Here is a 115,343-nt window from a genome sequence, read left to right as displayed (position 1 = left end):
TTGCCGACGCCGATCGTCTCGGTCAGTGCGGTACCCGAGGACTCGTGGCACATGTTCGAACAGTCCGGCATGTTGTTGGTACCGAACGCGCGGGCGAACAGCTGGTAGCAGAAGGCCGCCTCGTTGCTGGTCCGCCCGGAGGTGTAGAAGATCGCCTCGTCCGGGCTGGCCAGCCCGCGCAGCTGGTCGGCGATCAGCGCGTAGGCCGCGTCCCAGTCGATCGGCTGGTACTCATCGGAGCCGGGCCGCCGGACCATCGGATGGGTGAGCCGGCCCTGCTGGCCGAGCCAGTGGTCGGAACGGGTGGCGAGCTGCGAGATCGGATGCGCGGCGAAGAACTCCGGACCCACCCGGCGCAGCGTCGCCTCCTCGGCGACCGCCTTCGCGCCGTTCTCGCAGAACTCGGCGGTGTGCTTGTGCCCCGGCTCCGGCCAGGCGCAGCCGGGGCAGTCGAAGCCGCCGTCCTGGTTGACCGCGAGCAGCGTGCGGGTGCTGCGGGCCAGGCCCATCTGGCGTACCGCCGCGGACAGCCCGTGCGCGATGCCACCCACGCCGGCGGCGGACCGTTTCGGCGCCGAGACGACCATCCGCTCGTCACCGGAATCGGACCGCGGCGCCCTGCTCGCCATCGCAACCGCCTCCCTGCCCGAAGCTCGTCCCCGACCGTGCGGCGGCCGGTACCCCCGACCCTAGTCCGGCGCGCGCCGGGAGTCGGTCGCGAGCCGGCGGGTGTCCCCGCGGTTCACCGCAGGACGCGGCCACGGAGGATGAGGCGGGAGGGCTCGCGCACCACGGACAGGTCGGTACGCGGGTCCCGCTCGTACACCACGACGTCGGCCAGGCCGCCCTCGACCAGCCCGGGCAGGCCGAGCCAGTCCCGGGCCCGCCAGGACGCGGCGGCCAGCACGTCCAGCGGCGCCATCCCGGCCTGGTCGCGCAGCAGCAGCATCTCCTCGGCGGCCAGGCCGTGGTCGATGCCGCCGCCGGCGTCGGTACCGACGTAGACCGGCACGCCGGCGTCCACCGCGGCGCCGACCAGTTGCGGGAAGTCCTGTTTGAGCCGCCGCATGTGCTCCGCGTACCGCGGGAACTTGGGTTCGGCCTGCGCCGCGATGGCGTCGAACGTGGCGATGTTGATCATCGTGGGGATCAGCGCGGTGCCCCGCCGGGCCATCTCGTCGAGCAGATCGGCCGACAATCCGGTGCCGTGCTCGACCGAGTCGACGCCGCAGCGCACCAGGAACCGCACCGCCTGCTCGCTGAAGGTGTGCACGGCGACCCGGGCCCCGGCCGCGTGCGCCGCGTCGACCGCCGCGGCCACGCTCGCCTCGTCGAAGGTGGGCCCGAGATCGCCGGCACCGCGGTCGATCCAGTCGCCCACGAGCTTGATCCAGCCGCCACCGAGCCGGGCCTGTTCGGCGGCCGCCGCGGGCAGCTCGGCCGCGGACACCTCCTGCGCGACGCCCCGCAGGTACCGCTTCGGCGGCGCGAGGTGCCGGCCGGCCCGCACCAGCCGGGGCAGGTCCGGCTCGTCCTCCAGCTGCGGGTAGTGCAGCGGCGAGCCCGCGTCGCGGACGGCGAGCACCCCGGCGTCCCGGTCGATCCGGGCCAGCGCGCGGGCCGTGTCCAGGTCGGTCACCGGCACCGCGCCGCGGGCGATACCCAGATGGCAGTGCGCGTCCACCAGGCCCGGCATCAGGTAACCGCCGGCCACCACGGTCTGCGCGTCCCGGACCGGCTCGAACGTGACCCGGTCACCGACCAGCCAGACATCGCGGACCTGGTCGTCGGGCAGCAGCACACCCCGCAGATGAAGCGCCATGGACGCACCGTATCGGCTCGGCCGGACGTCACCCGACCGGACCCGCTGCGCGACCTCCGGCCCTCAGCGCGAGCAGCGGCACGCACCCGGACGCCGCGCGGGCCGGTCGACGTCTCGTCGGACGGGGACCGACCTCATTTCTTGCCGAACTTGGACAGGTCGATCTTGGGCATCTGGAAGCCGGGCGGCAGGCCGTTGTCCTTGCCGTCGCTCGAACCGCCGGCGCCGGGCAGGCCGCCGAGCCCGGGCGGCAGCGCCGGCATGCCGCCCTGCCGCGGCTGCCGCTGCTTGCTGCCCTTCTTGCCCTTGCGCTTGTTCTTCGGCGACTTCGTCGCCTTGCGCCGGCCGGGCAGCCCCATCATGCCGCCCATCTGCTTCATCATCTTCTGCGCCTCGGTGAACCGCTCCAGCAGCTGGTTCACGTCGGTGACGGTGGTGCCGGAGCCGTTCGCGATGCGTACCCGCCGGGAACCGTTGATGATCTTCGGGGTGCCGCGCTCGGCCGGCGTCATCGAGCGGATGATCGCGGTGACCCGGTCGAGGTGCTTGTCGTCGATGTCGTTGATCTGGTCCTTGAGCTGACCGGCGCCGGGCATCATGGACAGCAGGTTGCCGATCGGCCCCATCCGGCGGATCGCGATCAGCTGCTCCAGGAAGTCGTCCAGGGTGAACTGCTCGCCACCGACCAGCTTCGCGGTCATCCGCTCCTGCTGGTCGGCCTCGAAGACCTTCTCCGCCTGCTCGATGAGGGTGAGCACGTCGCCCATGCCGAGGATGCGGGAGGCCATCCGCTCCGGGTAGAAGACGTCGAAGTCTTCCAGCTTCTCGCCGGTGGAGGCGAACATGATCGGCTGGCCGGTGACCTGCCGGACCGAGAGTGCCGCACCGCCGCGGGCGTCACCGTCCAACTTGGACAGTACGACGCCGGAGATGCCGACGCCGTCCCGGAACGCCTCCGCGGTGGCCACCGCGTCCTGACCGATCATCGCGTCGATGACGAACAGGACCTCGTCCGGGCTGGTCACGTCGCGGATGGAGGCGGCCTGCGCCATCATCTCGGCGTCCACGCCGAGCCGACCGGCGGTGTCGATGACGACCACGTCCCGCTGCACCCGCCTGGCGTGGTCGATCGAGTCCTTCGCCACCTGCACCGGGTCGCCGACGCCGTTGCCGGGCTGCGGCGCGTACACCTCGACGCCGGCGCGCTCGCCGACGATCTGCAGCTGGTTGACCGCGTTCGGCCGCTGCAGGTCGGCCGCCACCAGCAGCGGGGTGTGCCCCTGCCCGGCCAGCCAGCGGCCGAGCTTGCCGGCGAGGGTGGTCTTGCCGGCGCCCTGCAGACCGGCGAGCATGATCACCGTCGGCGGCTGCTTGGCGAAGTTGAGCCGCCGCTCCTCGCCGCCGAGGACACCGACCAGCTCCTCGTGCACGATCTTGATGACCTGCTGGGCCGGGTTGAGTGCCTGCGAGACCTCGGCGCCGCGGGCGCGCTCCTTGATCCGGGCGATGAACTCCTTGACGACCGGCAGCGCGACGTCCGCCTCCAGCAGCGCCAGCCGGATCTCGCGCGCGGTGGCGTCGATGTCGGCCTCGGACAGCCGGCCCTTGCCGCGCAGCTGGGTGAAGATGCCGGAGAGTCGCTCGGTCAACGAATCGAACACGACGAAAGATCCCTTTTGGTACGAAGTGGGACCGACCGGATAGATCTCGCCATCCCGTCGGTGCCTCTTGGACGGCCGGTGGGCGTGATGCTGGGCCTACCGAGCCTATCCCGCCGCTGCAGCCAGCACAGCCTCGGCCACCGCGGCGCGGCGCGCGGCCGAGGTGAACTCGCCCACCAGGTAGAAGGTGTCGACGGCGGAGGCGCCCAGGGTGCTGATCCGGGCCGAACGAACCCAGGCGTCCGCGCCGGCGAGCGCACGCGCCACCCGGTACAGCAGCCCGATCCGGTCCGCCGCGCGCAGCTCGAGCACCACCGCGCCGGTCGCTGCACCGTCGTGCCAGACGACCCGGGGCGGCGCGGCACCGGAGCCGGCCCGCGGGTACCCGCGCTCCCGCGCCGCGAGCCGCTCGGCCACCGGGAACTCCCCCCGTACCGCCCGGCGCAGATCGGCCGCGAGCCGGGCCGGATCGGGGCCGGTACCGAAGTCCGGACCGATCGCGCACTCGACGGCCACCGCCGACGAACCGGGCAACGGCGACACGTCGGCGCTGCGTACCGTCAGGCGGTGCGCCGCGAGGCAGCCGGAGACCGCGGCGAGCAGCCCCGGTTCACCGGGCGCCACCACCCGGACCATCTCGTCGGTGGAGGCGACGGCCGGCAGCGGCCCGGCGGCCAGCGCCAGCACCTCGGGCGCCGGCGGGCTCGGGCTCGGCGACTCGCCGGTACGCAGCGTCGCGCGCACCCGGCCGACCAGCGTGCCGATCAGCTCCAGCCGCCACCTCGACGCCGCGAGCGGGCCGGCGGCGGTGGCGTCGGCCACCGACAGGGCGGCCAGCAGGTCGAGCAGGTCGGTGGTGTCGACCGCCTCCGCGACGGCACCGGCGGTGACCGGGTCGGCCAGGTCGCGCCGGGTGGCCGTGTCCGGCAGCAGCAGATGCCGGCGGACCAGCCGGCCCAGCACGGCCACGTCGCCGGGCTCCAGACCCATCCGCGCGCCGACCCGTTCGGCGATCGCGGCGCCGGCAGCCGAATGATCCACGCCACGCCCCTTGCCGATGTCGTGCAGCAGGGCACCGAGCAGCAGCAGGTCCGGCCGGGACACCGCCCGGGACGCCTCGGCGGCACACACCACCGTCTGGACCAGATGCCGATCGACGGTGTGCCGGTGCACCGGGCCGGGCTGCGGCAAGTTCCGCACCGCCGACCACTCCGGCAGCCAGCGCTCGATCAGCCCGTACCGGTCGGCCGCCTCCCACGCCTCGACCAGGCCGGGGCCCGAGCCGAGCAGCCGCAGGAACGCCTCCCGTACCGCCGGTGGCCACGGGACCGGCGGTGCCGCGCAGGAGGCGGCCAGCCACTCCAGCGTCGGCCCGGCGACCGGCAACCCGGACCGGGCGGCCGCCGCGACCACCCGGATCGGCAGCGCCGGATCGGCCCGCTCCGGGGCGAGCGCCGCGCGGGCCAGCACCACCTCGCCGTCCTGCTCGACCACCCCGTCGTCCAGCGGGCGGCGGCTGACCCGGCCGCGACGGACGCCGAAGGACGTCCGGGTACCGCGCAGCCGGCGCACCGAGCGCCAGGCATCCTGCGTCGCGTACGAGATGGTGCGGGCGTCGTCCGCGATCTGCGCGCGCAGCGCCAGGCCCGGGTCCAGCCGCCGCCAGTCGGTGACGTCGGTCGGCCGTCCCACCGGTACCACCCGATCGGCGGGCGGCAGCCCGGCGCCGGCGTCCGCCAGCAGTTCGGCGACCGGGCCGGTCAGCTCGGCCACCAGCCGGTCCAGCCGCCGGCCGGCGCGGGCGTGCAGCGCCTCCCGGACGTTGAGCAGCCGCCGGTACGCCTCCCCGACGGCGCCGCGGGGCCCCGGCACCAGCTGCGCCAGCGCGATGCCGCGCAGCACCACCCCGTCCCGCAGCCCGCCGCGCGCCTCCTTCAGGTCGCCCTCCGGCTCGAACGCCAGCTCGCCGAACCGGTCCCAGCGGGCCGCGGTGATCTCGTGCAGCTCGGCCAGGTGCGCGGCGGCCTGCCGGCGCCAGTCCACCCGGACGGCCGCCCGGACCCGCTCGGCCATTCCCCGGTCACCGGCCACGTACCGGGCGTCGATCAGGCCCAGCGCCGCCTTCACGTCGGCACGCCCGACGGCAAGCATCTCCGGCACCGTGCGCACCGCATGGTCCAGATCGATGCCGGCGTCCCAGATCGGGTACCAGACGGCGTCGGCGACCCGGGCCACGCCCTGCTCGCCGCCGTGGACGAGGATCAGGTCCAGGTCACCGCGGGCCAGGCACTCGCGCCGGCCCAGCCCCCGACGGCGAGCAGGGCGACCCCGGGCACCGCCGGCAGCAGCCGGGCCAGCCAGGCGTCCAGGGCGTCCGCGCGGTCCGACCGGGCGGCCGGCCCGATCCCCCCGACCAGCGGTGGCGCGATTCCACCGGCACCGCGGGGCGCCGGCCGCTCGCCGGCCGCCGCCCCGCGTTCCTGGCCCGGTGAGAGCGCCGGGCCACCCCGGGTTCAGAGCGCATCGACACCGCGTTCGCCGGTGCGGACCCGGACCACCTCGCGCACCTCGGTGACCCACACCTTGCCGTCGCCGATCCGGCCGGTACGCGCTGCGGTGACGATCGCGTCCACCACCTTGTCCACGTCGAAGTCGTCGACGAGCACCTCGACGCGCGCCTTCGGCACGAACTCCACCGAGTACTCGGCTCCCCGGTACACCTCGACGTGGCCCTTCTGCCGGCCGTACCCGGACACCTCGGTCACGGTCATCCCGGACACCCCGAGCGCCTGCACCGCGTCCTTCACCGCGTCCAGTTGGAACGGCTTGATCACCGCCGAAATCAGCTGCACGATCTACTCCTTCCCGGTGCCGGCCGCGACGGCCGACGGCGACGGCTTGGACACGCCCGCACCGGACGCCCGGCCGGACAGCAGGCCACCCCAGTCGTAGCCGCCCTCCGCGTGCTCGGCCCCGTCGATGCCGGCGGCCTCGTCCTCCGGCGCCAGCCGGAACCCGATCGTCTTGTCGATCACCTTGCCGATCACCCAACTCAGCCCGAACGAGTACACCCCGACGGCGAGCACCGCGATCACCTGCTTGCCCAGCAGCGTCAACCCGCCGCCGAACAGCAGCCCGGACGGGCCGCCGGTCACCGTGGCGGTGGCGAGCAGACCGATCAGCAGCGAGCCGAGCGCGCCACCGACCAGGTGCACGCCCACCACGTCCAGCGAGTCGTCGAAGCCCAGCTTGTACTTCAGGCCCACCGCCATCGCGCAGACCGCGCCGCAGACGACGCCGAGTACCACCGACATCAGCGGGTTCAGCGCGGCACAGGCCGGGGTGATGCCGACCAGGCCGGCGACGGCACCGGACGCCGCGCCCAGGGTGGTCGCCTTGCCGTCCCGGATGCGCTCCACCACCAGCCAGCCGAGCATCGCGGCACCCGTGGCCACCTGCGTGTTCATGAACGCGGTACCGGCGGTGCCGTTGGCGGCCAGCGCGGAACCGGCGTTGAAGCCGAACCAGCCGAACCACAGCAGCCCGGCGCCGAGCAGCACCAGCGGCAGGTTGTGCGGCTTGAACCGCTCCTTCGGCCAGCCGTGCCGCTTGCCCAGCACCAAGGCCAGTGCGAGCCCGGCCGCACCGGCGTTGACGTGCACCGCGGTACCGCCGGCGAAGTCCAGCGCGCCCAGCCGGTCACCGATCCAGCCGCCCTTGCCGCCGGCGAAGTCGAACACCCAGTGCGCGACCGGGAAGTAGACCACGGTGACCCAGACCCCGGCGAAGATCATCCAGGCGCCGAACCGGGCGCGGTCCGCGATGGCGCCGGTGATCAGGGCCGGCGTGATGATCGCGAACATCAGCTGGAAGGCGCCGAACACCAGCAGCGGAATCTGGTGGTGGTCGGGACCGGTCAGGGCGTCGAGGGTGCCCTTGAGCCCCACGTAGTCGAAGTTGCCGATCAGCCCGGCGAACGAGTCCGGCCCGAACGTCAACGAGAAGCCGTACAGCACCCAGAGCACGCTGACCAGGCCGATGGTCGCGAAGCTCATCATGATCATGTTCAACACGCTGCGTGCCCGCACCATGCCGCCGTAGAAGAACGCCAACCCCGGCGTCATGAGCAGCACCAATGCGCCGCTCGCGAGCACCCAGGCGGTGTCGCCCGAGTTCATACCCGTGCCCTCCCGCAGTCGAAGACGACCGGTGCAGGGGCGGCGCTGCCCGCCACCGGTCACGCACAGCGTCACGGGCGGGTGTTTCGGCGCCAACGGCGAGCCGGTTACACCGCGGTACCGGCCTGTTTCGCGCCGGTTACCGCGGGTTTCGGGTCGGCGTCGGGCTCAGCGCATCGCATACTCCAGCAGCTGACGCTCGTGGTCGATCAGCCGCAGGTCACGCATCGGGCGGCGCAGGTGACCCTTGTGCACGATCCGGACGAACGCCGGCTCACCGGCCGCCGCCATCCGCCGGATGCCCTCGACGTGGTCGACGATCCGCTTGCGGATCACCCGGACCAGCCGGTGCCGGTCCCGCTCGGTCAGCCCGTACGCGTCGGCGAACATCCGCAGCCGGCGCGGCCGGTTCGGCCGCTTCCAGCCCAGCTGGTACGAGTCGCGGTCGGAGAACAGCGGCACCCACGTCCACGCCGCGTACGCCACGTCGTAGATCCGCGAGCCGGGGCTGGACAGGTCGAAGTCGATCAGTGCGAGGGTGCCGTCCGGGCGCCAGACCACGTTGTGCGGCGCGGCGTCGTGGTGGCAGATCACCTCGGTGTCCGGCGGCGGCGGCCCGAACGAGCGCCAGACGGCGTTCGCCGGCGGCCGGAAACCGCGCTGCGCGTCGTGGAACATGCGCAGCATCTGGGCGACCGTCACCAGCGCCTCGTCGGTGGCCCAGTGCTCGGCGATCGGGTACTCCCCGCACTCGCCGTCCAGGTACGACAGGACCTCCCGGCCCTGCTCGTCGATGCCCAGCGCCCGCGGCGCGCCGGTGAACCCTACCGCCTCCAGGTGGCGCAGCAGGGCGTGCACGGCCGGCGTCCAGGGACCGGCATTGCGACGGACGGTGTCACCGACACGCACCACCGTGCTGGTGTTTCCACCGTGCAGCTGGACCTCACGTTGCGTCACCAACCACCTCGGGTCGACGTCAACTCGTCCCGGCCGGCTCGCCGAGCAACGCATCGACGAACTGCCGCGGATCGAACGGCGCCATGTCGTCCGGGCCCTCGCCCAGACCGACCAGCTTGACCGGTATGCCCAGCTTACGCTGGACGGAGATCACGATGCCCCCCTTGGCGGTGCCGTCCAGTTTGGTCAGCACCACCCCGGAGACGTTCACGACCTGGGTGAAGACCTCGGCCTGGGCGAGCCCGTTCTGGCCGGTGGTGGCGTCCAGCACCAGCAGCGCCTCGTCGACCGGCCCGTGCCGTTCGACCACTCGCTTCACCTTGCCCAGCTCGTCCATCAGGCCGACCTTGTTCTGCAGCCGACCGGCGGTGTCGATCAACACCGTGTCGACCTTGGTCTCGATACCCCGCTGGACCGAGTCGTACGCCACCGAGGCCGGGTCGCGGCCCTCGGGCGCCCGGACCGTCTCGGCGCCGACCCGCTCGCCCCAGGTGGCGAGCTGGTCGACCGCGGCGGCCCGGAACGTGTCGGCCGCCCCGAGCAGCACGCTGCGCCCGTCGGCGACCAGCACCCGGGCGATCTTGCCGCAGGTGGTGGTCTTGCCGGAGCCGTTCACGCCGACCACCAGCATCACCGCCGGCCGGTCGTCGTGCGGCGTGGTGTGCAGCGACCGGTCCAGGTCCGGATCGAGCGCGGTGACCAGCTCCTCGGCGAGCAGGGAGCGCAGTTCACCGGCGGACCGGGTGCCCAGCACCTTGGTCCGCTCCCGCAGCCGCTCCACGATCTGCGTCGTCGCCTCCACCCCGACATCCGCGGTGAGCAGGGAGTCCTCGATCTCCTCCCAGGTGTCGGCGTCCAGTTTGTCCGACGAGAGCAAGGCGAGCAGACCGCGACCGAGCAGGTTCTGCGACTTCGCCAGCCGGCCGCGTAGCCGGACCAGCCGGCCGGCGGTCGGCTCCGGCGTCTCGATCGCCGGCGGCGCCACCGCCTCCTCGGCACTGGGCTCCTCGACCGCCGGCGCCTCGGTCGTCGCCTCGCCGGCCGGTTCGGCCGCGGGTGGCGCCTGCGGCTGGGCCGCGCCGCGTTCGGCGCTCGGCGCGGTGGCGGTCGCGGTACCGCCGGCGGATCGCCCGGTCTCCTCCGGCTCGGCGTTCTCCCGCCTCGTACGCCTGTTGCGCGGCAGGACCAGGCCGAAAACGCCGATCAGCGCGAGGATCACCACGACGCCGACGGCGATGAGCACGTACTCCATTCCCAAATCCTGTCAGACGCCCGCCGGGGCTCGTCGGGATGGCCCGAAACCGGCGACGACCGACACCCTCCGCGAGGGTCCGGGGCACCGGGTAAATGCCCCGTCGCGCGGCGAACCGGCAGGTAGCATCTCCGCCCGGCGACGAGGGGGGCCGATGTTGCGGATACTGGCCGAGCAGCAGCGGGCGGCGGCCGACCTGCTGCCGCGGGAGGTGCACGACTACTACGCCACCGGTTCCGGGGACGAGGTCACGCTGGGTGAGGCCACCGCGGCGTGGCGCCGCTACCGGTTCCGGCCGCGGATCGGGCGCGACATGACCACGATCGACACGGCGATCCGGCTGTTCGGCGACGAGCTGGCACTGCCGGTGCTCGCGGCGCCCACCGCGTTCCACCGGCTCGCGCACCCGGACGGTGAGGTCGCCACGATCCGCGGCGTGCACCGGGCCGGTTCGCTGCTGGTGCTCTCGTCCCGCTGCTCGCGCCGCATCGAGGACGTCGCCGCCGCCGCGACCGGCCCGTGGTGGTTCCAGGTGTACCTGTACGCCGAGGCGTCGATCGGCCGGCAGGTCGTCCGCCGGGCGGTCGACGCCGGCGCGGGCGCGCTGGTGCTGACGATGGACACCCCGTACACGGCGGCCAAGAGGCGGCTGTCCGGGGTCCCGGTCACCGACGACGACTACCTGGTCAACTTCGTCGAGCACCTACCGGCCGGGGTCGACCCGTTCGAGGCCACCACCCAGGACCCGGCCTGCACGCTGGATGCGCTGCACGAGCTGACCGGCCACGGGATACCGGTGCTCGCCAAGGGCGTCCTGCGCGGCGACGACGCGCTGGCCTGCCTGGACGCCGGCGCCGCCGGCATCGTGGTGTCCAACCACGGCGGCCGGCAGCTGGACCGCGCGGTACCCACCAGCGACGCGCTCACCGAGGTCGTCGCCGCGGTGTCCGGCCGGGTCCCGGTCCTGGTGGACGGCGGGATCCGGTCCGGGCTGGACGTGCTGACCGCGCTCGGCCTCGGTGCCGACGCGGTCCTGGTCGGCCGGCCGATCCTGTGGGCGCTCGCGGCGGACGGCGCAGCCGGCGTGACCGCCGCGCTCGACGCGGTGCGAGACGACCTGGCGGCCGGGCTGGCGCTGGCCGGCGCCACCTCCCCGGCCGACCTGCCGGCGGGCCTGGTCACCCCCGTACCGCGCTGACCTCGAACCGCGACCGGAGCCGGGACGGCCCGGCACCGGTGGCGGCTCGAGCGGCCGACCGGTTCGAGCGGCCGATCAGTTCGAGTGCTGCGAGCGCCAGCGTGGCGCGCGCTCCCCGCGAGCCGGGTGAGCCGGCCGGCCGTGGTCGCCGGACCGGTCCCGACCGTCACCGCCGCGGTCGAACCGGCCCCCGCCCCGCCGATCGTCGCGGCCCGCGGCGGGCCCGCGGGCGCCATCGTGCCGGGCGAAGCCGTCCGGCCGTCCGGCCGCCCGGTCGTCGTGGCCGCTGCGCCGCTCCCGGTGCCCGCGGTCGACAGCGCGTTCGTCGCCCCGCCGGACATCATGCCGGCGGTCCTCGCGCACCCGGTCGCCGCGCGCACGGTCATCGCCGGCGCGCGCACGGTCGTCGGCACGGTACCGGGAGCCCGCAGCGCGCGGGCCGCGCTGGCCGGGGATGCGGTCGTCCCGGCGGGGCCGGCCGCGGCGCTGCGCGGGCGCCTCCCGGACCGGCACGCCACTCGGCTCGCGGGCGCCGGTGACCTCGGCCAGCAGCGGGTCGATCGGCTGCGCCGCCTCGTCCAGCCGGCGCAACCGGAGTCGCCGCGCGTGCACCCCGGCCTGCTTGACGATCGACTCGGCGAACTTGCGCTGCCGCGGCGTCACCAGCGTCACCACGGTGCCGGTCTCGCCGGCCCGGGCGGTACGGCCGGCGCGGTGCAGGTAGTCCTTGGCGTCGCCGGCCGGGTCGACGTGCAGTACCAGGCTGACGTCGTCGACGTGGATGCCGCGCGCCGCGACGTCGGTGGCCACCAGCGCGGTCACCCGGCCCTCCCGGAACTCGGCGAGGGTACGGGTGCGTACCGCCTGGGTCTTGCCGCCGTGCAGGGCGCGCGCGGCGACCCCGACCGAGCGCAGCTGCTCCTCGAGCCGGTCGGCGAAGCTGCGGGTACGCACGAACAGCAGGGTGCGGCCGGCGCGGTTGGCGATCTGCGCGGTCACCGTCTGCTTGTCCGGCGGGAACACCAGCACCAGGTGATGGTCCATCGTCGACACCGACGCGGTACCCGGGTCGGTCGAGTGGGTCACCGGATCGGTCAGATACTTCGCGACCAGCGAGTCGACGTCGCCGTCCAGGGTGGCGGAGAACAGCATCCGCTGGCCGCCGGGGCGGACCTGGTCCAGCAGCTCGGTGACCGCCGGCAGGAACCCCATGTCGCACATCTGGTCGGCCTCGTCCAGGACGGTGACCTCCACCTCGGACAGGTCGCAGGCCCGCTGGGCGATCAGGTCGGCCAGCCGGCCCGGCGTGGCGACGACCAGTTCGGCGCCGCGGCGCAGCTGGCTGATCTGCTTGACGAACGGGGCGCCGCCGACGACCGCGGCGATCCGGACGTCGAGGGCGCGGCCGAGGGGCTCCAGCGCATCGCGTACCTGCAGGGCGAGTTCGCGGGTGGGCACCAGGACCAGCCCGCGCGGCTTCGTCGGCGCGGCCGGCCGCCCGGCCGCGAGCCGGACCAGGGTCGGCAGCCCGAACGCGAGCGTCTTGCCGGAGCCGGTACGGCCGCGGCCGAGCAGGTCGCGGCCGGCGAGCGAGTCCGGCAGGGTGGCCGCCTGGATCGCGAACGGCGCGGTCATCCCGCGCCGGTGCAGCACCGAGACCAGCCGGTCCGGCAGCCCGAAATCGGCGAAGGAGGCCGGTGACTGCGCACTCGCCGGCTCGGGCGACGACGGGGCGCCGGCAGCGGTGTCGACCGCCGCGCCGGGGTCGGGCGCGGCGCTGACCCCCGGCGCGGCGTCCGCCGACGCGGTGTCCGCCGACGCGGCGTCCGCCGACGCGGTGTCCGCCGGCGCGGCGGCTGCGAGGGTGATGTTGCGGTCCGGCGAGGTGAGCTCGGGCGAGCTGGAACTCTGCTTCGGGATGGACGTGGTGGGCACGACAGGGTTGGTCAACAGGAACCTTCCGGAGACAGGGCGCGTCTCAACACAGGCTCCGCAGCCCAACGGGCCTTCGGCCCAGCACACCACGGGACAGCATCACCAGGTGGCGGACGATCGTCGAGAGGGCCACCGGGATGAACAAGACGTGCCCGGCGCGCGGTGCGCCGATGACAGGTACCTGCCGAGTCTAGCCGGCCGCCGCCCGATTGATCACCGCCCGTGCTCGCCTGTGACCCGCGCCTCCGGCACACCGCGTCACCGCCGGTGAAACCGCTTGCCGTCCCGCACCGGTGGCGCCCGATGCTGCGGTGACCCGCCCGACCGGGGTACCTGCCAGCAGAGCCGCGATCCGGGCCGTGCCCGGCGGCCGGCCGGTGGTACCGGCCGGGCCCAGAACTGTCGCCGATCCCGGCGGCTCGGGGTCCGTCGACCTGCCCGCCGCCCGGGTGGACCGATGCCCGCACCGACCGCGGCCGGGCGGCCCCGCGCGTGGTCAGCGCAGCAGGCGGCCCTCCATGCCACCGGCGACGGTCACCGTTTCGCCGGTGACGTGGCCGGACAGCCGGTCGGAGGCGAGTACCACCGCGGCGGCGGCGACATCGGCCGGGCGACCCAGCTTGTCCAGCGCCATCGTCGCGGTGCGGGCCCGGACGAAGGCCGGATCACCGAGCCGGTCGGCGTTGCGTTCGGTCGCGGTCCAACCCGGCGCGACGACGTTGATCCGGCCGGCCGGCGCGATCCGGACGATCTCGTTCTTGAGGCTGCGTGCCAGGCCGGTCAGTGCCGCCTTGGCCGCCGCGTAGTCCGCGTGGTCAGCCTCGCCGAACTGGCCGGCGGTCGACCCGACCAGCACGATCGTCCCGACGCCGGTGGTTGCCACGTGCCGCAGGAAGGCGCGGCAGAGCAGGAACGTCGCGTCCAGGTTGGCCGCGATCGTGGCCCGCCAGCGGGCCGGATCCAGTTCCCACACCGGGGCTGCCGGCGCCGGGTACTTCCCGGCGTTCGCCACCAGGATCTCCAGCCCGCCCAGGCCCTCGACGGCCGCCGCGACCAGCCCGTCCACCTCGGCCTCGACGGTGAGGTCGGCGGCGAGTGCGACCCCGCCGTACCGGGTCGCGAGCTCCCGCGCCCGCGGCGGATCGGAGCGGTGGTGCACGCCGACCCGGGCGCCCTCGCCGGCGAACGCGGCGACGATCTCGCCGCCGATGCCGCCGGTCGCGCCCGTCACCAGTACCCGCTTGCCTGCCAGTCCCGTGTCCATGGGGCCACCGTACGGGCTGGCGCCGGGCGCACGATCTGCCCGCGGCGTTGACAGCGGGACGGCGAGGACATGTAATGAGCGCCAATCGCTTTTCGGACACGGCCGAAAAAGGTGTCGGCATGGTCAGAACATTCGCGGCCGGACTCGCGGCGATCCTGGCCACGGTGCTGGTGCCGGCCGCGGCGCCGGCCGACCCCGCCCACCCCACCACGGCGACCGCGGGAACCGCCGCCCCGTCGCCCGCCGCGGCCGGCAGCACCGCACCGCGGGTCGACGACCTCGGCGCCGGCGTCGTGTCGGCGCCGGTCACCGGCGCGGCCATCGACGGCGGCACGCTGTACCTGGTGACCCGCGGCCTGCAGCCCGCCGTCGTCGCCCGCTACGACCTGGCCACCCGCCGGGTCGTCGGACACGCCGAGCTGCCCACCGGTACCGGCGGGTGGGCCGCCGCGGTCGACCACGGCGCGGTGTACGCCGGCACGTACGGCGTCGCCGACATCCACCGGTACGACCCGACCACCGACACCGCCACCCGGCTCACCGGCCTCGGCACCGACACGTACGTGTTCGACCTGGCGGCGGCGCCGGACGGCACCCTGTACGCGGGCACCTACCCGTCCGGGAAGCTCTACGCCGTCGACCCCGACACCGGCGCGACCAGCGACCTCGGCCAGGCGAGCCCCGGGCAGCACTACGTGCGGTCGGTGGCGGTCGCCGACGACGGCACGGTCTACGCGGGCACCGGTGCGGCCGCCCGGCTCGTCGCGTACGACCCGGCGACCGGCCAGCGCCGCGAGATCCTCCCGGCCGAGCTGCGCGGTGAGGCGTTCGTCTACGACGTCGCGGTCACCGACGACCTGATCGCGGTCGGCACCGAGCCGTCCGGCAAGCTCGCCCTGATCGACCGGCACGACCCCGGCCGGTACACGATCGTCGACACCGGCGACCGCACCGTCGACGCGATCACCATCGACGGTGACTCGGTCTACCTGACCGCCCGCACCTCCGGCTCGGTCTACCGCTACCGGCGCGGTACCGGGACGCTGGAACGGCTCGGCACGCCGGTACCGCAGGACGAGACCCGCGGCGTGTTCGTCTCCGCGGGCCAGCTCGTCGGCGTCGCCGGCAGCGGCGAGGTGTGGACGCTGAACCCGGACACCGGGGCGACCACGGTGACCGATCTGGTCGCGGCCGGAATGCCGGCCGCCGCGGAACCGGCCCAGTCGGTCGCGGTCCAGGACGGCCGGTACGCCTATGTCGGCGGCAACTTCGGGCTGCAGGTCCACGACCTCGCGGCCGGTACCAGCCGGCGGGTCCGGGCGTTCGGTGAGCCGAAGCGGATCGTGCCCGTCGGCGGCCGGGCGTACCTCGGCGTCTACCCCGGCGGCTTCGTCGACACGTACGACCCGGTGACCCGCACGATGGCCCGCCGTGGCGCGCTCGGCGGCGGGCAGAACCGGCCACGGGCGATGACCTGGCTGCCCGACCGCGGGCAGCTCGCGATCGGCAGCCGCTCCGAGTACGGCACCGTCGGCGGCGCGTTCACCCTCTACGACGTGGCCAGCGACACCGCGCACCGGTACGACCCGGTGCCGGGGCAGGCGATCAGCGCGGTCACCGCACGCGGGCACGTCGGCTACCTGGGTTCGGAGATCGCCGCGGACGGCGTGCCGCCGACCGCGACCGAGGCGCAACTCGCCGCCGTCGACCTGGACACCGGGCGGACCCGGTGGCGCTGGACCGCGGTACCCGGTGCGACCGGCTGGTCCGACCTGTCGGCGCACGGCAACCGCCTGTACGGGCTGACCTCGGCCGGGCGGCTGGTCGTGGCGGATCCGGTCGACCGCCTCGTGCTCGCCAGCTACCAGCTGGCCGACGCCGGCGGCGGCCAGCTGTTCTGGCGGCACGGCACCCTGTACGGCGTCACCCGCAACACGCTGTTCCGGCTCACCGAGGCCGGGCCGGTCACCGTGGTCGGTGGGCTCGGCGGCGGTTGGTTCAACGAGCCGCAGGCCTCGTACGACCCGGTCGCCGACGTCGTCTACACGCTGCGCGGCACCGACCTGGTCCGCATCCGCCTCTGAGCGGCACCGGCAGCCCGGCCCCGTCGCCGCCCAGCCGGCGACGCCATCGGCGGCGATCCCGCGAGATGTCGCACGCCCCGGACGCCGGCGCCGACCGCACGGCGCTCAGGCGGTCGCCGGGGCCAGCGCCGAGGTCAGGTAGGTGAGGTCGGCCGGGCCGGTGTAGCGGATCGCGGCGAGGCCGGCGGCCCGGGCGCCGCGCACGTTGCGGTCGCTGTCGTCGACCAGCAGGCACAGCCGAGCCGGCACGCCGAGCCGGTCGCAGGCCGCCGCGTAGAACTCCGCGGACGGCTTCGCATGCCCGAGCTCGGACGAGTTGAGCACCCCGTCGAACTCGCCGGTCAGCCCCAGCTGAGCCAGGTCCGCGGCCAGCCAGTCGGTGGCGTTCGAGGCGAGCAGCACCGGCACCCCGGCGGACCGCACCGCGCGCACCGCGTCGAGCACCTCCGGCACCACCGCTCCCCGGTACGCCGACCAGGCAGCCACCGCCTGCTCGGCGCGCTGCCGGTCGTCGGTGGCGGCGGCGAGCGCGTCGGTGACCGAGGCGAGCCATTCGGCGTGACTGGCGCGACCGGTCAGCACCGCACGCAGCCGGTCCGGCTCGAACGCGAGGTCGGTGAGCATGCCGGCCGGCAGCCCGTGCGTCGCCGCCACCGCCTGCTCGTTCGCCGGGTCGAACCGGCGCAGCACGCCGTCCATGTCCAGCACCAGCGCCTGGCACCGCTCCCGCATCCGCTCTCCCACTCGCGCGCCCGGTGCCGCCCGAGCGCCGCACCGGCGGCAAGGCTAGCCGCTCCGACCACCGACCGCACCCCGGTCAACCGGCCTCGGCGAGGCGCTGGCTGATCACCTGGGTGACGCCGCCGCGCATGGTCACCCCGTACAGCGCGTCGGCGATCTCCATGGTGCGCTTCTGGTGGGTGATCACGATCAGCTGCGACTCCGCCTGCAACAGCCGCATCACGTCCAGCAGCCGCCCCAGGTTGACGTCGTCCAGCGCCGCCTCCACCTCGTCCATCACGTAGAACGGGCTGGGGCGGGCCCGGAAGATCGCGCACAACAGGGCGATCGCGGTCAGCGAGCGCTCCCCACCGGACAGCAGCGAGAGCCGCTTCACCTTCTTGTTCGGCGGCCGGGCCTCCACCTCGATACCGGTGGTGAGCAGGTCGTCCGGGTCGGTCAGCCGCAGCCGCCCCTCGCCGCCCGGGAACAGCACCGAGAACACCTTCTCGAACTCGCGGGCGGTGTCCTCGTAGGCGCTGCGGAACACCTCCAGGATCCGGTCGTCGACCTCCTTGACCACGGTCAGCAGGTCGCGCCGGGTGCCCTTCAGGTCCTCCAACTGCTCGGAGAGGAACTTGTACCGCTCCTCCAGCGCCGCGAACTCCTCCAACGCGAGCGGGTTCACCTTCCCCAGCAGGGCCAGCTCGCGTTCTCCCCGGGCGGCCCGCTTCTCCTGGGTGGCCCGGTCGAACAGGGCCGGCTGCGGTATCGGCTTCTCCGCCGCCTCCGCCGCGGCCACCTCGGCGGCGGTCGGCGGTACCGGCTGGTCCGGGCCGTACTCGCCGAGCAGCGTCTCGACGTCGATCGCGTACTCCTCGGCGGCCTTGGCCTCCAGCTGCTCGATGCGCATCCGCTGCTCGGCCCGGGCCACCTCGTCCCGGTGCAGCGCATCGGTCAGCCGCTCCAGCTCACCGCCCAGCTCACGCACCCGGGTACGGACCTCGGCCAGCTCGGCCTCGCGCCCGGTACGGGCGGCGGCGATCTGGTCGCGTTCGGTGGCCGCGGCGGTCAGCGACTCGCCGATGCGGTGCAGCGCGGCCTGGGCGGCGAGCGACACCGCCCGCGCGATCGTGGCACCGCGCTCCCGACGAGCCTTCCGGGCCGCGGCGCGTTCCCGGGCGGCGCGTTCCTGCGCGGCCTGCCGGGCCAGTCCGTCGGCACGGCCGGACAGCGCCCGGACCCGCTCCTCGGCGGTACGCACCGCCAGCCGCGCCTCCATCTCGGCCTGCCGGGACGGGCCGACCGCGGCGGCCAGCTCGTCGCGCCGGGTGGCGTCCGGTTCCTCGTCGGCCGGGGTCGCCTCGGCCAGCCGCAGCCGCTCCTCGAGCTCGGCCAACCCGGCCAGGTCGGCATCCCGGGCCTGCTCGGCCTTCTGCCGGGAGGTCTGCAACCGGTCCGCCTCGCCGCGCGCCGACCGGGCCGCGGCGCCGTACTCGGCGAGCTGCCGGGACACCGCGTGGCGCTGCTGCTCGGCCGACCGGCGCTGCTGCTCGGCCGCCTTCGCCGCCTCGCTCCGTTCGGCGACCACCGCGCGGGCCCGCTCCAGCTGCTCGCCCAGCTCCTCGACCCGCTGCTCGGCCTCGGCCCGGCGCTGCGCCGCCTCGTCGACCGCGGCCTGTACCTCGATGAAGCTCGGCGCCGACGACGATCCGCCGGCGGCGTGGTCGGCGCCGAGCACGTCGCCGTCCCGGCTGACCGCGCGCAGCTCCGGCCGGTCCGCGACCAGGCTGCGGGCCGCGGCGAGATCGTCGACCACCGCCGTGTCGCGCAGCAGTGCGGCGACCGCCGGCCGCAGCTCCACCGGCGCCTGCAGCACCTGCATCGCCCAGCGTGCCCCGCCAGGCAGCCCGCCGGTCGGCTCGGCGGCGCCGGAGTCGGTACCGACGAGCATCGTGGCCCGGCCGGCGTCGTCGGCCTTGAGCAGCTCGACCGCGGCGACCGCATGGTCGACCGCGCGGACCGCGACCGCGTCGGCGAACGGGCCGAGCGCCGCGGCGACCGCCGCCTCGTACCCGGACTCGACGGTGAGCAGGGCCGCGACACTGCCCAGCACGCCGGGCAGCCGGTCGGCACCGGCGGCGAGCAACGCGCCGGCACCGTCCTTGCGGCGCAGCCCCAGCGCGAGCGCCTCCTCCCGGGCCTTCCACTGGGCCGCCTCCCGCTCGGCGGCGCGCTCGGCGTCGGTGAGTTGCTTGACGCCCGCCTCGGCGTCCTGCCGGGCCTGCTTGGCGTCGGCGAGCCGCTGCGCCACCTCGGCGTCGTCGGAGTCGATGCCGTCGGCGCTCTCCTGCGCGACGGCGAGTTCCTCGGCGGCCGTCTCGTACCGCGCCTGCGCCTCGTCGAACGCCACCGACAGCCGCGCGATCTCGTCCTCCGCCGCGCGGGACCGGGTCCGCAGCGCGTTGACCTGGCCGGTCAGCTTCGCGAGACCCTCCCGCCGGTCGGCGACCGCCTTGGCCGCGGCGACCAGTTCGCGTTCCGCCCCGGCCAGCTCGGACTCGACCTGCTGCCGGTACTCGACCGTCTCGGCCAGCCGCGCCTTGTCCTCCTCCAGGGCCAGCCGCAGTTCGGTCTCCTGCTCGCGGACCCGCTCCGCCTCGTGCTCCAGCGCATCCGGGTCACGGCCGGTGCGCTCGTCGTCGCCGGCGGCGGACAGGAACCGCACCCGCTCGGCGGCGAGCTGGCTCGTCGAGCGGAACCGTTCCTGCAGCCCGGACAGCTTGTACCAGGTCTCCTGGGCGCGGGCGAGCACCGGCGCGTCGGCGGCCAGCGCCTGCTCCAGCTCGGTGAGCCGGCGCTGCGCGGAGCCGTGTTCGACCTCGATGCGTTCCCGGCTGGCGCGGATCGACTCCTCGTCGGAGACGTCCTTGCGCAACGCCCCGCGCACCGCGGACAGGTCGTCGGCCAGCAGCCGCAACCGGGCGTCGCGCAGGTCGGCCTGGATGCCGGCGGCCCGGCGGGCGATCTCGGCCTGCTTGCCGAGCGGCTTGAGCTGGCGGCGCAGCTCGCCGGTGAGGTCCTGGACCCGGTTCAGGTTGGCCTGCATCGCATCCAGCTTGCGCAGCGCCTTCTCCTTGCGCTTGCGGTGCTTCAGGACGCCGGCCGCCTCCTCGATGAACCCGCGCCGGTCCTCCGGCTTCGCGTGCAGCACCTGGTCGAGCTGGCCCTGGCCGACGATGACGTGCATCTCGCGACCGATGCCGGAGTCGGACAGCAGTTCCTGGATGTCGAGCAGCCGGCACCGGTCGCCGTTGATCTCGTACTCACCGTCGCCGGTGCGAAACAGCCGTCGGGTGATCGACACCTCGGTGTAGTCGATGGGCAGCGCCCCGTCGGAGTTGTCGATGGTCAGGGTGACCTCGGCGCGCCCGAGCGGGGCGCGGCCGGACGTACCGGCGAAGATCACGTCGTCCATCTTGCCGCCGCGCAGCGCCTTGGCGCCCTGCTCGCCGAGCACCCAGGCGATCGCGTCCACGACGTTGGACTTGCCCGAGCCGTTCGGGCCGACCACGCAGGTGACGCCGGGTTCCAGCTTCAGCGTCGTGGCGGTGGCGAACGACTTGAAGCCCTTCAGCGTGAGGCTCTTGAGATGCACTGGGCTGTCGATCCTCCATGGCGGGAACTGACCTGCGCGCGGCGCGACCTGCGCGTTCGGGCCTTCCGCCGGGCGTGCCGGGGAGAAAAGGCCCGAGTCGCAGGCTACCGTGCCGCACCACGCCCGATGAGCATGTGCGCACCTCCGGCGCGCCAGGGCGACACAGCGCGCACCTCCGGCGCGCCAGCGCAACACAGCGCGCACCTCCGGCGCGCCAGCGCAACACAGCGCGCACCTCCGGCGCGCCAGCGCAACACAGCGCGCACCTCCGGCGCGCCAGCGCAACACAGCGCGCACCTCCGGCGCGCCAGCGCAACACAGCGCGCACCTCCGGCGCGCCAAGGCGACACAGCGCGCACCCCCGGCGCGCCAAGGCGACACAACGCGTGCTCGGGCGCAGGGGCGATACAGCGCGTGTCTCCGGCGCAGGGGCGACAGCGCGTGCCGGGGCGCCGGCTCGCGGCCGAGTCCGAGGCGGGAGGGCCGCGACCCGCCGGGGAGCGCGAACCGGCCGGAAAGGGACGGACGCGCCGATACCGGTTCCGGTATCGGCGCGGTCTGCCCGGGTTCGCGCGACGGCGCGCCACCGCGCGAGACCGCACGACGGCGGACACGGCGGACGCGGGGTACCGATCCCGCGGCTACGGGCTCCATCGGGTACTGCGGTGGTGCGTGCGCTGATCGTCGGTGCGCGGTCCGTGCTTGTTCCGGCTCGGCCGGGCGCTGCGCCCGCATGCCGTCCGGGACGGGTCAGCGCCGGATCAGGTCAGCGCGGGTTCGGAGATCCGGAACAGATCGTCGGACTCCTGACTCGCCGCGGTCAGCCGGTCGTTCTCGGCCTGCAACCGCGCGGTCTCGAACTCGAGCGCCCGCACGCGGGCGCGCAGTCGGGTGACCTCGTCGATCAGGCGCCGATCCGGCGCATGACCGACGTGGCCGTAGAGGGCCTTCGCCATGGTGTCTCCTTGCGAATGCGTCGCCGGATGGCCGTAGATGCACACCCGCCACCGGATCGGCGAGACGGGCGGGTGCAGTGGCGACGTCCATATGGTGTGCCAGCACGGCCGACATCGTCAAGGATGTCATGAGTCTGGTGGGCTCAACTTCATCACCCCGTCGCAAATCCGGCCAGGTCGCCGCGTGCCCGCTCCACCCGTACCACCACGGCATCCACCCGCCCCGGGGCCTGTGGACCACCGAGCCAATCGGCCAGATCGTGACATGCAGCACGGTCCCCCTCCGCGACCACTTCGACCCGCCCATCGGGGAGGTTTCTGGCCCAACCGGACAGCCCCAGCGCCTCGGCCCGGGACCGGGTCCGGTAGCGGAACCCGACGCCCTGGACGAGGCCCCGCACCACGGCCACGACCCGAACCGACCCGCCGCGTCCGTCCGGCGTCACCGCGCTCATTCGATCGTCCATCACCGAGCCGAGAGTGGTCCTTATGCATACATAGAGTAGTCCAACGGTCTCGTTCCGGCGATGTTTGCCGGCCCGGTCACTCGCCCGATGCCGGCCTCCCGGCGAGCGACGCCGCGAGGCTCGCGGCCGCCTCGTCGGTGAGCGGCGCGTGCCCCAGGAGCAGCCGGTACCACAGCAGGCCGTAGGCCTGGTCGACCAGCACATCGAGGTTGGTGGCGGCGGGCAGCTCGGCGCGTTCCACCCCGCGCACCAGCAACGCGCGCAGGGCCTCCCGGCGCGCCTCGACGAAGCCCCTCAGTGCCGTCGCGGTATCCGGAGTCCGTTGTGCCGCAACGGCAAGTGCCCGCAGCGCGGTCGAGACCGGTGGCCGGCCGGCGCCCCGGAACGTGGCCGTGAGGAACGCGGTGAGGTCGCCGAGCAGGGTACCGGTGTCGGGAGCCGGCACCTGCACCGCGGCACTGTCGGCGAGCGCCTCCAGCAGGACCGCGTGCTTCCCGGACCACCAGCGGTAGATCGTCTGCTTGCCGACGCCCGCCTCGGCGGCGATGGCGTCGACCGTGGGCACCGCGTCGGACCGGGCGGCGGCCCGCAGCGCCGCGGCCAGGATCGCCCGCCGGGCGGCCTCGTTGCGGCGGCGCCCGGTGTGCGGCCGGCGGGTCGGGCCGGCATCGACGTGACTGGAATCTCCCGGCATGCTCGCACTGTACCCGTTGACGAGACGATTGGTCTCGGTAATGCTTTGTCGAGACGGTACGACTCGACAAATGGAAAGAGGCAACCGTGTCACTCACTGGTCAGCGCGCCCTCGTGATGGGCGGCAGTTCGGGCATCGGCGCCGCCACCGCGGAGCTGTTCGCCCAGCAGGGCGCCGACGTGGTGATCACCGGGCGCGACGAGACGAGGCTCGCCGCCGTCGCCGACCGCATCGGCGGCACCGCACACCGCCTCGACGCCACCGACCCCGACCTGGTCGCCGGTTTCTTCACCGCCCCCGACGAGTACGACCACCTGGTGCTGGCGCTCAGCGGCGCGGCCGGCGCCGGCCCGTTCGCCACCCTCGACCTTTCCGCGCTGCGGGACGGCTTCGAGCGCAAGTTCTGGGCGCACCTCGGCATCGCGCAGGCGGCGCTCCCCCGGCTGCGCGGCTCGATCACGTTCCTGACCGCGGCCTCGGCCCGCGCCGCGCTGCCCGGCACCGCCGGGCTGGCCGCGATCAACGGAGCGCTGGAGGCGATGATCCGCCCGCTCGCGGTGGAGCTCGCGCCGCTGCGGGTCAACGCGGTCTCCCCCGGCATCATCCGTACCCCGTGGTGGGACCAGGTGCCCGAAGCGGTGCGCGACGAGATGTTCGCCGCGCAGGAGAAGACGCTGCCGGTCGGTCGGATCGGCGCCGCCGGCGAGGTCGCCCAGGCGGTCCTGACCCTCGCCACCAACGGATTCGTCACCGGCAGCGTGCTGGAGGTCGCCGGCGGGGTGCACCTCGCCTCCGGCCGATAATCCCCGGATGAACCCCACCACGATCACGCCGGCGCGGCTGTCCGCCCTCAGCGACGGCATCATCGCGATCGCGGCCACCCTGCTGGTACTCGACATTCGTGCACCGGTCGCGGACGCCGCGGTGTGGCCGGCGCTGGGCCACGAGTGGCCGTCGCTGGCCGGCTACGTCGTCAGCTTCCTGATCATCGGGATCGCCTGGATCCACCACCACAACCTGTTCCACCAGGTCCGGGCCGTCGACCGGACGTTGCTGCTGCTCAACCTCGGCATGCTGCTGACGATCGGCTTCCTGCCGGTACCGACCGCCACCGTCGGCGAGCACCTCGTCGGTGGGCACGACGCGACCGGCGCCGCGGTCTTCTACGGCGCCGCGCTGACGCTGACCTCGATGTGGTTCACGCTGCTCTGGCAGCATCTGTACCGGCATCCGGAGCTGATGCACCCCGGCAGCGCCGACACCGCCCGCCGGGCCCGGCGCACCTCACTGGTCGGGCCCGCCGGGTACCTCGCGGCGACACTGCTCGCGCTGGCCACGCCGATCGGCTCGGTGCTGGTCGAGGCCGGCCTGGTGGTCTGGTTCGTCGTCGGCCGGGCCGCGCCGTCCGGCCGCACCGGGGCCCCGGCTACGGGTGCGGATGCCGCGGACGGGGCTGGCAGCGCGGGCAGCGGTACGACGAGCGGTTCATGAACGGCTCGCGGCGGATCGGCGTGCCGCACCGGTGGCACGGCTCGCCGTCCCGGCCGTACACGTCCAGGGACCGGTCGAAGTAGCCCGACTCGCCGTTGACGTTGACATACAGCGCGTCGAAGCTGGTGCCGCCGGCGCGCAGCGCGTCACCGAGCACCCCGCGCACGTCCGCGAGCAGCGCACGGACCGCCGGGCGGGTCATCGTGTCGGTCGCGCGGGCCCAGTGCAGCTTCGCCCGCCACAACGCCTCATCGGCATAGATGTTGCCGACCCCGGAGATCAGCGACTGGTCCAGCAGCGCCCGCTTGACGCCGGTACGGCGGCGGCGCAGCGCGGCGACGAACGCCTCGTCGTCGAACTCCGGGTCGACCGGGTCGCGGGCGATGTGCGCGATCTCGGCCGGCAGCTCGGCGCCACCGAGCCCGGCCCGGACCAGCCGGGCCAGCGACAGCCCGCCGAACGTGCGCTGGTCGACGAAACGCAGTTCGGTGCCGCCGTCGGCGAATTCGAGGCGGACCCGCAGGTGCTTCTCGTCCGGCTCGTCCGGCGGTTGCACCAGCAGCTGGCCGGACATGCCCAGATGGGCGAGGATCGCCTCGCCCGTCTCCGCGGTGTCGCCCGGCTCGACCGGGCCGTCCAACGGCAGCCACAGGTACTTGCCGCGGCGGCGGGCGTCGACGATGGTCCGGCCGGACAGCGCCGCGGTGAAGTGCTCGGCGCCGGGCGCGTGCCGGCGGATCGCCCGCGGGTGGCGCACCTCGACCCGTTCGATCCGCCGGCCGGCCACCCACTTCTGCAGACCGGCACGGACGGTCTCCACCTCGGGCAGCTCAGGCACCGGGCATCCCGGAGAGGTCGCGGTACGAAGGGCGGTCGGCGCCTGTCGGACTCGGCACGACGCGGCCCGCGTCGCCGGCACGAGCGCACTCCGCGCCGGTATGCACTCGCACCTCCGCCGTGGCGATCCCGCCCCGAGCCTCGACAGCCATCCCACGCCCTCCTGTTGCGACCGCTAGATCGTGTACGGCCAGACGGTGATCATGTACGCCCCGAACCAGCAGCCGACCAGGCTGATCGCCACCAGGCACGGCACCAGCACCCGGGTACGGGCGTGCAGCAGCGCCGCGCCGACCGGCAGCAGCGCGGACAGCACCGGTACCAGCAGCCGGGGTCGGGAGTTGAAGTAGCCCGAGGCGCCGGCGACCGTGCCGTAGGCCAGCAGGCCGTACAGCGCCATCGGCCACCAGTTGCCGTCGGTGCGATCCAGCAGCGCCCACAGCACCAGCACCCCGGTGAACACCAGCAGGAACGCGGTCGCCAGCTGGATGAAGCCGTCCGCGTTGCGGAACGTGTCGGCCACGAAGCGCAGGCTCGCCGCACCCCAGTCGACGCCGGTCCCCCAGCCCTGCGACTGCTCGACGAACCAGCCGTCGGTGCGGCCCAGCCGGTGTCCCACCCAGAGCCAGAAGCCGGGCACCGCGGCCAGCCCGGCCAGCGCCGCCACCACCGGGCGGACCCGCGGCGCACCGGCAAGCCGCCGGTCGGCCCACAGCCGGTACCCGGCGTAGCAGGCCAGCGCCACCGCGGCGGCCAGGCCGGTACTGCGGGTCAGGCCGGCAGCGACGGCGAACCCGCCGGCCAGCAGCCACTGTTGCCGGCGCAGGCACAGCAGCATGGCCAGCACCAGGGCGCAGAACAGCGCCTCCGAGTAGGCCATCGAGAACACCACCGACATCGGCTGCGCGCAGAACAGCACCGCGAGCACGTACCCGAACCGGGCGCCGCGCAGCTGCCGGCCCAGCAGGTGGATCAGCACCGTACCGGCGGCGCCGGCCAGCAGCGAGACCACCACGCCGGCGGCCGGGTAGGGCACCCCGAACAGCGCGACGAACCGTACGCACAGCGGGTAGCCCGGGAAGAACGCCAGCGTGTTGCCGATCAGGTGACCCGACCCGTCGTACTGCAGGGCGTGGTCGTAGCCGTCCCGGGCGATCCGCAGGAAGAAGTCGGCGTCCCAGATGGACAGCCGCGAGTACACCGTCTGGCCGGGCCGCGCGAGCAGCGCCAGCAGCACGAACTGCACCAGCCGGTTCGCCGCGAAGATCGCCACCGGCGCGAGCAGCTGCCGGATCACGAACTCCACGCGCGGCGACGGCCCGGTCGCCGACGCCGGCGGCGCCGCCGCGCCGACGTCGAGCTGCTCGGTCACGCCGACCCGGTCGACGCGCCGCCGGTGCCCCCCTCGGCACGGGCCGAGAGTTCCCGCCACGCCTGCTCGGCGGCGCGCTGTTCGGCCTCCTTCTTGCTTCGGCCGTTACCGGAGCCGAACCGCTCGCTGGCCACCACCGCCCACGCGGTGAACGTCTTCGCGTGGTCCGGCCCGTCCTCGGCCACCTCGTACTCGGGGACGCCGAGGCCCTGGTTCGCGGTCAGCTCCTGCAGGCTGGTCTTCCAGTCCAGGCCGGCGCCGCGTCGCGACGCGTCCGCCATCAGCGGGTCGAACAGCTTGTGCACCAGCACCGACGCGACGTCCGTGCCGTGCTCCAGGTAGACCGCGCCGAGCAGCGCCTCGGTGGTGTCGGCGAGGATGCTCGCCTTGTCCCGACCGCCGGTGGTCTCCTCACCCTTGCCGAGCCGCACGTACGCGCCGAGGCCGTGCGGGCCGAGACCGCGCGCCACCTCGGCCAGCGCGCGCATGTTGACCACCGAGGCGCGCAACTTCGCCAGCTGCCCCTCCGGCAGGTCGGGGTGGGTGCGGTACAGCGCGTCGGTCACGACCAGGCCGAGCACCGCGTCGCCGAGGAACTCCAGCCGCTCGTTGGTCGGCAGACCACCGTGCTCGTACGCGTACGAGCGGTGCGTCAGGGCCCGCTCCAACAGCGGCGGCGACAGCTCGACGCCCAGCGCCGCGGTCAGCTCGGTCGGTGTCGCGCTACTCATCGCGGCCTCCGGTCGTCATCTGCGGGACCTGTCGTCGCCTCATCGCCTCGCACACCTCCTGGCGCCCGGGTCAGCTCCCGGAACACTCGATCCATCCGCGCCACCCGATCGACCGTGTGCCCGGCGACCATCCGCGCGGCGAACCCGATCCCGGAGGCGACGTCCGACGCGTCCGCCGCACCGTGGCAGACCACCACCGACGCGGCCACTCCCAACAGCGCCGCGGCCCGCGGCACCCCATCGCCGTCGACCGGCGGGTCCGCGCCGTCCGGGCCGGCGTCGACGCCCGGGCCGCACCGCACCGCGCCGGCCACGGCCCGATCCGGCCGCAGACCGTCCGTACCGTGGTTCAGGCGCAGCGCACCGGCCGCCCCCCGACTCAGCCGCAGGGCGCCTTCGATGCCCTTGAGCAGGACGTTCCCGGTGAAACCGTCGGTGACCACCACGTCGGCCACACCGCCGACGGGCACGTCGTAGCCCTCCACCAGGCCCACGTAGTCGGTGTCCGGCGGCAGCACGCCCGCGGCCAGTTCCCGGTCGGCGGCGCGCCGCAACTCGTCGCCCACGCCCGGCTCGGTGCCGATGGACAGCAGCCCGACCCGCGGCCGGGCGACGCCGAGCGTGGCCGTCGCGTAGCCGGCGCCCAGGACGGCATGGCGGACCAGGTCGGCGGCGGTCAGGTCGGGCGCGGCGCCCACATCGAGCAGGATCAGCGGCCCGCGGGCCGCGGGCACGGTGACCGCGAGGGCCGGGCGGCGCAGCCCCGGGAAGCGTCCGCAGTGCGCCACCGCGGATCGCACCGCCGAACCGGTCGCGCCGGCGGACACCACCGCGTCCGCGCGTTCGGCGGAGACCAGCCGCACCGCGGCATGGACCGGCAGGGTGCCGTCGGTCTCGACCGGGACCGGTTCGGTCCGCTCCCGATGGGCAGCGGGAAGCCGGGCCAGCAGGTCGTCGAGGACGACCTGGGGACCCACCGGCAACAGCCGGAGCATGGGGTCGGCGTTCAGCGCCAGCAGAGCGCCGTCAACCACGACGGCGGGAGCATCGTCCCCGCCGAGGAGGTCGACGGCGATCCGCGCGGCACGCCGCTCGGATCGCGTCATGTCGCGGGCGGGTCAGACCTCCACGACCTGGCGGCCGTTGTAGGTGCCGCACACACCGCACGCCGCGTGCGGCAGCTTCGGCGACCGGCACTGCGGGCACGGCTGGGTGGCCACCGCGCTGGTCTTCCACTGGCTGCGGCGGGACCGCGTGTTGCTCCGCGACATCCGGCGCTTCGGAACGGCCACGTCACTCACTCCTGATGGTCTTCTCGTTGGATCGGGCACCGTGCACCGGGGCACACGGAATCGCTCGGGTCACCGAGCCGCCCAGCTATTGTCACCCATCGGGCGCCGACGACCACTGCCGGGTCGCCCGCAAGCGCTCGAACGGGGCCGCTGCGCCCCCGACCGACCGTGCCCGGGGCGCACCCCGGGCCCCGTTGGGCCGCCGCGGTCACGAATCGGCGAGTTTGTCTTTCAGCCCGGCGAGCGCCGACCACCGCGGATCGGTCGTCTGGTGGCCGTGGTCGGGCGGCAGGTCGGCCAGTGGCTGGCCGCACTGCGCACACAGGCCCGCGCAGTCCGGGCTGCACAGCGGGCTGGTCGGCAGCTCCAGCACGATGGCGTCCCGGATCACCGGCTCCAGGTCGGCCAGCTCGTCCTGCAGCCGGCGGACCTCGTCGGTGTCGGTGGTCTCGTCGGTGGTGCTGCCCGGGTAGGCGAACAACTCCCCGAGGTGCACCGTGATCGTGTCCGAGATCTCCTGCAGGCAGCGACCGCACTCGCCGCGCAGCGGCGCGGTCACCGTGCCGGAGACGAACACGCCCTCCGAGGCGGACTCCATCCGCAGATCCAGGTCGATCTCGGCGCCCTCGGGCACGCCGATCAGCGGCAGCCCGAGGTCGGCCGGCGCCGGCGCGGTGCGCACCACCTCGCGCATCTCCCCCGCGCCGCGGGGCAGCTCGCGGGTGGACAGCACCAGCGGCGACGTGGCGTCCGGCGGACGCGGCGTGCTTTCAGCCATGATGTCTCGGTCGACCTCGATCGTTCGGTGGACACCGGCGGGACCCGCCGGCACCGTGGAAGGCTACCCGCGGGCGCCGCGCAGCGTCGAACCGGTGAACGCCCGGCGCCACGCCCCGGGCCCCCAGCCGGGTGCCGGGGCCCGGTCAGGACAGCGACGACTCGGGCAACTCCTCGTCGTCCGGGGCGAACGAGCCGATCTCCCGCAGCGCGTGCATCTTGTCCCGGCCGCGTTCGATCGTGGCGAGCGACTTGGTCAACAACCGCTCGAAGTTGCCGAGGGTCGTGTCGACGTACTCCTCGCACTCCTCGCGCAGCCGCTGCGACTCCTCGCGGGCCTCGCCGACGATCCGGTTGGCCTCGTGCTCGGCGGAGACGGCGACCTCGTTGGCCGAGACCAGCCGGGCGTGCTCGGCCTCACCCTCGGTGATGATGCGCTCGGCCTCCCGCTGGCCCGCCGCGATGATCTTGTCGCGTTCCTCCAGCAGCGCCTGCGAACGGCGCAGTTCGCCCGGCAGTTCGGCCCGCAGCTCGTCGAGCATCGCGATGATCTCGCCGCGGTCGACCATGCAGTTGCGCGACGACATCGGCACCGATCGGGCGGACTCGACGTAGTTCATGATCTCGTCGATGCGCTCCAGCGGATCCAACCCGGTCACTTCCCTCCTGCCAGGCGCGGATCGCCTGCCTCTCGCTGGTACCGGTCGCGTCACCTGCCGGCGCGGCCGGGCCGCCGGGTCAGGCCGTACCGGGGCGCAGCCGCGCGGCGAGTCGCTGCGCCACCACGTCCGGAACGTGCGGTGACACGTCGCCGCCCCACTTCGCGACGTCCTTGACCAAACTTGACGACAGAAAAGAGTAAAGCGGGTTCGTGGCCATGAAGAGGGTTTCCACGCCGGCCAGCCCCAGGTTCATCTGAGACTGCTGCAGCTCGTAGTCGAAGTCGCTGACCGCGCGCAGGCCCTTGACGATCACCGAGATGCCGTGCGCGCGGCAGTAGTCCACGGTCAGCCCGGCGAACGAGTCGATCGTCACGTTCGGGTACTGCCGGGTGACCTCGGTGAGCATCTCGATGCGCTCGCCGACGTCGAACAGCCCGACCTTCGACTGGTTGACGAAGACCGCCACCACGACCTCGTCGTACAGGTTGGCCACCCGGCCGATGATGTCCAGATGCCCGTTCGTGACGGGATCGAACGACCCGGGGCAGATCGCACGCCTCATGATCGGCGACCGTACCAAAGGGTGGTCTCGCCGTAGCGGCGTCCGCGCCGGCCGGTGATCTCCTCCGGCCAGTCCGGCTCGGCGGTGCGGGTCGAGCGCTCCACCACCAGCACCCCGTCCGGCGCGAGCCAGTCGGCGGTGACGGCAGCCAGCACCGTGGTCAGCGTCTCCTGGGGCAGCGCGTACGGCGGGTCGGCGAAGACCAGGTCGTAGCGCTGCGCCGGGGGCCGTTCCAGCGCCCGGGCGACCGGACCGGCGACGATCCGGGCCGCGCCGCCGACCCCCAGCTGCGCGGCGTTGCGGCGCAGCACCGCCGCCGCCTTCGGATCGGACTCGACGAACAACGCGTACCCGCAGCCGCGGGACAGTGCCTCGAAGCCGACCGCGCCGGACCCGGCGTACAGGTCCAGCACCCGGGCGCCGGGCAGTTCCAGCAGCGTGCCGAGGGTGCTGAACAGCGCCTCGCGGACCCGATCGGAGGTCGGCCGGGTGGACTGCCCGGCCGGGACCGCCAGCCGGCGGCCGCCGAGGGCGCCGGCCACGATCCGGGTCACCGGCGCGCTCCGTGGGCATGCTGCACGGCGGTGACGGTACCCGGCTGGGTACCGTCGGCCGGGACCGCCCTGCCGCGACGATGTCGCCACCCTGCGTGTTCGATCACCGCCCGGCGGGCCGGCTACCCACCGGCCGCCTTCCGGCAGCTGGTTCCGGATGGTTAAGGTCGGGCGGCGAGGAGGTCGCGCGGATCGGGGCTGTGGGCGAGACCGAGTCCCGCCGCGCACCCCCCTCTCGCGCGGTCGCCGCAGCCCGTCGCGGCACCGCACCGCATGGCCAACCCGATCACCCCTGTCGCGGAGTACGCCTTGCCTGGCACTGACCTGGTGCGCCGGATACCGGCGCTGCTCGCCGCCCTGGCGGTCGGGCTGTTCGGCGCGCTCAGCTTCGCCGCGCCGGCCGCCGCAACCACCCATGCCGCGCCCGCCACCGCGACGCTGAGCTGCGAGAACGGCAAGGTCGCGGTGCGCTGGTCGATCCGCAACGGCTGGCCGGACGTGGCCGACGTCAGCGACGTGTCGAGCAAGCCGGCCGGCGTGGCGCTCGGCGGCACCGAGCTGGACGGCAAGGGCGACAAGATCATCGGCAAGCAGCTGGTGCCGACCTCCACCGAGACGGCGACGCTGAACTACACCGTGCGCTGGGCGGACCGCGCGACCGCCGCCCAGACCGCCAGCAAGACGATCCCCGGCGACGTGTGCTCGGAGCCGGCGCCCAAGTGCATCGAGGCGGCCGACGCGAGCTACCAGCACAGCTTCGACGGTACGAAGGGCACCGCCACCGTGGCGCTGCTGGCCGGCCAGAAGCTGTGCAAGGGCTCCAGCCAGGACTTCTCGCTGGCCAGCTACACGGCGACGAGCGCCGGTGGCGGCTACGCCTCCGCGCTGCCGCAGCAGCTGTTCCGACAGCAGACCCGCACGGTGAGCGCCCGGCACCCGTCGGTGACACTGCGGGTGGCGGTACCCGACTGCTACACCCAGGTGGTGCTGATCTGGGGCGATCGGGACGAGGTGCTCACCGACTTCCGGAAGGGCACACCCAGCTACGGAGCGAAGGTGCTCGGTCACGGCGGCGCCCCGGGCAACCGGTCCATCGGGCCGCTGGGCAGCTTCCACGGCGGCCGGACCGCCTGCGTGGTCAGCGTGACCGACTCCGCGTCACCGTCCGCGTCGGCCGCTCCGGCGCCGGTCCACTCCGCGCCGGCCAGCAGCGCCGCCGCCGCCGCCGGCAGCGCGAGCAGCCTGCCGGTCACCGGCGGGTCGCTGGCCGCGGTCATCGTGGCCGTCGTGGTACTGGCCGGCGGTGGGCTGGTGCTGTTCGTCACCGCCCGGCGCCGCCGCGTCTCCCCGACCGACCGCTGATGGTCGGTCGTCGGCAGCTTCGCACGGGCGGGCGCTGAGCTCGTGCGGGTCGAACCGATCACCCCGGCGCTACTGGTCGACCGGCTGGTGGCGCGCATCGACGGCATCGGCCCGGACCGTACCCGGGTGCTGCTGGACGGTGCGCCGCCGGCCCGGCCGGAGCAGCTCGCCACCGCACTGGCCGACCCGCTACGCGCCCGCGGCCGACCGGTGGTCGTGGTGCACGCCGCCGACTTCCTGCGCCCGGCGTCGCTGCGGCTGGAGTACGGGCGGCGCGACCCGGACAGCTACTACGACGGCTGGCTGGACGCGGCCGGGCTGGTCCGGGAGGTACTGGCGCCGCTCGGTCCGGACGGATCCGGGCGCTACCTGCCGACGCTGTGGGACGTCGACGCCGACCGGGCCACCCGGGCCCGCTACCGCGCGGCGCCGGCCGGCGCGGTACTGCTGCTCGAGGGCGACCTGCTGCTCGGGCGCGGGCTGCCGGCCGAGCTCACCGTGCACCTGGACGTCTCCCCGGCCGTACTGGCCCGGCGGCTCGACCCCGACGCCGCCTGGACGCTCGACGCGTACCGCCGGTATGCCGAGGAGGTGGCGCCGCGCGGCACCGCGGACGTCGCGGTGCGCTACGACGACCCCGACCATCCCGCCCTGATCGTCGGCTGACCGGCAGGGCCGCCGGATCACGGCCGTGCCTGGCACCGCCGATGCGGCCCGGCGACGGGGCCGGGCCGGTGCGCCGCCGCCGGTCGGTGCCGTGCGGCGGCCCGGTCAGCCCTTCTCCAGGTATTCGGCGCGGTCCTCGTCGACGAGGGCGGCGACCGCCTCGGCCAGCAGCGGATGCTCGGCCAGGTCGCGGTCGTCCTCGATGACGCGGATCGCCTCGTCCCGCGCCTGCGCGATCAGCTTCGCGTCGCGCAACAGCGACAGCAGCCGCAGGTGCGAGCGGCGACCGGACTGTGCGGCGCCGAGCACGTCGCCCTCCCGCCGCTGCTCCAGGTCGAGCTCGGCGAGCCGGAACCCGTCCACCGTGGAGGCGACCGCGGTGAGCCGCTCGTGCGCCGGCGACTCCGGCGCCGCCTCGCTCACCAGCAGGCACAACCCGGGCGCGGCACCACGGCCGACCCGGCCGCGCAACTGGTGCAGCTGCGAGACGCCGAACCGGTCGGCGTCGAGCACCACCATCGCCGTCGCGTTCGGCACGTCGACGCCGACCTCGATCACCGTGGTCGCCACCAGCACGTCCAGCTCGCCGGCGGCGAACGCGCGCATCACCGCGTCCTTCTGGTCGGCCGGCAGCCGGCCGGTGAGCTGGCCGACCCGCAGCCCGGCCAGCGGCCCGTCGGCGAGCTGCGGAGCCACCTCGGCCACGCCGAGCGGGGGTCGGCGTTCGTCCTCGGCCGGCGGGCCCTCCTCCGGCGCGTCCTCGTCGGTGGGATCGGTGCCGATCCGTGGACACACCACGTAGGCCTGGTGACCGGCGGCGACCTCCTCGCGCACCCGGGCCCAGGTGCGCTCCATCCAGCGCTCCCGGTTGCCAGGTACGACGTGGGTCGTGATCGGTGACCGGCCGCGCGGCAGCTCGGTCAGCGACGACACCGACAGGTCGCCGAACACCGTCATCGCCACCGTGCGCGGGATCGGGGTGGCGGTCATCACCAGTACGTGTGGCGGCTGGGTCGCCTTGTCCCGCAACGCATCGCGCTGCTCGACGCCGAACCGGTGCTGCTCGTCGACCACGATCAGGCCCAGGTCGGCGAACTCGACTCCCTGGTAGAGCAGCGCGTGCGTGCCGACCACGATGCCGGCGGAGCCGGCCGCGATGTCGGCGAGCACCCGGCGCCGGGCCGCCGCCGGCAGCGACCCGGTCAGCAGCGCCAGGCCGGTCGCGCCGGCGCTGTCGTCGGTCAGCGGCAGCTCCCCGTCGGCCGGCGCCGGGCCGGTCCGGGCGAGGTCGCCGAGCAGCGCGGCCAGGCCGCGGTGGTGCTGCGCGGCCAGCACCTCGGTCGGCGCCAGCAGCACCGCCTGCCCGCCGGAGTCGACCACCTGCAGCATCGCCCGCAGCGCGCACACCGTCTTGCCGGAGCCGACCTCGCCCTGCAGCAGCCGGTGCATCGGATGCGGGCGGCCCAGGTCGGTGGCGACCTCCTCGCCGACCGCGAGCTGCCCGTCGGTCAGTTGGTAGGGCAGTCGGGCGTCGAACGCGGTGAGCACCCCGTCGGCGCGCCGGGGCCGCTGCACCGCCGGCCAGTCCGCCGCCCGCGCCTTGCGCTGCACCAGGGTCAACTGCAGCGCGAACGCCTCGTCGAAGGTCAGCCGGCGCCGGGCCGCGGCACGCGCCTCCCAGCTGCTGGGCCGGTGGATGTCGTGCAGCGCGGCGGCCAGCCCGACCAGCTCGTGCTCGGCGCGCAGCGGCTCGGGCAGCGGATCCGGCGGCGGCTCCAGGATGTCCAGCGCGACCCGCACGCAGCGGGCGATCGTCCAGCTCGGCATCGTCGCCGCGGCCGGATAGACCGGGATCAGCGCGCCGAGGAACTCCTCGATCTCGGTGTTGTCCTGGGCGCCCTCGCCCGGGTCGGACAGCAGCTGGAAGTCGGGCCCGTTGAGCTGCCGCTTGCCGCGGAACTCGGTGACCTTGCCGGCGAACAGCCCCCAGCGCCCGACGGTCAGCTGGCGCTGCCGCCAGGCCTGGTTGAAGAACGTCAGGGTCAGCGTGCGCTGCCCGTCGCCGACGGTGACCTCCAGCAGCTTGCCGCGCCGCTGCCGCATCGGCCGCACGTTCACCCGCTGTACCTGGGCGAGCACCGTGACCTGGTCACCGACCTGCAACGCGGACAGGTCGGTGTGCTCGCCGCGCTCGGCGTACCGGCGCGGAAAGTGGTAGAGCAGGTCACCCACCGTGGCCAGGCCGAGCGTCTCGGACAGCGCGGCGGCGGTCTTGTCGCCGAGCACCTTGCCCAGCGGCGTGCTCAAGGTCGCCATCCGGCAACCCTAACCAGGCGCACCGACAGCCCCGGCGGCGCCGGGGCTGTCGGCGGTCAGGGCTTGGGCGTCAGGGTGCCGGCCGCCTTGCGCATCTGCTTGTTCAGCTCGTCGTGGCCGTCCGGGACCGAACCCCAGAAGCCGGCCGCGGTGCCGTCACCGCAGTCGAGCACGGCGATTACGACGTACTCGCTGGTCTTCTTGCCGGCCGAGCTGGTGTAGGCGACGTCGAACGCCCACAGCCAGGCCTTCCGGCCGAGCTGCGTGAGCTGCTCGTCCTTGTGATCGACGCTGGCGTCGACCTTGGCGCCGGAGCCGTAGTAGCCCTTCAGGATCGAGGTGGCCAGGTCGGACTTGACGCTCTTCAGATCCTTCGGGCCGCTGTAGTCGAAGTTGCTGGCCAGCTTGCCCAGCTGCATCGTGGCGTACACGTTGGTGTCGATCTTGACCGACTGGCCGACCGGGCTCTGCAACTCCTTCGCCGCCGGCGCCACCGAGTCGACCCACGGCGAGCCGGCCTTCGTGAAGCCCCAGCCGGTCGCCGAGTCGATGATCTTGTTGCCGTGCACGCCGTCGTCGGACGGGCCGGGCGACGGCTTCGCGGTGGCGCTGGTCGACGGTCGCGCGCTCGCGCTCGAACTCGGGTCCGCGGCCGGCGGCTTCTTGTCCTTGCCGGTGGAGACCAGGGCCACCACCGCGACGATGGCGAGCACCAGCACCAGGGCGCCGCCACCGACGAACAACCACGGTGCGATCGAGCGCTTCTTCGCCGGCACCGGCCCACCCGGTGGCGGGAACCCGCCCGTACCGGGCTGGTAGCCGGCGGGCGGCCCGCTCGGTTGGTAACCGGCCGGTGGCCCGCTCGGCGGCGCCATCCCCGGCGCCAGTGGCGCCCCGTACGGCGGGGGCTGCGCGCCGGGCTGCGGGGGCTGCGAGTACTGCGGAGGCTGCTGCTGCCAGCCGGTGTCGAGCGAGTACTGCTCGAAGCCGGACGGCTCGTCGCCGGCGGACGGCGCCCCCGACGGCGGGGCGGGCGCCGGCCCGAACGGGTCGGCGCCGGCGCCCGAGTACGGCTGCTGCGCTGGTTGGCCCTGCGGCGGCTGATCGGGCCAGCCACCGGGCGACTGCGGCGGGTAGGTCACGACCGGAGGGTAAGCGGTCGCGCCCAACAGGACGCCGGTGAGGTCCAGTTACCACGGTGCGCGCAAACGGGTGCACATCGGGTGACATCGCCGCCGGCCAGTGGCCGGTTCTGCCGACCGGACCACGGCGACGGATCGCGGAGGCGGGATGCGGAACGCGGTCCGGGCCGTCCCCGGCGGCAGGCCGCGCCCAAGCTAGAGATCGCGGGCGAAGGACAGGCAGTCCGGCTCGTCGGCGTAGTAGCCGTAGTTCGGGATCCGCCGGTAGCCGAGCTTGCCGTACAGCGCGATCGCCTCCGGCTGCTTACCGCCGGTCTCCAGGATGATCCGGGTTCGGCCGGCGCGGCGGGCGTCCGCCTCGACCGCGGCCAGTACCGCGGTCGCCACCCCGGTGCCGCGCGCCGCCGGCACGGTGTACATCCGCTTCAGCTCCGCGGTGCCGTCCCCGTGCGAGCGCCAGGCACCGCACCCGACCGGCGTCTCGCCCCGGTAGGCGACCAGGAACGCGCCGTTCGGCGCGGCGAAGTCGGCCGGATCGACGGGCGTCTCGTCGCCCTCCCCGCCGTACCGGGAGCCCAGGTCGGCCAGCGCCTGCGCCACCAGTTGCCGGGCCACCGGCTCGGTGAAGCCGACCCGCTCGATGTGCAGCGCCGCGGTGGTGATGTCGTCGATCGTCACCCCGCCATTCCAGCAGCACCCCGGCGCGTTCGGCGAGCGGATTCGGCCAACGTGACGAGCGCCGCCGGTCAGCGGAAGTGGTCCCAGCCGCCGCGGCCGGTGAACGGTTCACCGTCGACGGTCAAGCCGCTGCCCGCGGTGACGGCACCGATCACCCGCCAGTCGGCGGTCAGCACGCTGCCGGCCGGGAACGTCGCCACCAGCGCGTGGTCCTCGCCGCCGGTCAGCACCCACTCGTACGGGTCGACGCCGAGCGCCCGGGCCGCGTCCACCATCTGCTCCGGCAGCTCGAACCGCTCCCGCCGGACGTCGATCGCGACGCCGCTGGCGTCGGCGACGTGGCCCAGGTCGGCGAGCAGCCCGTCCGAGACGTCGATCATCGCGGTGGCGCCCTGCCGGGCCGCGACCGGACCGCACTGGTACGGCACGAGCGGCCGGCGGTGCGCGTCCACCAGCGCCCGCGGCGACCGGAACCCGCGGGACAGCACGGTGAAACCGGCCGCCGCCCAGCCGAGCCGGCCGGCCAGCGCCACCTGGTCGCCGGGCTGCGCACCGGACCGGGTCACCGGCGCGACCCCGCGCAGGTCACCCAGCGCGGTCACCGAGACGGTCAGCGTGGGGCTGGCCACCATGTCACCGCCGACCACGCTCGCACCGACCAGCGCCGCCTCCGCGGCGAGCCCGTCGGCGAGCTGCTCGGCCCACTCCACCGGCAGCTCCGGCGGCGCAGACAGCCCGACCACCAGCGCGGTCGGGGTGGCGCCCATCGCGGCGATGTCGGCCAGGTTGGCACCGGCCGCGCGGTGCCCGACGTCTGTCGCCGAGGACCAGTCGCGGCGGAAGTGCCGGCCGTCGACCAGCACGTCGGTACTGACCACCACCCGGTTGTCGGAGGTGGTCACCACGGCCGCGTCGTCGCCGGGGCCGAGCAGGCAGGTCGGGCCCGGCGCCAGGCGCGCGGTGACCCGCTCGATCAGGCCGAATTCCCCCATCTCGGCAACCGTCACTGCAGGGCTCCTCCGATCGCCGGCGGTGGATGCGCGCCGCCGCCGCTGTCGGCCGCTGTCGTCGGCTTGCTCGCATCCTGCCACTCGCGGCCAACCCAGGCGGTACGGAGGTCGACACGGTGCGCGCACCGTACGGTACGTTCTTTTCGGCCGGCAGTTCCGTCGGAGGAAGGGCACCCGTCGTGGTCCAGGCGTACATCCTCATCCAGACCGAGGTCGGCAAGACGCACGACGTGGCGACCGCGATCGGCGGCGTCGACGGCGTGGTCCGGGTCGACTCGGTCACCGGGCCGTACGACGTGATCGCGCTCGCCGAGAAGCACACCGTCGACGAGCTCGGCAAGGCCGTCGTCAGCAAGGTCCAGTCGGTCGAGGGCATCACCCGGACCCTGACCTGCCCGGTGGTGCATCTCTAGCCGCGCCGGGCCGATCGCGGCGGCCCCCGGGCGGGCGGGCAGAATCTGCACCCGAATCCACCCGAGCTTTCGCCGGAGGTGTCCTCGGTGGCCGACGCCGACTCCCGCGCCGCGGCACGGACCGCGACGCTGATCGCCCTGCCGCTCGCCCTGATCGCCGGGGCGCTCGCGTTCTGGCTGCTCGGCGGGCTCGGCGGCGGCAACGGGGGCAAGCAGGCGGCCGGTTCGGCGAGCCCCCAGCCGACCACCACGGTGCGGATGCCGGCGCCGTCCCTCGCGGCCACCCCGGCCACCGTCTGCCGGGGGCTGATCGCCCAGCTGCCGGGCACCGTCCGGTCCGCCCGACGGCGCCCGGTGTCGGACGGCGCCGAGCAGAACGCCGCGTACGGCCAGCCGGCGCTGCGGGTGGCCTGCGGCGTCGCCGCGCCGAAGGTGGCCGAGACCGCCACCGTCTACCAGCTGTCCGGCGTCTGCTACCTGGCCGCCAAGCAGTCGGACGGATCGAGCGTGTGGACCACCGTCGACCGCACCGTGCCGGTGGCGATCACGGTCCCCGCGTCGTACTCGGGGCCGGGCAGTGGGCGGCGGAGTTCTCCGACCCGATCGCCGGCTCGGTGCCGTCGTCGGACACGGCTCCGTCCGGCTGTCACTGACCCGGCGCCGTTCGGCTGCCGCCTGCGTCGCGCCGGCGGGATGTCACCGGCGAGCTCCGGACCGCCGCGGTCAGCCGTGCTCGGCGCGGCGGTGCAGGGCGGTACGGATCAGCCTTGAGACCAGCTTCGGATAGTCCAGGCCGCTTCTGGCCCACATCTTCGGGAACGCCGACGCCGCGGTGAACCCCGGCATCGTGTTGATCTCGTTGACCACCACGTCCAGCTCGGGTGTGACGAAGAAGTCGACCCGGGCCAGCCCGGCGCAGTCCAGGGCGGTGAACGCCCGGCACGCGGTACGGCGGATCTCGTCGACGACGTGCTCCGGCAGCCGCGGCGGGATGTCCAGCTCCGGCTCGTCGAGGTACTTCGCCTCCAGGTCGTACCAGCTGTGCCGGGAGTCGATGTGCACCTCGGCGGGCAGGCTCGCCTCCGGCTCCCCGCCGTACTCGCCCTCCAGGACACCGCACTCGATCTCGCGGACGCCGGTGAACGCCGCCTCCACCAGAACCTTCGAGTCGATCTCCCGGGCGGTGGCCACCGCCGCCGGCAGCTGCGCCCAGTCGTCGACCCGGGTGATACCGACCGAGGAGCCGGCCCGGGACGGCTTGACGAACACCGGCAGGCCCAGCCTGGCCATGTCGGCCTCGGTCAGCGACTGGCCGGTCCGCAACACCGCGTACTCCCCGACCGGCAGCCCGTCGGCGGCCATCAGCTTCTTGGTGAACTCCTTGTCCATGCAGGCCGCCGAGGCGAACACGCCGGCGCCGACGTAGGGCAGGCCGGCCATCTCCAGCAGCCCCTGGATGGTGCCGTCCTCGCCGTACGCGCCGTGCAGCACCGGCAGCACCACGTCGACGTCCGCCAGCGCCGCGGCGCCCTGCGCCGGGTCCAGCGCCACGATCCGGCCGCCGGAACCGGCCGGCAACGCCACCTCGGTACCCGCGCCATCGGTGATCTCCGGGAACTGCCGGCCGCGGATCGCCAGCTCGCTCGGATCGCCGTCGGTGAGCAGCCAACGGCCCTGCCGGGTGATGCCGACCGGCACCACCTCGAACTCGTCCGGGTCGATCGCGGACAGCACGCTGCCGGCGCTGACCGCGGACACGGCATGCTCGCTGCTGCGACCGCCGAACACGACGGCGACGCGTGGTCTGCGTGGCGTAGTCACGCCCCCGGACATTACTCGACGTGCTCGCCGTGGCAGCGACGCATCGGGCGATACCACCGTCTCGGGGCGCGCCGGTGACCGCCCGTCGCCGCGGGACCAAGGTCCCGGTCACGGTGACCGTTGGCACCTGGTACGGCACCGGTGCCCGATTGTTGACTGGAGACCGTTGTCGCCGTCGGGCTCGCCGTTCGGGCCGAGGAGGTCGTCACCATGGCTGCGTCCGGTAACGGTCTGATCGTGGTCGGCGTGGACGGATCGACCACCTCGATCGCCGCGCTGCGCTGGGCTGCCTCGGAGGCGTCCCGGCGGGCGGGCGGACTGCTCGCGGTCCGGGCGATCGGCGGCGGCGAACCGACCGCACAGCTGGCCGCCGAGCGCGCCGTGCTGGCCGCCTCGGTACGGGCCGGCCTCGGCGCCGAGCCCCCGGTGCCGGTGGCCGAGCGGATCGTCGCGGCGCCGCCCCACCAGGCACTGCTCGGCGCGGCCCGGGACGCGGACCTGATCGTCGTCGGCTCCCGCGGCCACTCCGGGCTGCTCGGCCGCATCCTCGGCTCCACCGCGATCTCGGTGGCCCGGACCGCCTCGGTACCGGTCGTGGTGGTGCCGGCGGCGGATGTCCCGCACGAACCGGACGAGGCAGGATCGACCGGGCAGACCGGCACGGACGCGACCGATCCCGGCGTCGGTCCGGCCACCGGCGCCGCGGCGCCGGGTGCGGCCGGCCGGCACACCGTGGCAGCCCCGGCGGGCACTGCCCGTACCCTGACCGTGTGATCCGGGTTTTCCTGCTTGACGACCACGAGCTCGTCCGGCGCGGTCTGATCGATCTGCTCGCCGGCGAACCCGATGTCGAGATCGCCGGCGAGGCCGGCACCGCGCGGCAGGCGCTGGACCGGGTACCGGCAGTGCGCCCGGACGTGGCGATCCTGGACGTGCGGCTGCCCGACGGAGACGGCGTCGAGGTCTGCCGCGAGCTGCGCAGCCAGCTGGCGGACCTGCGGTGTCTGATCCTCACCTCGTACAACGACGACGACGCGCTGGTGCGCGCGGTGCTCGCCGGCGCGTCCGGGTACGTGCTCAAGGACATCCTCGGCAACGACCTGGTCGACGCGGTGCGTACCGTCGCCGGCGGGGGCTCGCTGCTGGACCCGACGGCCGCCGGCGCGCTGATGGAGGCGATGCGGCGCCGCGCGGACCCGGACGATCCGCTGGCCGAGCTGACCGCGCAGGAACGCAACATCCTGCGGCTGATCGGTGACGGGCTGACCAACCGGCAGATCGGTGAACGGCTGTTCCTCGCCGAGAAGACGGTCAAGAACTACGTCTCGAACGTGTTCACCAAGCTCGGGCTCAACCGCCGCACCCAGGCCGCGGTGCTCGCCACCCGGATCTGGCCCCGGCCGGAACGGTGAGGCCCGCGCGGATGGGCCAGGGCGTGCCCTAGGCGTGCAGCGGGACCTGCCAGACCACGACGGTGCCGCCGTCGGCCCGGGCCGCGGCGGTCATCTCGCCGCCCAGCGACAGCGCCCGCTCCGCGAGGTTGCGCAGGCCACTGCGGCGGCCACCGGCCGGCAGCCCGACACCGTTGTCGGCCACGGTCAGAGCCAGCCGACCGGCGCCGACCGCCAGCTCCACGTCGGCGCGGCCGGCCCGCGCGTGCCGGGCGACGTTGGCGAGCAACTCGCGGACCGCGGCGACGAGGTGCTCGCGCAGCCGGACCGGCAGTTCGACGTCCGGGCTGAGATCGAACCGCACGATCGGTGCGAACCCCAGGGCGTCGGCGGCCTGGTCGGTGACCGACAGCAGGGCCGACCGGACGTCCTCCACGGTGCCGGCCGGCGGCTCCTCCAGCTGGTAGATCGTGGCGCGGATCTGGCGCACCGTCTCGTCCAGGTCACCGACCGCGCGCAGCAGCCGCTCCTGCACCTCCGGCAGCACCACCATCCGGGCGGTGCCCTGCAGCAGCATGCCGGTCGCGAACACCCGCTGGATCACCTGGTCGTGCAGGTCGTGCGCGATGCGTTCGCGGTCCGCGTACAGCGCGACCTGCTCGCGCCAGGTGCGCTCCCGGGCCAGCCGCAGCGCCACCGCCGCCTGGCTGGCGAACGTCTCCAGCATCCGCAACGCCACCGCCGGGAACGGTGACCGGCCGCGGAGCCGGCTGACCATCACCACCCCGAGCGCGTCGTCGGCCAGCCCCAGCGGTACCAGGGCGCACGGGCCGACCGGTGGCAGTGTCTCGGACAGCCAGGGCGCCCGCCGGGTGTCCTCCCACATGTCCGCCACCACCACCGGGGTACCGGAACGGAACACGTCACCGGCCCGGGACGCGTCCATCGGCAGTACCCGGCCCAGCGTGCTCTCCGCCTCGACCCCGTCGGCGGTACGGATGACCATGTGCTCGCGGGTCTGGTCGACGTGGAAAACCACGGCGAAGTCGGCGTCGGTCAACCGGCGAGCGGTGCGGATGATCGTGGTGAGCTGGCTGTCCGGGTCGGTGCCGGCGAGCAGGTGATGGGTCAGCCGGTAGTTCGCCGCGAGCCAGCGCTCCTGCTCCCGGCTCGTCTCGTACCGCCGGGCGTTGAGCAACGCGATCGAGGCCGCGGCGGCGAACAACGCGAGCAGGCTCTCGTCGTCGGAGTCGAACGGCCGCCCGTCACGCCGGTCGGCGAGGTACAGGCTGCCCAGGGTGCGGCGGCCGTCGCCGATCGGCACCCCGACGAACGACCGCATCGGCGGATGGTGCGGCGGGAAACCCGCCGCGGCGGGGTGCCGGCCGACGTCGTCGATCCGCAGTGGCGCCGAGCGGCGGCGCGGCTCGCCGAGCAGACCGTGCCCGTCCGGGGACGGGCCGATCCGGGCGGCCTGCTCGGCATCGATGCCGGTCCACACGAAGTGCTCCAGGCGGCCGTCGGTGCCGCGCACCCCGAGTGCGCCGTAGCGGGCGCCGATCTGTTCGGCGGCGAGGTCGACGACCCGTTGCAGCACCACCGACAGGTCCAGCTCGCCGGCGATCGCCACCATCGCGACCAGCAGCTCGACGAAGCGCCCGCGACGCCTGGTGCGGTTGGAGTCGGCGGCCGGCCCGCCGGGCGAGCCCTGCCCGGCTCCCGCGTCCGGCGAGTAAGTCATCGACGCAGTGTGTCATCCGGCGGCGAGCCCGGCGCGCAGATCCTCGATCAGGTCCGCCGGGTCCTCGCAGCCGACGGACAGCCTGATCAGCCCGGCCGGGACCGGGTCGCCGAACTGGGCGCGCCGGTCGGCCGAGGAGTGCAGGCCACCGAAGCTGGTGGCGTTCGCGACCAGCTTCGTGGCCCGCAGGAACGCCGTCGCGGCCGCCTCGTCGGGCAGCTCGAACGTGACCAGACCGGGCATCCGGGCCAGCTGCCGGCGGGCCATCGGGTCCAGCCCCGGCCAGCGCAGCCCGGTCACCTCCGGCCGGCCGGACAGGAACTCCACGACCGCGGCGGCGTTGGCCTCCTGCCGGCCCAGCCGCAGCTCCAGGGTGGCCAGCGACCGGTGCGCGAGCCACGCCTCGAACGGTCCGCAGATCGCCCCGGTCATCGCCCGCCAGCCCCGCAGCCGGTCGGCGAGGCCCGGGTCGGCGGTCGCAACATAGCCGAGCAGCAGGTCGGAGTGGCCGGTCAGCGCCTTGGTACCGGAGGCGACGACCACGTCCGCGCCGAGTTCGAGTGGTCGCTGCCCCAACGGCGTAGCCGTCGTGTTGTCGACCGCGAGCAGTGCACCGGCATCACGGGACATCGCCGCGACGGCGGCGATGTCACACACCGCGAGCCCCGGATTCGCCGGCGTCTCCAGCAGCACCAGCCGCGGCGCGTGCCCGGCGAGCCGGTACGGCCCCGGTGTCGGCACCTGGTGCACCGCGACGCCCCGCCCGGCCAGCACCGTGTCGGCGAACTCGCGGACCTTGAAGTACCCGTCGGAGGGCAGGACCAGGGTGTCGCCCGCGCCGAGGGTGGCGAACAGCAGGCCGGTGATGGCCGCCATCCCGGAGGCGAAGGCGACGACCTCGCCGCCCTCCAGCGTGCCGATCGCCTGCTCCAGCGCGCGTACGGTCGGGTTGTCGGCCCGGCCGTACGCGTCGGCGCCGGTCGGCCCCTCGGCGGCGAGGTGGTACGGCGCGGCCAGCACCGGACCGGCCCGAAACGGCGCACCGGGCGTCGGCGCCGGCGCACCGGCATGTATCACCCGGGTCGCGTCCCGGTAGCCGGCCGGGTCCGCCACGCGCCGCTCGCCGGGGCCCGGCCGGTCCGGCCCGACCGCGCCGGAGGTACCCATCACTCCGCCTTCATGTCCCGGCTCATCAGCTCGCGCACCGCCACCGACGGCGGCACCTGCTCGTAGCAGACCCGCTCGACCTGCTCGGTGATCGGCATCTCCACCCGGTACCGGTGCGCCAGGTCACGGATCGACCGGCAGCTCTTGACGCCCTCGGCGGTCTGCCGGGTGGCGCGCTGCGCGGCGGCGAGGCTGTCGCCTCGGCCGAGGTACTCGCCGAACCGGTGGTTGCGCGACAGCGGCGACGAGCAGGTGGCGACCAGGTCGCCGAGACCGGCCAGGCCGGAGAAGGTCCGCGGGTCGGCGCCGAGCCGCTCCCCCAGCCGGGAGGTCTCGGCCAGCCCCCGGGTGATCAGCGTCGCCTTGGTGTTGTCGCCGAGTCCCAGCCCGGAGGCCATCCCGTAGGCCAGTGCGATGACGTTCTTGACCGCGCCGCCGATCTCGCACCCGACCACGTCGGTGTTGGTGTACGGCCGGAAGTACGGTGCCGCGACCGCCCGCTGCACCAGCTCCGCGCGGGCCAGGTCGGTGCAGGCGACCACGGCCGCGGTCGGCTGGCCGTGCGCGATCTCCGGCGCCAGGTTCGGGCCGGTGACCACCACGACCTGATCGGTCGGGATGCCGGTGACCTCGGCGATCACCTCGCTCATCCGCAGCGAGGTGTTCAGCTCGATGCCCTTGGCCAGGCTGACGATGCTGGCCGCCGGATCCAGCAGCGGCTTCCAGGCGACCAGGTTGTCGCGCAGCGCCTGGCTCGGCGTGGCGAGCACCACCAGGTCGACGCCGTCCAGCGCGGTCGCCGGGTCGGTGGTGGCGGTGACCGCATCCGGCAGCCGTACCTCGGGCACGTAGTCCGGGTTGGTGTGGGTGTCGTTGATCGCCTCGGCGACCTCGGCCCGCCGGGCGAGGATGCGCACCTCGCGGCCGGCGTCGGCGAGCACCTTGCCGAACGTGGTACCCCACGAGCCGGCGCTGAGCACCGCCGCGCGCTTGATCTCGGTCATCGTCCGCCTTCGCCGTCGGGGGTGGCCGGCCGCCTCGGCGGCCATGCGTACAGCTGCTCGGGTGGCTGCTCGTCGCGAAGTTCGGTGAGCAGTTCCCGGATGCGGTACATGATCGCGTCGGACAGGCCGGTCAGCAGCGTCCGGTCCGGTTCGCCGCCGGCGGCCCGTTCGCGCCAGCCGGACAGGTCCATCGGCGGGCCGGCCAGCACGCTGACCGGGGTACGCGGCCGGGGCCGCACCGTGTGCGCCACCGGGTCCTGCAGCCGCTGCGCACCCCACTGCGCCACCGGGATCACCGGCGCGCCGGTGGTCAGCGCCAGCCGGGCCACGCCGGTACGGCCGTGCATCGGCCAGAAGTCCGGGTCCCGGGTGGTGGTGCCCTCCGGGTACACCACGACGACGTGGCCGTCGCGCAGCGCGGCGGCCGCCTCGTCCACCGAGCGGGCCGCGTCGATGCTGCCCCGGTGCACCGGGATCTGGCCGGTGCTGCGCAGCGCCGGACCCATCAGCGGCACCTGCAACACGCTCGCCTTGGTCAGGAACCGTGGCACCCGACCGGTCGCGTACACGAACCGGGCCATCACCATCGGGTCGACCTGAGAGATGTGGTTCGCGGCCACGATCGCGCCGCCGGTGGCCGGGATGTGCTCGGCGCCCTGCCAGGTGTGTCGACTGAAAACGGTGAGCGTGGAGTTGATCACCCCCATGCCGACCCGCACCCAGAAACCTCGACGCGCCACCGCACCTCCCACCCAGTCACCGTACCCGTGCCCACGATGATGCCCGCCCGACCGCGGAGCCCCGACGCGGGCCGCCCGACCCGTACACCGCCGCCGTGCCCGGGGCCCGGTGGCCACGGACGGCCACGGACGGCCACGGACGGTACGGACCGCACGGGCGGCGCAAGCGGCACGGACCGCACGAACGGCGCAGACGGCGCAGAAGCGCAGCCGGCGACCCGCGCGGGCGGGACGCACACCGACGTACCGGTACGGTCGGGACATGCAGGGAACGGTGGCGAGCTTCGAGCAGGACACCGGTGCCGGTACGGCGGTGCTGGACGACGGCAGCCGGGTGGCGTTCGACGCGGCGGCGTTCGCCGCCGGCGGGCTCCGCCACCTGCGGCCCGGCCAGCGGGTCCGGCTGGACACCGGCGAGCAGGGCCGGGTCGAGCGGGTCACCCTGGTGACGATGCCCTGACCGCTCACCGGCTCGGCTCGTCACGGTGCCGTTGACCGGTGTTTCTCGCTCGTTCAGCCGGATCGGGCCATGATGAAGCCATGACGCACGCCAGCGAGGAGAGCACCCGTACGGGCGACCGGTCGACGCGGCGCGGCGCCAGCACGCGGCCCGCCGCGGCGCCACGGCAGCCAGGGCCGGAGCCGGCCACGGCACCTCTGCGCGGCGCGCCCGACGGCAGCGCCGGCCCGTCGCGGGCCGGCGCCGAGCCGCCGGCCCGCGACGGCGGGGCCGAACGCGCCGCCGGCAGCACCGCCGTGCGCAGCACGGAGCCGAGCGACCGAGCGGAGCTGCCGGACGGCCGGTTCCTCAATCGCGAGCTGTCCTGGCTGGACTTCAACGCCCGGGTGCTCACCCTGGCCGAGGACCGGGACCAGCCGCTGCTGGAACGGGCGAAGTTCCTGGCGATCTTCGCAAGCAACCTGGACGAGTTCTACATGGTGCGCGTCGCCGGGCTGCAGCGCCGGTTGTCCACCGGCCTGACCCTGCGCACGCCGGACCGGATGCCGCCGCGGGAGCAGCTGGAACGGATCAGCCAGCGCGCCGCGGAGCTGGTCGGCCGGCACTCCCGGTGCTTCGCCGACGACGTCCGGCCGGCGCTGGCGCGGGCCGGGGTGCGGATCCTGCGCTGGTCCGAGCTGACCGCCGACGACCAGGAGCGGCTCCGCGGGTACTTCCGTGACCAGGTGTTCCCGGTGCTCACGCCGCTCGCGGTGGACCCGGCGCACCCGTTCCCGTACATCTCGGGGTTGTCGCTGAACCTCGCGGTGCTGGTACGGGCGGCGGACGGCAGCGGCGAGCGGTTCGCCCGGGTGAAGGTGCCGAACAACGTGCCGCGGTTCGTCACGGTGCAACGGCCCAACGCCGGCCGCTCGGCGTTCCTGCCGGTGGAGGACCTGATCGCGGCCCACCTCGACCAGCTGTTCCCGGGCATGGACGTGGTCGACCACCACGTCTTCCGGGTCACCCGCAACGCCGACCTGGAGGTCGAGGAGGACCGGGACGAGGACCTGCTGCAGGCGATGGAGCGCGAGCTGGCACAGCGCCGGTTCGGCCCGCCGGTGCGGCTGGAGGTGGCGTCCACGATCTCCGACCACGTGCTCGACCTGCTGGTCCGGGAGCTCGACATGACCTCGCAGGACGTGCTGCGGGTGCCCGGGCTGCTGGATCTGACCGCGCTGTGGCAGATCTACGACGCGGCCGACCGGGACGACCTGACCGATCAGCCGTTCGTCCCGGCGACGCCGGCGGCGTTCAGCGAGGGCGAGACACCGAAGAGCGTGTTCGCCACGCTGCGCGGCGGCGACGTGCTGGTGCACCATCCGTACCACTCGTTCTCCACCACCGTGCAGCGGTTCATCGAGCAGGCCGCCGAGGATCCGGGCGTGCTCGCGATCAAGCAGACGCTGTACCGCACCTCCGGCGACTCGCCGATCGTCGACGCGCTGGTGACCGCCGCCGAGGCGGGCAAGCAGGTGGTCGCGGTGGTGGAGATCAAGGCCCGGTTCGACGAGGAGGCCAACATCTCCTGGGCGCGCAAGCTGGAGCAGGCCGGCTGCCACGTGATGTACGGGCTGGTCGGGCTGAAGACGCACGCGAAGATGGCGCTGGTGGTGCGCGCCGAGGCGGGTGGCATCCGGCGCTACTGCCACATCGGCACCGGCAACTACAACCCGAAGACCGCCCGCACCTACGAGGACTTCGGCCTGTTCACCGCCGACCCGGAGGTCGGCGCGGACGCCACCGACCTGTTCAACGTGCTGACCGGGTACTCCCGGCAGACGAGCTACCGGCGGCTGCTGGTGGCGCCGCAGGGGGTGCGGGCCGGCATCATCGACCGGATCGAGCGGCAGGCCGACCGGGTCCGGGCGGGCAAGCCGGCCCGCATCCAGTGCAAGGTCAACTCGATCGTGGACGAGCGGGTGATCGACGCGCTGTACCGGGCCAGCCGCGCCGGGGTACGCATCGACCTGATGGTGCGCGGCATCTGCGCACTGCGGCCGGGGGTGCCGGACCTGTCGGAGAACATCCGGGTCCGCTCGACGCTCGGCCGGTTCCTGGAGCATTCGCGCATCTTCCGCTTCACCGCCGACGGCTTCGACGAGTTCTGGATCGGTTCGGCCGATCTGATGCACCGCAACCTGGATCGGCGGGTGGAGGCGCTGGTGCAGGTGACCGACGCCGCCGCGCAGGCCGAGCTGGCCGGGGTGCTGGATCTCGCGATGGCCGACAGCACCGGCGGGTTCGAACTCAACCCGGACGGGTCGTGGACCCGGCGCAACGGTGGCCTGAACGACATGCAGGCGGTGCTGCTGCGCGAAACCGTCGACGAGACCTGACAGGGTGACGGCGATGTCCACACGGCTGATCCGGGCTGCCGGCGGCCTGGTCTGGCGCGAGGGGCCGGCCGGGGTCGAGGTGGCCCTGGTGCACCGGCCCCGCTACGACGACTGGTCGCTGCCGAAGGGCAAGCTGGACCGGGGCGAGCATCCACTGGTCGCCGCCTGCCGGGAGGTGGCCGAGGAGTCGGCGTTACGGCCGGTGCCCGGCGTCCGGCTGCCGTCGGTGCGCTACCGGGTGGCCGGGCCCGGCGGCGCGGCCGACAAGGTGGTCGACTTCTGGTCGATGGCGGCGGGCGACGGCGCCGGCTTCACCCCCAACGACGAGGTGGACCAGCTGCGGTGGGTACGGCTGGACCGGGCGCCGGCCGTCCTGACCGACGACGACTACCTGCCGGTGCTGGCGGCGTTCGCCGCGCTGCCCCGGATCACCGCGACGGTCCTGCTGGTACGGCATGCCAGCGCCGGTCGGGCGGACGAGTGGGACGGCGCGGACGAGCTGCGGCCGCTGGACGACTCCGGTGTCGCGACCGCGAACCGGCTGGCCACGCTGCTGCCGCTGTTCGCCCCGGTTCGGCTGCTCACCGCGACGCCGCTGCGGTGCGTCCAGACGATCGAGCCGAGCGCACGCCGGTTGCGGCGCGAGCCCAGCACCGCGCCGGTGTTCGACGAGGTGCGGCACGATCCGCTGGGCGCGGTGCAGCGGGTGCGGCGGCTGGCCGACCTGGGTGGCGCCAGCGTGGTCGCCAGCCAGGGCGGCATCATCCCCGCCACCCTGGACGTACTGGTCCATCAGGACGGTGTCACCCTGGCGGATCCGAGCACCCCGAAGGGCGCGGTGTGGGTGCTGTCCTTCGCCGCCGACCGGCTGGCCGCCGTCGACCTGCTGCGCCCGTGACCTCCCCTGCCCGTAGCACGACCCACGAGCAGAGGAGGCCGGTCGTCGCACCGGTCAGGCGGTGGCGACCGTCGGTTTGAACGACGGTCGCGAACTCTCGTACGCGGCGATGTCGGCCTCGTGCCGCAGCGTCAGGCCGATGTCGTCCAGCCCTTCCAGCAACCGCCAGCGGGTGAAGTCGTCCAGCTCGAACGACCAGGACCGGCCGTCGGCCCGGACCTCGCGCTCGACCAGGTCGACGGTGATCTGCGTGCTCGGGTCGTGCTCGATCAGCTTCCACAGCTCCTCGACCGCGTCGATCGGCAGCTGCACCGGCAGCAGCCCGCCCTTGAGCGAGTTGCCGCGGAAGATGTCGCCGAACCGGGGGGCGATCACCGCCGCGAAGCCGTGGTCCTGCAACGCCCAGACAGCGTGCTCGCGGGACGAGCCGGTACCGAAGTCGGTACCGGCGACGAGCACCGTCCCGCCGGCGAACGCCGGGTTGTTGAGCACGAACTCGGGGTCCGAGCGCCAGGCCGAGAACAGCCCGTCGGCGAAGCCGGTCCGGGTGACGCGCTTGAGGTACACCGCCGGGATGATCTGGTCGGTGTCCACATTGGACCGTCGCAGCGGCACGCCGGTGCCGGTGTGCACGGTGAACTTCTGCATGATGGACTACCTCCCTAGAGATCGGCCGGTGCGGCGAGATGCCCGGCCACCGCGGTGGCCGCGGCGACCGCCGGCGAGACCAGGTGGGTACGCCCGCCGCGGCCCTGCCGGCCCTCGAAGTTGCGGTTGGACGTGGACGCCGACCGCTGGCCGGGCGTCAACACGTCCGGGTTCATGCCCAGGCACATCGAGCAGCCGGCGAACCGCCACTCGGCGCCCGCGGCGGTGAACACCTCGTGCAGTCCCTCCGCCTCGGCGGCCTCGCGTACCCGGGCCGACCCCGGTACGACGAGCATCCGGACGCCGTCGGCGACCTGGCGACCGGAGATCACCTCGGCCGCGGCCCGCAGGTCCTCCAGCCGGCCGTTGGTGCAGGAACCGAGGAACACCACGTCCACGTCGATGTCGCGCAGCTTCGTGCCGGCGGTCAGGTCCATGTAGGACAGGGCCCGCTCGGCGGCGGTACGGGCGGCCTCGTCGGCGAACGACTCCGGCGCCGGCACCGTGCCGGACAGCGGCGCGCCCTGACCCGGGTTGGTACCCCAGGTGACGAACGGTTCGACCGCGCTCGCGTCGATCGTCACCTCGGTGTCGAACGTCGCGTCGTCGTCGGTGACCAGGCCCCGCCAGTACTCCACCGCGGCGTCCCAGTCCGCGCCGGCCGGCGCGTTCGGCCGCCCCTTCAGGTAGCCGAAGGTCGTCTCGTCCGGGGCGACCATGCCGGCGCGCGCACCCCACTCGATCGACATGTTGCAGATGGTCATCCGGCCTTCCATGGACAGGTTCGGGATGGCCTCGCCGCGGTACTCGACGATGTGGCCCTGCCCGCCGCCGGTGCCGACCTGCGTGATCAGCGCGAGGATCAGGTCCTTCGCGGTGACCCCGGGCCGCAGCGCCCCGGTGACGTTGACCGCCATCGTCTTCGGTTTGGTCTGCGGCAGCGTCTGGGTGGCGAGCACGTGCTCGACCTCGGAGGTACCGATGCCGAACGCGATCGACCCGAACGCGCCGTGGGTGGAGGTGTGCGAGTCGCCGCACACGATGGTCATCCCCGGCTGGGTGGCGCCCAGCTGCGGCCCGATCACGTGCACGATGCCCTGTTCGGCGGCGCCGAGCGAGTGCAGCGGGACACCGAACTCGGCGGCGTTGCGGCGCAACGTCTCCAGCTGGGTCCGCGACACCGGGTCGGCGATCGTGACGAGGCTGTCGGTGGGTGTGTTGTGGTCCTCGGTGGCGAGCGTCAGGTCCGGCCGGCGGACCTTGCGCCCGGCCGCTCGCAGGCCGTCGAAGGCCTGCGGGCTGGTCACCTCGTGAACGAGGTGCAGGTCGATGTATAGCAGGTCGGGTTCGCCCGCGGCGGACCGTACGACATGCGCGTCCCAGATCTTCTCGGCGAGTGTGCGCCCCATCTCACTTCTCCCACGATATGGACTTCCCGAATGATGGGAGGTATGTTTCGGCTCGTGGGACAGAGTATCAGTGGTGTCGGGGTGCTCGACAAGGCCATCGTGATCCTGGAGGCATGCGTCGACGGCGCGAGCCTCGCCGAGCTCGTCGACCGGACGAAACTGCCACGCGCCACGGCGCACCGGCTCGCCCAGGCACTCGAGACGCACCGGATGCTGGTTCGCGACCAGCACGGCCGGTGGCGGCCCGGCCCGCGGCTCGGCGAACTCGCCAACTCCGCGCCGGACGTGCTGCTCACCGCGGCCGAGCCGGTCCTCACCGCGCTGCGCGACCAGACCGGCGAGTCCGCCCAGCTGTACCTGCGGCGGGCCGACGAGCGGCTCTGCGTCGCCGCGGCCGAGCGGGCCAGCGGGCTGCGGGACACCGTCCCGGTCGGCGCGGTGCTGCCGATGACCGCCGGCTCCGGTGCGCAGATCCTGCTCGCCTGGGAGCCGCCGGAGGCGATCCTGCCGCTGCTGCCGCGGTGCAAGTTCACCGCGCGCACGCTGGCCGAGGTGCGCCGGCGCGGCTGGTCGCAGAGCGTGGCCGAGCGGGAGGCCGGCGTGGCGAGCGTCTCGGCTCCGGTCCGGGACCGCACCGGCCGGGTCATCGCCGCCGTCTGCGTCTCCGGCCCGATAGAACGCATCGGCCGCCGCCCCGGTGACCGGCACGCGATGGCGGTCGTCCGCGGCGGCCAGCGCCTCTCCGGCCTGTAACCCCGTCCGGCGCCGTTCCGGCCGACACCGCCGAGTGTCGGCCGGAACGGCGCTGGCCGCGTCCGCCGCCGGCCCGTCATCCGGGCGGGCGCCCGCCGCGAGGATCGGTGCCGCGTGCGGCCCGGCAGCCCCGAAGCGCGGGTCGGCCGGCGGCATCGTGTCGACTGGCAGGCTCCCGCCGGTATGCGGGGAACTGACCGGTTGTGCCCGATTGAACCGTCCTTTAACCTAGTGATCTTCGTCAATCCGACGTACCCGGCTATTCCGGCGCGTCGGACGATCGTCTGGGGAGGACGCAATGCCGCGACAGCTGACCCGGCGCCTGCTCGGCCTGGCCGCCGGTGCCACCCTGACGGCCGGACTGCTGGCCGCCGCCGCACCGACCGCACTGGCCGCACCCACGACCGCCCGGCACCGGCCGGCCCCGACCGCCGACGTCTCGTTCGCCGGCACCGTGGCGCTGAGCAACTGCTCGGGATCGCTGGTCCGGGTGCCGAGCGCGACCGACGACGACAAGGCGCTGGTGCTCACCAACGGCCACTGCCTGGAGACCGGGATGCCCGGCCCCGGCGAGGTGATCGTCGACCAGCCGTCGAACCGCAGGTTCTCGCTGCTGTCCGCGGACGGCCAGGACTCGGTCGGCACGCTGACCGCCAGCACGGTCGAGTACTCGACGATGACCGACACCGACGTCACGCTCTACCAGGTCGACCAGACCTACGGCGAGATCCGGCAGCAGTACGGGATCGCCGCGCTCGCGCTCTCCACCGCGCACCCGACGGCCGGTACCGACATCGCCGTGGTCTCCGGCTACTGGCAGCAGACGTACTCGTGCGCGATCGACGGCTTCGTGCCGGAGCTGCACGAGGCGGACTGGGTGTGGAAGGACTCGGTGCGCTACACCGAGCCGTGCCACGTGATCGGCGGTACGTCCGGCTCCCCGGTGGTCGACACCGCGACCGGTCAGGTGGTCGCGATCAACAACACCACCAACGAGGATGGGGCACGCTGCACCCTGAACAACCCGTGCGAGGTCGACGCCGACGGCACGGTCACCGTCCACCAGGGCATCGGTTACGCCGAGGAGACCTACCTGCTGGCGACCTGCATCCAGGGCTCCACCATCAACCTCGACTCCGCCTGCCCCTCCCCAAACCCTGACCCCCGCCCCGGCCCCACCTCCGCCCCGGCCAAGAGATCACCGCAACGCGAGGCGCCGGGGCCTGGGGCCCACGGGCCTGGGGCCCGCCCCGTGGACATCCGCGGTTGTCGCGCGCTCCCACCCCCCGTGACCACCCACGGCTGGGGGGTGCCGGGGGCGAAGCCCCTCCGGCGCGGGGCCCGGGGGCCGCGCCCCCGGAAGACACACGAAACGACCCCGTCCGCGCTCTCGGCGGACAGGGGTCACCCAGGTCGTGTAGCCCCGACCGGATTCGAACCGGCGCCGCTGCCTTGAGAGGGCAGTGTCCTAGGCCGCTAGACGACGGGGCCGTACCCGGTTCACTCTAGCGGTTCCCGCCGGCGGAGCAGACATCGGGCAGCCCGGCACCGTCCCCGCCGGTTCCGCCGATCCCGTCCGCGACACCGGCGATCACCGCATCGACACACGGCATTACCTCGGGCACCGCCAGCTCGTCGATCAGCAGCCCGAGCGTGGCGGCGAACACCGCGGCACCGGCTGGTTCCGGCGGTACCGGCTCCCGATCCTCGTGCGCGGCCCGATCGCCGTCGGCGGCCCGGTCGGTGTCCGGGTCGGTGCCGTCCCCGAGCTCACCGCGCAGCGCCGGATCCCGGGTCGCCGCGAGCGCCAGCTCCAGCGCCGCCATCCGGGTACCGGGGTCGGACTGGCTCTGCGCGACCAGGCGCCGCAGCTGACTCGCGAGCACGCCCGGGTCGAACGCCGCCGCCTGCGCCGCGAGCAGCGTCTCCACGTCCGGCCGGAGCCGGCTGCCGATCCGGTCGGTCGCCTGCCGCAGCAGGTCCGCCCGGGACCGGAAGTAGTTGGACGTGGTACCGGGCGGCACCGCCGCGGCGGCGTCGACCGCCCGCAGCGTCAACCCGTGCCCGCCGTGCCGCGCCACGACCTCGATCGCGGCGTCGAGCAGCGCCGCGCGGCGCGCGCCGTTTCGCACCCGACCTCCCCACCCTCGATCCGCCTCGGGCCACCGGACCGTGCCGTCCAGGGCGAATCCGCCACCCGGTGCGTCGCGGCTGCCGGAGATGACGTTTCCGCACCGCCCCCCTGATCGGTGGACGAAGCAGCCGCGGACGGGCACGATCCCGACATCTGTCCAACAAGGGAGCCGGCGATACGGACCGGGGCACGCCGGCGCGACCAGGTGACACCGGCCACCGCCCCAGGAGCCGGGCCGATTTGAGGGCCCCGTTGATCGTCGGGTACAGTTCTCTCCGGTGCGCGGGCACCGATGGGGTATGGGGTAATTGGCAGCCCGACTGGTTCTGGCCCAGTTAGTCTAGGTTCGAGTCCTGGTACCCCAGCTTTTGTCCGCGCACCGCCTAGGGCCCCGTCGTCTAGCGGCCTAGGACACCGCCCTCTCAAGGCGGCGGCGCCGGTTCGAATCCGGTCGGGGCTACAGCGATGGGTCGACCCTGTCCGCGCACTTCGCGGACAGGGTCGCTTTCGTATGTTCTCTGGGGGCGCGGCCCCCAGGCCCCGCGCCGGAGGGGCTTCGCCCCCGGCACCCCCCGGCGCGCGCTGTGGTTGCCGGAGGTGGGTGATGGCGGCACGGCGGTGCCCACTCGACTGTGGTTGCCGGAGGCGGGAAACGGCGGCACGCCCGGGCCCGCCCGACTGTGGTTATCGGAGGCGGGGAACGGCGGCACGCCCGGGGCTGTGGTTGCCGGAGGTGGGGAGACGCTCGGCGGAGTCCCGGCGGGGGGAGCGAGAGCCACTGCGGCGGACTTCACAACGTGGCCGCGCGACGCTCACGGCCTATGCCGCCACGACACCACCCGGGTCACCGAGGGGTCAGAACCCGCCGCGGCGGACCTGGCGGCGGCCGGGGTCGGCTGGAGAAGTTGACCCGGCGGACGCGGTTCGGGTGCCAGGAGATGGGAGCCGGGGGATCCGGTCGGCGGCTGCATCGCCGAGCCGGCATCGTGGGCTGTCGTGGCCAGGCCGAGACGGTGCGGGTGATGTGGATGTGCGCGTTCGATGCGGCGGCGCGGAAGGTCTGGGGCGGGCAGGCGGTCGCGTACGCGACGTCGTTCGCGGCGGTGTGTGCGTACCCGGTCGAGGAACTGCTCGACGCCGCCGCCGTCCGAGCCGGGGTGCGACTGCTCGACGCGGGTACCGGATCGGGGAACGTCGCCGCGGCCGCCTGCGCGCGGGACGCGCGGGTCGCGGCCGTCGATGCCGCGCCGGACATGGTGAGACTCGCCGCGGACGCCGCGCCGCGGGCGGATGTCGCGGTCGCGGCGCTGCCGTCGCTGCCGTTCGCCGACGCCGTCTTCGACGTGGTGACCGCGAACTTCGTTCTGGATCATGTCGGCTGGCCGCGCCGCTGCGCCGCCGAACTGGCCCGGGTGGCCCGCCCGGGCGGCCGGATCGCGCTGACCTTGTGGCCGGTACCGGCCGGGGCCGGGCACGCGCTGCTCGGGCGCGCGACGCGGGCCGCCGGCGTCTCGCGGCCCGCGCACCGGCCGGTGCTGCCGCCCGAGACCGACTTCCCGCGGACCGAACAGGGAGTGACGGAACTGCTTCGCGCCGCCGGGCTGGCGACGTCGTCGTGCCGGACGATCAGCTGGAGCCACCGGACCACCACGCAGGAGTGGTGGCGCTGGGCGGAGGCCGGCGTCGGCTTCAACGGCCACCTCATCGCCACCCAACCGGCCGAGACCAGGGTGGCGATCAGACGGCAGTTCGAGCTGCTCGCGGCCCGGTTCACCGACCCGGACGGCCGGATCGCGCTGCCACACCAGGCGCTGCTCGCCACGGCAACGGTGCCGGACCGACCGGTCTGACGGTCCCGCGCGATCGGCATCCGTCCGGCCGCGCCGACCGATTCGGTGCCGGCCAACGGGTCTGGTCAGCGGATGCGCAGGCCCAGCGCTGCCGGGAGCGCGGCCAGGGTGCGGATGCGGCGGATGCCGGGGGCGGCGGCCACCCCGGTGTCGTGGCGGTCCAACCAGACGCCGGTGAGGCCGGCGGCGTGGGCGGCTTCCGCGTCGGTGCTGCGGTTGTCGCCGACGTAGGCGGCCTCGTGCGGGGCCACCGCGAGCGCCCGGCAGGCGTACTCGAAGATCTCCGGGTCCGGTTTCGCGCAGCCGGCGGTGTCGACGCAGACCACGCAGGCCAACCGGTCCAGCAGCCCGGCACGGGCAAGCTTGTGCCGGGCAGGTGCCTCGTCGTTGTTGCTGACCACGCCGATCGCCGCGACCGCGGACACGGTGCGCAGGCAGTCGGCCGCGTCGTCGAACGGGCGCATCGCGGCGAGGTAATGACGGCGGTAGCCGCGAAACCAGGCGGCTGGATCGGCCGGCGCCGGCCGGCCCAACCAGCGGGCCATGTCCACCGCGCGGGCCTCCTGCTGGCCGGTGAAGCTCAACTCACCGGCCAGGTAGCGGGCGAACTCCTGCTCCTGCACCAGATGCCAGCGGTCCGCGGCGGCCGCCCGGTCCGCGGCCGGCACACCCAGCTCGGCCAGGTAGTCGAGGATGCCGGCACGTTCGGCCGACGAGTAGTCGACCAGCGTGTCGTCGATGTCGAACAGCACCGCCCGCACGGCGTCACCCTCCCGGATCCGGCCGGCCGGTGCGGGGTGCACCGGCCGGCCGCGAACGTCAGCCCAGGTTCGCGCGGGCAGCGCGGAGCCGGGACAGCGAGCGGTCCCGGCCCAGCAGCTCCATCGACTCGTACAGCGGTGGCGACACGGTGCGGCCGGTCACCGCGACCCGAACCGGTGCGAACGCCTTGCGCGGCTTGAGTCCCAGCCCGTCGACCAGTGCCGCCTTCAGCACCTCTTCCAGGTCGGCGGCACGCCAGTCGGTGAGGCCGTCGAGCGCGGCGATCGACGCGTCCAGGATCGGTGCCGCGTCCGCGCCGAGCGCCTTCGCCGCGCTGGCCTCCTCGGGCGCGTACGACTGCTCCGGGGTGAACAGGAACCGCAGCATGTCCGGCGCCTGCCCCAGGGTGGTGATCCGCTCCTGGATCAGCGGCGCCGCGGCGGCGATCACCTGCCGCTCGGCGTCGGTCGGCGTCACCAGCCCGGCGTCGACCAGGTACGGCGTGATCCGGGTGACGAAGTCGTCCGGGGTGAGCAGCCGGACGTGTGCGGCGTTGATCGCGGCCATCTTCTTGGCGTCGAACCGGGCCGGGTTGACGTTGACGTCGGCCACGTCGAAGGCCGCCACCAGCTCGGCCGGGCTGAACACGTCCCGGTCCGGCGCGATCGACCAGCCCAGCAGCGCCAGGTAGTTGACCATGCCCTCGGGAAGGTAGCCCTCCCGGCGGTACTGGAACAGGTCGCTCTTGGGGTCGCGCTTGGACAGCTTCTTGTTGCCCTCCCCCATCACGTACGGCAGGTGGCCGAAGCGCGGCGTGCGCTCGGCGACGCCGATCGCCACGAGCGCCCGGTACAGCGCGAGCTGGCGCGGGGTGGACGGCAGCAGGTCCTCGCCGCGCAGCACGTGGGTGATTCGCATCAGCGCGTCGTCGACCGGGTTGACCAGCGTGTACAGCGGGTCGCCGGTGCCGCGGACGATGACGAAGTCGGGCACCGAACCGACCTTGAACGTCACCTCGCCGCGGACCACGTCGTCCCAGGTGAGGTCCTCGTCGGGCATCCGCAGCCGCAGCGACGGCACCCGGCCCGCGGCCCGGAAGGCCGCCTTCTGCTCGTCGGTCAGGGTCCGGTCGAAGTTGTCGTACCCCAGCTTCGGGTCGCGGCCGGCCGCGACGTGCCGGGCCTCGACCTCCTCGGCGGTGGAGAACGACTCGTACGCGAAGCCCGCCTCGAGCAGCCGCTTCGCGACGTCGGTGTAGATCTCGCGGCGCTGGCTCTGCCGGTACGGCGCGTACGGCCCGTCGATGTCCGGGCCCTCGTCGTAGTCCATGCCGAGCCAGGCCATCGCGTCGAGGAGCATCCGGTAGCTCTCCTCGGAGTCGCGTGCGGCGTCGGTGTCCTCGATCCGGAAGATCAGCTTGCCGCCGGTGTGTCGCGCGTACGCCCAGTTGAACAGCCCGGTGCGCATCAGCCCGACGTGCGGGGTGCCGGTCGGCGACGGGCAGAACCGCACCCGGACGTCGGCGCCGGTCGGCGTCTCACCGGTCGAGCCGGCGCCGGTCGGCGCGGGGTCGTGGTCAGTCAAGGTTCACCACCGGGTTGCTCAGGGTGCCGAGGCCGTCGATGGCAACGGTCACCGTGTCGCCGTCGGTCAGCGGTCCGACACCGGCCGGCGTGCCGGTGAGGATCACGTCACCGGGCAGCAGCGTCATCACGTGCGACACGTACGAGACGAGGGTCGGGATGTCGAAGATCAGGTCCTTGGTACGGCCGCGCTGGCGGACCTGTTCGCCGACCGTGCAGGTCACCTCGACGTCGGAGACGTCCGCGTCGGTGTCGATCCACGGGCCGAGCGGGCAGAACGAGTCGAACCCCTTGGCCCGGGTCCACTGCCCGTCGCTGCGCTGCAGGTCGCGTGCGGTGACGTCGTTGGCGCAGGTGTACCCGAAGATCGCGGCCGGGGCGGTGGCCCGGTCGAGGCGGCGGGCCCCGGTCATGCCGATCACCACGGCCAGCTCCGCCTCGTGCTCGACCTGCTTGGACTGGGTGGGCAGCCGGATCGGGTCGCCGGGGCCGACCACCGAGGTGGACGGCTTGAGGAACAGCAGCGGCTCGGTCGGCACCTCGGCCTGGTGCTCGGCGGCGTGCGCGGCGTAGTTGCGGCCGATGCAGACCACCTTGCTCGGCAGGATCGGTGACAGCAGCCGCACGTCGTCCACGGCCCACCGCTGTCCGGTGGTCTGCACCCGGCCGAACGGCAGCCCCTCGATCTGGGCGACGGTCAGACCTTCCGTCCCCGCTCCGGGGTCGCCCTCGACCACCCCGAACGACATGCCGCCACCGTGGGCGAACCGTGCGATGCGCACAACACAACCTTCCCGTCGCCGACCACCACCGATCGATTCGGCGGCGGCACGAATTGCCTCTGGGAAGAATCTAACGTTCCGCGACGCCCCGGCGTCGACGGGATAACGCACTCCGCCGCCGGCTGCCGGCACACGGCCGCTGGCAGACTGGAGGCATGTCCGTACCGCCGAGCGTGTGCACCGGCGCGGCGCCGTCCGGCACCGGCGCCGTCACGGCGGCGTCCGCCGCCGGCCCTGGCGCGAACCAGCCCGACCCACCCGGCGCGGACCAACACGCCGCCGACCAGCGCAGCCCGGGCGAGCGGGGCGCGAGCCGGCGTGGCGCCGTGGCCGGCGCGGCGCCAGGTGGCGACCTCACGGGCCGGTGCCGGGTGCTGGCCGAACCGGAGTGGCGGCGCCGTCGAAGCGACCACGAGCGGCGGGTGGACGGCTGGATCCGACCGCACCTGGCCCGGCGCCGCGACGGGCAGCGGCACCCGGTGCAGGACTTCCTTTTCACGTACTACTCGCACCGGCCGGCCCAGCTGCGCCGTTGGCACCCGGGTGCCGGGATCGTGCTCGCCGGCGCCGACCCGGCCGAGTTCGGCGAGCGGTACGTGCCGGTCGACGGTGGCGCCACGCTGGCCACCTCGCCGCTGCTCGCCCGCCGCAGCGACACCGTCGCCTGGGTCCGTGACCTGCTGGTCCGCACCGCGGGGCGGCCGGCCCAGTTCGGCTGCTTCGGCCTGCACGAGTGGGCCATGGTGTACCGGCAGACGCCCGAGCAACTGCGGCACGCGGCGTGGCCGCTGCGGCTGTCGTCGGCCGACACCGACCGGGTGGTCGCCGATCGGGGCGTACGGTGCAGCCACTTCGACGCGTTCCGGTTCTTCACCGAGCCGGCCCGGCCGCTCAACGTGCTGCAACCCACCCGCGAGCGCCAGCCGGAGCTGGAGCAGCCGGGCTGCCTGCACGCGACGATGGACCTGTACAAGTGGGCCTACAAGCTGTCCCCGCTGGTCGGCAGCGACCTGGTGGCGGACTGCTTCGCGCTGGCCCGGCAGGTCCGAGAGATCGACATGCGCGCCTCGCCGTACGACCTGAGCGCGCTCGGCTACCGGCCGATCCCGATCGAGACGCCCGCCGGGCGCGCCGAGTACGCCGCGGCGCAGCGCGCGATGGCCGAACGGGCCGCGCCACTGCGGCAGCGCCTGATCGCCGCCTGCGACCACCTGCTCGCCTGACTCGTCCCGGCCGCGGGCCAGCCGCTTCGACCCTGGGTCGCGCCCGCCACCGCGCCGATCCTGGAGCCGCGGCCGACGTTGCCACCCGCCGGCCCGACCACGTGATCGACGCGGCGGCCACGGCCGCACGATCGGCGTCGGCTCACCGTCCGGAGCGGGTACCGACCAGACCCGCCTCGTACGCGGCGATGACGAGCTGGGCGCGGTCCCGGGCGGCGAGTTTGGCCAGCAGCCGGCCGATGTGCGACTTGACGGTGCCGTGGCTCAGGTGCAGGTGGTCGGCGATCTCGGTGTTGGACAGGCCGCGCCCGACCAGCGTGAGCACCTCGCGCTCGCGGTCGGTGACGCCGGCCAGCGCGGCCCGGCCGGAGATCCCGGTGGTGCCGGCCGGGGCCGGCCGGGCGGCGAACTCGGCGAGCAACCGCCGGGTCACGCTCGGTGCGAGCAGCGCCTCGCCGGCCGCGACGACCCGGATCCCGGTGAGCAGATCGGCCGGCGGGGTGTCCTTGAGCAGGAAGCCGCTGGCACCGGCGCGCAGCGCCGCGTACACGTACTCGTCGAGGTCGAACATGGTCAGGATCAACACCCGGGTCTCGGGTAGCTCGGCACAGATCCGGCGGGTCGCCTCGATGCCGTCGGTGCCGGGCATCCGGACGTCCATCAGCACCACGTCCGGCCGCAACCGGGTGGCCTGCGTCACCGCCTCGGCGCCGTCCGCTGCCTCGCCGACGGCGCGCAAGCCGTCCGCGGTGTCCACCAGTACCCGGAACGAACCGCGCAGCAACGCCTGGTCGTCGGCGATCAGGACCGAGGTCGTCGCGGCGGTTCCGGACGGCGCGGTCACGAGGCACCCCGGTACGGCAGGGTCGCGCGGACCGCGAAGCCGCCGGCCGGGCGCGGTCCGGCGGTGAACGTGCCACCGTACGCCGCGACCCGCTCCCGCATCCCGATCAACCCGTGCCCGATCTCGGGCAGCATCCGGTCGCCGGCCTCGCCGTCGCCCGGTCCGCGTGCCACCCCGGCGAACACGTCGGCCCGGCCGCGGCCGGGGCCGCGTCGGCGCGACCGCCGGCGGTCGCCTCGGGGCACCCGCCGGCCGGTCCGGGCGCCACGCCGGCTGTCGCCTCGGCGCGCCCTCGCGGCGCAGCCGCCCCGCCGTCGTCGGTGACCTCGATCCGCACCAGGGTGTCGGTACCGGTCACCCGGACCCGGCAGGTCGCCGGCGCGGCGTGCTTGACCACGTTGGTCACCGACTCCTGCACGATCCGGTACACCGAAACGCCGAGGCCGTCCGGGACCAGCTCGGCGCCGCGTACCGACAGCTCGACCGGCACGCCGACCACCGCCGCGCGGTCCACCAGCTCGCCCAGCCCGGGCAGGCCGGGCGCGGGCGCCAGCTCGCCCGGCTCGCCGTCACGCAGCACGCCGAGCAGGTGCCGCATCTCCGTCAGCGCCTGCCGGCTGGTGGTCTCGATGACCGCGAGCGCGTCGTGCGCCTCGGCCGGGCGCTGCCGGACCACATGGTTCGCCACCCCGGCCTTGACCGCGATGACGCCGAGCGCGTGCGCGACGACGTCGTGCATCTCCCGGGCCAGCCGCAGCCGTTCCTCGGCGACCGCCCGCTCGGCGCGCTGCTGGGCCCACCGCGCCGCGTACTCCCGGCGGTCGGCCACCGCCCGGCCCAGCGTCCACGAGCAGCCGAGCAGCACCAGCCCGAACACCAGCATGGCCAGCGACCGGTCGGTACCGGCCGCCGAGGAGCCGGCGGTGGGCCCGGCGGCGGTCATCGCGAGCAGCCCGACACCGCTCAGCACGCCGATCGCGACGGTGGGCACCCAGCGGCGGCGCGGCTGGGTGACGGCGACCGTGTAGAGGGCGCACGCGGCGGGCAGCAGCGTGTACGGCGAGAGGGTACCGGCCGCGGCGCCCAGCACGATCGCCAGCAGCGCGGCCACCAGCGCCGGGCCCGGCCAGCGCCGCCGGCCCAGCAACGCCGCGGCGCCGGGCACCGCCGGCAGCGTCGCCAGCAACGACCAGCCACCCGCGTGGCCGACCACCAGCGTGGGCACCGCGTCCGCGGCGAGCACGCCGGCGGCGAGCACCGCGTCGATCCCGGTCAGCTGCCGTGGGGTCAACCGCCACCTGCCGTCCTGCACCGCTCGACGGTAGCCGGCCGGTCGGCCGGTGCGCCTCCGACCACGGTCCGTCGGCCCTCGGTCGGAGAACCCGCCGAGCACCGGTCGCGCGCTGGACCCCGGCTCCGGCCGAAGTCCGGACCGTGGCCAGACGCGCCGGAACTGGCCGGCCCCGCACCCTGTCGCCATGACGACGCGAACCGCCGAGGTGCGGACATGATCGAGCTGAGGCAGCTGACCAAACGGTACGGCCGGACCGTCGCGGTGGACGACCTGACGTGCACCGTCGAACCCGGCATCGTCACCGGTTTCCTCGGCCCCAACGGGGCCGGCAAGTCCACCACGATGCGCATCCTGCTCGGATTGGACGCGCCGACCCGCGGCGCCGCGCTGATCGCCGGCCGCCGGTACGCGACGATCGACCGGCCACTGCGCGAGGTCGGCGCGCTGCTGGACGCCACCGCGGTGCACGGCGGCCGGACCGCCCGCAACCACCTGCGCTGGCTGGCCCGTACCAACCGGATCCCGGTCACCGCGGTCGACGCGGCGCTGGACCGGGTCGGGCTCTCGCAGGTCGCCCGGCGCCGGGTCGGTGGCTTCTCGCTGGGGATGAAGCAGCGGCTCGGCCTCGCCGTCGCGCTGCTCGGTGACCCGCCCGTACTGGTCCTGGACGAGCCGGTGAACGGGCTGGATCCGGACGGCGTGCGGTGGATCCGGGAACTGCTGCGCGGACTGGCCGCCGAGGGTCGCACGGTGCTGCTGTCCAGCCACCTGATGAGCGAGATGCAGCTGACCGCGGACCGGGTGATCATCCTCGGCAGGGGTCGGCTGCTCGCCGACACCACCGTCACCGAACTGACCGAGCGCTACTCCGGGGCCGTGCTGGTGCGCACCCCGCGCGGTGCCGAGCTGGCAGCGGTACTGGTCCGGGCCGGCGCCACGGTCGCCACCCAGCCCGACGGGCAGCTCGCGGTCAGCGGGCTGTCCGAGTCCGCGATCGGTGATCTGGCGGCCGCGCAGCGCCTGCCGCTGCACGGCGTGTCCCGCCGGGACGCCTCGCTGGAGGAGGCGTACCTGCGGCTGACCGCCGAGTCGGTCCAGTTCGGCGGCGCCACCCCGCTGCGAGGCGGTAGTGCGCCGCGCCCGGCGGTCGCGCCGCCGAACCGGCCGGAACCAGCCCCGACCGCACCGGGCCGGGCGGTACCGGCCCCGACCGCACCGGGCCGCGCGGTACCGGCCCCGGCCGCACCGAGTCGGGCGGAACCGACCCCGACCGAACCGGGCCGAGCGGTACCGGCCCGGACGCCTTCGGGCCCCGCCGACGGTGCCGTGACGCCGGCCGGTACCGACACCCCGTCGCCGGAAAGGGAAACCCGATGATCGCCGCGCTGTCCGCCGAGTGGTTGAAGATCCGCTCGTTGCGCTCCACGTACGCCCTGCTCGCGGTGGTGGTCGCCGGTCTGGCCGGCGCCGCCGCGCTGTGCGGCTACCTCGTCACCGTGTACGACGGGGCCGACCCGAGCATGCGGGCGCACATCAGCGTGGCGCCGGTGGCCGGGCTGGTCGGCAGCATGACCGAGCTGCTGGCCGGGGTGCTCGGCACCCTCGCGATCACCGGCGAGTACCGCAGCGGCACGATCCGGGCCAGCCTGGCCGCGGTGCCCCGGCGGGGCCGGCTGTTCGCCGCGAAGGCCGCGGCGATCGCCGGCATCGGCCTGGTCGCCGGCGAGGCGGCCGTGTTCTGCGGGTACGCGATCAGCCACGGCATCGTCGGCGACCGGACGCTGCTGCTGGACTCCCGCGGCTTCGCCGAGCAGGCGCCGCTGCTCGTCGCGCAGGGGCTGACCGTCCTGCTGTTCGCGCTGTTGGGGCTGTCGCTGGGAACCGTGACCCGGTCGGCCGCGGGCACCATCCCGGTCCTGGTACTGCTGTGGTACATCCTGCCGATCGTGGCGAACCTGCTGCCGCAGCCCTGGCACGGCCGGATCGGGTCGATCGTGCCGGACGCACTGCCCGGCCAGCTCGCCGGCGTCGGCAACGACCACTCGGTGTACGGCGCGCTGTTGCCGCCCTGGGGTGCCGGGCTGGCGATGGCGGCCTGGATCGTGCTCCCGCTGGCCGCCGCCGCGGTGGTGTTCGGCCGGCGCGACACGCGCTGACCGGCCCGGACGCCGGCACCGGCCCATTCGCCGGGCCGCCGGTCGCCCCGACCCCACGAGGCCGGGGCGACCGGCGGTCAACGGGTGGCCGGTACCGGGGCCGGGGCGGTGGCCCGGACGCCGTAGGTCAGGGCGTCCACCAGGGCGCGCCAGCTCGCCTCGACCACGTTCTCGTGCACGCCGACGGTGGTCCAGCCGCGCTGCTCGTCACCGGAGTCGACCAGGACCCGGGTCACCGCGCCGGTGCCGTGGCTGCCCTCCAGGATGCGTACCTTGTAGTCCAGGAGATCCACTGTGGACAGATGCGGGTAGTGCCGGACCAGCGCCGCCCGCAGCGCCGCGTCCAGCGCGTTGACCGGGCCGTTGCCCTCACCGGTGGCGATCACCCGCTCGCCGCGCACCCGCACCTTCACGGTCGCCTCGCTGACCACCGCGCCGTCCTCCCGGTGCTCCACGATCACCCGGTACGACTCCAGCGTGAACGCGGTGACCGGGGTGTCGGCGAGTTCGCCGCGCACCAGCAGCTCGAAGGACGCGTCCGCCGCCTCGTACGACCAGCCCTCCGCCTCGCGCCGCTTGACCTGTTCGGTGACCGCGGACAGCACCTCCGGGTGGCCGGTCAGGTCCAGGCCGAGCTCACGGCTCTTGAGCTCGACGCTGGCCCGACCGGCCATCTCGGTGACGAGGATGCGCATGTCGTTGCCGACGATGGCCGGATCGACGTGGTTGTACAGATCCGGGTCCACCTTGATCGCGCTCGCGTGCAACCCAGCCTTGTGGGCGAAGGCGCTGGCCCCGACGTAGGCCTGGTGGGTGTCGGGGGCGATGTTGGCGATCTCGGCGATGGCATGCGAGACGCGCACCATCGTCTCCAGGCACCCGTCCGGCAGGACCTGGCGCCCGAGCTTGGTGGTGAGGTTGCCGATCACGGCGAAGATGTCCGCGTTGCCGGGCCGCTCGCCGTAGCCGTTCGCGGTGCCCTGCACGTGCATCGCGCCGGCCTCGACCGCGGCGATGGTGTTGGCCACCGCGCAGGCGGTGTCGTTCTGCGCGTGCATGCCCAGCCGGGGCTCGCCGCCGAGCTTGCCGCGCAGCTCGCTGACGGTGCGGTACACGCTGGAGGGCAGGCCGCCGCCGTTGGTGTCGCACAGCACCACCACGTCGGCGCCGGCGTCCAGCGCGGTGCGGACCACCGACAGGCCGTAGTCGGGGTCGTAGCGGTACCCGTCGAAGAAGTGCTCGCAGTCCAGGAAGACGCGTCGGCCGTGCTCGGTGAGGTAGCGCACCGAGTCGGCGATCATCGCGAGGTTCTCCTCGCGGGTGGTGCGCAGCGCCCGTTCGACGTGCCGGACGTCGGCCTTGGCGACCAGGCACACGGTGCCGGTCTGCGCGTCGAGCAGGGCGCGTACCTGCTTGTCGTCGGCGACCGCGACGCCGGCCTTGCGCGTCGATCCGAACGCGACGAGCTGCGCGTGCCGCAACGACAGCTCGGTACGGGCCCGGGCGAAGAACTCGGTGTCCTTGGGCATCGCGCCCGGCCAGCCGCCCTCGATGAAACCGACTCCGAGCTCGTCCAGCAGCCGGGCGACGGCCAGCTTGTCGGTGACCGAGTAGCTGATGCCCTCGCGTTGCGCCCCGTCCCGCAGTGTCGTGTCGAACAGGTGGAACTCGTCGGCGGGCGATCCCATGATGTGTCCTCTCGCGGGGAGGTCGGATGGCGGAACGGAAACTGGCTCGAACGAAACCGGCCCGGAAAACGAAAAGACCCCCGGGTCACGGGAGGTCTGCGCGCTGGCGCGACGGGTGTGTCGGCAGGAGCGCGCTAGGTGCCAATAATCAGGCCACGAAGAGTCCGGGTCATGACTGACACGATGCCACTCGGTCCGTCTTGTGGCCGCCAGATCCCAGCATGCGGGCAGCTTCGTGATCGACTTCACGTTGCCGGACGGCTACCGCCAGCCCCGACACGGCTTCGGACACAATCTGGAACGAATCCATTAAATGAGCCTGCAAGGAGGCAGCGTGCTCACCGTCGGTGACCACTTCCCCGCTTACGACCTGACCGCCTGCGTGTCGCTGGACCCGGACGGCGCGTTCGCCCAGATCGACCACAAGACCTACCAGGGCAAGTGGCGGGTCGTGTTCTTCTGGCCGAAGGACTTCACCTTCGTCTGCCCGACCGAGATCGCCGAGTTCGGTCGGCTCGACGAGGAGTTCGCCGATCGGGACGCGCAGGTGCTCGGCGTCAGCCTGGACTCGGAGTTCGTCCACTTCGCGTGGCGCAAGGACCACCCCGACCTGCGGGACCTCCCGTTCCCGATGCTGGCCGACTCCAAGCGCGAGCTGACCACCGCGCTCGGCGTGCTCGGCGAGGACGGCTTCGCCCAGCGGGCCACCTTCATCGTGGACCCGAACAACGAGATCCAGTTCTCGATGGTCACCGCCGGCTCGGTCGGCCGCAACGTGGCCGAGGTGCTGCGGGTACTCGACGCGCTGCAGACCGACGAGCTGTGCCCGTGCAACTGGAAGAAGGGCGAGGACACCCTCGACGCCGCGAAGCTGATGGCGGGTGCCTGAGTTGGGCCTCGACACCCTCAAGGCCGCGCTGCCGGAGTACGCCAAGGACACCAAGCTGAACCTCGGCTCGGTGCTCGGCAACGGTCAGCTGCCCGAGCAGCAGCTCTGGGGTACCGCGCTGGCCTGCGCGATCGCCGCCGGCAACGCGACGGTCACCGCCGAGCTCGCCGCCGAGGCGACCGACCGGCTCAAACCCGAGGTGGTACGAGCGGCCAAGGCCGCGGCGTCGATCATGGCCATGAACAACGTGTACTACCGGGCCAAGCACCTGATCGGCGACCCGGAGTACCAGTCGCTGCCGGCCGGGCTGCGGATGACGGTGATCGGCCGGCCCGGCGTCGACAAGGTCGACTTCGAACTGTGGTGCCTCGCGGTCAGCGCCGTCAACGGCTGCGGAACCTGCCTGGAGTCGCACGAGAAGACGTTGCGCGAGGCGGGCGTGCCCCGCGGCACCGTGCACGACGCGCTGCGGATCGCCGCGGTGGTCACCGCCGCCGCGACGACCCTGTCGGCCGAGCAGGCGCTGGGCTGACCCGACCGGCACCACGCGACCCCGGGGGCATGCGGCATCTGGCCGCACTCTCCGGAACGATGCGGCCCCGGTACCACCCGGTACCGGGGCCGTTCGCCGGGCCGCCGCGGCACGCCGCGTGCGGGCTCGCCGCTACCGCAGCCGGCGCACCCAGCCGTGCGGATCGGGCAGCTCGCCGTGCTGGATGCCGAGCAGCGTCTCGCGCAGCTGCCGGGTCGCCGGGCCCTCCACCCCGCCACCGATGGTGAAGTCGAGGTCGGCGCCACGGACCCGGCCGATCGGCGTCACCACCGCGGCCGTACCGCAGGCGAACGACTCGCGCAGCCGGCCGGACTCTGCGTCGGCCTGCCACTCGCTCAGCGCGTACTGCCGTTCCTCGACCCGCCAGCCGCGGTCGGTGGCGATCGTGAGCACCGAGTCCCGGGTGATGCCGGGCAGGATCGTGCCGGCCAGCGGCGGGGTCACCAGCGTCACGTCGTCGCCCTCGCCGTACACCGAGAAGACGTTCATGCCGCCCAGCTCGTCGACGTACTTGCGCTCCACCGCGTCCAGGAACACCACCTGGTCGCAGCCGGCCTCGATCGCCTCGGCCTGCGCCGCCAGGCTCGCCGCGTAGTTGCCGGCGCACTTCGCCGCGCCGGTACCGCCGGGCGCCGCCCGGGTGTACTCGGCGGAGACCCACACGTCGACCGGGTGCACGCCGCCGGCGAAGTACGACCCGGCCGGCGAGGCGATCACGCAGAACAGGTACTCCGAGGACGGCTTGACGCCGAGGAACACCTCGGTGGCGAACATGAACGGGCGGATGTAGAGGCTGCCGCCGTCCTGCGTCGGGATCCACTCCCGGTCGCGCTCGACCAGCAGCCGCACCGCGGTCAGGAACGCCTCCTCGGGCAGCCGCGGCATCGCCATCCGGTCGCAGGTGGCCTGCATCCGGCGGGCGTTCGCCTCGGGCCGGAACATCGTCACGCCGCCGTCCGGCGCATGGTAGGCCTTGAGCCCCTCGAAGATCTCCTGCGCGTAGTGCAACCCCGCGGTGGCCGGCGACAGCGAGATCGGCCCGAACGGCTCGATCCGCGCGTCGTGCCACCCCTTGCCGTCGCTGTAACGGATCGTCGCCATGTGGTCGGTGAAGATCTTGCCGAAGCCGGGGTCGGCCAGCAGCGCCGCGCGCTGCGTCGCGGCCACCGGTGCCGGGTTCGGCCGGATCTCGAAGTCCAGCGTGGCCAAGCCAGCCGCACTGCCCGATGCTGTGTTGCTGCCAGCACTCATCGTTTGCGTACCTCCCAGGCACGTCGTTGGACCACGGTAGGAGTCGAACAGGCCGAACTTATCGTCCGTTCAGCCGCCCCGGGCGGCCCCGGCCGGCGCGCTCGGCTCGGGCCGAGCAGCCGGGCCGGCACCGGGCCCGGGCGAATCGACCGGGACAGGAGTCCCGGCGACCGCGGTCGGATCGTCGTTGTGGGCGCGGCACGCGCACAGGGTGCGGCGCGGCAGGGCGACCCGGCCCGCACCAGGCCGATAGGCCGCGCACGGACACCAGGGTCAGCATAACCGCCGCACTGAACGTTCCCTCAGGGGCTGCGGGGTGAGCTTCGACCCGGCGAGCCGGCTCCTCCGGCGGGTCCCCAGGTCGGCGGTCGCCAGGTCGGCGAGTCGGCGGGTCGCCGGGTCGACCGCCCCACCGGGCGCCGGTCGCTGGCCCGGCCGGCGCCCTGGCTCGTCACTCTCCGAGCAGGGTGTCCTCGATGGCGTTGAAGACACCGTTACCGGTCGAATCCGCCTTCTTGTTGCTGGGCAGCGCCCCGTCGTAGCGCAGCACGGTCACGATGATCATGTAGCGGTGGTACGCGCCGTAGTACGCGCGCCACCGCGGTGTGGCACCGTCGTCGCACAGGTGGCTGGAGGCACCCGACTTCGGGCAGAAGTACTTCAACCCGTTGAACGCCGAGCTCTGCCCGTCCAGCCCCTTCTCCACCGCGTCCGCGTCGTCGGCGGTGGGCAGCGGGATCACCATCGCGCTCGCCAGCAGCTTCTTGCTGGGGTCCGGATAGTCGGCGGTGGCCATGTTCCCGCAGTCGTGCTTGCGCAGCAGCGCCTCGGTGTTCGAGTCCCCGGCGTCCGAACACGCGCTGAAGAATCCCTCCGAGTCCAGGGTGATCCCGGCCGCGGTCTCCGGGAAGATCGAGTCGAGTTCGAACGGGACCGGGTCGGTGTCCTCGTCGTCCAGGTCGGCGGGATCCCGGTACTCGTCGGTCGGCGAGACGCTCTCGCTCGGCGAGGGCGACTCGCTGTCGCTCGGCTCCGCGCTGTCCTCGGCCGCCGAGGAGGCGCTGGCCCGCGCCTCGGCCGCCTTGCGGTTCGCCTCGTTGCCGGTGTGCACCAGGAACACCAGGCCGAGCACCACCACCAGCAGCAGCGCGCAGGCGCCGCCGACGATGCCGGCGATCGCGCCGCCACTGAGCTTCGACGAGGTGGTCGGGATCGGCGCCGGCTGGCCCCACGCGGAGGTGGGCGGACCGTACGGCGAGCCCGGGTCGGGCGGCGGCATGCCCGGGCCGTACGGCTGGCCGGAGGCGGGCATCCCCGGCTGGTCGTACGGCACGCCGGAGGCGGGGCCGCCCGGCTGCTCGTAGAACGTGCCGGGCTCGGCGGCACCGGGGTCGTAGCCCGGCGAGTACGGCGGCAGGCCCGGATCCGGCGCCCCCGGGTACGGCGGCGGCATCGGCGAACCGGCGGGCGGCTCCGCCCCGTACGGCGGGAGGCCGGGGCCTGGCGCAGCACCGTACGGCGGGCCGGACTGGGGTGGCGGGAGGCCGGGGCCACCGGCGGGCGGCACACCCGGCCCGTACGGCGGCTGTGGCGGCATGCCGAACCCACCGGGGGGCGGCGGGCCAGGCTGGCCGGGAGCACCCTCGGGGTGCATCCCGTTGGTCAGGTGGGGATCGCCCCCAGGCCGGTAGCCACCAGGCACGTTCCCACCCGGCGGCTCCGGCTCGGACCCGGGGCGCTGATTGTCCGACATGGCCACAACATAGAGCGAAGGAACAACCGGCCGGAACCCGGCCGGCCGCAACCGATGCAGCACCGAGAGATCGACGCGGGTCGCTGGCCACCGGAGCGGCGGAGGACTCAGATTCCCTTAGACCGTGTCTCATTTGGGGTTGGTTCGTTCATGATCATGTGTCGGATGTGCAGCGGTGGTGCCCGGATTCGTTGTGGGAGTTGGCCGAGCCGTTGATCCCGGCCGCCCCGTCCCGGCGGCAGGGCGGAGGCCGGCGCCGTACCAGCGATCGAGCCCTGTTGGCGGCGATGCTGTTCGCGGCGCAGGCGGGATGTTCGTGGTGGAGCCTGCCGGCACATCTGTTCGGCACGACCAGAGCCACCGCGCATCGCCGGTTCAGCGAATGGACCGATGCAGGGCTGTGGGTCCGGCTGCACCGGGCGATGTTGGACCAGCTACGACGCCACGGCGGCTTGGACTTCGACCGGGCGATGATCGATTCGGTGCAGGTGCGGGCGGTCAAAGGGGGGATCTGACCGGCCCGTCGCCGGTGGATCGCGGCAAGCCCGGCTCCAAGATCCATGTGATCACCGATCGTGGCGGGCTGCCGCTCGCCGCCGACATCAGCGCGGCCAACACCCCGGACGCGGCGTTGCTGCTGCCGCTGCTGGATGCTCTACCTTCGGTGCGGGGCCGCATCGGGCGTCCGCGCAGGTGGCCGGGCAAGCTGCACGCCGACAAGGCCTACGACCAGCGGCGACTACGGCGGGAGATCGCTGCTCGCGGGATCAAGGTGCGCATCGCCCGCAAGGGTGTGGAGTCCTCACAACGGCTGGGCCGACACCGCTGGGTGGTCGAACGCACCATGTCCTGGTTGGTCAACTACCGGCGCCTGACCCGCCGCTACGATCGCCTACCCGAACACTTCCACGCCTTCGCGGTGATCGCCTGCATGATGATCTGCTACCGAAGACTCACCAAGATCACCAAATGAGACACGGTCTTAAGGAAGCGCGTCGCGGGGTGACCACGCCGCCACCCGGCGCCGCACGCCGCGGACAGGCCGGCAGCCGGGCCGGCCGCACCGGGCCGGCCGACGCCGCCCCGGCCGCCGGTCAGCCCGCGAGGGCGGCGGCGATCGCGTCGCCGACCTCGGCGGTACGCAGCTTCTCCCCCGGCACCCGCTTCGCCACCTCGGCGCCGACGGCCTCCTCGACCCGGCGGGCGTCCGCCGGCCGGTCCAGGTGGTCCAGCAGCAGTGCGGTGGACAAAATCGCCGCGGCCGGGTCGGCCACGCCCTGTCCGGCGATGTCCGGCGCGGAGCCGTGCACCGGCTCGAACATCGACGGGTACGCCCGGGTCGGGTTGATGTTGCCGCTCGCGGCCAGGCCGATGCCGCCGGTCACCGCGGCGGCCAGGTCGGTGAGGATGTCGCCGAACAGGTTGTCGGTGACGATCACGTCGTACCGCTGCGGGTCGGTGACGAGGAACATCGCCGCGGCGTCGACGTGCTGGTACTCGGTCTGCACGTCCGGGTACTCGGCGGCGACCTCGGCGAACGTGCGCGCCCACAGGTCACCGGCGTTGACCAGCACGTTGTTCTTGTGCACCAGGGTCACCTTGCGCCGCGGCCGGCGCATCGCCCGGTCGAAGGCGTCCCGCACCGCACGCTCCGCGCCGTACCGCGTGTTGAGACTCTCCTCGGTGGCGACCTCGGCCGCGGTGCCCTTGCGCACCGAGCCGCCGGCACCGCAGTACAGGCCCTCGGTGCCTTCCCGGACCACGACCAGGTCGATGTCGCCGGGCGCGACCCCGGCCAGCGGGCTGCTGGTCCCGGGCCACAGCCGGGACGGCCGCAGGTTGACGTAGTGGTCGAAGGCGAACCGCAACTTCAGCAGCAGGCCGCGCTCCAGCACGCCGGACGGCACGCTCGGGTCGCCGACCGCGCCGAGCAGCAGCACGTCCTCGCCGGCCAACTGCGCCAGCACCTCGTCCGGCAGCACGTCGCCGGTGCGGTGGTACCGGGCCGCGCCCAGGTCGTACTCCGTGGCTTGGACGTCCGGCAGCACCACGTCGAGGACCTTGCGCGCCTCGGCGACCACCTCCGGCCCGATGCCGTCGCCGCCGATGACCCCCAGCCGTACCGTCACGCCGTACCTCCCGCAGTCGCTGTCGTCGGCGGCCGCGCCGGTCCGCCCGCCTGCCAGTCTCCCGCGCGGCCAGCCGACGTCCCAGGACGCGATACGCGATTCTCGTATTTTGAGAAGCAACGCAGGGCGGCGCATCGGACAGAACGGCTGCATGTCCGCCGAATACCGCGATGCGGACAGATGGCTGGCACCGGCTGAAGCGCGCAGCGGGAAAGCCAAAGAATCATAAAGATGGTCAGTACTTGTGTCGGGTTATTGACAGGCACGGCAGTGTCGATCGAGTATGGGACGCCTTAGGCAAGATTGGGTTGCACCAAAGCTGCCGAGATCGTCCCCCGGCGGAGCGCCAGGAAAGGGCGCGGTCCGCGAGCGCGGGCAGCGCACGGCCCCCGCGACCGCGGCCAGGTCACGGGGGCCGGCAGGGAGCGCGAACGCGGGGGTGAGCGTCGCGCTGTGGGGGGTGCAGGCCCGCACGCTGCAGCATCCACCGGCAGCCCTCGCATCCGTGCACGGACCGTTCGGACCCGTGGCAATGACCCAAGAACCACCAGACGGACCTCTGTATCGTGTAGCCGACATGAACGGTATCCGGATTAACGACACAGCGCAAGCGCGAGACGGCACTGCGTTGCCTCAGTGATACGCGGCACCCGCCAGGCACATCGCGACTGATTCGTGATCAAGGGATCGACCTGCGGAAATAGCGTTCGCGGGCGACCCGGTCCGGAACCGGCCCACGAAAGGTGCGAAACAAGCACCGAGAAAACGCCCGGCGCCCTTCCCTCCCGGCCATCGCCATGGCACGGTACAGCCGATGCGTAATGGTCCGGGCAGTCCGCATTCCGGCAAAAACCGTATTCCGGCAGGGCGCGGCGAGGCCGACAGCCGCCCGGTCGGGTACCGCCGCGCGGCGAACGGGCTGTTTCCGCCGATACGATCCAGTTGCAGGTTCGGATGAAGGGATGCACCTGTGACGTTGGGTGATCGGGACGACCGGTCGTCCGACCGTTCCGGTCGGTCGGGCCGTCGCCCCACCCCGGCGCCGGATGCGGAACCGCACCCCGCCACGCCCGACGACTGGCCGACCATCCCCTGGGCCGGCCCCGGGCCCGCCGTCGGAGCACCACCGCCGCCCGCACCCCGCCCGGGCGGGGACGCCGCCGCGGCCGGGCCCGGTGCGGGCTTCGCCGAGCACGCCGGCGACGAGAACTACTGGACCCGGGCCGTGCGGCAGCGGCCCATCGATCCGTTCGCCGGGCCGCCGCAGGCCGGATTCGTACCGCCCCCGACCCGCCCTGGACCCAGCCACCCGAGGCGGGCCCGGCCGTTCCCCGACCGGCGGTGCCGCCCGGGCCGGCGACGGCAGACCCGAGCCAACCAGCGGCGGGTTCGACCGGTCCGGCGACGGGGCAGCCGACCGGGCACCCGGCGCCGGAGCGCACCGGCTCCCCGACGGCGAAGCGGGCCGGGCCACCGATGGCGGGGCCGGGCAGGCCGACGGACGGGGCCACCGGGCCGGGAACGATCGGCGATCCGGCGGGCCGCGGTGCCGCGGCCGGCGCGGCGACCGACTCGCCCGGGGCCGGCACGGCGACCGACTCGCCCGGCGCCGGCACGGCGACCGACTCGCCCGGGGCCGGCACGGCGACCGGCTCTCGCAAGGCCGGGACCGAGCGAAGCCCCCGTCCCGGCGAGTCGGGCGCCGACGATCCGCTCGACCCGCCGCCCTGGATCCGGCCGACCTGGACGGCCGACGCGGATCGACCTCACGCCCACCACGGGCCGCGGCGGGGCGAGCCGGCCCCGGAGGCGGCGGGATCGCCCCAGGCCGACCGCGACGAGCCCGCCGGGCCCGCCGGTGGGATGCCGCCCTGGACCGATGCCGGCGGCGACCCGCCCTGGCCCGGCGGCACCTCGTGGACCGCCAGCTCCGGCCCCGACCCGGATGCGACGCCACCACCCGGGTCGCCCCGGTTCGGCGCACCCATGGCAGACCGGGCCGGACCGGCCGGCACCGGCACCGGCACCGGCACCGATGGTCCCCGGACCGATGCCCCGCAGGCCGACGAAGACGATCTGTTGCCGCCCGCCGGCGCGCCCCGACGCGGCCAACTCACCGTGGCCCGCCTGCAACCGGCGAACGTGCGGCAGTTGGTCCGTGCGGCGCCGCCGCAGCCGGCCGGGAAGCCGCCCGGCGCGGCCACCGCCGCCGGGGTGCTGTGCGGCATCCTCGCCGTACCGATGCTCGCGACGACCGGCGCGCTGTTCGCCACCGGGAGCCATCCGGCGCTGGCCGGGAGCACGTTCGTCGCAGCGATCCTGTCGGTGGTCGGTGGGATCCGGCTGATCCAGCGGGGCAGCCCGCTGCTGCCGCTGCTGTGTGCCGCGTTCTCGGTGCTCGGCGGCGTACTGCTGGTCAGCGGCGCGGTCGGCACCGGCGTCCTGATCAGCGTGCTTGGCACGGTCTGGCTGCTGTTCACCGTGCTGGCGTTGATCATGGTGGTGCTGCTGCGGCGCCGCCGGGTCCGCCGGTGGCTGACCGCACGGGGCCGCGAGTGGCAGCGCGGCCGTCCGACACCGCGACGCTGGCGGTGGCGGCGTCGCGTCCACCTGCCCGAGCGGCTACGGCGGCGGCCGAAGCTGCGGTTGGTCTCCCGGCTGCGGCCCGCGCAGCGGGCCGGTCGCACTCGGCGACCGGCCAAGGTCAAGCGCGTCGGCCGGCACGTGCGTGGCGGGCGGCGCCCCGGGGCGCGGTCCGGGCCGGTCGGCTTCGTCGGCCGCGACTCCCCCGACCGGCCGCCACCGGACTGACCCGCCCGGACCGCCCCGCCCCGGCCGGCCGGCCGGTGGCACCGGAAACGCCCGGGATCACCGGGCCGACCCGCCAGGCTCGGGTCGATGCAGCCACCCGGGGCCGGCACCTGGCGTGCGCGGCCCCGTGCGGATTCGGTACGACTCAGGCGGTCTCGGTGATCGGCCGGTCCACCCAGCTCATCATGCCGCGCAGTTGCTTGCCGACCACCTCGATCGGGTGGTTGGCGCCCTCCTCGCGCAGCTTGGTGAAGTTCGGACGGCCGTTGTCGTCCTCGGCGATCCACTCGTTGGCGAAGGTGCCGTCCTGGATCTCGCCCAGGATCTTCTTCATCTCCGCCTTGACGTGCGCGTCGACGATGCGCGGACCGCGGGTCAGGTCGCCGTACTCGGCGGTGTCCGAGCAGGAGTAGCGCTGGCGGGCGATGCCACCCTCCCACATCAGGTCCACGATCAGCTTGAGCTCGTGGAGGACCTCGAAGTAGGCGATCTCCGGCTGGTAGCCGGCCTCGGTCAGCGTCTCGAAGCCGGCCTGCACCAGCGCCGACGTGCCGCCGCAGAGTACGGCCTGCTCGCCGAAGAGGTCGGTCTCGGTCTCCTCGGTGAACGTGGTCTTGATGACGCCGGCGCGACCGCCGCCGATCGCCGCCGCGTACGACAGGGCGGTGGCGAAGCCGTTGCCGGTGGCGTCCTGCTCGACCGCGACCAGGTCCGGCACACCCTTGCCGTCGGCGAACTGCCGGCGCACCAGGTGGCCCGGGCCCTTCGGGGCGACCATCACCACGTCGACGCCCTCCGGCGGCTTGATGAAGCCGTACCGGATGTTGAAGCCGTGGCTGAACAGCAACGTCTTGCCGGCGGTCAGGTTCGGCGCGATGTCGTTGGCGTACAGCGAGCGCTGCACCGTGTCGGGCGCCTGGATCGAGATCAGGTCCGCCTCGGCGGTGGCCTCGGCCGGGGTCAGGACGCGCAGGCCCTGCTCCTCCGCCTTGACCCGGCTCTTGGAGCCCTCCGGCAGGCCGATCCGGACGTCGACACCGGAGTCGCGCAGGTTGAGCGCGTGCGCGTGCCCCTGGCTGCCGTATCCGATCACGGCGACCTTCTTGCCCTGGATCACCGACAGGTCGGCGTCGTCGTCGTAGAAGACCTCAGCGGCCATCGTAGTTGTCCCCTTCACTGGGTTCGATTTTCACAAAGAAACCTGGGCGAGCCTCGTTCGTTCGCTCGCAAGGCCGAGCACGGCGCCGTGTGCGTGTCGTGGGCACCCCAGCCGGGCGACAACGCCGCGAGCGGGCGAACGAGGCCGGCTAGGCGGTACTGCGCAGCGTCGGGCTGGTGATGGAGCGAGCGCCGCGGCCGATCGCGACCAGGCCGGACTGCACCATCTCCTTGATGCCGAACGGTTCCAGCATCCGCAACAACGCATCCAGCTTGTCGGAGGTGCCGGTGGCCTCGATGGTCAGCGCCTCCGGGGACGCGTCGACCACCTTCGCCCGGAACAGCTGCACCGCCTCCATCACGTGGGTACGGCTCTGCACGTCGGCACGGACCTTCACCAGCAGCAGCTCGCGCTGTACCGAGGCGTCGGACTCCAGCTCGACGATCTTCAGCACGTTGACGAGCTTGTTCAGCTGCTTGGTGACCTGCTCCAGCGGCGAGGACTCGACGTTGACCACGATGGTGATCCGCGAGATGCCCGGCTGTTCGGTCTCGCCGACCGCGAGCGAGTCGATGTTGAACCCGCGCCGGCTGAACAGCCCCGACACCCGTGCCAGGACCCCGGGCTTGTCCTCGACCAGTACCGAAAGCGTGTGCTTACTCATGGCCGTCCTCGCTTCGCTCCGGGCGCCCACGAGGCACGAACGCGCGATGCCCATGATTCGCTCCACTTCGTTTCGCTCATAGATCGTCCTCATCGAAGGCGGGGCGGACACCGCGGGCGAACAGGATGTCGTCGTTGCCGACGCCGGGCGGCACCATCGGCCACACCATCGCGTCCTTGCCGACCACGAACTCGGCGACCACCGGCCGGTCGTCGATGTCCATCGCCTGCTTGATCGTGGCGTCCACGTCGTCGGCCGACTCGGCCCGCAGACCCACGCAGCCGAGCGCGTCGGCCAGCTTGACGAAGTCGGGCACCCGGTGCTTGTGGGTACCGAGGTCGGTGTGCGAATAGCGGCCGTCGTAGAACAGCGTCTGCCACTGCCGGACCATGCCCAGGTTGCCGTTGTTGATCACGGCCACCTTGATCGGGATGCCCTCCAGGGCGCAGGTGGCGAGCTCCTGGTTGGTCATCTGGAAGCAGCCGTCGCCGTCGATGGCCCAGACGGTACGGTCCGGCCGGCCGGCCTTCGCGCCCATCGCGGCGGGCACCGCGAACCCCATCGTGCCGGCACCGCCGGAGTTGATCCAGGTACCCGGCTTCTCGTACGAGATGAACTGGCTCGCCCACATCTGGTGCTGGCCCACCCCGGCGACGTAGATCGCGTCCGGGCCGACCAGCTCACCCAACCGCTGGATCACGTACTGCGGGGCCAGGGTGCCGTCGGACGGCTCCTCGTAGCCCAGCGGGTACCGCTCGCGCAGGTCGCGCAGCTGCGCCCACCAGGCGGACAGCTCCGGTCCCGCGCCGCCGTTGTCCGCGATCTCGGTGCGCATCGCGGTCAGCAGTTCGGTCAGCACCCACTTGGCGTCGCCGACGATCGGCACGTCGGCGTGCCGGTTCTTGCCGATCTCGGCCGGGTCGATGTCGGCGTGCACCACCGTCGCGTCCGGCGCGAACGAGTCGAGCTGGCCGGTGACCCGGTCGTCGAAGCGGGCGCCGAGCGCGACGATCAGATCGCTGCGCTGCAGCGCGTACACCGCGCCGACCGAACCGTGCATCCCGGGCATGCCCAGGTGCTGCGGGTGCGAGTCGGGGAACGCGCCGCGTGCCATCAGGGTGGTGACCACCGGGATGCCGGTCAGCTCGGCGAGCGTCCGCAGCTCGTCGGTGGCATGCGCCTTCAGCACCCCGCCGCCGACGTAGAACACCGGTCGCTGCGCGGTGCGCATCAGCCGGGCCGCCTGACCGATCTGCTTGCCGTGCGGGTGCGTCGTGGGGTGGTAGCCGGGCAGGTCCAGCGCCGGCGGCCAGCTGAACGTGGTCTGCGCCTGCAGCACGTCCTTCGGGATGTCCACCAGCACCGGGCCGGGCCGGCCGGACAGCGCCAGGTGGAACGCCTCGGCGACCACCCGGGCGATCTCCGCCGGATCCTTGACCAGGTAGTTGTGCTTGATGACGGGCAGCGTGATGCCGCAGATGTCGGCTTCCTGGAACGCGTCGGTACCGATCAGCGCGGTGCTCTGCTGGCCGGTGATGGCGACCACCGGCACCGAGTCCATGTACGCGTCGGCGAGCGGCGTGACCAGGTTCGTCGCGCCCGGTCCGGAGGTCGCCATGCAGACGCCCACCTTGCCGGTGGCCTGTGCGTACCCCTCGGCGGCGTGGCCGGCGCCCTGCTCGTGCCGGACCAGCACGTGCCGGATCTTGGTGGAGTCGAACAGCGGGTCGTAGGCCGGCAGGATGGTGCCGCCCGGGATCCCGAAGACGACCTCGGTGTCGAGCGCCTCGAGCGCGGCGATGAGTGCCTGGGCGCCGGTCATGGGAGTGCTGGTACCGGCACCGCCGGGACGCGGGGCCGGGCGGGCGGCTCGGCGCTCCGCCGGGCCAGTTGCGGGTTTCGTCATCGCAGTCCGATCCGGGTTGACGGGTGAGCTGGTGGGCGGCGTGCTTCGGGCCACGGCCCCCGACCGGCCGGGCAGGTCGGCCGGAGGCAAAAAGAAAGGCCCGCGTGCCACACGCACACAGGCCGCGCACCGTCACCGGGGTGACGGTGCGCTAGGTAAGTACTACGAGGACGTGCCGACTCGACTGCATGAGCTAACTCTGACGCATCCCGGCGCTCCCGTCAACCTGTCTCACATCGTGGTTCACGCCACTTCTCTCCCGGCAGATCCCCTGGTTCGCACGCTCGTTGAATGCTGAATGAGGGTTAAGTAAGCGTCCCGAGTGGTGGAACGAACGGCCCGGGTCGGTGTTCGTCGGCCGGCCCCGCGTGACAGACTGTGCGCCATGGCTGAACTGAGGTCGCGGACCTCCACCGCGGGACGCAACATGGCCGGCGCCCGGGCACTGTGGCGCGCCACCGGGATGACCGACGACGATTTCGGCAAGCCGATCGTCGCCATCGCGAACAGCTTCACCCAGTTCGTACCGGGCCACGTGCACCTCAAGGACCTCGGCCAGCTCGTCGCCGGTTCGGTCGCCGAGGCCGGCGGGGTGGCGAAGGAGTTCAACACCATCGCCGTCGACGACGGCATCGCGATGGGCCACGGCGGGATGCTCTACTCGCTGCCGTCCCGCGAGCTGATCGCCGACGCCGTCGAGTACATGGTGAACGCGCACTGCGCCGACGCGCTGGTGTGCATCTCCAACTGCGACAAGATCACGCCGGGCATGCTGATCGCCGCGATGCGGCTCAACATCCCGACCGTGTTCGTCTCCGGCGGCCCGATGGAGGCCGGCAAGACGGTCGCCATCGAGGGCATCGTGCACGACAAGATCGACCTGATCGACGCGATGATCGCCTCCGCCAACGACACCGTCACCGACGACCAGCTGGACTCGATCGAGCGGTCCGCCTGCCCCACCTGCGGGTCGTGCTCCGGCATGTTCACCGCCAACTCGATGAACTGCCTGACCGAGGCGATGGGGCTGTCGCTGCCGGGCAACGGTTCGACGCTCGCGACGCACCGCGCCCGCAAGGCGCTGTTCGAGCGCGCCGGCCGCACCGTCGTCGACCTGGCCAACCGGTACTACGGCAAGGACGACGAGTCCGTGCTGCCGCGCTCGATCGGCAGCCGGCAGGCGTTCGAGAACGCGATGGCGCTGGACGTGGCCATGGGCGGCTCCACCAACACGGTGCTGCACCTGCTCGCCGCCGCCCGCGAGGCCGGCCTCGACTTCGGTGTCCGGGACATCGACGCGGTCTCCCGCCGGGTCCCGTGCATCAGCAAGGTCGCGCCGTCGGTCGCCGGGCCCGGCCGGATCTTCCACATGGAGGACGTGCACCGGGCCGGCGGCATCCCCGCCATCCTGGGCGAACTCGACCGCGGCGGGCTGCTGCACCGCGACGTGCACGCGGTGCACGCCGACTCGCTGGACGAGTGGCTGTCCCGCTGGGACATCCGGGCCGCCGAGCCCGCACCGGAAGCGGTCGAGCTGTACCACGCGGCGCCCGGTGGGGTGCGCACCACCGAGGCGTTCTCCACCGAGAACCGGTGGGACCGGCTGGACACCGACGCCGAGGGCGGGTGCATCCGGGACGTGGCGCACGCGTACACCGCCGACGGCGGTCTCGCGGTGCTGCACGGCAACCTCGCCGTGGACGGCTGCGTGGTCAAGACCGCCGGCGTACCGGAGGAGGTCTGGACGTTCCGCGGGCCGGCGAAGGTGTTCGAGTCCCAGGAGCAGGCGGTCGCCGGGATCCTCGACAAGAGCGTGCAGCCCGGCGACGTGGTCGTCATCCGGTACGAGGGGCCGAAGGGCGGCCCGGGCATGCAGGAGATGCTGCACCCGACCTCGTTCCTGAAGGGCCGCGGGCTGGGCAAGGCGTGCGCGCTGATCACCGACGGCCGGTTCTCCGGCGGTACCAGCGGGCTGTCGATCGGTCACATCTCCCCCGAGGCGGCGGGCGGCGGGCTGATCGCGCTGGTCGCGACCGGTGACGAGATCGCCATCGACATCCCGAACCGGTCCATCGAGCTGCTCGTCGACGACGCCGAACTGGCCCGGCGCCGGGCCGCGCAGGAGGCTCGGGAACGGCCGTACACGCCGGTCGACCGGCAGCGGACGGTGTCCGCGGCGCTGCGCGCGTACGCGGCGATGGCCACCGCGGCGAGCGACGGCGCCTACCGCGACGTGGACCAGATCGCACCGCACTGACCGCCGGGACCGCCGCCGGCCGTCCGGGCCGCGGTCACCGCACGAGACCGCCGCATCGACCCACCCGGGTCGGTGCGGCGGTTCGTTGCACCGGCGGCGCCGGTTCGCCGGCGGTGGTCAGGGGTTTGGTGCCGTCAGCAGGTCGGCGACCAGGCGGCGCATGGTGTCCCGGACGCGATCGCCGGCGCCCTCGGCGAGCAGCGCCCGGATCGGCGGCGCGTGCAGCGAGCCGAGCAGTACGTGGCCGACCAGCTCCGCGTCGAGGTCCGGCCGGGCCTCCGCGATCAGGCCGGTGAGGTGCTGGTACCACCAGGCGTAGGCGTCGTTGGCCGCCTGCGCCGCGGCCGGCTCGTCGGTGGCCGCCCCGGGGCGGCGTGCCGCGGCCGATCGCTGCGGGGCCGCGGCGGCGTACTCGTACGCGGAGATCAGCGCGCTGTTGCGGCCCGCAACGTCGATCACCGCGTCGAAGAACGCGGCCAGCCGATCCGCGGCCGGAGCGCCGGGACCGAGCGGGGGCGGTCCGGTGCGGATGCGTCGGGACAGGTCGTCCATCCGCTCGTCCACCAGCGCCCGGAGCAGGCCGGCGCGGCTGCCGAAGCGCCGGAAGACCGTGCCCTTGCCCACCCCGGCGGCAGCGGCGACGGCGTCGACCGAGACGTGCTCCGCACCGTGGTCGGCGAGCAGATCCTCGGTGGCCCGCAGGATGGCCGTCCGGTTGCGGGCCGCGTCCGCTCGCTCGTGCGCCGCGGCCATGCACACCCCCTAGCGGACTGTCGGTCCGGATAGTATCGTCGAACCAGCCTTAACCGGACCGCAAGTCCGGTTACTTCTGTCCTCGAAGGGGAAGCATATGCGCGCGATCGTGCTCCACCACACCGGCGATCCGGACGTCCTGCAGCCCACCGAAATGCCGGAACCGGAGGCCGGCCCGGGTGAGGTGCTGGTGCGTACCGAGGCGATCGGGACCCACTTCGCCGAGACGCGGCTGCGCGCCGGCACCCTGGCCGGGATGACCCCGACCCTCCCCGCGGTACCCGGGTTCGAGGCGGCCGGCGTGGTCACCGCGGTCGGGCCGGACACCGACCCCGCGCTGCTCGGTGCCCGGGTCACCGCGATGGCCGTCCGCGGCAGCGGCAGCTACGCGGAGTACCTCACGGTGCCGGCCACCGATGTGGCCCGGGTGCCGGACGGAGTCTCGGCCATCGACGCGGTCGCCGTCGCCACCCCCGGCGCGGTGGCCCTCGCGCTGGTCCGTACGGCCCGGTTGACCGGCACCGAGCAGGTGCTCGTCGAGGCGGCGGCCGGCGCGGTCGGCGGCCACCTCGTGCAGTTCGCCGCCGAGTACGGGGCGGGGCGTGTCATCGCCACCGCGGGCACCGCCGACAAGCGGGACCACGCCCGGGCCCTGGGCGCCGACGCGACCGTCGACCACCGCCGGCCGGGCTGGCCGACCCGCGTCGGCGAGCTGGCCCGAGCCGACGGCCGGCGGGGCCTCGACGTGGTCTTCGAGTCGATCGGTGGCGCCTCGGCCGGCGAGCTGCTGGACGCGATGGCGCCCGGCGGCCGGATGTTGCTGTACGGGATGCTGTCCGACGAGCCGCCCGCGATCGCCGCCGGCGACCTGCTCGGCCGCGGACTGACGGTGATCGGGTGCAGCGGCGCACCGGGCGACGGCGCCTGGTACGACGCCACCCTGGCGGCCCGCGACGAGGTGCTGGATCGCCTGGCGGACAACCGGATCCGGCCACTGATCGACAGCGTGCTGCCACTCGCCGACGCGGCCGAGGCGCACCGCCGGCTGGAGGCGGGCGGCAACACCGGCAAGATCATCCTGGTGCCCTGAAGCGCCCTGGGTGGCGCCCGCGGCAGGCGAGCGTCAGCGCTCGCCCGCGGTGAGCGAGCGTCAGTGCGAGACGAACCGCGGCTCGCGCAGATCGACGTAGTGCACGTCGTCCAGGTGGGACATCTCCTCCTCGAGGACCCGCGCGGCGTCCGGCGGCCGGGGCTTGCTCTCGGCCTCCCGCGCCTCCTTCTCGCTGCGGAACGCCACCGTCTCGGTGAAGTAGCCGTCCTCGTCGATGGCGACGGTCGCGCCCACGATGTCCGGGCGGTACCGGGAGATCAGCTCACCGGACTGCTCGACCAGCGTGTGCAGCCTGTCCCGGCCGTGCACGCGCCCCTGGATCACCTGCACGAATCCGGCATCGTCCCGGCCACCGGAGAGCAGCATCGTCACGTCACTGCAGTCGTGGAAGGTGGCGCCGTCGACGAAGTTGCCCTCCATCCGTGCCCACCACTGCGACTGCTCCGGACGCCGGCTGTTGCGCTGCGCCGCCTCCTCGGACTCGAACCGCACCGCGATGACGCAGGTACCGTCGTCGCTGATCCCGTACGTCGCGCCGAGGAAGCCGGTGGCGCCCGGCTCGATGTCCTGGTGCCAGCGCTCCAGCGTCGCCATGGTCGCGGCCGCATCGCGGACCCTGCCCTGAATGATCTGCATGAACATTCCGCTCACCCCCGCACTGTCCACGGTAGGTGCGAGCGGCGGGGATCACCTCCGCCGAACGGCGCAGTCGTCAGCCGCCGGCGACCGACGGGATCACGTGCAGCTCGGCGCCGGCCGGAACCGGCGTGTCGAGGCCGGCCAGCCCGCGGCATTCCGCGCCGTCGACGTAGAGGTTGACGTATCGACGCAGGGCACCCTGGTCGTCCCGGAGACGCCGGTCCAGCCGTGGATGGCGCGCGGCGAGCTGGTCGAGAGCGACGCGCAGGGTCGCACCGGGAGGCAGTTCGAGCGACAGGTGCCCGGATCCGCCGGCGTCGGCGCGCAACACGCCGGGCAGCAGCACGGTGACGGACATGTCGGTCATCCCACCACCGCGGCCCGCACACACAGCACGTCCGGCAGGTGCGCGGCGATCTGCTGCCAGTGCTCGCCCTCGTCGGGACTCGCGAACACCTCACCGGACCTGGTGCCGAAGTAGACACCGGGTACCTCCGCGTCGTCGACCCCCATCGCGTCGCGCAGCACGGTCGGGTAGAACCCGTGCTGCGGCAGGCCATCGGTGAGCGCGCCCCAGCTCTTGCCGGCGTCCTCGCTGCGGTACACCCGGCAGGCCGCGTCCGGCGGGATTCGGTACTCGTCCGCCTGGATCGGGAAGTTGTAGACCACGCCCGGCCGGTGCGGATGCGACACCATCGCGAAGCCGAAGTCCGACGGCAGCCCGTCGGCGATCGAGTTCCACGCCGACCCGCCGTCGTCGCTGCGGTAGACGCCGTGGTGGTTCTGCGCGAAGAGCTGGTCGGGCCGGGCCGGGTGGCGGGCGACCTTGTGCACGCACTGCCCGAACTCCGGGTACTCGTTCGGCAGGAACTTCGCCCGGATGCCGTGGTTGCTGGCCTGCCAGCTGGCGCCGCCGTCGGTGGTGCGGTAGACGCCGCCGGTCGACATCGCCACCACCACCCGGTCGGTCTGGCGCGGGTGCGGCAGCACGGTGTGCACCGCCTTGCCGCCGAACCCCGGTGTCCATTCGGGCCGGTGCGGGTGATCCCACAGGCCGCGGACCAGCTGGAAGCTGCGTCCGCCGTCCTCCGAACGGAACAGCGCCGACGGCTGCACGCCGGCGTAGACCACCTCGGGCTGGTGGGCCGGGCCGGGCGCGAGTTGCCACACCTGCTCCAGGCTGGCTCCGGTGTCGTCCGGGAAGGCGATCGGCGCCTCGGCCGGCTCCTGCCAGCTCGCACCGAGGTCGTCGCTGGCCGACACCCCGGGCCCCCAGTGCTGGCTCGTGGTCCCGGCCAGGATCCGGGGCCGGTCGCCGCGGGTGTCGATCAACGCCGAGTAGACCGCATGCATCGGGAAGTGCGGGCCGGTGAACTCCCAGCGGCGGCGATCACCGCTGGTGGCGAGGAACAGGCCCTTGCCGGTGCCGATCGCCAGCGCGACGGTGCCGGCGGCCGAGCCGTGCTGTGCTGTCATCGTGGTCACCTCTCCCGCCGGTGACCGCGTCGCCGCGGCCCGGCGTGCACGAAACGTGCCCGCCAGTATGCGCCGGCCCCCCGACAGCTTTCGCCCGAACGAACGACCTCGCGCGACGGCACTGAGGGGTACCGCCGCGCGAGGTGTGGGGATCGTGCCTGGTCGTGGGATCAGTACCGCACCGGGCCGGCGACGTGGTGATGGGCCGACGACGGCCAGGACCAACCGCCCGGCGTCATGCTGAACGCCCCGTTGGACAGCGGGCCGGGCGAGTAGCCACCGGAGTCCAGCCCGGTCGGCTGGTACGCGTCGAACACCTGGCCGTCGACCGTGATACCGGAGAAGTCCAGCTCCGCGAACGACGGGTAGCTGCCGGTCGGCGACTCGATGACCGCCTCCGCGCTGACGTCCTGCGCACCCAGGTACTGGGTGGTGCGCTCGGTCCAGCCGGCGGTCCGGTCGGTCAGGGTGATCTGGTACCCGCCGCCGCCGGTGGCGGTGACGCTGCCGGTGATGGTGTCGCCGGGGCCGACCGGGTCGTTCCAGTAGACCGGCGCCGCCGGGTACATCTCGTACCAGGCGCGGTAGGCCGGATAGCCGTTCTGGCAGCTGGTCTCCACGCCGGTCTGCTCGACGGTCTGCGAGCCGTAGCCGTCGATGCCGACCCACGGGGCGTACAGGTCCTGGGTGGAGGTGCAGCTGGCGTCCGGTTCCACCCAGGAGCCGCTGATCGAGTCGAAGCCGCTGCCCTGGGCGACGTAGCCGCCCCACACGTTGTCGGTCAGGTGCGGGGTCGCCGGCCCGTAGCCGGCGGGCCCGGCGACCGCCGCGGCGGGGCCGGTGACGAGCGCGGCGATCGTCATGGCGGCGGCCATCCCCACACCGGCGAGCCGTAACAGAATACGGTTGGGCATCTGCCCCTCCTCGTGCCGAGGTCCACAAGATGGACGAAAGATGACATGTCGCATCTTGTCGGCTCAGTCGAGCGGGCGGAACCGCAGTGCGCGGCGGGAAGGTGTCGGCGGCGGCATCCCGCCGCAGACCGCAGTGGCCGCCGGCAGCTGCCGGCGCTCGCGTTCGGGGAGGAAGCATGTTCGAGACGTTGGGACTGTCCACCGCGGCCGAGCAGCTCTACCTGGAGCTGTTGGAGCGGCCCGGCGCCCGCCCGGACGCGTTGACCCGGTCCGACCGGGATCCGGACGCCGTCGGCGCCGCCATCGGTGAGCTGCGCGAGGCCGGCCTGCTGCTGCCCGGTCCGGGCTGTACCGCGGTCGCCCCGGACGTGGCTGTGGAGCTGCTCGCGCACCGTCAGGAGGAGCTGCTGCGCCGGGCCCGGGCCGCGGTCGAACCACTGCTGCTGCGGTACCGCCAGGTCGGCAGCCCCGACCCGGTCGAGCTGGTGGCCGGCAGCGAGCAGGTCTCGCTGCGCTACGAGCAGCTGGTTCGCTGCGCCCGCAAGGAGATCCTCGGCTTCGACAAGCCGCCCTACGTGGTGCCGGTCCGCGATCTCGGGATGGAGCTCGCGAGCCTCGGCCAGCGGGTCCGCTACCGCGCCGTGTACGCCCGTCCCGCGCTCACCGTGCCCGGCCGGCTGTCCGATGTGGACACGTTGAAGAGCGCCGGCGAGCAGGCCCGGATCCTGCCCGATCTGCCGTTCAAGCTGCTGATCGTGGACCGGCGGTGGGCGATGGTGCCGGTCAGCGAGGGCACCGAGGTGGAGCGCGCCATGGTGGTCCGGCCCTGTTCGCTGCTCGACGCGCTCGTCGCCACCTTCGACTCGTACTGGCAGCGCGCGGTGCCGTTCGGCGATGCCGGGCGCGCCGGCAGCACCGGCGACGACCCCGCGCCCGGCGACCTGTCGGAGGCAGACCGGCAGGTGTTGGCGCTGCTCGCGACCGGCCTCACCGACGAGCGCATCGCCGCGCACCTCGGCCTCGGACTGCGCACCGTGCAGCGCCGGGTGCGGGGCCTGATGGACCGGCTCGGCGCCGGAAACCGCTTCCAGGCCGGCCTCCAGGCCGCCCGCACCGGCCTGCTCTGATCGACCGCGGCGGGCGGCGCGATCAGGGCCGTTCGAGTACCGCGGCGGCGGCCTGGTCGGCGAGTTCGTCGCGGATCCGGTAGTGCATCTTCTTGCCCGTCGCGGTGCGCGGCAACTCGTCGACGAACCGGTACGCCCGGGGCCGCTTGAAGTCGGCGAGCATCGGGTGCTCGCGGCAGTGCCGGTCGCACTCGGCGGCGGTCAGCCCGGCGCCCGCCGGCTGCACGTACGCCACGACGAGCTGGCCCCAGCGCTCGTCCGGGATGCCGACCACGATCGAGTCGGCCACCAGCGGATGCTCGTTGAGTACCTCCTCGACCTGCACCGGGTGCACGTTCTCGCCGCCGGAGATGATCATGTCGTCCTTGCGGCCGACGATCGTGACGAACTCCTGCGCGTCCCAGGTGCCCAGGTCGCCGGAGTACAGCCAGCCGTCCCGGAACCGGGCGGCCTGCTCGGCGTCGTTGTTGACGTAGGAGTAGCCGGACTTGACCGAGCGCATGATGATCTCGCCGGTCTCGGTGCCGTCCTTGGCCACCGTGTCGGTCGGCTCGGCCAGCCGGTCGTCGTACACCCGCACCACCGCGACGTCGTCGTCGGTGCAGGCCCGGCCGGCGCTGCCGGCGTGCGCGGGCAGGTCGGACGGCCGCAGGAAGGTGTTCCAGAACGCCTCGGTGGTGCCGTACCCGTTGAAGATGCGCGGTGTGAGCACCCGCTGGTAGCGCAGGCACGCGGCCCGCTCCAGCGGCGCGCCCATCGTCACCACGCCGCGCAGCGTGGACAGGTCCCGGGGCCGGGCCTCCTGCGCGTCGGCCAGCAGCGCAAGGTTGGTCGGCGCCCCGATCAGGTACGTCAGGCCGTGCTCGGCGACCATGTCCAGGCAGGCGTCCGGGTCGAACCTGCGCATCGTCACCCCGGCCGCGCCGGCGTAGAAGATCGCGTTCGGCCCGCCCGGCGAGATGCCACCGCGGTGGAACCACGGCGTCATGTTCAGCGTCCGATCGGTCGGGTCCAGCGGGAAGTGCATGATCACGTCGTGCGCGGTCAGCACCTCAGCCACGCTCGGCAGCGACACGCCTTTCGGCATCCCGGTGGTACCCGAGGTGTACAGCCGCACCGTCTCGTCGAACGCGCCGGCCGGGTGCGCCGGCACCGGGCCGTCGGAGAGCAGGTCGTCGAACGCGGTGACGCCGGCCGGCGCCGGCGCGCCCGCCGCCGCCACGATCGCCGGCACCCGGCCGGCCCGGTCCAGCGCCGCGGTGGCCATCGGCGCGATCGCCGCGTCGAACAGGTACGCGACGGGTTCGCTGTCGTCGAGCACGTGCGCCGTCTCGCCGGCGGAGAACCGGAAGTTGATCGGCGCCGCAACCGCGCCGAGCTGCTGCGCCGCGAGGTAGCACAGCGCGAACTCGCTGCCGTTGAACAGCTGGAAGACCACCACATCGGCCGGCCGCACGCCGCGCTCCGCCAGGCCGGCGGCGAGCCGATCGACCTCGGCGCCGAGCTGCGCGTAGGTGAAGCTCCGGTCGCGGTCGGTGTCGTACAGGGCGAGCTGGTCGGCGAACCGGTGCACGTTGCGCCGGAACCCGGAAAGGAACGTGAAGTGCCGCTCGAAGACCGCGCGGTAGGCGGTCGGGTCGTAGGTGTAGGACACGGTTGCCTCGCAACACCATCGGGCCGGCGACGCCGGCGAAACCATTCCGCCGGTCACCGCCGGCGGAACCTGTCGAACCGGCGGCAGCCGGTGGGATCCGTCGACCGGTTGCTGCCGTCGGACCGGGGTACCGGCAGGATCCGCCGACCGGCGCCGCCGGCGGAACCCGGGCAGCCGCGCCGCCGTCGGATCATGCCGGCCGGGTGAAGACCGCGACGCAGTTCTGCCCGCCGAAGCCGAACGCGTCCGCGATCGCCGCAGACACCGGCAGCGACCGGGCCGTGGCCGGCACGTAGTCGAGGTCGCACTCCGGATCCGCGCGCTCCAGGTTGACCGTCGGCGGTACCCGGCCGTCCCGGACCGCGAGGGCGCAGACCATCGCGCCGAGCGCACCGGCCGCGCCGATCAGGTGCCCCACCATCGACTTCGGGCTGGAGATCGCGAGCCGGTCGGCGGCCGGGCCGAACGCCGCGTGCAGCGCCATCGTCTCGGTCCGGTCGTTCGCCCTGGTACCGGTGCCGTGCGCGCAGACGTAGTCCACCTCGTCCGGCTTGACGTCGGCGTTGCGCAGCGCACCGGTGATTGCCGCGGCCGCCTGCGCGGCGGTCGGGTCCGGCGCGCTGACATGGAACGCGTCCGCGGTCAGCGCACCGCCGGCCAGCGTCGCGTACGGCGTCGCGCCGCGGCGCGCCGCGTGCTCGGCCGACTCCAGTACCGCGAGGACCGCGCCCTCGCCGAACACGAACCCGTCCCGGTCGGCGTCGAACGGCCGGCTCGCCGCCGCCGGGTCGTCGTTGCGCGTCGACAACGCGCCCATCCGGGCCAGCCCGGCGAACATCACCGGGGTGATCGCCGCGTCGGTACCGCCGCAGATCACCACGTCCGCCTCGCCGGCCGCGATCAGCCGGCGCGCCTCCACGAACGCGTACAGCCCGCTCGCGCAGGCCAGCGCGCTCGCCGTGACCGGGCCGTGCACGCCGAGGTCGATGGCCACCTCGCAGGCCGGCATGTTGGTCAGCGACGAGGCCACGAAGTACGGCGAGATGTGCCGCTGGTCGCCGGCCAGCAGCTGCCGGGTCGCCGACTCGACGGTGTCGAAGCCGGCCACCGCGGCGTTGACGACCACCCCGACCCGGTCCGCCGGTACCGCAGCGGCATCGGGATGCGGGCCCGACCGTGCGGCAGTGCCGCCCTCCCCGGGCGATGCCGTGGTCTCCTCGCCCGGCGATGCCGTGGTCTCCTCGCCCGGCGATGCCGGGCCGGTGGCGCTTCGCGGTGCCGTTCCGGTGGCGCTCGGCGGTGCCGTACCGGTGGCGCCCGCTGCCGGCGCGCCGACCGGCAGGGCGTCCACCGCGCCGATCCGCAGGCCGGCGTCGGCGACCGCCTCCCGGGCGGCGGCCACCGCGAACTGGGTGAACCGGGCCGAGCGGCGCAGCCGCTTGCCGGTCAGCACCGTCGCCGGGTCGAAGTCGCGCACCTCGGCGGCGATCCGGACCGGCTGGCCGGACGCGTCGAACGCGGTGATCGGGCCGATCCCGGATCTGCCGGCGAGCAGCGATCGCCACGTGCTCTCCCGGTCGTTGCCGACCGGGGTCACCGCGCCGAAGCCGGTGACGACGACGCCGCGGGGCGCGCCCGCGGCGGAACCGGCGGCGGTCATGGCCGCCTGCTCACCTTCGGCATCGCGCGCCTTCCTTCCTCGACCGCGGGCACCCGCCCGACATGCAGTTTCTTCGGACGCTACCCGCGCGAGCAGCCGCCGGAACGGCCGACGCATGTCGAACTTGTCACTACCGTAGCTTTCCTACCGCCGACAAGTCGGGCAGTCCGGCAGATCCTCGTCGCCGCCGACCCCGGTGCGCCGGCCTCAGTCCACAGTGGATGGACCGATCGCCCGCGGTACGCCGTCCGCGTGCAGCTCGAAGAACGCCTCCACGTGCTCGACCGGCATCGGCCGGCCGAACAGGTACCCCTGCGCGTAGCCGCAACCCGCCGCGGCCAACGCGCTCAGCTGTTCCGCGGTCTCGACGCCCTCGGCGACCACCGACATGCCGAGCCGTTCGCCGAGGCGTACCACGATCTCGGCGAGCGGCGCGGCCGGCGTGCCGGGCGTGACCGGCTCGGCGATCAGCGCGCGGTCCGCCTTCAGGATGTCCACCGGCAGCCGGCGCAGGTAGGTCAGCGCGCTGTGGCCGGTACCGAAGTCGTCCAGCGCCACCCGGACGCCGAGCGCGCGCAACCCGCCGAGGGTGTGCACCGCGGCCGGTACGTCGGCCACCACGTCCGCCTCACCGGCCTCGACGATCAGCGCCTCCGGCGGCACCTCGTACGCGTCGAGGACGGCGGCGACCTGGGCGACGAAGTCCGACTCGCGCAGCTGGACCGCCGACAGGTTGACCGCCACCTGCACCGGCCGGCCCTCCGCGCGCCAGCTGGCGACCCGGCGGCATGCCTGGTGCAGCACCCAGCCGCCGACCTCGTCGATCAGCCCGGCCGCCTCCGCGATCGGCACGAACTCCTCCGGCCCGACCGTGCCCAGCTGCGGGTGCCGCCAGCGCAGCAACGCCTCCACCGCCACCGGGTGCCGGTCGTCGACCGCCACGATCGGCTGGTACAGCAGGTCCAGCTCGCCGCGGCGGTCCGCGCCGGGCAGCTCGGCGGTCAGCATCGAGCGACGCATCAGCTGCACCTCCAGCGACTCGTCGTACCGCTCGGAGCGGTTGCCGCCCAGCGACTTCGCCCGCCGCATCGCCACGTCGGCGCCCGCCACCAGCTCGTCCGGCGTCGCGGTCGGCCCGAACTCGGCCACCCCGGCGCAGGCGCCGAGCAGCACCCGGCCACCGCCCACCGCGTACGGCTCGGCCAGCACCCCGATCAGCCGGGCCGCGACGCCGTCCGCGGTCGCCGGCGCGCAGCCCACCACCACGGCGAACTCGTCGCCGCCGAGGCGGGCCAGGACGTGGTCGGGCGCCAGCGCCGCGCGCAGCCGCCGCGCCACCTCGACCAGGACAGCGTCGCCGACCTCGCGGCCCCGGGTCTCGTTGACCTCCTGCACCCCGGACAGGTCCAGCACCAGTACGCAGCCGCGCCACGGCCGGGGCCGATCGCGCAGCTCGGCGAGGGTGCGCAACAGGGCCCGCCGGTTCGGCAGGCCGGTCAGCGGGTCGGTGTAGGTCAGCCGGCTGACCTGATGCGAGAGTTCCCGGTGCGCGCTGACATCCCGCAGATGCACCACCACCCGGCCACCGCCGGCTCGTTGCGGTGGTCGGTCGCGCTGGACTCGGTGAACCGCCAGGTGCCGAACCCGTCCCGGAGCCGGCCGCTGACCAGCACCCGCGCGTCGGGCGGGTCGACCAGCAGCTCGCGCAGCTGCTCGGCGAGCGACGGCGCGTCCTCGGGGTGGAACAGCGCGCTGAACGGGCGGCCCAGTACCTCGGCGTCGGACAGCCCGAACCGGCGCGCCGCGGCCGGCGACTGCCAGCGCACGATCAGACACTCGTCCAGCACCATCGTCACGTCGTCCGAGCCGGCCACGATGGAACGGAACCGGGCCTCCTGCTCGGCCAGCTCGGCGGCGTAGCAGCGGACGTCGAACACCGCGAACGCCTCCCGGCCCGCGACCGTGAGCACCACCAGCACCGCGACCCCGGCCGAGTAGGCGCTGAAGGTGCCGACGGTGGCCAGGTGGTAGACGGTGGCGACCACGGCCAGCGCAACCGGCACCGACAGCAGCGGCATCCCGGCGATCGAGCTGGGCTGGGCGACGCCGGAGGTGTCGGTGCGGGTGCCGGTGCGGGACGCTCCGAGGAAGAGCAGCGCCGGCCCGAGGACGGTACCGGCCGCGGCCGCGAACTGCGCGGCCGGAGCGGCGTGCAGCAGCACCAGCACGACCAGGACGGCCTGCCCCAGCAGCACCAGCGCCACGCCGGCGCCGCACGCCAGCGCCGCACGGCGGTACCGGAAGGCACGGGCGGCGATCAGCACCGTGCAGGCCAGCGCCATCGCCGCGATCAGCCAAACCAGCACGGCGAGCAGCGCCCGGGGGCCGGACGGGCCGAGCCCGTCGCCCTCCAACGGCACGATCACCAGCAGCCAGGCCGCGTAGAACACGCTGATCCCGATGCCGAACCCGTCCAGCAGCCGGCGCAGCCGGATCCGCCAGCTCGGCGCGGTGCCGGGCAGCATCAGCAGGCCGAGCAGGCACAGCGCGGTCGAGACGGTGAACCCGACGGCGAGCAGCCGGGCACCCCAGCCGTGCGGTACGGCGGCGAGCACGACCAGCGCGGCCCCGGCGGCGAGCGAGCCCATCGCGAGCATGCCGGCGCCGCGGCACGCACCGTGCGGCAGCACCAGCGCCAGCCGCACCAGCAGCACGGCGCACAGCACCGGGCCGGCGCCGACGGCGGCCAGCGCGACACGGGCCGGCAGCACGCCGGCGAGCGCCGCGAGGATCGCCCAGCCGTACACCACCGGGGCGACCGACAGGAGCACCCACGCCGCCGTCGACCAGCCGGGGTGGCGCAACGCGCGCGAGATAGCCGTCGTCGTCATCGGCCGTCAACCCCCTCTCCCCGGGACCGGCGGGCGCGGGGCGGCTCGCGGGCCGCCTCCCCCGTCTGGCGCACAGTCACCGACACAGGTGACAACGATTCGGGGAACGCGTGGTTCCGGTCACGTTCGCGCCGAGTGTCGACAGATCGATCATCGCGATATATCGTCGAAGCATCGAGAACGGTTGCGAATGATCGAGGAGTCCCGCATGCATCCGCACCAGCACGTCCCCGGCCACCCTGCCGCCGGCCACCCGGTGCCGGTCCATCACCTCGCCGGCCACCACGCTCACCCGGCGCCCCGGCACCACGCTCACTCGGTGCCCGGGCACCACGCTCACCCGGCGGGCTGGCCGCATCCGGCCCCACCCGGCGGTCCGTTCGACACCCCGTCGGGGCCGCCCGGACCGCCACCGCCACCGAACGCCCCGGGCGGACCGTTCGACGACCTCGACGACGACGGCGACTGGCCGGCGGTCTCCCCGGCGACGGGCGACGGGCAGCACTGGCGATCCACCGCCGACGGCACGCCGCTCCCGCCCGTACCGCCCGGACCACCGCAGCCACCCGGCCACGGCTTCGGCGGCCCCGGCTTCGGCCCGCCGGGATTCCCCGGCCCCGGGGCGTACGGGCCGGGGTTCGGGCCGGGCTTCGGGCCGGGCGGGCCACGTCGCGCCGCCCGGGTCCGACGCGGTGACGTGCGCGCGGCCGTCCTCGCGCTGCTCGCCGAGCAGCCCCGCAACGGCTACCAGCTGATCCGCGAGATCGCCCGCCGGTCCGGCGGGGTCTGGCGGCCGAGCCCCGGCTCGGTCTATCCCGCGCTCTCCCAGCTGGCCGACGAGGAGCTGGTCGAGGAGTCGGGCAGCGCCCGGCGCCGCGAGTTCGCGCTCACCGACGCCGGCCGGACCTACGTCGACGAGCACCCGGACGAGCTGGCCGCGCCGTTCGCGAACGCTGCCGAGGCGGCGTCGGACGAGCCGACCGAACTGTGGCAGTCGCTCGCCGCGGTGCACGCCGCGGCCGCTCAGGTGGCGCACGCCGGTACCTCCGAGGCGGTCGAGGCCGCCCGGCGGGTCCTCGACCGAACGAAGCGGGACATCTACCGCATCCTCGCCGGGGACGCCGACGACCACTGACCCCGCGACGCTCGCCCGACCCGGTGCCCGCCGGCCCGGTCCGCACCGGGCCGGCTGCCGGGTCGACTACCGGGCCGTCGGCCGCGAGTGGGACGATGGCCTGGTGGCAAGAGAGCTGACCGCCCGGTTCCGGTACAACGCGGCCCTGCCGATCGCTGCGTTCGTGGCGCTGTGCGGCACGGTGCCGCTCACCGTCGCCGGGTGGCCGTTCGCGTTCGTGCTGCTCATCCCGTTCGCCGTGCTGGTCTGGGGATGGCGGGCCGGGGTGGACGTCCGCGCCGGGCGGCTGGTCGTGCGGTGGCCGGTCGGCTCCCGCACCATCGAGCCCGCCGACATCCGTGGCTTCACCATCACCCACCGGCGGGTCAGCGCGGTGCTCGCCGGCGACCGCACGGTGTGGTTGCCCTCGGTGCCCGGCACTCGGGTGCCGGTGCTCGCCGAGGCGCTCGGACTGCAGGTGGCCGGCGCCGAGGAGGACGGGGACGCCGACGACGGCGGCCCGGCCGGCTCGGCCGCCCCGGACGACACCGCCGGGCAGACCACCGACGGCGACGGTGCCGCGTCCGACGGCGCCGCGCCCGCTCCCGGCTCGCGTCGTTCCGCGCAGACCAGCTGACCCGCGCCGGCCGGAGCGAGCCTGGTACCCGTGGTCGATCGGCGTACCGGTGACCGGCACGCCCCGTCCGCGCGACCCACCCGGCGCCGGGGCCCCGGTCATCCGACGGGGTGCCGGACCGGGGGCTCGGGCCCGGCACCTGCCGCGCTGATCAGAACGTGAGTACCAGCCGGCCGCGGGTGCCGCCGGCGGCCAGTCGCCGGTGCGCGTCGGCGGCCCGGTCGGCCGGGTAGGTGTCGGCGACCCGGGCAGTGAGCACCCCGGCCTCGGCGGCCCGGCGCAGCCCGTCGAGCAGGTCGGTGCGGTGCGCCGACGCGGCGACCATGATCCGGTGCACGGAGATCCGCCGCCCCGGCGTGCCCTCCCAGTACCGCACGGACGCGATTCCCCCGCCGTCGGCCACCGCGGGCACGGCCAGCTCGTCCAGGACGGCCGCGTCGACCAGGCCCGGCACCCCGTCCGGCGCCTCGGCCCGGAAGCGCTGCGCCACATCGTCGCCCCGGGCCACCACGACATCCGCGCCGAGCGCGGTGACCAGCTCGACGTCCGCGGGCGCCGCGTCGGCGAGCACCCGCAGGCCACGATCGCGGCCGAGTTGGATCGCGTACCCGCCGACCGCGCCGGCGGCACCGGTCACCGCGAGCGTGTCGCCGGCCCGCAGTCCCAGCGCGTCGAGCGCGAGGACGGTGGTCAGCCCGTTCATCGGGATGGTGGCGGCCTCGACCGGACTCGTCCCGGCGGGTATCGGAACCGCCTGCACCGCCGGCACCACCAGCAACTCGGTGTAGGCGCCCTTGGTGGCGCTCGCCGGTACGGCGATGGCCATCACCTGTTCGCCGACCCGGTGACCGGTGACGTCGGCGCCCACCTCGTCGATGGTGCCCGCGGCGTCCATGCCCGGCACGTACGGCGGACTCTGCGCGGTGAGGCGGGCGCGCTGGCCACCGGCGCGTAGCAGGGTGTCGGTCGGGTTGACGGCGGCGGCCGCGACCCGGATCCGGACCTGCCCCGGGCCGGCGTGCGGCGCTGGCACGTCGAAGCTGCGCAGCTTCTCGGGCCCGCCGAAGTCGGTCACGCCGATGACCTTCATCAGGGTCCTTCCCACGATTCGTTCCGAATGTTCGTCAGTCATCGAACCATAAAGCGGGGGGCTCGGCGTAGCGAATCGCGCCGGTTCCGCTGCTGGCCCCTGCCCGGTACCCGCGCCGGACCCGTTCCATCCCCGGCGGCGGCCCGGTCGTGCCGGGCGGGCCGCGTCGCGGGCGGTCAGCCGCCCCCCAGGCACGGGTCCTACCCTGACGGGGTGACGACCCACGCCCTTCGCCGGCGGCTGGTGGCCGCCGGCCTCGCCGGACTGCTCACCGTGCTGGCCAGCGCCGGCTGCGCGTTCGGGCCGCCGAACGACGAAGACCAGGGCACCCCGCCGAAGCTGCCGAGCCCGTCGGTGTCGGACTCCGACGACGGCGGCGCCACCGTGCAGGTGATCGCGAAGCGGCTCCGCGTGCCGTGGGGCATCGCGTTCCTGCCGGACGGCAGCGCGCTGGTCACCGAGCGCGACAGCGGCAAGATCCTCAAGCTGAAGTCCAGCGGCGGCAGCGTGGCGAAGCCGACGACGGTGCAGACCGTCAAGGCGTCGGTGCACGATGGGGAGGGCGGGCTGCTGGGCATCGCGGTCTCGCCGAAGTACGCCACCGACAAGACCGTCTTCGTCTACTACTCGACGGCGGACGACAACCGGATCGCCAAGTTCACCCTCGGCAAGACACCGAAGCCGATCGTCACCGGCATCCCGCACTCGTCGGTGCACAACGGTGGCGCGCTCGCGTTCGGCCCGGACGGCTACCTGTACGCGGGGACCGGCGACGGCACGAACACCGGCCTGGCGCAGGACAAGTCCAGCCTGGGCGGCAAGATCCTGCGGATGACCACCGACGGCAAGCCGGCACCGGGTAACCCGTTCGGTGATTCGCTGGTCTACTCGTACGGGCACCGCAACGTGCAGGGCCTCGCCTGGGACCGCAGCAAGCAGCTGTACGCGACCGAGTTCGGTCAGGACAAGTGGGACGAGGTCAACCTGATCAAGCCCGGGCACAACTACGGCTGGCCGAAGGCCGAGGGCAAGAGCAGCAACTCCGCGTACACGAACCCGCTGGAGACGTTCAAGCCGTCGCAGGCGTCCTGCTCCGGTGCGGCGATCTCCGGCTCGATCCTGGTGACCGGTTGCCTCGCCGGCCAGCGGGTCTGGCTGATGCAGCTCGACGGCAAGGGCGGCGTCCTCGGCGCACCGCAGCACACACTGGACAAACAGTACGGGCGGCTGCGCGCGGTGGTGGCCGCGCCGGACGGCACGCTGTGGGTGTCCACCTCCAACAGGGACGGCCGCGGCTCGCCGATCGCCGACGACGACCGGATCCTGCGACTGGTCATCTCCGGCGGCAACAAGGTCGACAAGAGCTGACCGCGGCGCTCCGGCCGGCGACGCTGCGTCACCGCATGTCGGGGTGCTCTGCGTGTGAAGTGGTGGCCGTGCGCACTTCGCGGCACCATGGGTGCCGGCCGTGCCGCCGACCCGACGGAGTTGTTCAGCGTGACCAGTGATCAGGAGCGCACGTCGACGCCAGCCGCGGGAGTCGTCGAGGCCGTCCGCCCGGTCGCCCGGGGGCTGCGCACCGGCGCCGGGCGGGTCCGGGCGGCGCTGACCAGCCGTCCCGGACGAGTCACCTGCCGGTACCTGCTGATGCTGGTGGTGACGCTGATCGGGATGGCCGGTGGGCTGCTGCTGGGCGGGCAACGATCGGCCGCGGTCGGCCCCTTCCAGGCGCACCTGGCGATCACGCCGAGCCTGGTCGGCGACACCCAGGTGCAGATCCCACCGCTCGGTTCGCTGTCGCTGGACAGCCACGACGGGCCGCTGCACCTGACCATCAACCTCGGATCGCTGGACCGCAAGCGCGCCGAGGCGCTGGTCAGCGACCCGAACGGGATCGCGGCGGCGAGCCAGCACGCGATCGGTGACCTCAAACACGGTATCGAGATGCTCGCGATCCAGGCCGGCGCCTCGGCGCTGCTGGGCGGCCTGCTGCTCAACGCGCTGGTGTTCCGGCGGTGGCGGCGCACCGCGATCGCGGCCGGGATGTCGGTGCTGCTGCTGGCCGGCGCCGGCGCTTGGACGGCCGCGTCGTTCCGGCCGCAGTCGATCGAGGAGCCGCGGTACGACGGGCTGCTGACGATGGCTCCCGCGGTGGTCGGCGACGCCCGCAGCATCGTGACCAACTACGGGCAGTACAGCAAGGAACTCCAGCGGCTCGTCGACAACGTCGCCAAGCTGTACGGCACGGTCTCCAACCTGCCGGTGTACGAGCCCAGCGAGGGCACCACCCGGGTGCTGCACATCTCCGACATGCACCTCAACCCGGCCGCCTGGGGTGTGGTGGAGACGGTCGTCAAGCAGTACAACATCGACCTGGTGGTGGACACCGGCGACATGGTCGACTGGGGGTCCAAGCAGGAGGACGCCTACATCTCCAACATCAAGAACATCCGGGTCCCGTACGTGTACGTGCGCGGCAACCACGACTCCGCGGCAACCGCCGCGGCGGTACACAAGCAGGGCGCGATCGTGCTGGAGAACCAGGTACGGGCGGTCGACGGGATCACCTTCGCGGGCATCGGCGATCCCCGGTTCACGCCGGACAAGGAAACCGAGCCGGCCAACCCGAACGATCCGGAGCCCAAGGACGTCACGGTCGAGGATTCCGGCAAGCAGCTCGCCGGCACGATCCAGGGGTACGACAAGGACCACGTCGCCGCGCCGGTGAACGTGGCGCTGGTGCACGACCCGGGGGCCGCGCCGCCGCTGGCCGGCAACGTACCGCTGGTGCTGGCCGGCCACCTGCACCACCGGGAGAACCGCGACCTGGGCAGTGGCACCCAGCTGATGGTGGAGGGCTCGACCGGCGCCGCCGGGCTGCGCGGGCTGGAGCCGAAGACGCCGACGCCGATGGAGCTGTCGGTGCTCTACTTCGACAGCCAGCACGCGCTCAAGGCGTACGACGAGATCAGCGTCGGCGGCACCGGCCGATCCGAGGTGACCCTGCAGCGGCACATCGTCGGCGACGGTGCTCCCGGCGAGTCGCCCTCCCCCAGCGGCTCGGGTTCGGGGTCCCGGTCCGGTTCGTCGTCGCCGACGCCGCGGCGCTGAGCAGCTTCAGCGGCCGGCGAGCAGCTCGCCGGACACCGCCCAGAGCCGTTCGGCCAGCTCCGAGTCCAGCGCGAACGACGCCACGCCGTGCTGGGCGTTGACGGCCTCGCCGGCCTCGTTGCAGTCCTCGAAGTAGCGGCCGCCGATGCCCTTGAGCAGCGGTGAGGTCGCCACGAACACCGAGGTGGCGGCGCCCTGCTCGACGGTCTTCCAGCGCAGCGGGGCGGCACCGGCGGTCTGCGCCCGGGCCCGCAGCGCCTCCAGTTCCGCATCGCTGACGTGGCGCTGCAGGTTGGTCCGGATGCCGCCGGGCATCAGCGCGTTGCTGGTGATGCCGTCGTCCGCCCAGCGCCGGGTCGCCTCGACCGCGAACAGCACGTTGGCCGTCTTGGACTGGCCGTAGGCGAGCCACGGATCGTAGGCGCGGTGCTCGAACTGGATGTCGTCGAAGACCACCGGCGAGCGCCGGTGGGCGCTGGAGGAGACCGACACGACCCGGGCTCCGTCGGCGGCGGCGAGCGCGCGGTGCAGTCCGGTGGCCAGCGCGAAGTGGCCCAGATGGTTGGTGGCGAACTGCAGCTCCAGCCCGTCGGGCGTCCGGCTCAGCGGCGCGGCCATCACCCCGGCGTTGTTGACCAGGATGTCCAGCGGCCCCTGCCAACCGGCGACGAAGGCGGCCACCGACGCGCGGTCGGCGAGGTCGAGCGGCCCGATCCTGATCGCGTCGTTCCCGGTGGTGGCGGTGATGTCGGCCGCGGTGCGCTCGCCGGCGGCACGGTCGCGTACCGCGAGGGTGACTTCGGCACCGGCGCCGGCCAGGGCCCGGGCGGTCTCGACGCCGATGCCGGAGGCGCCGCCGGTCACGATCGCGCGGCGTCCGGTCAGGTCGATGCCGTCGAGCACCTCCGCGGCGGTGGTGGTGATCCCGTACGGCGTGGTGATGCGGGCGCTCATTGCTGCTCCCTGTGATCGATGGTGGCCGGTCCGCCCGGCCGGTAGAATCGGAGAGTCCTCCGCTTTCCGCCCCAGCTTAACCGGAGAACTCTCCGCTTCGCCACCGTTAGCCTGGACACCACCACCGAGCAGGGAGTGACAGGGGTGACCACCGACGCCAGGCCGCTGCGGGCCGACGCGCAACGCAACCGCGACCGGCTGCTCACCGCGGCGGCCACGGCCTTCGCGCGCGATTCGGGCGCGAGCCTGGACTCCATCGCCCGGGACGCCGGCGTCGGCATCGGCACCCTCTACCGGCACTTCCCCACCAGGGAGGCGCTGGTCGAGGCGACCTACCGCAACGAGCTGAACCGGCTCTGCGACGCGGCCGACGAGCTGCTCACCGACCAGCCGCCCGACGTCGCGCTGCGCGCCTGGATGGACCGGTTGATCGACTACATGGCGGCCAAGCACGGCATGGCCGACGCGCTGCGCGCGCTGATCGCCGCCGGCGGCAACCCGTTCGCCGCCAGCCGCAGCCGGCTGACCGCCGCGCTCACCACCCTGCTCGACGCCGGCGTCGAGCAGGGCCTCCTGCGCGGCGACGTCGCCGCCGACGACATCCTGGTCGGGTTGAGCGGTCTGGCGATGCACGCCGCGCCCGACCGGCGCGACCAGCTCGGCCGGCTGCTCGACCTGCTGATGGACGGGCTGCGCCGGCACCCCTGACGGCAGCCCAGGATCGGCCCCCGGGTACGCCGACGGCCCGGCACCCGTCGTCGGGGTGCCGGGCCGTCGGCCGGATCGGGCTACTCGGCGGTCAGCCGGGCGATGATCAGCTCGCGCACCGACTTCGCGTCGGCCTGGCCGCGGGTCGCCTTCATCACCGCACCGACCAGCACGCCGGCCGCGGCGACCTTGCCGTCGCGGACCTTCGCCGCGACGTCCGGGTTGGCCGCGATCGCCTCGTCGACCGCGGCGGTCAGCGCACCGGTGTCGTTGACGACCTCCAGGTTGCGGGCCGCCATCACCTCGGCCGGGGTGCCCTCGCCGGCGAGCACCCCGGACAGCACCGTCCGGGCCAGCTTGTCGGTGAGCCGGCCGCCGTCCACCAGCGACTGCAGCTCGGCGACGTGTGCCGGGGTGGCGGTCAGCTCGGCCAGCTCGGCGTCGTGCTCGTTGGCGTAGCGGGACAGCTCGCCCAGCCACCACTTGCGCGCCGACTCCGGGCTCGCGCCGGCCGCCACCGTCGCGGAGATCAGGTCGAACGCGCCGGCGTTGTCGATCGCCTGCATGTCCAGCTCGGACAGGCCCCACTCGGACCGCAGCCGGGCCCGCTTCGCCGCCGGCAGCTCCGGCAGCTCGGCGCGCAACTTGTCCACCCACTCCCGCTCGGGCGCGAGCGGCACCAGGTCCGGCTCCGGGAAGTACCGGTAGTCGGTGGCGGTCTCCTTGACCCGCCCGCCCATCGTCTCGCCGGTGGCCTCGTTGAAGTGCCGGGTCTCCTGGTGGATGGCGCCGCCACCGTCCAGGATCTCGGCCTGCCGCAGCATCTCGAACCGGACCGTGCGCTCCACGCTGCGCAGCGAGTTGACGTTCTTGGTCTCGGTGCGGGTCCCGAACTCGGTCGCACCGACCGGCATCAGCGACACGTTCACGTCGGCCCGGATCGAACCCTGGTCCATCCGCGCGTCGGACACGCCCAGCGCGCGGACGATGTCCCGGATCGCCCCCACGTACGCCCGGGCCACCGCCGGCGCGTCCGCGCCGGCGCCGACGATCGGCTTGGTGACGATCTCCACCAGCGGGATGCCGGCCCGGTTGAAGTCCAGCAGCGAGTGGGTCGCCCCGTGGATCCGCCCGGTGGCGCCACCGACGTGCAGCGACTTGCCGGTGTCCTCCTCCATGTGCGCGCGCTCGATCGCGACGGTCACGGGCCTGCCGTCGACGTCCACGTCGATCGCGCCGTCGAAGCAGATCGGCTCGTCGTACTGGCTGGTCTGGAAGTTCTTCGGCATGTCCGGGTAGAAGTAGTTCTTCCGGGCGAACCGGCACCACTGGGCGATGTCGCAGCCCAGCGCCAGGCCGATCTTGATCGCCGACTCGACACCGACCGCGTTGACCACCGGCAGCGCGCCGGGCATGCCCAGGCACACCGGGCAGATCTGGGTGTTCGGCTCGGCGCCGAAGGTGGTCGGGCAGGAGCAGAACATCTTCGTCCGGGTGCCGAGCTCGACGTGCACCTCCAGCCCCAGCACCACCTCGTACCGGCTCAGCACGTCGGCGAGGTCGCCGGTCACGGCGGTACTCACGCGGTCACCTCCGGGGTCTGGTCCGCGAGGCGCGGGGACTGGGTCGACTCCAGCGCCGCGGCCACCCGGTACATCCGGTCGTCGGCCATCGTCGGCGCCATGATCTGCAGGCCCACCGGCAGCCCCTCCGACAGTCCGCAGGGGACGGAGATGGCCGGCCCGCCGTACAGGTTGGACGGGATCGTGTACAGGTCCGCCAGGTACATCTGGGTCGGGTCGGCGGTGCGCGACCCGAACGGGAACGCCACGAACGGCGTCGTCGGTGCGGCCAGCACGTCGACCTGCTCGAACGCCGCGGTGAAGTCGCGGGTGACCAGCGTGCGCACCTTCTGCGCCTGGCCGTAGAACGCGTCGTAGTAGCCGGCGGACAGCGCGTACGTGCCGAGGATGACGCGCCGCTTGACCTCCGGGCCGAAACCGCGGTCCCGGGTCAGCGACATGACCTCCTCCAGCGCGCGGCTGCCGTCGTCACCGACCCGCAGGCCGTAGCGCACCCCGTCGAACCGGGCCAGGTTCGACGAGCACTCGCTCGGCGCGATCAGGTAGTAGGCCGGCAGCGCGTACTCGAAGTGCGGGCAGCTGACCTCGACCACCTCGGCGCCGAGCTTGGTCAGTGTCTGCACGCCGGCCTCGAACGCCGCCACCACACCGGGCTCGGCGCCCTGCGCGGCGGCGAACTCGCGCACCACGCCGACCTTCACGCCGGTCAGATCACCGGTCAGGCCACGGCGGGCCGCCTCGACGACCGGCGGTACCGGCGCGTCGATGCTGGTGGAGTCGCACCGGTCGTGGCCGCCGATGACCTCGTGCAGCAGCGCCGCGTCGGTGACCGTCCGGGTCACCGGGCCGGCCTGGTCCAGCGACGAGGAGAACGCGATCAGCCCGTACCGGGAGACGCCGCCGTAGGTGGGCTTCGCGCCGACGGTACCGGTCACCGCGCCGGGCTGGCGGATCGAGCCGCCGGTGTCGGTACCGATGGCGAGCGGCGCCTCGCGGGCCGCGACCGCCGCCGCCGACCCGCCGCCGGAACCGCCCGGGATCCGGCTGGTGTCCCACGGGTTGCGGGTCGGCCCGTACGCGGAGTATTCGGTCGACGAGCCCATCGCGAACTCGTCCAGGTTCGTCTTGCCCAGCACCACCAGGCCCGCCTCGCGCAGCTTGCGCACCAGCGTCGCGTCGTACGGCGGGAGCCAGTTCTCCAGGATCTTCGACGCGGCGGTGGTCGGCATGTCCTTGGTGACCACGATGTCCTTGACCGCGATCGGCACCCCGGCGAGCGGGCCGAGCTTCTCCCCCGCCGCGATCCGCCGGTCCACCTCGGCCGCCTGCGCCACCGCCGGCTCGGCGGCCACGTGCAGGAACGCGTGCACGGTGGGGTCCACCGCGTCGATGCGCTCCAGGTACGCCCGGGTCACCTCGACGGCGGACGTCTCACCGGCGGCGATCGCCGCACCCAACTCCTCGGCCGTCCGGCCGGTCAGCTCGCTCATGCCCGCTCTCCGCATGCTCCGGCACCGCTGATCCACTCGCCCATGTCAGGCCTCCTCGGACAGGATCTGCGGCACCCGGAACCGGTCGTCCTCGACGGCCGGCGCCCCGGCCAGCGCAGCCTCCCGGGCCAGCCCGGGGCGCGGCTCGTCGGCCCGCATCACGTTGGTCAACGGCACCGCGTGCGAGGTCGGCGCGATGTCGTCGGCGGCGACCTCGCCGATCCGCGCCACCGAGGACACGATCTGATCGAGCTGGCCGGCGAACGTGTCCAGCTCGTCCTCGGTCACGGCAAGCCGCGCGAGGTGCGCGAGATGCGCGACCTCCTCGCGGGAGATGGCGGCCATCACTGGCTCCTTGTCGGTCTCGGCTGGGTGTTGTCCGGACCGGCGAGCGCCGGTCCACCTGCGCATTCGTACGCGCTACGCAGCGTCCCCGCGAGTCTATTGCGGCGCCGGAGCCCCCTTCCTCCCGGTCCGCCACGCCACCGTCGCGCGCCGCCCGCACATCGGCCCTGATCGATGCATATGCGTTGTATGGAAGTTATGCCGGCTATCTGACGCGGGTACACCTATTGACCCGTCACTTATGCCGCCAATAAGGTTCCACACCGGCATGATCACAACGGCCGACAGAAACGATTACTCAGCGTCGCAAATGCCAGTTCGGCCTCCCGACAAACCCAGCCCGGAGACCCATGCGCCCCACACTCCGCGTAATCCTGCTCGCCGTCACGGCGGCACTGGCCCTCACCGCAAGCGCCTGCACCCAGCAAACCCCCAACGGCCCCAACGTCATCGAACACTCCCACTCCGCCACCCCCTCCCCATCACCCCGAAGACCTACCCCATCCACGGTACGAACCCAACAATGGCGAAGAATGCTTACGCCAAAAGGTACCGAATGCACTTTTACAAAGATGAGATAGCTACCACAAGGACGACAACCTATATATCAAACACCTATTCGATTTCCACAAATGCACACATGAGAGCTATGTTCACAATAGAGGACAATGCACCAAATGGGTCGCTAATCGACATCGTCTGCCTTGCCCAGGGAAATAAAGGGAGGTATATAAAACAATTTTCAAGAGTATACAAAGCCATCGAGGAATGCCTGACTCTCTTGTTGCCACCAAAGGAAGTGCACACTATTGGAAGTTGGCTATCGAGCGAGTTCCCTAGCGTCGACCATGTAGCCACAGAAAAAAAGTTCGATGGCCTGACTGTATCTGCATTCGTTAACCGGTCCAAGTCATCACCACATCAAGCCGTCAAAGCAGAGGTAGAGAACAAGAGGTAAGAAGATCATGCATATGTCAGTAAGAAAGGTGATTTCGCTCGTCGCAGTAACGCTGCTGTCTGCAGCGGCAGCACTGGCTCCCGCGACAGCCGCCTCAGCAGGCGGGTGCTCCGGTAGCAACTGTGAAGGAAAGTATGCATCCACAGTGTCGGGATGTGCGGACGACGGTCACGTCATTAATGGCTTTACTTTGGACGGAGTAGAGTCCGGTGGAGTCTACGCACATGCCGACATTTACTATTCGCAGGCCTGCCATTCCGCATGGGGCGAATATGTCACTCCAAAGAGCGGCGACATATCGTATGTGGGATTCTTCTACCAGCTGCCGAACGGTGGAGATGGCGAACACTGGATCGGCGGCGGTTATCTCGACGGAACCCAGCAAGACTTTGTGACCACAATGGTCGACTGGGACAAGTCGATGAAACTCTGCGTATCCGGCGAGAACACCTATGACCCCGAGCCTTACCCAGGTCAAACATGGGGCGGAGTGAACACTATTGGCTGCACGGGGTGGTACTGAGATGGCGCGTCGAGAATCGGCCCAGGCTTCCTGTAGACGGATATTGGAGGTCGACTTGCATCAGTTGTTAGGTAGCACACGGAAGCAGCGAAGAGCGCGTTATTTGATTGGCGTATTGATTCTGTGCCTGAGCGTGATCATCGCCGGCAACCGCGTGTCCGCGGCGCCGGAACATCCGACGGCACCGGCTGACGACGCGAAGGCGACGATCGGGTCGCCGGACGGTGCGTTGGGTGGCGGTTGGCGCTCCTCCACTGACGTTGTCGTGGCCAGTTCGGCGGACACGGACGGGTTCCACGTCTATCTGGCTCGGGAGCGAGACGCCTTCCGCTTCGAACGGCTGGCGACGCTGACCGACAGTGCCAACGCCACCGGATCGTGGACCGGCCATGCCTGCCTGACCGGTTCCGGTCGCTATGTGGTCGCGGTGTACGCACCGGCGTCCTACACCAACCGCCCGGCGCTGATGGAGGCCGGCGGCACCGCCGTCGTGATCGATGTGGCCAGGGGGCGGAGCACAAGGTCGCGGATCACATCCAGCTCGCCTACTACAACCCGTCCTGCGGCCCGACCGACCAGGTGATGCTGACTCGCGCCAAGGGCGCCGAGGAGCAGCGCACCGACGCGATCCTGGTCGACGCCGCGACGTCGACCGCCGCTCCGGCCCGTCATGTCGACGCGCAGCTCACCAACCCGTTCGTCGGCAGCGACGGCACCACCTACGGCGTGGCGCACCGCAAGCTCGTGCGGGTCGACGCCGCCGGCCAGCTGCACCGGCTGGACACCCCGGCCGGGGCAATCTACGCGATCGCCGGTGCGAACGGCTCCGGGCTCGACCTCGCCAGTACGGACGGCAAGAACGCCACGATCCAGCGGTACCGCAACGGGTCGCTGACCACCGTGGCGACGGGGCGTTCCGGGCGGCTGCAGTTGTTCAACCTGACGCAGCACCGCGACGCCATCGTCGGCGCGACGGGAAGCCGTGCAGTCTCCGGAACTCTCCGCATCGCCTCGGACCGCCGGGTCACCGAAGTGTCGAGGAAGGGCAACCTGCTGGTCAACGGGATCGTGACGAAGCAGGCGGCGGCCTCCATCGAAGCGGGCGTGGCCCGACCCAAGGCCGCGGACGCGAACAAGGCGACGGCCACCGTCGTCACGGTGCACAGCGGACGGCGAAGCGCACTGCAGGTCGCGGCACAGGGCGGAACCAGGTTCGATGCCGCCGCCCACTTGTCGCAGACCGTCCAAGCTCCGGGTCGCAAGACGACGATGCAGCCGGCCGACGCGTCCACCCCCACGTGCGTGGTACCGCGCGACGATGTGCACCGGCAGGCGTTGCAGCCGAGCACCAACATGGTCGAGTGGGCGGTCGACCAGGCCGTGCACGGCGATCTCACCATCACCCGGCCCAGCAACTTCCTGGCCACCGGCGAATCGAGCTACTCCCCTCAGCAGATGTTCCCGCCGGTGTCGATCGACGGCGCGTCGGCGGGTGCGACCGTCCCGGCGCAGGTGGTGCTGGGCATCCTCGCGCAGGAGACGAATCTGCAGGAAGCGTCCTGGCATGCCGTCCACGGTGACGCCGGCAATCCGCTCGTGAGCGACTACTACGGAAGCCGGCAGGCCAACGGGTCGACCGACATCGACACCATCGACTATACGAAATCCGACTGCGGTTACGGCATTGGCCAGGTCACCACCGGAATGTCGACGAACGATGCGGGCGTCTACACGTCAGCCGAGCAGGTCGCCATCGCCACCGACTACGCCGCCAACATCGCCGCATCGCTGCAGATCCTCGTGGCCAAGTGGAACAGCATCTATCTGGACGGGCTGTCGGTCAACAACGGTGATCCGAAGTACGTGGAGAACTGGTATCTCGCGCTCTGGGCGTAGAACTCCGGGTATTACAGCTCGGCAGACTCCGGCGAGAACGGCGGCCACTGGGGCGTTGGCTGGCTGAACAACCCGGCGAACCCGTCCTACCCGGCGGACCGCGACGGTTTTCTTCGTGACACGTACGACGACGCCAGCCATCCGTCGGATTGGCCATATCAGGAACGCGTTCTCGGCTGGGCCGAAACTCCGCAGGTCAAGTACGATCAGAACGGCCTGATGTATCGAGCGTATCAGGCGTCCAACTTCGGCTCCGGTTCGAGCGACCAGCTGAGCATTCCACTCAAGGACCAGCTCGGGGAGTTCTGTGATGCCACGAACGGCTGCACGTATCCGTCGAGCGATCCCTGCAAAGCCTGGGACAGCAGTTGCTGGTGGCACAACGGAAACGCCACCTGGGCATCGTGCGCAACCGAATGCGCGACCGAATCGCTCGCCTTCACCCTGGGCAGCGGTGAACCGGGGATCCAGCGAGTATACGATCGCGACTGCTCGATCTTCGACGGCTCGCTCGACCCATACAAGATGTCCGGCTGGCCGACCATCATGGTCGACGACCTGGACAACCCGGCAAACAATGCGCTCGGGTGCTCCGGCGGCACCTCCACCGGAAAGTTCACCATTCGCGGCGGATCACCATCAGGCGGCTGGGAGGAACACCCGCAAGTGGACCTCCACCAACTCGGCGCCGGTTACCAGGGCCACATGTGGTTCAGCCATGTTTATGCGCCCAACGACCCCAATGCCGACGCGTCGGGTGGTGGCAATTCCAAGCATGAGATCCTCGGGACGTGGACGCCGGATCTCAACGACGACGGCGTGAATGCCGAGAACTACGACATCGTCGTGCATCTTCCCAGCCATGGTGCAGGGTACGGCTCCGCAGACTATTTCGTGTTCGATTCATACCAGTCTCAGAGCGCCGACCATGAATGTGTAATCAACCAGGACAGCAGTGATGGCTCCGATTCTTGGGTGTCGTTGGGACACTATTCGCTTCATCCCGGTGCCCGGGTGATGTTGAAGAACATCGGCATGGGCGACGCGGATGGCACGGTCGATATCGCGTATGACGCGATCGCCTTCATTCCGGAATCCGGCTCGACACACGGCTGCCAGGACAATCCGTTCAACTGATCTGCGATGCCGGCGGCGACTCATGTCACGGGCCGCCGCCGGCGCAACTCCCACGACGGCAGGTAGACCACGTCGCTCGGCTCAGGTGTGGGCGGGGTCGGTGGCCTCGACGGTCTGGCGGATCCGGGGCGGGCGGTAGCGGGCCAGCCAGCTGGTGAACTCGGCCGCCGGCATCGGCCGGGCGTAGAACCAGCCCTGCGCGATCTGGCAGCCCAGCGCGGACAGCCGGCGCCAGGTGCGTTCGTCCTCGACGCCCTCGGCGACCACCCGCATCCCGAGCGCCCCGGCCAGGTCGATGATCGACCGCACGATCGCCGCGTCGTCCGGATCCGACCCCATGCCCAGCACGAACGAGCGGTCGATCTTCACCTCCGACAGCGGCAGCCGGCGCAGGTGCAGCATCGACGAGTAGCCGGTACCGAAGTCGTCCAGCGACAGCGCGATGCCGAGCCGGTCCAGCCGGCGCAGCGTGGCGAGCACCCGGCGCGGGTCGGCCATCAGGGCGCCCTCGGTGATCTCCAGTTCGATCTGGCTGGGCGCCACCTCGTGCCGGTCCAGCAGGGCGGCCAGGTGGTCGACCAGGTCGGCGGTGTGCAGGTCGCGGACGCTGACGTTCACCGCTGCCCGCAGCCGCAGCCCGTCCCGCTGCCACTGCGCCACCCGCGCGACCACCTCGTCGAGCACCCGGTAGGTCAGCAGCCGCATCACCGCGGTGTGCTCGGCCGCGCGGATCACCTCCTCCGGGCCGACCATGCCGTACTCGGGATGGCGCCACCGCAGCAGCGCCTCCACCCCGACCACCTCGCCGGAGTCGATCGCCACCTGCGGCTGGTAGAACACGCCCAGTTCGCCCAGCTCCGGGCGGTCCGGCCGTTCCAGGGCGCGGCGCAGGTCGCCGAGCAGGCCGAGCCGGGCCGCCGAGTTGTGGTCGGCCTCCGGCGCGTAGACCGAGACCGCGTCGTTGCGCTGCTTCGCCTCGTACATCGCCACGTCGGCGTGCTGCAGCAGTTCGTCGAAGTCGGCGCCGTGCCGCGGGTACACGGCCACCCCGATCGAGGACGCCACCTCCAGCGGCATCCCGTCCAGGTGTACCGGCCCGGCCAGCACGGCCGCGACCCGCTCGGCGAACGCCCGAGCGGTGTCCAGGTCACCGACCGCGGTACGCACCACCGCGAACTCGTCGCCACCGAGCCGCGCCACCAGCACGTCCTCGGACAGCCGGGCCCGCAGCCGGCGCCCCGCCTCGACGAGCAGCCGGTCTCCGACGCCGTGCCCGAGGGCGTCGTTGACCTCCTTGAACCGGTCCAGGTCGAGCACCAGCAGCAGCGGGCCGGGCCGGCCGTCGGGGTGCCGGCGGGCGATGTCGTCCTCGATGCGCTCCTGCACCGCCTTGCGGTTGGCCAGGCCGGTCAGCGGGTCGTGCCGGGACTCCCGGTCACGTTCGGCGGCGACCCGGGCGCTGCGGTACACCGCGAACAACGGCACCAGGATCAGCGCGATCAGCCACGGGCTGGTGCTGATCGCACCGGCGAGCACCGGGGCGAGCAGCAGCAGCGCGCCGGTGGTCTGCAACTCGAACGACAGGCCGGACCGCACCGTCGACCACCAGTGCCCGCCGAACCGCAGCCGGACCGCGGTGTCCACGATCAGCTCGCTGACCACGAACCAGGCCGCGGCGGCGCCGACCACCGCCACCGCGTGCCAGCCGGTGGCCCGGAGCACGTCCTCGCGCACGGTGTGCAGCACGAGGGCGGCCGCCCCGTAGGCGAGCAGGTACTGGGCGAGGTTGAACGCGGCGCGCCACAGCTTGGCGCGCAGCCGCCAGGTCGAACCGATGATGGCGACCACCGCCAGCAGGACGGCCGGGCCGAGCCCCCACAGCAGTAGCACGGTGAAGCCGAAGCACACCGACGGGAACACCCCGACCGAGCTGCCCCGCTGCCGCGGCCCGCTGAACGGGCCGGCGTCCACCACCGCCGCCAGCAGGATCAGCAGCCAGCCGTCCACCGGCAGGTCCGGGACGGCGCGGACGAGGCCGGGCAGGCCGAGCGCGACGACCGCGGCACCGGCGGCGACGACGACCGCGACGTAGCCGACGAAGACCCGCTTGTGCCGCAGCGGCGGCTCGTTGCGCAGTGCCGTCGACTCCATCCACCCCTCCGAGACGGAAGAAGGTCACCGGCGCACCGACGCGTGGGGCACGTGTCGCCGATCGCCGAGGTCGCGCCGTGTGGACCCGCACAACTGGACGACCTCGGTGTGAAACGAGGTCGATCGGGCACAGTGACGCCTACCTGGCGCAGTATGGACCTGCCGGCCATGACAACCCTGCGTGTCCGCCGAACAGCGAACAAAGTCGGCCTTTTTGTTACCTCCGGGTGATGTGAGCCGATCCGGTCACCGTCGGTTCCCGCCGGCCGCTGCGGCGTCCTCGTCCGGACCGACCTGGGCGCGCGCGGCGGCCGCCTCCGGGCCTTCGGACAGCAGCACGGCGAAGCCGTCCTCGGTCAGCACCGGAACCTTCAGCGCCAGCGCCTTGTCGTACTTGCTGCCCGGGTTCTCGCCGACCACCACGAAGCCGGTCTTCTTGGACACCGAACCGGTCACCTTGCCACCGCGGGACTGGATCTGCTCGGTCGCCTCGTCCCGGGAGTAGCCGGCCAGCGAACCGGTCACCACGACGGTCACCCCGGCCAGCGGCCGCGGCGCGTCGTCCGCGTGTTCCTCCTGCATCCGCACCCCGGCGGCGCGCCACTTGTCGACCACCTCGCGGTGCCAGTCGACGGCGAACCAGTCACGGACCGCCTCGGCGATCGTCGGCCCCACCCCGTCGACCGCGGCCAACTCCTCCTGACCGGCCTCCGCGATCCGCTCGACCGAGCCGAACTCGCGCGCCAGCGCCCGCGCCGCGGTCGGCCCCACGTGCCGGATCGACAGCCCGACGAGCACCCGCCACAGCGCCGCGTCCTTGGCCGCGGCCAGGTGTTCGAGCAACCGGTGCGCGTTGCTGCCGAGCGTGCCGTCCTTGTTGACGAAGAACGGCGAGCTGGCGAGCCTGGCGGCGTCCAGCCCGAACAGGTCCCCCTCGTCGGCGATGACCTGGTCGGCGAGCAGCGCGCTGGCCGCCTTGTAACCCAGCGCCTCGATGTCGAACGAGCCGCGGCCGGCCAGGTGGAAGACGCGCTCACGTAGCTGCGCCGGGCAGCGCCGGGTGTTCGGGCAGCGGATGTCGGCGTCACCCTCCTTCTCCGGGCGCAGCTCGGTGCCGCACTCGGGGCAGCGGGTGGGCATCACGAACTCGTGCGCGTCGGCCGGCCGCAGGTCGGTGACCGGCCCGACCACCTCCGGGATGACGTCGCCGGCCTTGCGCAGCACCACCGTGTCGCCGATCAGCACGCCCTTGCGCCGCACCTCCGAGGCGTTGTGCAGGGTCGCGAACGCGACCGTCGAGCCGGCGACCCGGACCGGTTCGAGCACCGCGTACGGCGTGACGCGGCCAGTGCGGCCCACGTTGACCCGCACGTCGGTCAGCTTCGTGTTGACCTCCTCCGGCGGGTACTTGAAGGCGATGGCCCAGCGTGGCGCCTTGCTGGTGGCGCCGAGCCGGCGCTGCACGCTGACCTCGTCGACCTTGACCACGACGCCGTCGATCTCGTGCTCGACCTCGTGCCGGTGCTCGCCGTAGTAGCTGATGTAGTCGAGCACGTCGGCCAGTGCCGGGACGACCCGCCACCGGGGCGAGGTCGGCAGGCCCCAGGCCTGCAGCGCCGCGTACGACTCGGACTGGCGGGTCGGCTCGAACCCCTCCCGGGCGCCGAGGCCGTGCACGATCAGCCGCAGCGGCCGCTGCGCGGTGATCCGCGGGTCCTTCTGGCGCAGGCTGCCGGCGGCGGCGTTGCGCGGGTTGGCGAACGGCGGCTTGCCCTGCTCGACCAGCGAGGCGTTCAGCTCGGTGAAACCCTCGACCGGGAAGTAGATCTCGCCGCGGATCTCGACCAGCGGGGGCACCGGGAACTCGGCCGAGCCGGACAGCTCGTGCGGGATCCCCTCGACGCTGCGCACATTCGGGGTGATGTCCTCACCGGTCCGGCCGTCGCCGCGGGTCGCGCCGCGCGCCAGCCGGCCGTCCCGGTAGACCAGGTCGACGGCGAGCCCGTCGATCTTCAGCTCGCACAGGTAGGAGACCTTCGCCCCGGCGGCCTCGCGCTCGACCCGCTCGTTCCAGGCGGCCATCTCCTCGTCGTCGACCGCGTTGTCGAGGCTGAGCATCCGCTCGATGTGCTCGACCGGGGTGAACTGGGTCGAGTAGGTGCCGCCGACCCGCTGGGTCGGCGAGTTCGGTGTGCGCAGCGCCGGGTACTGCGCCTCCAGCGCCTCCAGCTCGCGCATCAGCCCGTCGTACTCGGCGTCCGAGGCGGTCGGCGCGTCCAGCACGTAGTAGCGGTACTGATGGTCGTCGATCTGCTCGGCGAGCGCCCGGTGCCGCTGCCGCGCCTGGGCCGTCGGCTCGGCCCCGGCCACCGCCTCCTGCTCGGCGGTCGGTGTCGCCGTCAACTCGCTGCCCGGATCGCTCGTCGCCACGCGCTGCCCTCCTGTCGTGTAGCCGAACCGTACCTGCCGGCACCGACAGTTTCCGGCAGCTGACGGATCGCCGGTGACCGGGTCGAGAGCGCCACGGGTCGACCGGGCGGGGCCCGGCGAGATCTGGTGGCCCGGCACGTCGTACGTGGACACGACCGGCTCGAAGATCGGACCGGTGTCGG

General features: G+C 73.2%; 100 protein-coding genes, 3 tRNA genes and 1 pseudogene (1 of these 104 cut by a window edge). 37 read left to right on the top strand and 67 right to left on the bottom strand.

The genetic code is table 11. The features are described from left to right. The 8 genes from Athai_RS11245 to ftsY all read right to left on the bottom strand — a co-directional run. Nucleotides 1-629 carry the 5' portion of an FdhF/YdeP family oxidoreductase gene (locus tag Athai_RS11245; protein WP_203961451.1) on the bottom strand. The gene continues 1,639 nt to the left of window position 1, outside the view, so only the first 629 of its 2,268 coding nucleotides appear in the window; it begins with the start codon at nt 627-629; the stop codon falls past the left edge of the window. 113 nt (nt 630-742) lie between these two features. Further along, nucleotides 743-1,822 (bottom strand): amidohydrolase family protein, encoded by a 1,080-nt coding sequence (locus Athai_RS11240; protein ID WP_203961450.1) that lies wholly within the window; start codon nt 1,820-1,822, stop codon nt 743-745. Nucleotides 1,823-1,956: 134 nt separating this feature from the next. Then, nucleotides 1,957-3,483, bottom strand: coding sequence for a signal recognition particle protein (gene ffh, locus Athai_RS11235; protein WP_203961449.1), 1,527 nt, complete (start codon nt 3,481-3,483; stop codon nt 1,957-1,959). Nucleotides 3,484-3,588: 105 nt separating this feature from the next. Beyond that, nucleotides 3,589-6,063, bottom strand: a complete 2,475-nt coding sequence (locus Athai_RS11230) for a [protein-PII] uridylyltransferase (protein ID WP_239156871.1) — start codon at nt 6,061-6,063, stop codon at nt 3,589-3,591. Further along, complete coding sequence (locus tag Athai_RS11225; RefSeq protein WP_203961448.1) at nt 5,997-6,335, bottom strand: P-II family nitrogen regulator; 339 nt, start codon at nt 6,333-6,335, stop codon at nt 5,997-5,999. Before Athai_RS11225 ends, Athai_RS11230 begins: the two co-directional genes overlap by 67 nt. Nucleotides 6,336-6,338: 3 nt before the next feature. After that, a complete protein-coding gene (locus Athai_RS11220; protein ID WP_420829826.1) occupies nt 6,339-7,679 on the bottom strand; it encodes an ammonium transporter in 1,341 nt (446 codons plus the stop codon). A 150-nt stretch (nt 7,680-7,829) separates the two neighbouring features. Next, the gene (locus tag Athai_RS11215; protein ID WP_203961446.1) at nt 7,830-8,672 is read right to left on the bottom strand and encodes a phosphotransferase enzyme family protein; all 843 of its coding nucleotides are present in this window, start codon (nt 8,670-8,672) and stop codon (nt 7,830-7,832) included. Then, on the bottom strand, nt 8,638-9,870 hold the full coding sequence (gene ftsY / locus Athai_RS11210; RefSeq protein WP_203961445.1) for a signal recognition particle-docking protein FtsY: 1,233 nt from the start codon (nt 9,868-9,870) through the stop codon (nt 8,638-8,640). The genes Athai_RS11215 and ftsY overlap by 35 nt, the downstream gene beginning before the upstream one ends. Nucleotides 9,871-10,024: 154 nt before the next feature. Here ftsY and Athai_RS11205 point away from each other — a divergent pair, with 154 nt between their 5' ends. After that, entirely contained in the window at nt 10,025-11,068 is a 1,044-nt protein-coding gene (locus Athai_RS11205; protein WP_203961444.1) for an alpha-hydroxy acid oxidase, read from the top strand. A gap of 75 nt (nt 11,069-11,143) precedes the next feature. On the opposite strand, the gene Athai_RS11200 is transcribed toward Athai_RS11205, so the two are convergent. Together Athai_RS11200 and Athai_RS11195 are read right to left on the bottom strand one after the other, a co-directional pair. After that, nucleotides 11,144-13,018 (bottom strand): DEAD/DEAH box helicase, encoded by a 1,875-nt coding sequence (locus Athai_RS11200; protein WP_239156870.1) that lies wholly within the window; start codon nt 13,016-13,018, stop codon nt 11,144-11,146. A 481-nt stretch (nt 13,019-13,499) separates the two neighbouring features. Further along, entirely contained in the window at nt 13,500-14,267 is a 768-nt protein-coding gene (locus tag Athai_RS11195) for an SDR family NAD(P)-dependent oxidoreductase (protein WP_203961443.1), read from the bottom strand. Nucleotides 14,268-14,386: 119 nt separating this feature from the next. Between Athai_RS11195 and Athai_RS11190 the strand changes: the two genes are divergently transcribed. Then, nucleotides 14,387-16,351 carry an NHL repeat-containing protein gene (locus tag Athai_RS11190; protein ID WP_203961442.1) on the top strand — a complete coding sequence of 655 codons (1,965 nt, stop codon included), beginning with the start codon at nt 14,387-14,389 and terminating at the stop codon, nt 16,349-16,351. Nucleotides 16,352-16,456: 105 nt separating this feature from the next. Here the strand turns inward: Athai_RS11190 and Athai_RS11185 are convergent, their stop codons facing one another. The 5 genes from Athai_RS11185 to Athai_RS11165 form a co-directional block, all read right to left on the bottom strand. Beyond that, complete coding sequence (locus Athai_RS11185) at nt 16,457-17,083, bottom strand: HAD family hydrolase (RefSeq protein WP_203961441.1); 627 nt, start codon at nt 17,081-17,083, stop codon at nt 16,457-16,459. Nucleotides 17,084-17,168: 85 nt separating this feature from the next. Continuing rightward, the gene (gene smc / locus Athai_RS11180) at nt 17,169-20,729 is read right to left on the bottom strand and encodes a chromosome segregation protein SMC (protein ID WP_203961440.1); all 3,561 of its coding nucleotides are present in this window, start codon (nt 20,727-20,729) and stop codon (nt 17,169-17,171) included. 761 nt (nt 20,730-21,490) lie between these two features. Beyond that, nucleotides 21,491-21,685 carry a hypothetical protein gene (locus Athai_RS11175; RefSeq protein ID WP_203961439.1) on the bottom strand — a complete coding sequence of 65 codons (195 nt, stop codon included), beginning with the start codon at nt 21,683-21,685 and terminating at the stop codon, nt 21,491-21,493. Nucleotides 21,686-21,837: 152 nt separating this feature from the next. Beyond that, nucleotides 21,838-22,140 carry an acylphosphatase gene (locus Athai_RS11170; RefSeq protein ID WP_203961438.1) on the bottom strand — a complete coding sequence of 101 codons (303 nt, stop codon included), beginning with the start codon at nt 22,138-22,140 and terminating at the stop codon, nt 21,838-21,840. A gap of 88 nt (nt 22,141-22,228) precedes the next feature. After that, nucleotides 22,229-22,846 (bottom strand): TetR/AcrR family transcriptional regulator, encoded by a 618-nt coding sequence (locus Athai_RS11165; RefSeq protein WP_203961437.1) that lies wholly within the window; start codon nt 22,844-22,846, stop codon nt 22,229-22,231. Nucleotides 22,847-22,932: 86 nt separating this feature from the next. On the opposite strand from Athai_RS11165, the gene Athai_RS11160 reads away from it, so the two are divergent. Both Athai_RS11160 and Athai_RS11155 read left to right on the top strand, forming a co-directional pair. Continuing rightward, the gene (locus Athai_RS11160) at nt 22,933-23,649 is read left to right on the top strand and encodes an SDR family oxidoreductase (RefSeq protein WP_239156869.1); all 717 of its coding nucleotides are present in this window, start codon (nt 22,933-22,935) and stop codon (nt 23,647-23,649) included. A gap of 7 nt (nt 23,650-23,656) precedes the next feature. Continuing rightward, the gene (locus Athai_RS11155; protein WP_203961436.1) at nt 23,657-24,337 is read left to right on the top strand and encodes a TMEM175 family protein; all 681 of its coding nucleotides are present in this window, start codon (nt 23,657-23,659) and stop codon (nt 24,335-24,337) included. Here Athai_RS11155 and mutM read toward each other — a convergent pair. From mutM to rsmD, 9 genes are all read right to left on the bottom strand, one after another. Beyond that, nucleotides 24,273-25,175, bottom strand: coding sequence for a bifunctional DNA-formamidopyrimidine glycosylase/DNA-(apurinic or apyrimidinic site) lyase (gene mutM / locus Athai_RS11150; RefSeq protein ID WP_203961435.1), 903 nt, complete (start codon nt 25,173-25,175; stop codon nt 24,273-24,275). The two genes, Athai_RS11155 and mutM, sit on opposite strands and share 65 nt — an antisense overlap. 174 nt (nt 25,176-25,349) lie before the next feature. Beyond that, on the bottom strand, nt 25,350-26,546 hold the full coding sequence (locus Athai_RS11145) for a mannosyltransferase family protein (RefSeq protein ID WP_203961434.1): 1,197 nt from the start codon (nt 26,544-26,546) through the stop codon (nt 25,350-25,352). Further along, nucleotides 26,543-27,277, bottom strand: coding sequence for a ribonuclease III (gene rnc / locus Athai_RS11140; protein ID WP_203961433.1), 735 nt, complete (start codon nt 27,275-27,277; stop codon nt 26,543-26,545). The genes Athai_RS11145 and rnc overlap by 4 nt, the downstream gene beginning before the upstream one ends. Beyond that, on the bottom strand, nt 27,274-28,383 hold the full coding sequence (locus Athai_RS34065; protein ID WP_420829772.1) for a phosphate acyltransferase PlsX: 1,110 nt from the start codon (nt 28,381-28,383) through the stop codon (nt 27,274-27,276). Before Athai_RS34065 ends, rnc begins: the two co-directional genes overlap by 4 nt. Before the next feature lie 12 nt (nt 28,384-28,395). After that, nucleotides 28,396-28,569: a 50S ribosomal protein L32 gene (gene rpmF / locus Athai_RS11130; RefSeq protein ID WP_203961432.1), complete on the bottom strand. Its 174-nt coding sequence runs from the start codon at nt 28,567-28,569 to the stop codon at nt 28,396-28,398. Between the two features lie 208 nt (nt 28,570-28,777). Beyond that, nucleotides 28,778-29,347: a YceD family protein gene (locus Athai_RS11125; RefSeq protein WP_203961431.1), complete on the bottom strand. Its 570-nt coding sequence runs from the start codon at nt 29,345-29,347 to the stop codon at nt 28,778-28,780. 145 nt (nt 29,348-29,492) lie between these two features. After that, complete coding sequence (locus Athai_RS11120; protein WP_203965526.1) at nt 29,493-29,996, bottom strand: ATP synthase subunit B family protein; 504 nt, start codon at nt 29,994-29,996, stop codon at nt 29,493-29,495. Between the two features lie 88 nt (nt 29,997-30,084). Beyond that, nucleotides 30,085-30,570: a pantetheine-phosphate adenylyltransferase gene (gene coaD, locus Athai_RS11115; RefSeq protein WP_203961430.1), complete on the bottom strand. Its 486-nt coding sequence runs from the start codon at nt 30,568-30,570 to the stop codon at nt 30,085-30,087. Next, nucleotides 30,567-31,124: a 16S rRNA (guanine(966)-N(2))-methyltransferase RsmD gene (gene rsmD, locus Athai_RS11110; protein WP_203961429.1), complete on the bottom strand. Its 558-nt coding sequence runs from the start codon at nt 31,122-31,124 to the stop codon at nt 30,567-30,569. The genes coaD and rsmD overlap by 4 nt, the downstream gene beginning before the upstream one ends. Nucleotides 31,125-31,433: 309 nt before the next feature. Between rsmD and Athai_RS11105 the strand changes: the two genes are divergently transcribed. Together Athai_RS11105 and Athai_RS11100 are read left to right on the top strand one after the other, a co-directional pair. Next, on the top strand, nt 31,434-32,486 hold the full coding sequence (locus Athai_RS11105; protein ID WP_203961428.1) for a hypothetical protein: 1,053 nt from the start codon (nt 31,434-31,436) through the stop codon (nt 32,484-32,486). A 42-nt stretch (nt 32,487-32,528) separates the two neighbouring features. Continuing rightward, the gene (locus Athai_RS11100) at nt 32,529-33,152 is read left to right on the top strand and encodes a nucleoside/nucleotide kinase family protein (protein ID WP_203961427.1); all 624 of its coding nucleotides are present in this window, start codon (nt 32,529-32,531) and stop codon (nt 33,150-33,152) included. A gap of 105 nt (nt 33,153-33,257) precedes the next feature. Here Athai_RS11100 and recG read toward each other — a convergent pair whose 3' ends face one another. The 4 genes from recG to Athai_RS11080 all read right to left on the bottom strand — a co-directional run bounded on the left by recG (nt 33,258) and on the right by Athai_RS11080 (nt 38,295). Further along, nucleotides 33,258-35,468: an ATP-dependent DNA helicase RecG gene (recG, locus tag Athai_RS11095; protein ID WP_203961426.1), complete on the bottom strand. Its 2,211-nt coding sequence runs from the start codon at nt 35,466-35,468 to the stop codon at nt 33,258-33,260. A gap of 56 nt (nt 35,469-35,524) precedes the next feature. Beyond that, complete coding sequence (locus tag Athai_RS11090; RefSeq protein WP_203961425.1) at nt 35,525-36,610, bottom strand: hypothetical protein; 1,086 nt, start codon at nt 36,608-36,610, stop codon at nt 35,525-35,527. 195 nt (nt 36,611-36,805) lie between these two features. Beyond that, nucleotides 36,806-37,258, bottom strand: a complete 453-nt coding sequence (locus tag Athai_RS11085) for a GNAT family N-acetyltransferase (RefSeq protein WP_203965524.1) — start codon at nt 37,256-37,258, stop codon at nt 36,806-36,808. A gap of 98 nt (nt 37,259-37,356) precedes the next feature. Continuing rightward, the gene (locus tag Athai_RS11080) at nt 37,357-38,295 is read right to left on the bottom strand and encodes a thiamine-phosphate kinase (protein ID WP_203961424.1); all 939 of its coding nucleotides are present in this window, start codon (nt 38,293-38,295) and stop codon (nt 37,357-37,359) included. A 182-nt stretch (nt 38,296-38,477) separates the two neighbouring features. Here Athai_RS11080 and Athai_RS11075 point away from each other — a divergent pair, with 182 nt between their 5' ends. Both Athai_RS11075 and Athai_RS11070 read left to right on the top strand, forming a co-directional pair. Then, on the top strand, nt 38,478-38,711 hold the full coding sequence (locus Athai_RS11075; RefSeq protein ID WP_203965523.1) for an Lrp/AsnC ligand binding domain-containing protein: 234 nt from the start codon (nt 38,478-38,480) through the stop codon (nt 38,709-38,711). Between the two features lie 87 nt (nt 38,712-38,798). Then, complete coding sequence (locus Athai_RS11070; RefSeq protein ID WP_203961423.1) at nt 38,799-39,482, top strand: DUF3515 family protein; 684 nt, start codon at nt 38,799-38,801, stop codon at nt 39,480-39,482. On the opposite strand, the gene Athai_RS11065 is transcribed toward Athai_RS11070, so the two are convergent. Beyond that, a complete protein-coding gene (locus tag Athai_RS11065) occupies nt 39,435-40,532 on the bottom strand; it encodes a D-alanine--D-alanine ligase family protein (protein WP_275422420.1) in 1,098 nt (365 codons plus the stop codon). The two genes, Athai_RS11070 and Athai_RS11065, sit on opposite strands and share 48 nt — an antisense overlap. Nucleotides 40,533-40,742: 210 nt before the next feature. Here Athai_RS11065 and Athai_RS11060 point away from each other — a divergent pair, with 210 nt between their 5' ends. Beyond that, a complete protein-coding gene (locus Athai_RS11060) occupies nt 40,743-41,306 on the top strand; it encodes a universal stress protein (RefSeq protein ID WP_203961421.1) in 564 nt (187 codons plus the stop codon). Beyond that, nucleotides 41,303-41,944, top strand: a complete 642-nt coding sequence (locus Athai_RS11055) for a response regulator (protein WP_203961420.1) — start codon at nt 41,303-41,305, stop codon at nt 41,942-41,944. Before Athai_RS11060 ends, Athai_RS11055 begins: the two co-directional genes overlap by 4 nt. A 28-nt stretch (nt 41,945-41,972) precedes the next feature. Here the strand turns inward: Athai_RS11055 and Athai_RS11050 are convergent, their stop codons facing one another. From Athai_RS11050 to Athai_RS11035, 4 genes are read right to left on the bottom strand one after another with little or no spacing between them, the layout of a single operon-like run. Then, on the bottom strand, nt 41,973-43,664 hold the full coding sequence (locus Athai_RS11050; protein ID WP_203961419.1) for a GAF domain-containing sensor histidine kinase: 1,692 nt from the start codon (nt 43,662-43,664) through the stop codon (nt 41,973-41,975). 12 nt (nt 43,665-43,676) lie between these two features. Further along, nucleotides 43,677-44,831 (bottom strand): cystathionine gamma-lyase, encoded by a 1,155-nt coding sequence (locus Athai_RS11045; RefSeq protein WP_203961418.1) that lies wholly within the window; start codon nt 44,829-44,831, stop codon nt 43,677-43,679. After that, entirely contained in the window at nt 44,831-45,835 is a 1,005-nt protein-coding gene (locus Athai_RS11040) for an NAD(P)H-dependent glycerol-3-phosphate dehydrogenase (RefSeq protein WP_203961417.1), read from the bottom strand. The genes Athai_RS11045 and Athai_RS11040 overlap by 1 nt, the downstream gene beginning before the upstream one ends. Beyond that, complete coding sequence (locus Athai_RS11035; RefSeq protein WP_239156866.1) at nt 45,832-46,575, bottom strand: lysophospholipid acyltransferase family protein; 744 nt, start codon at nt 46,573-46,575, stop codon at nt 45,832-45,834. Before Athai_RS11035 ends, Athai_RS11040 begins: the two co-directional genes overlap by 4 nt. Before the next feature lie 262 nt (nt 46,576-46,837). Between Athai_RS11035 and Athai_RS11030 the strand changes: the two genes are divergently transcribed. From Athai_RS11030 to Athai_RS11020, 3 genes are all read left to right on the top strand, one after another. Further along, nucleotides 46,838-47,035: a cold-shock protein gene (locus tag Athai_RS11030; protein WP_203961416.1), complete on the top strand. Its 198-nt coding sequence runs from the start codon at nt 46,838-46,840 to the stop codon at nt 47,033-47,035. Nucleotides 47,036-47,115: 80 nt separating this feature from the next. Beyond that, the gene (locus Athai_RS11025; RefSeq protein WP_203961415.1) at nt 47,116-49,413 is read left to right on the top strand and encodes an RNA degradosome polyphosphate kinase; all 2,298 of its coding nucleotides are present in this window, start codon (nt 47,116-47,118) and stop codon (nt 49,411-49,413) included. Between the two features lie 13 nt (nt 49,414-49,426). After that, nucleotides 49,427-50,311 carry an NUDIX hydrolase gene (locus tag Athai_RS11020; protein WP_203961414.1) on the top strand — a complete coding sequence of 295 codons (885 nt, stop codon included), beginning with the start codon at nt 49,427-49,429 and terminating at the stop codon, nt 50,309-50,311. Between the two features lie 54 nt (nt 50,312-50,365). Here the strand turns inward: Athai_RS11020 and leuD are convergent, their stop codons facing one another. Together leuD and leuC are read right to left on the bottom strand one after the other, a co-directional pair. Next, entirely contained in the window at nt 50,366-50,959 is a 594-nt protein-coding gene (leuD, locus tag Athai_RS11015; protein ID WP_203961413.1) for a 3-isopropylmalate dehydratase small subunit, read from the bottom strand. Between the two features lie 14 nt (nt 50,960-50,973). Next, nucleotides 50,974-52,368: a 3-isopropylmalate dehydratase large subunit gene (leuC, locus tag Athai_RS11010; protein ID WP_203961412.1), complete on the bottom strand. Its 1,395-nt coding sequence runs from the start codon at nt 52,366-52,368 to the stop codon at nt 50,974-50,976. Nucleotides 52,369-52,434: 66 nt separating this feature from the next. Between leuC and Athai_RS11005 the strand changes: the two genes are divergently transcribed. Both Athai_RS11005 and Athai_RS11000 read left to right on the top strand, forming a co-directional pair. Continuing rightward, nucleotides 52,435-53,121 (top strand): IclR family transcriptional regulator, encoded by a 687-nt coding sequence (locus tag Athai_RS11005; RefSeq protein ID WP_030448160.1) that lies wholly within the window; start codon nt 52,435-52,437, stop codon nt 53,119-53,121. A 298-nt stretch (nt 53,122-53,419) separates the two neighbouring features. Beyond that, nucleotides 53,420-54,577, top strand: coding sequence for a S1 family peptidase (locus Athai_RS11000; protein WP_203965519.1), 1,158 nt, complete (start codon nt 53,420-53,422; stop codon nt 54,575-54,577). Here the strand turns inward: Athai_RS11000 and Athai_RS10995 are convergent. After that, nucleotides 54,540-54,612: transfer RNA gene (locus Athai_RS10995), tRNA-Glu, on the bottom strand. The genes Athai_RS11000 and Athai_RS10995 overlap by 38 nt on opposite strands. A 14-nt stretch (nt 54,613-54,626) precedes the next feature. Beyond that, nucleotides 54,627-55,253, bottom strand: a complete 627-nt coding sequence (locus Athai_RS10990) for a TetR family transcriptional regulator (RefSeq protein ID WP_203961411.1) — start codon at nt 55,251-55,253, stop codon at nt 54,627-54,629. Nucleotides 55,254-55,548: 295 nt separating this feature from the next. Between Athai_RS10990 and Athai_RS10985 the strand changes: the two genes are divergently transcribed. From Athai_RS10985 to Athai_RS10975, 3 genes are all read left to right on the top strand, one after another. Then, a tRNA-Gln gene (locus Athai_RS10985) sits at nt 55,549-55,620 on the top strand. Nucleotides 55,621-55,642: 22 nt separating this feature from the next. Continuing rightward, nucleotides 55,643-55,715: transfer RNA gene (locus Athai_RS10980), tRNA-Glu, on the top strand. Nucleotides 55,716-56,283: 568 nt separating this feature from the next. Continuing rightward, the gene (locus Athai_RS10975) at nt 56,284-57,105 is read left to right on the top strand and encodes a class I SAM-dependent methyltransferase (protein ID WP_239156865.1); all 822 of its coding nucleotides are present in this window, start codon (nt 56,284-56,286) and stop codon (nt 57,103-57,105) included. A gap of 65 nt (nt 57,106-57,170) precedes the next feature. Here the strand turns inward: Athai_RS10975 and Athai_RS10970 are convergent, their stop codons facing one another. The 3 genes from Athai_RS10970 to Athai_RS10960 are packed head-to-tail and all read right to left on the bottom strand — an operon-like array spanning nt 57,171 to nt 60,232. Beyond that, on the bottom strand, nt 57,171-57,866 hold the full coding sequence (locus tag Athai_RS10970) for an HAD family hydrolase (protein ID WP_203961410.1): 696 nt from the start codon (nt 57,864-57,866) through the stop codon (nt 57,171-57,173). Nucleotides 57,867-57,924: 58 nt separating this feature from the next. Then, nucleotides 57,925-59,451, bottom strand: coding sequence for a glutamate--tRNA ligase (gltX, locus tag Athai_RS10965; protein ID WP_203961409.1), 1,527 nt, complete (start codon nt 59,449-59,451; stop codon nt 57,925-57,927). Next, nucleotides 59,444-60,232 (bottom strand): fumarylacetoacetate hydrolase family protein, encoded by a 789-nt coding sequence (locus Athai_RS10960; protein ID WP_203961408.1) that lies wholly within the window; start codon nt 60,230-60,232, stop codon nt 59,444-59,446. Before Athai_RS10960 ends, gltX begins: the two co-directional genes overlap by 8 nt. 155 nt (nt 60,233-60,387) lie before the next feature. Between Athai_RS10960 and Athai_RS10955 the strand changes: the two genes are divergently transcribed. Beyond that, nucleotides 60,388-61,455 (top strand): 3-methyladenine DNA glycosylase, encoded by a 1,068-nt coding sequence (locus tag Athai_RS10955; protein WP_239156864.1) that lies wholly within the window; start codon nt 60,388-60,390, stop codon nt 61,453-61,455. Nucleotides 61,456-61,597: 142 nt separating this feature from the next. On the opposite strand, the gene Athai_RS10950 is transcribed toward Athai_RS10955, so the two are convergent. From Athai_RS10950 to Athai_RS10940, 3 genes are read right to left on the bottom strand one after another with little or no spacing between them, the layout of a single operon-like run. After that, nucleotides 61,598-62,299: a response regulator gene (locus Athai_RS10950; protein ID WP_203961407.1), complete on the bottom strand. Its 702-nt coding sequence runs from the start codon at nt 62,297-62,299 to the stop codon at nt 61,598-61,600. Beyond that, a complete protein-coding gene (locus Athai_RS10945; protein ID WP_239156863.1) occupies nt 62,296-62,433 on the bottom strand; it encodes an ATP-binding protein in 138 nt (45 codons plus the stop codon). Before Athai_RS10945 ends, Athai_RS10950 begins: the two co-directional genes overlap by 4 nt. Continuing rightward, nucleotides 62,406-63,611 (bottom strand): sensor histidine kinase, encoded by a 1,206-nt coding sequence (locus Athai_RS10940; protein ID WP_203961406.1) that lies wholly within the window; start codon nt 63,609-63,611, stop codon nt 62,406-62,408. Before Athai_RS10940 ends, Athai_RS10945 begins: the two co-directional genes overlap by 28 nt. A gap of 195 nt (nt 63,612-63,806) precedes the next feature. Between Athai_RS10940 and Athai_RS10935 the strand changes: the two are divergent. Then, nucleotides 63,807-64,736 (top strand): annotated as a pseudogene (locus tag Athai_RS10935) (ABC transporter ATP-binding protein); the annotation flags it as partial. A 230-nt stretch (nt 64,737-64,966) separates the two neighbouring features. Next, entirely contained in the window at nt 64,967-65,749 is a 783-nt protein-coding gene (locus Athai_RS10930; RefSeq protein ID WP_203961404.1) for an ABC transporter permease subunit, read from the top strand. A 77-nt stretch (nt 65,750-65,826) separates the two neighbouring features. Here the strand turns inward: Athai_RS10930 and cimA are convergent, their stop codons facing one another. Next, entirely contained in the window at nt 65,827-67,437 is a 1,611-nt protein-coding gene (gene cimA, locus Athai_RS10925) for a citramalate synthase (protein ID WP_203961403.1), read from the bottom strand. A gap of 313 nt (nt 67,438-67,750) precedes the next feature. On the opposite strand from cimA, the gene Athai_RS10920 reads away from it, so the two are divergent. Together Athai_RS10920 and ahpD are read left to right on the top strand one after the other, a co-directional pair. Next, complete coding sequence (locus Athai_RS10920) at nt 67,751-68,326, top strand: peroxiredoxin (protein WP_203961402.1); 576 nt, start codon at nt 67,751-67,753, stop codon at nt 68,324-68,326. Next, nucleotides 68,319-68,858: an alkylhydroperoxidase, AhpD family gene (ahpD, locus tag Athai_RS10915; RefSeq protein ID WP_239156862.1), complete on the top strand. Its 540-nt coding sequence runs from the start codon at nt 68,319-68,321 to the stop codon at nt 68,856-68,858. The genes Athai_RS10920 and ahpD overlap by 8 nt, the downstream gene beginning before the upstream one ends. A 132-nt stretch (nt 68,859-68,990) precedes the next feature. Here the strand turns inward: ahpD and Athai_RS10910 are convergent, their stop codons facing one another. Next, nucleotides 68,991-70,130, bottom strand: coding sequence for a branched-chain amino acid aminotransferase (locus tag Athai_RS10910; RefSeq protein WP_203961401.1), 1,140 nt, complete (start codon nt 70,128-70,130; stop codon nt 68,991-68,993). Nucleotides 70,131-70,581: 451 nt separating this feature from the next. Beyond that, nucleotides 70,582-71,583 carry a hypothetical protein gene (locus tag Athai_RS34750; protein WP_203961400.1) on the bottom strand — a complete coding sequence of 334 codons (1,002 nt, stop codon included), beginning with the start codon at nt 71,581-71,583 and terminating at the stop codon, nt 70,582-70,584. A 458-nt stretch (nt 71,584-72,041) separates the two neighbouring features. Here Athai_RS34750 and Athai_RS10900 point away from each other — a divergent pair. After that, nucleotides 72,042-72,856 (top strand): IS5 family transposase gene (locus Athai_RS10900; protein WP_420829771.1). Its coding sequence is split into 2 segments (ribosomal slippage): nt 72,042-72,393 and nt 72,393-72,856, totalling 816 coding nucleotides; the frame shifts between segments, so codons are not numbered across the junction. A gap of 121 nt (nt 72,857-72,977) precedes the next feature. Here Athai_RS10900 and Athai_RS10895 read toward each other — a convergent pair. Further along, complete coding sequence (locus Athai_RS10895) at nt 72,978-74,012, bottom strand: 3-isopropylmalate dehydrogenase (protein WP_239156861.1); 1,035 nt, start codon at nt 74,010-74,012, stop codon at nt 72,978-72,980. Between the two features lie 1,986 nt (nt 74,013-75,998). Here Athai_RS10895 and Athai_RS10890 point away from each other — a divergent pair. After that, nucleotides 75,999-76,823 (top strand): ABC-2 transporter permease, encoded by an 825-nt coding sequence (locus Athai_RS10890; protein WP_203961399.1) that lies wholly within the window; start codon nt 75,999-76,001, stop codon nt 76,821-76,823. 145 nt (nt 76,824-76,968) lie between these two features. Here Athai_RS10890 and ilvC read toward each other — a convergent pair whose 3' ends face one another. From ilvC to Athai_RS10875, 3 genes are all read right to left on the bottom strand, one after another. Further along, on the bottom strand, nt 76,969-77,982 hold the full coding sequence (ilvC, locus tag Athai_RS10885) for a ketol-acid reductoisomerase (RefSeq protein ID WP_203961398.1): 1,014 nt from the start codon (nt 77,980-77,982) through the stop codon (nt 76,969-76,971). 148 nt (nt 77,983-78,130) lie between these two features. Continuing rightward, a complete protein-coding gene (ilvN, locus tag Athai_RS10880) occupies nt 78,131-78,646 on the bottom strand; it encodes an acetolactate synthase small subunit (protein ID WP_203961397.1) in 516 nt (171 codons plus the stop codon). 76 nt (nt 78,647-78,722) lie between these two features. Continuing rightward, nucleotides 78,723-80,552 (bottom strand): acetolactate synthase large subunit, encoded by a 1,830-nt coding sequence (locus tag Athai_RS10875; protein ID WP_203961396.1) that lies wholly within the window; start codon nt 80,550-80,552, stop codon nt 78,723-78,725. 385 nt (nt 80,553-80,937) lie between these two features. On the opposite strand from Athai_RS10875, the gene ilvD reads away from it, so the two are divergent. Then, entirely contained in the window at nt 80,938-82,809 is a 1,872-nt protein-coding gene (gene ilvD, locus Athai_RS10870) for a dihydroxy-acid dehydratase (protein WP_203961395.1), read from the top strand. 117 nt (nt 82,810-82,926) lie between these two features. On the opposite strand, the gene Athai_RS10865 is transcribed toward ilvD, so the two are convergent. Continuing rightward, the gene (locus Athai_RS10865) at nt 82,927-83,562 is read right to left on the bottom strand and encodes a TetR/AcrR family transcriptional regulator (RefSeq protein ID WP_203961394.1); all 636 of its coding nucleotides are present in this window, start codon (nt 83,560-83,562) and stop codon (nt 82,927-82,929) included. A gap of 97 nt (nt 83,563-83,659) precedes the next feature. On the opposite strand from Athai_RS10865, the gene Athai_RS10860 reads away from it, so the two are divergent. Further along, nucleotides 83,660-84,652 carry a quinone oxidoreductase family protein gene (locus Athai_RS10860; protein WP_203961393.1) on the top strand — a complete coding sequence of 331 codons (993 nt, stop codon included), beginning with the start codon at nt 83,660-83,662 and terminating at the stop codon, nt 84,650-84,652. A 60-nt stretch (nt 84,653-84,712) separates the two neighbouring features. Here Athai_RS10860 and Athai_RS10855 read toward each other — a convergent pair whose 3' ends face one another. The 4 genes from Athai_RS10855 to Athai_RS10840 form a co-directional block, all read right to left on the bottom strand. After that, on the bottom strand, nt 84,713-85,324 hold the full coding sequence (locus Athai_RS10855) for a hypothetical protein (protein WP_203961392.1): 612 nt from the start codon (nt 85,322-85,324) through the stop codon (nt 84,713-84,715). A 61-nt stretch (nt 85,325-85,385) separates the two neighbouring features. Continuing rightward, nucleotides 85,386-85,679 carry a ubiquitin-like small modifier protein 1 gene (locus Athai_RS10850; RefSeq protein ID WP_239156859.1) on the bottom strand — a complete coding sequence of 98 codons (294 nt, stop codon included), beginning with the start codon at nt 85,677-85,679 and terminating at the stop codon, nt 85,386-85,388. Further along, nucleotides 85,676-86,788 carry a WD40/YVTN/BNR-like repeat-containing protein gene (locus Athai_RS10845; protein WP_203961391.1) on the bottom strand — a complete coding sequence of 371 codons (1,113 nt, stop codon included), beginning with the start codon at nt 86,786-86,788 and terminating at the stop codon, nt 85,676-85,678. The genes Athai_RS10850 and Athai_RS10845 overlap by 4 nt, the downstream gene beginning before the upstream one ends. A 170-nt stretch (nt 86,789-86,958) precedes the next feature. Beyond that, entirely contained in the window at nt 86,959-87,702 is a 744-nt protein-coding gene (locus Athai_RS10840; protein ID WP_203961390.1) for a G1 family glutamic endopeptidase, read from the bottom strand. A gap of 176 nt (nt 87,703-87,878) precedes the next feature. On the opposite strand from Athai_RS10840, the gene Athai_RS10835 reads away from it, so the two are divergent. After that, a complete protein-coding gene (locus Athai_RS10835) occupies nt 87,879-88,829 on the top strand; it encodes a helix-turn-helix domain-containing protein (RefSeq protein WP_203961389.1) in 951 nt (316 codons plus the stop codon). Between the two features lie 22 nt (nt 88,830-88,851). On the opposite strand, the gene Athai_RS10830 is transcribed toward Athai_RS10835, so the two are convergent. The 5 genes from Athai_RS10830 to Athai_RS10805 form a co-directional block, all read right to left on the bottom strand. Beyond that, entirely contained in the window at nt 88,852-90,483 is a 1,632-nt protein-coding gene (locus tag Athai_RS10830) for a class I adenylate-forming enzyme family protein (RefSeq protein ID WP_203961388.1), read from the bottom strand. Nucleotides 90,484-90,673: 190 nt separating this feature from the next. Next, nucleotides 90,674-92,143 (bottom strand): beta-ketoacyl-[acyl-carrier-protein] synthase family protein, encoded by a 1,470-nt coding sequence (locus Athai_RS10825; RefSeq protein ID WP_239156858.1) that lies wholly within the window; start codon nt 92,141-92,143, stop codon nt 90,674-90,676. Nucleotides 92,144-92,350: 207 nt separating this feature from the next. After that, complete coding sequence (locus tag Athai_RS10815; RefSeq protein ID WP_203961387.1) at nt 92,351-93,721, bottom strand: putative bifunctional diguanylate cyclase/phosphodiesterase; 1,371 nt, start codon at nt 93,719-93,721, stop codon at nt 92,351-92,353. After that, complete coding sequence (locus Athai_RS10810) at nt 93,658-95,034, bottom strand: PAS domain-containing protein (RefSeq protein ID WP_203961386.1); 1,377 nt, start codon at nt 95,032-95,034, stop codon at nt 93,658-93,660. The genes Athai_RS10815 and Athai_RS10810 overlap by 64 nt, the downstream gene beginning before the upstream one ends. Before the next feature lie 76 nt (nt 95,035-95,110). Beyond that, nucleotides 95,111-95,350 carry a hypothetical protein gene (locus tag Athai_RS10805; protein WP_203961385.1) on the bottom strand — a complete coding sequence of 80 codons (240 nt, stop codon included), beginning with the start codon at nt 95,348-95,350 and terminating at the stop codon, nt 95,111-95,113. Between the two features lie 3 nt (nt 95,351-95,353). On the opposite strand from Athai_RS10805, the gene Athai_RS10800 reads away from it, so the two are divergent. Both Athai_RS10800 and Athai_RS10795 read left to right on the top strand, forming a co-directional pair. Continuing rightward, nucleotides 95,354-96,169: a PadR family transcriptional regulator gene (locus tag Athai_RS10800; protein ID WP_239156857.1), complete on the top strand. Its 816-nt coding sequence runs from the start codon at nt 95,354-95,356 to the stop codon at nt 96,167-96,169. Nucleotides 96,170-96,272: 103 nt separating this feature from the next. After that, nucleotides 96,273-96,785, top strand: coding sequence for a PH domain-containing protein (locus Athai_RS10795; RefSeq protein WP_203961384.1), 513 nt, complete (start codon nt 96,273-96,275; stop codon nt 96,783-96,785). Between the two features lie 151 nt (nt 96,786-96,936). Here the strand turns inward: Athai_RS10795 and Athai_RS10790 are convergent, their stop codons facing one another. After that, a complete protein-coding gene (locus Athai_RS10790; protein WP_203961383.1) occupies nt 96,937-97,875 on the bottom strand; it encodes an NADP-dependent oxidoreductase in 939 nt (312 codons plus the stop codon). A 213-nt stretch (nt 97,876-98,088) separates the two neighbouring features. Here Athai_RS10790 and Athai_RS10785 point away from each other — a divergent pair, with 213 nt between their 5' ends. Together Athai_RS10785 and Athai_RS10780 are read left to right on the top strand one after the other, a co-directional pair. Beyond that, a complete protein-coding gene (locus tag Athai_RS10785; RefSeq protein WP_239156856.1) occupies nt 98,089-99,243 on the top strand; it encodes a PQQ-dependent sugar dehydrogenase in 1,155 nt (384 codons plus the stop codon). 129 nt (nt 99,244-99,372) lie between these two features. Then, complete coding sequence (locus Athai_RS10780) at nt 99,373-100,986, top strand: metallophosphoesterase (protein WP_203961381.1); 1,614 nt, start codon at nt 99,373-99,375, stop codon at nt 100,984-100,986. A gap of 6 nt (nt 100,987-100,992) precedes the next feature. Here the strand turns inward: Athai_RS10780 and Athai_RS10775 are convergent, their stop codons facing one another. Beyond that, on the bottom strand, nt 100,993-101,940 hold the full coding sequence (locus tag Athai_RS10775; RefSeq protein WP_203961380.1) for an SDR family NAD(P)-dependent oxidoreductase: 948 nt from the start codon (nt 101,938-101,940) through the stop codon (nt 100,993-100,995). A 144-nt stretch (nt 101,941-102,084) separates the two neighbouring features. Between Athai_RS10775 and Athai_RS10770 the strand changes: the two genes are divergently transcribed. Continuing rightward, nucleotides 102,085-102,648: a TetR/AcrR family transcriptional regulator gene (locus Athai_RS10770; RefSeq protein ID WP_239156855.1), complete on the top strand. Its 564-nt coding sequence runs from the start codon at nt 102,085-102,087 to the stop codon at nt 102,646-102,648. Nucleotides 102,649-102,728: 80 nt separating this feature from the next. Here Athai_RS10770 and gatB read toward each other — a convergent pair whose 3' ends face one another. Genes gatB through gatC form a run of 3 tightly spaced genes read right to left on the bottom strand, consistent with a single transcriptional unit; the run spans nt 102,729 to nt 106,066 of the window. After that, on the bottom strand, nt 102,729-104,231 hold the full coding sequence (gatB, locus tag Athai_RS10765; protein ID WP_239156854.1) for an Asp-tRNA(Asn)/Glu-tRNA(Gln) amidotransferase subunit GatB: 1,503 nt from the start codon (nt 104,229-104,231) through the stop codon (nt 102,729-102,731). Next, on the bottom strand, nt 104,228-105,721 hold the full coding sequence (gene gatA, locus Athai_RS10760) for an Asp-tRNA(Asn)/Glu-tRNA(Gln) amidotransferase subunit GatA (protein ID WP_203961379.1): 1,494 nt from the start codon (nt 105,719-105,721) through the stop codon (nt 104,228-104,230). The genes gatB and gatA overlap by 4 nt, the downstream gene beginning before the upstream one ends. Before the next feature lie 45 nt (nt 105,722-105,766). After that, nucleotides 105,767-106,066 (bottom strand): Asp-tRNA(Asn)/Glu-tRNA(Gln) amidotransferase subunit GatC, encoded by a 300-nt coding sequence (gene gatC / locus Athai_RS10755; protein ID WP_203961378.1) that lies wholly within the window; start codon nt 106,064-106,066, stop codon nt 105,767-105,769. 965 nt (nt 106,067-107,031) lie between these two features. On the opposite strand from gatC, the gene Athai_RS10750 reads away from it, so the two are divergent. From Athai_RS10750 to Athai_RS10735, 4 genes are all read left to right on the top strand, one after another. After that, on the top strand, nt 107,032-107,547 hold the full coding sequence (locus tag Athai_RS10750) for a DUF2690 domain-containing protein (RefSeq protein WP_203961377.1): 516 nt from the start codon (nt 107,032-107,034) through the stop codon (nt 107,545-107,547). 133 nt (nt 107,548-107,680) lie between these two features. Next, complete coding sequence (locus Athai_RS10745; protein WP_203961376.1) at nt 107,681-108,130, top strand: hypothetical protein; 450 nt, start codon at nt 107,681-107,683, stop codon at nt 108,128-108,130. Next, a complete protein-coding gene (locus Athai_RS10740; protein WP_203961375.1) occupies nt 108,130-109,443 on the top strand; it encodes a hypothetical protein in 1,314 nt (437 codons plus the stop codon). The genes Athai_RS10745 and Athai_RS10740 overlap by 1 nt, the downstream gene beginning before the upstream one ends. A 219-nt stretch (nt 109,444-109,662) precedes the next feature. Continuing rightward, nucleotides 109,663-110,580, top strand: a complete 918-nt coding sequence (locus Athai_RS10735) for a hypothetical protein (RefSeq protein WP_203961374.1) — start codon at nt 109,663-109,665, stop codon at nt 110,578-110,580. Between the two features lie 81 nt (nt 110,581-110,661). Here Athai_RS10735 and Athai_RS10730 read toward each other — a convergent pair whose 3' ends face one another. Then, nucleotides 110,662-112,731 (bottom strand): putative bifunctional diguanylate cyclase/phosphodiesterase, encoded by a 2,070-nt coding sequence (locus Athai_RS10730; protein WP_203961373.1) that lies wholly within the window; start codon nt 112,729-112,731, stop codon nt 110,662-110,664. Between the two features lie 246 nt (nt 112,732-112,977). Further along, complete coding sequence (gene ligA, locus Athai_RS10725; protein ID WP_239156853.1) at nt 112,978-115,161, bottom strand: NAD-dependent DNA ligase LigA; 2,184 nt, start codon at nt 115,159-115,161, stop codon at nt 112,978-112,980. Between the last annotated feature and the right edge of the window lie 182 nt (nt 115,162-115,343).

The organism is Actinocatenispora thailandica, from assembly GCF_016865425.1.
Lineage (GTDB): Bacteria > Actinomycetota > Actinomycetes > Mycobacteriales > Micromonosporaceae > Actinocatenispora > Actinocatenispora thailandica.
This window is presented reverse-complemented; position numbering and strand designations above follow the sequence as displayed.

What these genes read in the sequence shown, in the direction of transcription:
- Athai_RS10775 (WP_203961380.1), bottom strand. Translation starts at nt 101,940, where the DNA reads ATGAGCGCCCGCATCACCACGCCGTACGGGATCACCACCACCGCCGCG.
- Athai_RS11125 (WP_203961431.1), bottom strand. Translation starts at nt 29,347, where the DNA reads ATGGCTGAAAGCACGCCGCGTCCGCCGGACGCCACGTCGCCGCTGGTG.
- Athai_RS11060 (WP_203961421.1), top strand. Translation starts at nt 40,743, where the DNA reads ATGGCTGCGTCCGGTAACGGTCTGATCGTGGTCGGCGTGGACGGATCG.
- Athai_RS10975 (WP_239156865.1), top strand. Translation starts at nt 56,284, where the DNA reads ATGTGCGCGTTCGATGCGGCGGCGCGGAAGGTCTGGGGCGGGCAGGCG.
- Athai_RS10790 (WP_203961383.1), bottom strand. Translation starts at nt 97,875, where the DNA reads ATGAAGGTCATCGGCGTGACCGACTTCGGCGGGCCCGAGAAGCTGCGC.
- Athai_RS10910 (WP_203961401.1), bottom strand. Translation starts at nt 70,130, where the DNA reads ATGAGTGCTGGCAGCAACACAGCATCGGGCAGTGCGGCTGGCTTGGCC.
- Athai_RS10840 (WP_203961390.1), bottom strand. Translation starts at nt 87,702, where the DNA reads ATGCCCAACCGTATTCTGTTACGGCTCGCCGGTGTGGGGATGGCCGCC.
- Athai_RS10930 (WP_203961404.1), top strand. Translation starts at nt 64,967, where the DNA reads ATGATCGCCGCGCTGTCCGCCGAGTGGTTGAAGATCCGCTCGTTGCGC.
- Athai_RS11020 (WP_203961414.1), top strand. Translation starts at nt 49,427, where the DNA reads ATGTCCACACGGCTGATCCGGGCTGCCGGCGGCCTGGTCTGGCGCGAG.
- Athai_RS11195 (WP_203961443.1), bottom strand. Translation starts at nt 14,267, where the DNA reads ATGGACACGGGACTGGCAGGCAAGCGGGTACTGGTGACGGGCGCGACC.
- Athai_RS10825 (WP_239156858.1), bottom strand. Translation starts at nt 92,143, where the DNA reads ATGACCGCCGCCGGTTCCGCCGCGGGCGCGCCCCGCGGCGTCGTCGTC.
- ilvN (WP_203961397.1), bottom strand. Translation starts at nt 78,646, where the DNA reads ATGAGTAAGCACACGCTTTCGGTACTGGTCGAGGACAAGCCCGGGGTC.
- Athai_RS34750 (WP_203961400.1), bottom strand. Translation starts at nt 71,583, where the DNA reads ATGCCGCCGCCGTACCCGGGGGCGCCGGATCCGGGCCTGCCGCCGTAC.
- Athai_RS10845 (WP_203961391.1), bottom strand. Translation starts at nt 86,788, where the DNA reads ATGACAGCACAGCACGGCTCGGCCGCCGGCACCGTCGCGCTGGCGATC.
- Athai_RS11240 (WP_203961450.1), bottom strand. Translation starts at nt 1,822, where the DNA reads ATGGCGCTTCATCTGCGGGGTGTGCTGCTGCCCGACGACCAGGTCCGC.
- Athai_RS10810 (WP_203961386.1), bottom strand. Translation starts at nt 95,034, where the DNA reads ATGACGACGACGGCTATCTCGCGCGCGTTGCGCCACCCCGGCTGGTCG.
- Athai_RS11205 (WP_203961444.1), top strand. Translation starts at nt 10,025, where the DNA reads ATGTTGCGGATACTGGCCGAGCAGCAGCGGGCGGCGGCCGACCTGCTG.
- Athai_RS34065 (WP_420829772.1), bottom strand. Translation starts at nt 28,383, where the DNA reads ATGACGCGATCCGAGCGGCGTGCCGCGCGGATCGCCGTCGACCTCCTC.
- Athai_RS11030 (WP_203961416.1), top strand. Translation starts at nt 46,838, where the DNA reads ATGCAGGGAACGGTGGCGAGCTTCGAGCAGGACACCGGTGCCGGTACG.
- Athai_RS10835 (WP_203961389.1), top strand. Translation starts at nt 87,879, where the DNA reads ATGTTCGAGACGTTGGGACTGTCCACCGCGGCCGAGCAGCTCTACCTG.
- Athai_RS10860 (WP_203961393.1), top strand. Translation starts at nt 83,660, where the DNA reads ATGCGCGCGATCGTGCTCCACCACACCGGCGATCCGGACGTCCTGCAG.
- Athai_RS10730 (WP_203961373.1), bottom strand. Translation starts at nt 112,731, where the DNA reads ATGGAGTCGACGGCACTGCGCAACGAGCCGCCGCTGCGGCACAAGCGG.
- cimA (WP_203961403.1), bottom strand. Translation starts at nt 67,437, where the DNA reads ATGGGATCGCCCGCCGACGAGTTCCACCTGTTCGACACGACACTGCGG.
- leuC (WP_203961412.1), bottom strand. Translation starts at nt 52,368, where the DNA reads ATGGGGCGCACACTCGCCGAGAAGATCTGGGACGCGCATGTCGTACGG.
- Athai_RS10750 (WP_203961377.1), top strand. Translation starts at nt 107,032, where the DNA reads ATGCATATGTCAGTAAGAAAGGTGATTTCGCTCGTCGCAGTAACGCTG.
- Athai_RS10740 (WP_203961375.1), top strand. Translation starts at nt 108,130, where the DNA reads ATGCTGACTCGCGCCAAGGGCGCCGAGGAGCAGCGCACCGACGCGATC.
- Athai_RS11040 (WP_203961417.1), bottom strand. Translation starts at nt 45,835, where the DNA reads ATGACCGAGATCAAGCGCGCGGCGGTGCTCAGCGCCGGCTCGTGGGGT.
- Athai_RS11050 (WP_203961419.1), bottom strand. Translation starts at nt 43,664, where the DNA reads ATGACTTACTCGCCGGACGCGGGAGCCGGGCAGGGCTCGCCCGGCGGG.
- coaD (WP_203961430.1), bottom strand. Translation starts at nt 30,570, where the DNA reads ATGAGGCGTGCGATCTGCCCCGGGTCGTTCGATCCCGTCACGAACGGG.
- Athai_RS11185 (WP_203961441.1), bottom strand. Translation starts at nt 17,083, where the DNA reads ATGCGGGAGCGGTGCCAGGCGCTGGTGCTGGACATGGACGGCGTGCTG.
- Athai_RS10735 (WP_203961374.1), top strand. Translation starts at nt 109,663, where the DNA reads ATGTATCGAGCGTATCAGGCGTCCAACTTCGGCTCCGGTTCGAGCGAC.
- Athai_RS10875 (WP_203961396.1), bottom strand. Translation starts at nt 80,552, where the DNA reads ATGACGAAACCCGCAACTGGCCCGGCGGAGCGCCGAGCCGCCCGCCCG.
- ftsY (WP_203961445.1), bottom strand. Translation starts at nt 9,870, where the DNA reads ATGGAGTACGTGCTCATCGCCGTCGGCGTCGTGGTGATCCTCGCGCTG.
- Athai_RS11165 (WP_203961437.1), bottom strand. Translation starts at nt 22,846, where the DNA reads ATGCCGGGAGATTCCAGTCACGTCGATGCCGGCCCGACCCGCCGGCCG.
- Athai_RS10890 (WP_203961399.1), top strand. Translation starts at nt 75,999, where the DNA reads ATGGCAGACCGGGCCGGACCGGCCGGCACCGGCACCGGCACCGGCACC.
- Athai_RS11175 (WP_203961439.1), bottom strand. Translation starts at nt 21,685, where the DNA reads ATGGCGAAGGCCCTCTACGGCCACGTCGGTCATGCGCCGGATCGGCGC.
- Athai_RS10945 (WP_239156863.1), bottom strand. Translation starts at nt 62,433, where the DNA reads ATGCTGCCCGAGATCGGGCACGGGTTGATCGGGATGCGGGAGCGGGTC.
- ilvC (WP_203961398.1), bottom strand. Translation starts at nt 77,982, where the DNA reads ATGGCCGCTGAGGTCTTCTACGACGACGACGCCGACCTGTCGGTGATC.
- Athai_RS10865 (WP_203961394.1), bottom strand. Translation starts at nt 83,562, where the DNA reads ATGGCCGCGGCGCACGAGCGAGCGGACGCGGCCCGCAACCGGACGGCC.
- ilvD (WP_203961395.1), top strand. Translation starts at nt 80,938, where the DNA reads ATGGCTGAACTGAGGTCGCGGACCTCCACCGCGGGACGCAACATGGCC.
- Athai_RS11215 (WP_203961446.1), bottom strand. Translation starts at nt 8,672, where the DNA reads ATGCGTTGCTCGGCGAGCCGGCCGGGACGAGTTGACGTCGACCCGAGG.
- gatA (WP_203961379.1), bottom strand. Translation starts at nt 105,721, where the DNA reads ATGAGCGAGCTGACCGGCCGGACGGCCGAGGAGTTGGGTGCGGCGATC.
- Athai_RS11000 (WP_203965519.1), top strand. Translation starts at nt 53,420, where the DNA reads ATGCCGCGACAGCTGACCCGGCGCCTGCTCGGCCTGGCCGCCGGTGCC.
- rnc (WP_203961433.1), bottom strand. Translation starts at nt 27,277, where the DNA reads ATGAGTAGCGCGACACCGACCGAGCTGACCGCGGCGCTGGGCGTCGAG.
- Athai_RS11190 (WP_203961442.1), top strand. Translation starts at nt 14,387, where the DNA reads ATGGTCAGAACATTCGCGGCCGGACTCGCGGCGATCCTGGCCACGGTG.
- Athai_RS10850 (WP_239156859.1), bottom strand. Translation starts at nt 85,679, where the DNA reads ATGACCGACATGTCCGTCACCGTGCTGCTGCCCGGCGTGTTGCGCGCC.
- Athai_RS10955 (WP_239156864.1), top strand. Translation starts at nt 60,388, where the DNA reads ATGTCCGTACCGCCGAGCGTGTGCACCGGCGCGGCGCCGTCCGGCACC.
- Athai_RS10920 (WP_203961402.1), top strand. Translation starts at nt 67,751, where the DNA reads ATGAGCCTGCAAGGAGGCAGCGTGCTCACCGTCGGTGACCACTTCCCC.
- Athai_RS11170 (WP_203961438.1), bottom strand. Translation starts at nt 22,140, where the DNA reads ATGAGCGCGGTGACGCCGGACGGACGCGGCGGGTCGGTTCGGGTCGTG.
- gatC (WP_203961378.1), bottom strand. Translation starts at nt 106,066, where the DNA reads ATGGCCGCCATCTCCCGCGAGGAGGTCGCGCATCTCGCGCACCTCGCG.
- Athai_RS11155 (WP_203961436.1), top strand. Translation starts at nt 23,657, where the DNA reads ATGAACCCCACCACGATCACGCCGGCGCGGCTGTCCGCCCTCAGCGAC.
- leuD (WP_203961413.1), bottom strand. Translation starts at nt 50,959, where the DNA reads ATGCAGAAGTTCACCGTGCACACCGGCACCGGCGTGCCGCTGCGACGG.
- Athai_RS11045 (WP_203961418.1), bottom strand. Translation starts at nt 44,831, where the DNA reads ATGGGTACCTCCGGCGCGGTCGGGCCGGACCGGCCGGGCCCCGGCGAG.
- Athai_RS11025 (WP_203961415.1), top strand. Translation starts at nt 47,116, where the DNA reads ATGACGCACGCCAGCGAGGAGAGCACCCGTACGGGCGACCGGTCGACG.
- recG (WP_203961426.1), bottom strand. Translation starts at nt 35,468, where the DNA reads ATGGCGACCTTGAGCACGCCGCTGGGCAAGGTGCTCGGCGACAAGACC.